Below are 115343 nucleotides of genomic sequence, written 5' to 3' on the forward strand. Positions count from 1 at the left end.
TTGTGCGCGGATCTGATTTACGTAATATAAAACCAGTTCATCTGTAAGCAGTACTTGTTTATTATGCCAGCTGTATTCATACCAGCTATGCCTGGTTTTGCCAAACAATCCGCATAGAGTGGCCAATGCCACTCTGGAATAATCCTGTCTCATTTGGGTGACTGTTTGGCGCCAGATTTTTTTCTAATCTTAATTTTAAAATGCTGTTCAGCCAGGTCAATCATCGTTTCCAAAGCTGCTATTTTTAACTTTGCCTCTGCCAAAGCTTTTTCTAATTCCTGGGATCTGGGGTCCGGTAAGTTTGCGCTGGTCGGCAATTGTTGCATAATAGATGGATTTGTAGCGATTAAAGCTGTATCCTCCTGCCGGTACTTATGCTGCCAATTATAGATAGTGTAGGGTCCTGAAATGTTATATACGGACATGGCTTGCCGGATCGTCATTTCCCCCTGTTCAATATGTCGGAGAATACTTCTCTTCTGCTGGACTGTAAAAGAGCGGTGTTTCTTTTGCTGATATTTTTCTGAGCCATACAAACGCATCCAGTTGGCCAGACTGGACATTGATATCCCATAGTGTTCGCATACGGCCTGCCAACTTACTCCTGATTCTACGCTTGCCACGGCCTCTTTTATTAATTGTTTACTACACTTTTGACGACGATTTGTCCTTAAATCTGAACTTTTAAGACCTTGTTCTACTAACATAACACTTTTTTTAGTGTATAGTTTTTTCAGGACGGGTCAGGAACCGGGAAATCCATTGCCCCGAAACAGACGCTTTCCGGCATCATCCGGCGAAAAGCGGCAAAAGCGGCATATTTGTTTTCCCGTATGCTCACAGGTGAATAATTTCGTAATTGTACTTCCGGTGGTGGCTTGTTGGTTGGAGTTTTCCGGTGTTAGATAACTTTTTTATATTTATGACAGGCAACCGGTTTAATCAAAGTTAAAAGAAATCAAAAATGAAGCGGAATATTTTTATTGTTATCTTTTTGATGGTAGGCCTCCTCTCTTGTAAATCCAAGAAGGCAACAGCGTTTAGGGAAGCAATCGTTCAAAAAGACAGCAGTGCGTTTCATATCCTGGTGGGTAAAGAAGGCCTGGAGGAAGAGAAGTTAAGGAGAAGCTAAAGATGTCTGGTGTAACAAACGAAAAAAGGGTTGCCCTTGATGAGGCACTCAAAAAATTTAACCAGGTCAATAATTTGTAAGTGTCTGTAGCATGGCTGGGTGTACAGTAGAACCCTTGTTTTTAAATTTGCATTGGAACACCTGCAATAGCTTGTCTTAAATCCTTATATTACAAGCTGAAAAATTATTACATACCCCAAAAATGGGTGTTTACGGGAACCTGGAATCTATGTTGATCATCTTATTGCGTATAACAGGCTACGGCTGGACAGCCATTGCATTTGTAGTATTATCTGTACTGGTAGCAGTTAAAATATTAAAACGGAGTAACCCTGGCAGGAAGCCCGGTTGCATAGGCATCGGCTATGTTTCACTGATAGTGTTTTGCCTGCTTAGTTTCTCATCCATGCTTGCAGGGGCATTGGGTGGCTTTGTGGTGAATGCTTTTACGCTGCCGCGGTACAAAGCGAAGGTAGTCAGCGTTTCCTCTTACGTATCGAAAGACAGCAAAAATAGAAATACCATCATGTATCGCTCCACCGTTGCGTTCACAACGGAAGACGGCACGCCGGTGGAAATGGAAACAGATATATCCTCCTCCGGCAGGCCGGAGATCGGGGAGACCGTTACCGTGGGCTACAAACCCGGTATGTCGGCGGCCGGGGAATTTTCCGGCACTAAGTACCTGTTAATGAGTGGGGCAGCGGTGATGTTACTGGTGATAGGGTATTTTTCGATAGCTGGTATCATATATGCAATGGGCTGGCAAATGGCCACCTACTTCAATTTCGGGATGATCATACTGCTGTATTTCATTTTACCTTTAGCCATGCTGTTTATGTTAGGAGGCATGGGATACGCAGTAGTGCAGTATTTCATGGGACTCCGGCCGGATATGCCGGTATGGGCGGTAGTAGTGTGTACGTTTTTCTGCCTGGTGTTATCTGCCGGAATGATGGGGTATGTTCGCCTGCTTGCTGCAAGACGCGGACGCACCCGTTAAGTTAAACTTCTTCACCAGGCGGCTCCGCCTGGTGCATACTGACCAGGGCAGCCGGGATTGCATCTCCATAAAAAAATTTTTCTCCCTCCTTCACCCTTTTCCGCTTTTCAGTTGCCTATGATAACAGGGGTGATTAAATAAGGCAGCCGGCCTTTGGTTATCTGCAGAAAACAGCAACAGCATAACGCAGGACAACAGATGATGGAAATAAATCCGGATTTTATTATACTTTGTGCGGATAACAATGAAGTTACAAAGTGGTTTATGTACCAACCAAAATCAGGTGAAGTAGTTTCTTTTGAAGAACAGTTTAAACTTCATTACACCTTCCTGTGCACAGCCGCGTACTATGTGGTTGAAGATGAGGATGCGGCCAGGGATATCGTACAGGATTTCTTTCTTTATTGCTGGAGTAAGCGGCATATTATCCGCATTACCCACGATTTTAAAAGTTATGCCGTTCGAGCCATCCGCAACGCTTCGCTGAATTATTTAAAGAAATCGGGCAAAACATCGCTGGAGGAAGTAGCCGTTATTGAAAATATGACGCAGCACTTTCCGCTGGAAGATAATGAAGCGGAAGCAGACCGCAATGCAGCGCTATGGGCCGCTGTAGCCCGGCTGCCGGAACAGCGCCGCCGGATCTTCCTGCTGAGTAACCGGGATGGACTGAAATATAAGGATATCGCAGCAACGCTTGGGATCTCTGTTAATACGGTGAAAACACAGATAAAACTGGCCCTGCAGTTTTTACGGAAAGAATGCCGGTGGATGAATATAATCATCGCCTTCCTGTTTTTCTTAAAAAATAATTGACGGGCATTCACCCTTTTTTCATACTTGTTTGCCTTTATTATCGAAGTTATGAATGAAAATGATAAAGAAATAGACTGGGAGAAGCTGCTGAACCGGATGGATGGGGACAGCGCCGGGGAAGCCCTGAATGAGGAGGAACTGGCAATGCTGGCTGCAGCAAAAGAGATGCAGTCGCGGATAGGAGCGGCGAAATTCCCGGAAGAAGAAGGCTGGCAAAATTTTGTACAGGCCAGGAACCGCAGGCAGGCGCGCCGTTTCACGCTGGTGAAACTGGCAGCTGCAGCAGTACTGGTATTGGCCATCGGGGCAGGATTGTGGACATTCCTCAACAGGCAGCACCCTCCGCAGCTGGCCAATGAAACGCCCGCAGGGAAAGTACGCCTGAAGTTATCGGACGGCCACGAGGTAACGCTCGGTGGCAGCACACAGGTTATTCAAAACAACGGTATAGCCTCTATCAAAGCAGATCAGTCGTCACTTGTTTATGGCGCGGGCGCTAACCGTACCCTGGTAACGGCCATGGATACACTGGAAGTACCCCGTGGATTACAGTTCACGCTACAGCTGGCAGATGGCACAAAAGTATGGCTCAACGCGGGTTCCAGGCTGATCTACCCCGCCGCCTTTAATGGCGCATCAAGGAACGTGTATGTGCAGGGAGAAGCCTATTTCGACGTGGCTGCCGATATAGAACGGCCATTCACGGTATATTCAGGCAAAGTAGCCATGAAAGTATTGGGTACAGCCTTCAACGTAAATACCTACGGACCGGAAATACAAACCACCTTAAGCAGTGGAAAGCTGCTGGTAACCGCCGGCCAGGAAAGTACCGTGCTGGCACCCGATGAGCAGGCCGTTTATAATGATAAGAACGGATCGCTGAACAAAAGAACTGTGGAAGCCAGGGTATTCACCGCCTGGAAAGAAGGCGACCTGTTTTTTGAAGATGCCACGCTGCTGGATATTACCAGCTACCTGGCCCGTAATTATGATTATGTTTTTGTTTTTGAAGATCCAACGCTTGAGAAAATAAGTTTTACTTTAGATATGCGCCGCCCGGCCGTTTTACAGGATGTATTAAACCAGATCAGCCATAGCATGAATAATTTAAGGTTCCGGGTGGAAGGCAAAACAGTGCACATCATGAAACGTCAATAGGGAATAATATCAACCGGAGTCAATCAGATTGCAGGCAGCCACAGGTTGCTACTTAAACCATAATACCAAACCAGAATGAGAAATTTATTGGGCTTGTCCTTCCGCTGGAAGGAAGCGCGGCGCTATGTCATGCGGTTACCGTACCAGTTACTGCTTTTACTGGTCCTTACCGGCACCGGGGCACTGGCGCAGGAGAATACGGATCAGGGAATATTATCGAGAAAGATTTCTTACGAAGCCAATAAATCCTCTCTGAGTAAAGTACTGAAAGATCTGCGTACGCAGATGCATATCCGCTTTACCTATAACAGTGAGCTGATAAAACGACAGCCACCGGTTACGGTTAAAGTAAATGGGGTTACCCTGGAATCCCTGCTCAAACAGGTGTTGCTGAATACGGGTTTGGAGTTTATGGTGGAAATGGGAGGGATCATTATCTACGAACAAACAGTGTCCGCAGATAAGGGTAATAGTATGGCAGTGATCATCAGGGGGAGGGTAACAGATCCGCAGGGATCGCCCCTGGCAGGGGTAAGCGTTAAAGGACTTACCTCCAAAGAAATGACCATTACCCAGCCCGACGGGATGTTTATGCTGGTAGCCCGGGAGCAGGAACAGGTAAGTCTTTCCCTGGTAGGCATGAAAACGCTGCTGTATAAAGTGAAACCGTCGGATGAACAAATGATTTCTTTTAGAATGGATACCATTGCCCGGGAAATCCAGGAGGTAGTGGTGAACGGGTATCAGAAAATTGATCCCCGCCTGGCTACGGGTTCAGTATTAAAACTAAATGCAGCCGATATATTGCAGCCAGGTCAGCCTTCGGTGGACAGGATGCTGCAGGGAAAAGTACCGGGGCTCATGGTGATCAATACCTCCGGTGGCGTGAATGCAAAGCCCACTATGCGCATCAGGGGTACTTCCACCTTAATCGGTAACGCCGCCCCGCTTTGGGTGATCGATGGTATGATACGCCCTGACCCGGTTAATATCTCCTCAGCACTGTTGAATAATGTGCTCACCGGTCCTTCCCAATCCAACTATGAACTGATGGGAAACGCCATCAGTGGTTTGAACCCCTATGATATTGAAAGCATCACTTTTTTGAGAGATGCCGCGGCTACTTCTATTTATGGTACCCGCGCGGCCAACGGCGTGATCGTGGTAACGACAAAAAGAGGAAAGGCTGGCCCGGTGGAAGTAACCTACAATTCAAATATATCTTTTCAGGCGCGTCCTTCCTACAACCAGTTAAACCTGATGAATTCCAAAGAACGGGTAGCTTTCTCAAAATCATTGATAGAAGATGGCGTAGTTTTTAATGGAAATGCAAGTGGGTTCGAAGAACGGTTTTCATATGAAGGATTATTAAGGCAGTTGTACGCCAGGCAAATCACCGAAGCGGAATTCCAGGAACAGGTAGGCGCTATTCAAACGCGGAACACCGATTGGTTTAAGGAGTTGTTCAGGAACCAGATGAGCATGCAGCATGCCCTCAGCATGAGTGGCGGCGCCGGCAAAACCACCTATTACGCTTCCCTGAGCTACGGCGGCTTTAACGGCGCTGCAAAACAGGATGGCAAAAAAACATATTCAGCGAATGTAAGCGTACGCACACAAATCGGCAAACGGTTGAACCTCGACCTGTCCATGCAAAGCAATTATATAAAATCCACGGGGTATTACCAGTCGGTGAATCCGCTGACCTATGCGCTGCAAACAAGCCGCATCTACAGTCCGGACGATTTTTACCCGGTGAAGTCCCCCAGTAACATGATAGCCGGGCAGCCAGTGCAGTTAAAGTGGCCGCCGTATGTTTATAATATACAGAATGAAATCAGTCACTCTGAAAACAACAGCAGCACCCATTCTTCCAGTTTAAATTTATCGTTGGATTATAAGATCAGGAAAGGATTATTCTTTCGCCATTCTTCCAATGTGATTATTGGCGGCGCCGACGGGTTAACCGCGGCTGATGAGCAAACATATGAAATTGCTGCGTTACGCGGTTGGAGTTCGGAAGTGACGCCAACGCAGGAAATGATGTTGACAGGTTTGCCCACAGGTGGCATGGCCTATATGATGAATCAGAAGAGCATGTCGCTCGGCATGAGGAACAGTTTAGATTACAATGCCGGTGTGAGAAAGGACCGCGACCAGTTTAATTTTACGTTGGGTAATGAAGTGAGAAGTGAAACCGCCAATGGCCTTACATCCAGGGAACCGGGATACTTTCCGGACCGGGGAAAGACATTCTTTCCAACGGTAATGGGCAGAAAATTATTTAGTTCAGAAACGATCAACGAAGCCATCGACAATTCCGTTTCTTATTACAGTACGGCAGCTTACAGCATGATGAACCGCTATGTTTTGAGCGGTACCATCCGGACAGATGGCTCCAACAGGTTTGGGCAGTATTCCAACTCCAGGTTCTTACCCAATTACAGTATTGCTGCCCGCTGGAATGCTTCTTCAGAAAGCTGGTTTCCCGTAAGTTCCCTGATCAGCGACTGGCAGGTGAGAGGTTCGTATGGCACACAGGGAAATGTGGTGAGTGCAGTGGGGCCTAACCTGGTGGCCACTTACTCCCCGGTTGTGGGAGAGACAAATCCCATTACCGGCAAACCCTACCTGCACATAAAAACCATGCCTTACCCGGAGTTGCGCTGGGAAAAAACATACCAGTGGAATTTTGGTACCCAGGTGGCCATGTTCAATGGCCGCCTGCGGGTGAATGTTGATTATTACTCGAAGAAAACAACAGACGTACTGGACATGATAGAGATCCCTTTCGAATACGGTATGGATATGATGTACAGGAACGGAAGCGAGTTATATAACAAAGGATGGGAAGCCATGATCAATGTAGATGCCATCAGATCGCGGAACACATCGCTCTCCTTTACGTTTACTACCAGCAGGAACAGTAACCGGGTATCTGATGAAATTATTCCCAACGACTACAATTCCTTTTTTAATGGCACTGGACACTTACGCGGAAAACCCGTGAGTGGTTTTTACTCTTATATCTACAATGGGCTGAATCACAATAATGGATTGCCAACGTTCAGGAATTTAGATCTCAAGGAAAAAACGTCCAATCCGGATGATTTCCTGGTGTATTCCGGGCAACTTCAACCTTCTTTCACCGGAAGTATTCAACCGGTGTTCCGGTACAAATCCTTTTCAGCGGTGATGTTGTTTTACGTTAGTATTGGCAGCAGCAAACGGCTCAATAATCCTTTCCCGCGTACAAACGGACTGAATGGGGTGCCGGCGCCATTCACCAATCTCAGCAAAGATTATTTGAACCGCTGGCGTAAACCGGGTGACGAATTACATACAGATATTCCTGTAATGATGGATCTTTTAGCCAACCAGGACCGGCTTGTGATACCCTATAAAGTGATCAGTAACAGTGCTGCTGCAAACTCCGGAGAGATATCCCTGGATCCGTTTCAAGCTTATAATATGTCTGATTTGAGAACAGTCAGTAACAACTACCTGCGATGCAGCAACCTGAATCTTACCTACACCATTCCTGCTGCTAAGCTGAGGGGAAGCGGGATTAAGAATTTAAGCGTTGGCGCGGCCATAAATAATGTTTTTACGGTTGCCAACAGGAAACTAAAAGGGCAGGACCCTGAAATTGACGGAATTGGCACCAGTGCATTGCCGCTTACCCGGCAGTATGCTTTCAGCCTGAATGCTACTTTTTAATGTAACTCATTTCAATAATACAGCATGAAGAAATCGTTGCTCGTAATCATAGGCGCCTTGTGTTTAGTGTCCTGTAAGAAGTTCCTGCAGGAATATTCTCCAACAGATGTAATACCTAAATCTACCCATGATTTCGGAGAAATATTATATTATGAAGGATACCCTACCAATTCCACACTGCTGCAACCCTGGATGGTATTCCTGGATGATGATACCCAGTGCTATACAGGACCACTCCTGGCCAACTCAAATGTAGTATTCCAGGCCGCTCCCATCTTTCAGTGGCAGCCAGATATGGAGCCCGCCACTGCTGCTACCGGCAATGTCATCAATTTCAATACCTGGAGCACTTACTATAAGTTGCTGCTGGGCGTAAATGTGGCGCTTCAGTACATGGATAATTCAACGGGCCTGCAGGCCGACAAAGACCAGTTTAAAGGAGAAGCCTACACATTACGGGCACTCTATCACTTTATGCTGGTGAATATCTATGCAAAACCCTATAATGATTCTCTTACCACACCTGACAAAAGCCCGGGCGTGCCCATCAGGAAAACAGCCGACCTGTCGGATGCTTTTCTCCGCAGGAACACCGTGAAAGAGGTATACAACCAGATTGTGAGTGATCTCGATAGCGGCATTTATTTGTTGGATAAATACAAAGCTACCCGCGAATATTACCGGATTTCGCATGTAGCTGCCCATTTGCTGGCCAGCAGGGTATTCCTTTATATGGAAGACTGGGATAAAGCGATCAGTCATGCTGATGAAGTGCTGAAGTATCACCCGCAGTTAATGGACCTGAACACCTGGGGAGGGATGCCTGATATAGAGCATAAAATGCTGATAGGACCATCTAATATTGAAAGTATCTGGAACTATGGACAGGCAGAGGAACAGTTGCCATACGCTTATTCAGAGGCATATGAAATTTCGCACGACCTGGTGGATTGTTTTGAAGAGAATGACCTGCGCAAGCAAACGGGATTTTATATAAACCCGGAATTTATGAAAGAATTCCTGACGCCCGATTTTTCACAGATGAAGAATGTTCCATCCGTTTCCGGGCATAATAACGAATTATCCAATTCGTGGAGAAGCTCTGAAGCTTACCTGAACCGTGCAGAAGCCTGCATCCAGAAATACAGGAAAACAGGCGACGGTAATGCAGCCGCCCAGGCATTGGTAAGTCTGAATACTCTTCGCGCTAACAGGATTGACCGGGCCTCTTTCACACCGTGGACAGTAAAGCCCGGAGACGTGTTGCTGCAAATGTGCAGAACAGAACGCCGCAGGGAACTATACCGCGAAGAAGCGCACCGCTGGTTTGATCTGAGACGCTACGGCATGCCATCGATCAAACATATTTTTACACCCAACCAGGTAACTGTACAGGTATTCCGGTTGCCGGCGCGGGATCCGCAATATGTAATGCCAATACCCACCGATGTATTATCGCGGAACCCGGCATTAACACAAAATCCATTATTCGCGGGTAAGCGTTTACCCGAATAACTTCTTTCAACTGTAAATAATCATATATGAGATTATACTACCTGGTACTGGTGCTGTTAGCAGGGATAGCCTGTAACAAAGAGGCCGCATTAACGCCGGAGCCTATCCCGCCCGTATATACGCTGCCACAGGGTAATCATGATTACGATGATACAATAGTGGCCTGGTATAAAAAATACAACACCTTTATCCTGTATAAATTTACACAGCTGGATTATGCGTATAACTATTACGACAAGAAGCCGGATAGTGCTTTTAATGCTAATCCCGCCTATGTGGCGTCAACTCTCCGGTTTATCAGGGAAGAATTACTGGAAGTATACCCGGAAGCGTTTTTAAAAACCACGCTTCCTTACAAGATTTTACTCGCCTCTTATATTGGCAGCGGCACTACCCGTTCTGCCACGGGGTTTTCCGCCAGCAGCAACATGCTTGCTATTGGCTGGGCCGATAGTACCCTGGCGCAGAAAACGCCGGCTCAACGAAAGCAGCTCCGCGGCTGGTTGCACAGAGCCTACATGGAACGCACCTTCCGTACCGACAACACTATTATCCCGGATGCATTCAAAGCGCTGGCGCCACCTGCCTATGGCCAGGTGCTGCCTGCAAAACTCCTGGAGGAAGGCATCGTGGAGCCATATACCAATGCGCTGAATGTGGCAACTGATTTCCTGGCATACATTGAAGTGATTACCAGTCATACCAAAGAAGAACTCGAAGCCGGGGTGCTGAGCAGCCGGGTAGATGTAAAGGGATTGATAAGAAAGAAATACGACGTTGTTATCGCCACGTTTCTCAACAAGTACCAGATAGATCTTCAGGCGATAGGCAACAGACCTTAATTATATTATCCGCATTAATATTTTTATATGAAAACATTAAAAGGAGCGCAACTCCTGTTATCGGGCGTGTTTGTCATTGCCGGCTTTACAGTGAATGCCCAGGTGCCCGCCGGTACCGAATACCGCAGCGCCGTTATCACTGCTGCTATCAATAAGGTTACAAAAAAGCACTACCATCCCAAACCCATTGACGACGCCTATTCCGCGGCGGTATGGAACCGGTTCCTGCACACCCTGGACCCCAACAGCAACCTGTTTCTCCAGGAAGATGTAACTGCCCTCGCGGTGTATAAGAACCAGGTCGACGATCAGCTGAACTCAGGCGCCACTACCTTTTTTGATGCAGCCTATGCGATCTATGAACAACGGGCAGGGGAAGCCGGCCGGCTTTGCCAGAAGATCCTGGCTACGCCTTTCGATCTGAAAAAGAAAGAAACGGTAATGGCCTGGAGAAAAGATCTTCCTTTTTGCGCCAGCAAACAGGAACAGGAAGAACTGTGGCGTAAGCTGCTGAAATATTATACCCTGCGTCACTATATGGAAATGAGCGCAGCCAAAGGCGATACTGCCAAACACCTCGCGGCCGTTGACCCGGTGCTGGAAGCCAAAGCCCGTGAAAAGGTACGTAAATGGTACAGTGATTATTTCCGTCAGACGACCGGGCAACGTGGCGCCGACGATAAATTTGCGCAGTATGTAAGCGCCGCCATGTTTGAAATAGATCCGCATACTACCTATGCCGCGCCACAGGACCGGCTTATGAACGAACAGCTCAACAAACGTTACTACGGACTGGGCATAGAGCTAGGTACCAAAGAATCAGATTATTACATAAAAAGATTGCTGCCGGGTGGTACCGCTTACCGCAGCGGGCAGGTAAAGGAGAATGATAATATCATCGCCGTTGCCGACAGCAAAGGGGAGATGCTGCCTGTTAACGGGCTTCCTGCCAACGAAGTAACCGGCTTGATCCGCGGTGAAAAAGGAACGGCCGTTACCATGAAGCTGCAGCAGCCTGGTGAAAAAGAAAGAACGGTAACGATAAAAAGAGATGAAGTGATTGACCAGGAAAACAGGGCGAAAAGCGCCGTGATTGAAAAGAACGGAAAGCGTTTTGGCTATATCTTCCTTCCCCTCTTTTACATGGATCCTACCGGCACCAAAATAAACGGATCTGCCAATGATGTAGCCCGCGAAGTTGAGAAGCTCAAGGAGCAGGAAGTGGATGGCATTGTGGTGGATCTGCGTGGCAATGCCGGCGGCTCGCTCGATGAAGTGGTAACAATGGGTTATTGCTTTGTACCCGCCGGCCCTATCACCTGGCTCAGGGGGAAAGACAGTATCCGGATGTATTCCTCTCCGGCTGTTGAGCCTTTGTACGACGGACCATTAACCGTGCTGGTAGATGAAAGCAGCGCTTCTGCTTCTGAAATATTTGCTGCAGCCATGCAGGACCGCGGCCGCGGAATCATTGTGGGCACTTCTTCTTCCTTTGGAAAAGGTACCGCCCAGATGAATATCAATATCGGTAAAATGGGAAATCCGGAGAAAGGCATTGCTGATGTAAACTATGGCAGCATGCGGCTTACCACGGAGAAGTTTTACCGCATTAACGGATCATCCACACAGCTGAAAGGCGTGATCCCTGATATTGTGCTGCAGGATAGAATGGAGCTGCAATCCATTATGGAAAAAGATTTTTCTTCTGCGCTGACATGCGATACCGTGGGCCTGCCTCCGTATCAGCGGCTTACTTTCGGTTTCAATTACCAGGAAGTGGTGCAACACGCACGCATACGGGTGCGGCAAAATCCTGCCTTTGCCACTATCGCCGCAAATACGCGCCAGTTAAAAACGTTGCAGGAACAACCCACGCCGCTGGATTTATTGTCGTTCGGCGCTGCCTATCAACAGATATCGGGATGTCAGAAAAATATACAACAGGCCAAAGAGCTGAAAGGCAAAGAGGTACTGACCGTACAGCCATCTATGTTAAGAAACATAAATCCGGCCCGGCAAAAGAATGACGCTGTTAATACTGCTTCTTACAAAGAGTGGCTGGAGAAACTGGGTAAAGATATTTACCTCGCTGAAACCCTGTCGGTGCTGGAAGATATGCTGGCTAACCCGGTAGCGCCATAATTATAATTAATTAACAACAGGCTTCACCCGTTTTGCGGTAATGATTGCCTAATACTTAAACGCACTAATCATGATGAGAAAACTGTTTGCACTCACTTTTTGCATGGGAAGCTTTGCTGCGTATGCGCAGGAGGAAGTGGCTATCATTACGGCCAGGCTGGATAAATCCCCGAATGATACCGTGGTGAACCTGTACGAACCTTATTCCGGTGATACCGCCAGCACCGTCATTAAAAACCACCAGTTCAGGTTAACGATGCCGATGTCTAAAGGAGGAAGCGTATATATTATGCAGATAGGCAGCAACCCGGAACTGGGCGGCGCATTGGTGTACCTGGAAAAAGGAAAGATGAACATCACCGGGAAAGGCGGTTATTTTAAAGACGCCACTTTTTCAGGCGACTCCTGGGTAAAGGAATGGGAAGAAGTAATGGACCTCACTTCCCCGGACAAAGGCGATGGTAAGTTGTTTGCAGAGCTGGAACAGAAATACCACAAAGCAATGGAAATAGGTGATGAGGATGCTGCAGAAGCCTACAGCAAACAGGGTAGCGAAGTGGAAAAGAGGCAGAAAGATATACTCCGTAAATGGGTGTTGGCTCATCCGAATTCCGGTGTTACCGGTTATATCATCACGGTATATTTCAGTAAGGATAATAAAGAGATGGAAGCGCTTTACGATGGCCTCGGTGAACACGCAAAAGCCGGCAGGATCCTGCAACGTTGGAAAAACCCGGGTAAAGTAGACCCGTCACTCCTTTCATTAAAGATGAATGAAGAAGGGGAAACACCGGGCAGACCAGGCCAGATAAAGATCGGTGATGCTGCGCCGGCTTTCACCATCCCTGATGTAAATGGTAAAATGGTATCGCTGGGAGATTTCAAAGGCAAGTATGTACTGGTAGATTTCTGGGCCAGCTGGTGCGGTCCCTGCAAACCACAGATCCCTTACCTGAAAGCAGCCAATGAAAAGTTCAAAAATAAAAACTTCGTGATGGTAGGCATCTCGCTGGATTCCAAAAAAGAAGCCTGGGTAAAAGCTATGGAAAAGCACGAGCTGAACTGGCTCAATCTCTCCAGCCTGAAAGGTTGGGGCGATACGGCAGCTGCAGCTTACGGCGCCAGCTACATTCCTTCCAACATATTGATCGGACCAGACGGAAAAATAATTGCCAGGGATCTTTATGGCGATGCGCTGGATAAAAAATTAATGGAAACAATTAAATAAACTGTTTGAGGTAACACTTCCGCCAGGGGCAACGGCACTATCGCTGTGCTGTTGCCCTTTTTTTGTTTACTAAAAAGATACCATTCATATGCGTTCTATCATTAAAATAATCATCTTCCTGCTGCTGCCCTTATACAGCCTGGCGGAAGAAGGGTTTGTGATCAAAGGGAAAGTAACGGGCGTCATCAGCGGATACGTAGCTATCCTTGAACATGTTGATGCTGAAGGGAAGCCGGTAATGCTGCCGCCAAGAGTACGGATCGTCAACGGCGAGTTTACCTTTTCCGGAAAACTGGAACACCCGGAGCTGGTGCAGTTAAAAGTGAGTACAAAAACAGTACTGGTATTCCTGGAAAATACCAGCTACACTGTTGAGTCCAGCCTGGATTCACTGAAAGGAACTTCTTTCAAAGGCGGCCCGTTGAATGATCAGTTTTATACCTATCAGCAGCACAGTAATAAGCCGCCTATGGAATACGTGAAGGACAACCCGTCGCTGGAATTATCGGCCTGGCTGGCCCTGCGGAATGCCTCCACAGCGGAGAAGGCACAGGCAGGTTATGATCTCCTGGACCCTGCAGGGAAAAGTACCTGGCATGGAAAGGCGTTGCTGGCCAAGATTGAATCATTTAAGCGTACCGGCGCAGGCGCTGCATTACCGGAACTGAAACTGATCGATCCCAACGGCCACGCTTTTTCCATCGGGGACATGACCGGGAAAATTGTAGTGCTGGATTTCTGGGCGTCCTGGTGCGCTCCTTGCCGCGCTTACATTCCACAGATGCGGAACCATTACAACAAGTTTAAAGAGAAGGGAGTGGTATTTGTAGCTGTATCTGTTGATGACGATAAAGCCAAATGGCAAACTGCTGTGAACGAAACTAAAATGGAGTGGCTGCAGGGACTTACAGAAGGCGGCTTCAAAGCAGGTGCGGGTGTGCAGAAGAACTTTAATATCACCAGCATCCCGTATGTGGTGATAGTGGGGAAAGATGGAAAGATTGCCGCATCACTGGACTTCTATAAAAAAGATCAGCTGGAAAAAGAATTGGATAAACTGGTACAATAAGATAACAAACGATATGACTGTCACACAAAAGCTACAACTGTTACTTACGTTTATCATGGGCATATTTCTCTCCGGCTGCACGGTGTTTCAAACGCCCGAGCCACGGCTGCCAAAAAAGCTGGCCGTCAGGATTTTTAATATCACGCCACAGCGCGCGGCGCTGAAAATAGAAGGCATCTATTATAATCCTAATAATTTCGGTTTTACGTTTAAAAGCGGCGACCTGGAGCTGATGCTGGATACTTTCCTGTTGGGAAAGGTTCACATTGATACCATGATAAATGTGCCGGCGCATGCGCTATTCACAGTGCCGGTAACAGTGGCGCCAGATTTCAATAAACTGGGTCAAACAGGCATTAACCTGGAGGACTCTGTACACATTTCTTTCAAGGGTACCATGAAAGGCAGTGTGGGATGGTTCTCCAAAACAATCCATATTGCCTATGATGGCCGGCATTACCTGGACCTGCAAATGAACTGATTTTCCCCGTTGCTGTAAGGTGGCTGGTATCAGTACCTCGCGGAGTACTGATACCAGGAGAGATGTCCCTGGATAATATGCGACAGGTTTTCTATATACCGGCGCACGGTTTTATCCTGCTGCCCAAAATGGGGCAGGTGGTTGCAGGTATGCACAAATTCTGCTGTAAATTCATTGTGTAGCCGCACTGTTTCCGCATAGGCGCTATCCAGGGTACACTGTTGTTCATGTTGAATGATCAATACCGCATTCATGGCTTCCTTTTCTTCCTCATCCTTTCTGACAGAGAAAATATCGTTGGAAAGCGCTACTATCAGGCTTGTCAGTTTCCTGAGTTGCTTTATTACGGGGTTCTCCAGCACTTCGTTGGTGAGCAGCGTAGTTCCTGTTATTTCTGCGAGATCGGCGGTCGGATACACGCCAATGAGATCTTCCCGGATAACCAGGTAGTCGCTCAGCAGCGGGTAGTGAACAGGGGTTTTGTAACTATATGCGGTAGCGGTTATCATGGTATGGAAGAAGCCTTGCATATCGCTGATAAACCGGTTCATCCATGCTGCTGTTACAAAGGAAAGCAGTTCTTTTCTTATCAGCGCCGGCTGCAGGAAGAACGCGCTGTCTGTTGCTGCCGGGGGCATGCCTTTGAATATTTCAATGACATGGTTACATGCCTTCCGGAGTTCTTCTACCGGATATGGTCCATAGTAATCATCAAAGAGAAAGATCCAGAGATTCCATCTGCCCATGGGGATGAGGCGATCGAACGGCGCATCCGGGTGGAAATAGGCCGCCAGCTTGCCAAAGCGGGCCGCCTTAAATTTTTCACGCATACTTTCGGGGAAGAGGGTATACTCGTTTATCCATGCTGTTGTTTTAGCTTCTATTTCGTCTGCCATTGGATTGATAACATCTGGAAACGGGTAAGATAACTGAGTAGGAGACATGATCATAAGAACGGGTTTTACAGCCAGTGGTTTTTATAGGATTTAAAAAGAGATGCCGGGGGATGGCACACTTAAAGATACTTAATAAGGCTGATATTTATTTGCAGTAAAACCGCCTCATTTAATGATGAGGCGGTCTTTTTTTAATCATTTTTCTGCGGTGTATCCTTTGGCGTTAGCCACCTGTATAATAGACTGGTTAATGGCAGCGCCCAGGTCGTCAATTTTATCAGTTTTCTTTAATGCCTCATCAATATATTTCTGCCGTTGTTTGCCCAGCACGGCGATTTCTTTTTGAATACTTTCCCTTTCCTTGCTTTTCTCTGCCACCAGGGTTGTCAGCTCTGCCTGGCTTTTTTCTTTCAGCTCTTTGGGCAGCTCACTTTTGCTGATGCTTTTTAATACGCTGGGGTCTTGTTTCACGCGGTCTACCAGATCCCAGTTGTCGTTTTTATAAACAGCTTTTGATTTGCTTACAAACCGTTCTACAGAGTTGGCGGAAGAGAGAGACCTGGCATTTTTATCCTGCGTTACCTGGTTGCTTTTTCTTAGCTCACCGGAAGCGCCATATGCGATATAGGTTTTGTTGATCCGTTCGTTGCAGGCTTCAATGTTTTTATCATAGGGAGTTTCAATAAAAACCACCTTTCTGTCGGAATCGATATTAAAATACTGGCCTTCGCCTTTGTCGGCGCCGTCTTTCCAATGGGTGGCTATTCCTTCCCGTTTATCGCCGCAGTAAATAGTATTTATGAAGATGCTTTTGCTGATGGCTTGTCCGGCGGCGGTTTTATAGCTCACCGGTCCCTGGTTGAAAGGCTCGTTGCCTGCAATATAAATGAGCTTCATATCAGCTTCATCTTTCCCCCACTCGAGTGATTTTACGGCAGATGTGATTACCGCGCCGCAGTATTCTGATCCGCCATTGGTGTGAAGGGCGAATAGTTTTTCGGAGATAAGATCGAGATCGGTGGTGAGCGGGGTTACCTGCCGGATGTAATCATCCGAGCGGGAGAGACCGTCGTTGCCGTATTCATAGAGCGCGATTTCTATTACAGGCGTTTTTCCTTTGTATTTCAGGGTGGTGAGGGTATTGATAATATTCCAGAGTCTTGATTTGGCCTGGTCTATCAGCCCATCCATGCTGTTAGAGGTATCCAGCAGCAAGGCTACCTGTATACGGGTATTGTCGGCGGCGGAAGGAGTGGTAGCGATAACAGGTGGCGGGGCGGCTGTTATGCTTTTTGTTTCCGGGCTTATCTGACCGGTATTATATTTCCATATCAGGAAGCCCGATACCAGTATGGCGCTGGCGAATAGTGTCGTTTTCATGATGTTTGATTTAAGATTACCCCATGAAAATAAAGGGTCTTCTTTAGCCGGCGGGACACCACTTGGTGAAATGGTATATTGAATGGGTGAAATACCAGCCTGCCCGTTCTGAAAAGTCTTATTTTGCGGTAGAATCGATGATCATGGTACGTTACTGTATTTGCATATTTATCTTGTTGGGGTTGTTGTCTGCAGCAACTGCGCAGGATTCTGCCGGCGGCAAGCGTGGTACCTTTCCTGTGTCTAAAGCGGCAAAAGCCCTGAGGAAATCGCTTTCCAATAATGATGATGAACTGCAGACAGCCGGTAAATACGAGGCATTGGCAAAAGAACTGACGGATAAAAGTGAATATGCCAAAGCGGAAGAATATCTTAAAAAAGCGCTGGACATCTACACAAGATTAAATCATAAAGATGCGGCAGCTGCAGGTCGCGCACTGGCAAAAGTGCAGGAAATGCAGAACAAGATTATACCGGCTATACAAAACTACCAGTCCGCCGGCGATGTGGCGATAGATAAAAGCCTGGTGAACATCAACCTCAATGATGCCAACCGCTTGCGGAACAACAGCAACCCCCGGGCGCAAACGAACTACGCCCAATCCAATGTAGATATCATTGAAAAGACCGGCAAGAAAGAAGAAGCCGCGGATGCCTACAAGCAACTGGGAAACAGCCTGCTGCTGGAAAACAATACCTCGGATGCCATCGCCAGTTATAAAAAAGCAATCGAGAAAACCGACAATACACGGGAGATTGCAGACATCAGCAAGAAAATTTCTAAGGTATATGTGGAAGGAAATAATATTGATGCCGCCATCCGCATGAATGAAGCGATCCTGGAAAAAGCAAAGCAGGAAGATAATATTGAATTGCAGATAGACCAGGTGCGGGAACTGGCGCAACTGTACACCACGAAAAACCTACCGGGAAAAACGGGGAGCCTGTTAGAGGAAGCATATGCGCTGGCATTTAAAAGCGGAAATACGTCAAAAACGAAAGACTGCCTGCTGGCGCTGACCCGCTACTACCGGGAGCAGCAAAAGGAAGCCGTTGCCATGACGCGGTATGACGATTTCCTCCATCGCCTGGATACGCTTATCCGGACCGACAGCTCCCTCGTAGATGCCAGCCTGTTCGATATTACAGAAGGAAAGATCAAAGACCTGGAAAGGGAAAAGGAATTACAGCTGGCGCTGATCAGCAATAAAAATAAGCTTAACTATTTCCTGATCGCCTCTATTTTAGCAATGGTGGTACTGCTGTTCTTTATTGTCCGTTCCCTGTACGCCATTAAAATCAAGAATAAGAAAATTGCGTTGCAGTCGTTGCGGCGGGAAATGAATCCTCACTTTATCTTCAACAGTCTGAATAGCGTAAACCAATACATTGCCGAGAACAAGGAAGTGGAAGCAAACAAATATCTCACTTCCTATTCCGGCCTGATGCGGAATGTGATGGAACATTCCAATAAGGATTTCGTTCCTTTATCTACTGAGATTGAACAGCTGAAAAGCTACCTGGATCTGGAGCAGCTGCGCTTCAGCGATAAATTCATCTACATACTGGATATTGATGAAGCACTGGATACCGATGCCGTCATGATTCCGAATATGCTGATCCAGCCGCACCTGGAAAATGCGGTATGGCATGGACTCCGGTATAAAGCTACGAAGGGGTTGCTCCGGGTAACATTTCAAAAACAGGCGCAGTTTATTCAGGTGGTGATAGAAGATGATGGAATAGGGCTCACGGAAAGCCGGAAGTTGAAAACCATTCACCAGAAAGCGTATCAATCGAGGGGCATTACCAACACCACGGAACGGATCAGTTTATTGAATGATATTTACCATCTTCATATCCGGTTGCAGATGGAGGAAATAACATTGGAAGGCACCACCGGTACACGGGTAGTGCTGCAACTTCCTTTAATGGATAAAAAATGATGTTAACAGAAAAAATCACTTCCGTGATTGTGGAAGACGAAGCAGCCGCCATGGCCGCCTTGCAAAACTACCTCGGGAAATTTTGTCCGCAGGTGGAAGTGGCAGGCACGGCCCAGAACAGCCGGGAAGCCATCGCGTTGTTGCATGAGCTGCGGCCGCAACTGGTATTCCTCGATGTGGAAATGCCTTTTGGCAACGCCTTTGACGTACTCGATGGCTGCCAGGATCTTCAGTTTGAAACTATTTTTGTAACGGCCTTTTCTGAATATTCCCTGAAAGCACTCAACCAGAGCGCTGCCTACTATTTACTGAAGCCGGTGAGCATAGAGGAATTGATCCTGGCAGTAAATAAAGTGCAGCAACAACTTCAACAGAAACACTGGCTGAACAGGAACCGCATCATACTGGAAAACGTCCGGGAAAATAATCCCGGTATGCAACAGGTAATATTACCCACCCTGGATGGATTTGATGTAGTGAAGATGAATGAAATTGTACGCCTGAAAGGGAATGGTAATTTTACAGATGTTTATTTAACCAACGGAAGTAAAAAGATGGTATGCCGTTTTCTGAAACATTTTTCGGAGATGTTACCCCATCCGTTTGTGCGGGTGCATAAATCGCATATCATCAATATCCATTATGTGCAGTCTTATCATAAAGGTGCGGGTGGATATGTAAATTTGAATGATGGTACTGCGGTGGAGGTATCGGCGGCTTATAAGGATAATTTGCTAAAGGCGTTTCAGTAGGTATTGCGAGCTATGGACTTTTAGTAAACCTTTTGAATAAAAGAATACGAACCAGCTATGAAGAGAATTCAGGAGTTTAAGCCGCTTATTAATGATGATGGCGCCATCATTTTTACTACTGTCGCCAATGATCGTATTTTTCCCGGTCTGAGCGCTTACTCCGGTTCAAAAGAAGCTGTAAAGGCATTTGCGAAAGTACTTGCGGCAGAGTTACTCCCCAGGAAGATCCGTGTTAACTCAGTTGCTCCGGGCTTCATTATGACTCCAACGATGGGAGTGGCCAACCTGACGGAAGAAGACAGGGAAACATTTATCGCGCAAGGGAATGAAATAACACCATTGAAACGCCACGGCACCGTTGAAGAGGTAGCTGCTGCAGCGCTGTACCTGGCCGCTGAGGCCACCTTTACCACCGCAATTGAACTGCCGGTGGATGGTGGATTTGCTCAGGGTATCTGAGAATAACACAGAAATGGCAACACAATTGTAAGCTGGAAAACTAACCTGTGAAGGTTAGTTTTTCAATTTTAACTGGAGTTCCGCACAATCAGCTCTGTTTTCAACACCCGGATAATACTTTTCCATTCTGATACATCGCGGCTGATCTGGTCTATGAGCAGCTGTGCGGCCGTGCCGCCGATTTCTTTTACCGGTTGTGATACCGTGGTTAATGAAGGATGAATAAGTCCCGATGCAAAGTCGTTGCTGAAGCCCACCACCGCAATATCTTCCGGTACCTGCAAGCCTCTTTTCTTCACCACCTGTATAATCTCAATGGCAGTAGGGTCGTTAATGGCAAAGATGGCATCCGGTGGATGGGGGAGGTTTAAAAGATGGTTTACATAGATATGCACCTTGTCGAGGTTCAGATCATACGGGATTACCAGGTCTTCATCCAGTTCAATATTGTTCTTTCTTAAAGCGGCCTTATAGCCGTTCAGTCTTTTCTCACTTATTTTGAGCGAAGGCGGGCCGGATAAATGTGCGATCCTTTTCCTGCCTCTTTCAATCAAATGATTTACTGCGCGGAATGCGCCATCATAATCGTCAACAATTACTTTGGGTACATCCATTTCATCACATACCCGGTTAAAAAATACGATGGGAATACCCTTTCGCTGGAATATCTTTAAATGATCGAAGTTCTTTGTTTCTTTGGTGATAGACACCAATACACCATCTACCTGGTTTGCCAGCATCACTTTAGTGTTGGCTACTTCCGTTTCATATGTTTCATTGGATTGGCAGATGACCGTGTTATAGCCGGCTTTGCTGGCTACTTCCTGCGCGCCGATGGTGATATTTGGGAAATAGGAACTGGTAAATTCCGGGACGATGATGCCTATGGTATTTGTTTTCCTGGTAACCAGGCTGATCGCCAGCATATTGCGCTGGTAGTCGAGTTTTTCCGCCAGATCTAATACGGCCTGCCTTGTTACTGCGTTCACACTGGGGTGACCGGTTAAAGCCCGTGATACGGTTGACTTAGAAAGATTAAGCTCTTTCGCAATGTCAACGATGGTGATCTGGTGTCGCTTCATGGGTTATTTTTATGTAAAGAAACACAATTATATCAAAAATGGGAACATTCCCAATTTATGGGAATGTTCCCATTGTCAAAATCATCATTTTTTTTACCATCGGGTAACAGTTAGTTATAATCTTTGGACACATAAATTCTCACGATATGAAAGAACTGTTGCTCTCAACCTCTTTTGCGCCAGCCATGCCTGTACCTGTCACTTTACGCCAATCATCCACGTTTCACATATTGCACCATTACATGGAGTAGGTACCTCCACCGGCGATTTGCCCGGAATAGAATAAAAATATGTGAATGAATCATACAGACTAAAATTCTAAAAACACGTTTGGGGGTATGCACAAAAATGTTTTCTTATCAGCAGGGTATCTGTTGCTCCTGCTCTTTATCATCTTCCCTGCTACGGATGTAGCAGCACAGCAGCCTGCCACGGGGCCTGCCAACAAAATATCAATTACCGGCAAAGTAACGGAAGCCGCAGGCACCGCCCTGGTAGGGGTAACGGTCCGCGTGAAAAACGACAAAACATCCGCCATCACCAATGAAGACGGCATCTATCACATCGCCACCAGTAACGCACCCGGCACAACGCTCGTATTCAGCTATATTGGATTTCTGAACAGGGAAGTAAAACTTACTGCCGGAAGAAGTGTGTACAACATTGTACTGGAGCCATCCATAAAGGGGCTGAACGATGTGGTGGTAATCGGTTATGGAACTGTAAAAAGAAAAGATGTTACCGGATCAGTAGGCGAATTTAAAATTGCCGACCTGGCAAAAGCACCGGTACCTTCCTTTGAAGAAGCCCTGGGAGGCCGCGTTGCGGGCGTACAGGTATCTGCCAGCGATGGCCAGCCCGGATCCGCATTGAACATCGTGATCCGCGGTAATAACTCCGTAACACAGGAAAACTCCCCGCTGTATGTGGTAGACGGATTCCCGATGGAAAACCCGTCCAACAACATCTTCAACCCGGAAGAAATAGCCTCCATCGAAGTACTGAAAGACGCTTCGGCCACTGCTATTTACGGCGCCAGGGGCGCCAACGGCGTTATCCTTATCACTACCAAAAAAGGTAAAACCGGCGCGCCAACAGTTACCTATCAAACCTGGATGGGCTTCCAGGAAAATATCAAAAAGCAGAAGATGATGAGCCCTTACGAGTTCGTGAAATACCAGCTGGAACAGAACTCGGCTTTTTATACGCCTATCTACCTCGGTGAAGATAAAACACTCGACGACTATAAGAATGTAAAGGGAATCGACTGGCAGGATCAAATCTTCCGAAAAGCATTTATGCAAAACCACAGCCTCTCCCTGAGAGGTGGTAATGATAAAACAACCTATTCCCTTTCCGGCTCACTGCTGGACCAGAATGGTATCATCATTAACAGCGGCTTTAAACGCTACCAGGGAAGGGCAGTGGTGGATCAGCGGCTGAATGATAAAGTAAAAGCCGGTATCAACGTAAACTATACGGCTACCAAAACTTATGGCGCCGTAGCGTCGCCAACACCCAACGGCCCAACCTCCAGCCTGATGTACAGCGTTTGGGGCTACCGCCCGGTAACAGGCGACTCTTCCAGCGATGCCTCCCTCGTTAATGAACCATTTGATCCGGATGTGGACCCGCTGAATGAATACCGCATGAACCCGATCATCTCTACAAAAAATGAATATAACCCGTTGTTCAATAATACCCTTATTGCCAACGCATATGTGGAATACAACCCGGCAAAATACTTTACGTTAAGAGTAGCAGGTGGTATTACCAAAGAAGCGCAACGGAAAGAAATATTCAATAATTCCAATACCCGCCTCGGAAATCCAAAGAGCAGTATACTCGGCATCAATGGCTCCGTAAGCAACCTGGAAAGAACCAACTGGCTCAATGAAAACACCCTCACTTACGCCAGGGTGATCAACAAAGATCATAACCTGAATGTATTGGGTGGTTTCACAATGCAGAAGTCGGCTTACTATAGCTATGGCTTCTCCGCCAGCCAGCTGCCCAATGAATCGCTGGGGATGAGTGGCCTGGATGAAGGGATCATCAATACCGCACCTACGGCAAAATCATCCAATGCGCTGATGTCTTTTCTCGGTCGCGTTAACTACGGCTATAAATCACGCTACCTGCTTACGTTGTCGTTCCGTGCCGATGGTTCTTCCAAATTCCCCGACAACAACCGTTGGGCTTATTTCCCTTCCGGTGCGGTGGCCTGGAGGATCATCGAAGAATCTTTCATGAAAAATTTATCTTTCCTGTCAGATGCTAAAATACGCGCAGGATACGGCACCACCGGGAACAACCGCGTAGGGGATTTTGCTTATCTCACTTCGCTGCAGCTGTTCCCTTACTCCGGCTACAGCTTTGGCAACTCGCCCGTGCAGGGCATTATTCCCAGCAACCTGGGATTCCCCAAGCTGAAATGGGAAACCACCGCGCAAACAGATATCGGGATAGACCTGGGTTTCCTGAAGAACAGGATCATGTTTACCGCTGATTATTATAAGAAGAATACAAAAGACCTGTTGCTAAACGCAACACTGGCGCCGTCTTCAGGTTACCTGAGCGGTATCCGGAATATCGGTAAAGTGTCTAACGAAGGACTGGAGTTTTCTGTGAACACCATGAACGTTCAACATAAAAAGTTCACCTGGTCTACCAGCTTCAACATTTCCTTCAACCGCAACAAAGTAATACAGCTGAACGAAGGCGAACCCAGTTACGCCTCCCGCATCACCTGGGGTAACTTTAATAACGCTTATCCATATATTGCTATACCGGGTCATCCGATTGCCTCGTTTTATGGATTTATATTCGACGGCGTTTACCAGTACAGCGACTTTGACCAGTCGAACGGAACGTATGTGCTGAAAGATAAGGTGCCTAACAACGGTAATCCAAGAAGCAGCATCCAACCGGGATACATTAAGTTTAAAGATATCAACGGCGACGGACAGGTGGATAACAGCGATCTTACCATCATCGGTAATCCTAACCCGATACACACCGGCGGGATCTCCAATAATTTCACGTACAAAAACTTCGACCTGAACGTATTCTTCCAGTGGAGCTATGGCAACGATATCCTGAATGCCAACCGCATAGAATTTGAAAACGGTGATGTAACCAGGTCTTTCCTGAATATGTTTGCCAGCTACGCAGATCGCTGGACACCCGAAAATCAAACCAATAAATTATATAAAGTAGGCGGACAGGGACCACTGGTATATTCTTCCCGCACTATTGAAGACGGCTCTTACCTGCGTCTTAAAACCGTGGCACTGGGCTATAATTTACCTGCGGCGTTGCTGAAACAGGCTAAAATAAAAGGGCTGCGGGTGTATACGTCCGCACAAAATCTCATTACCTGGACCAATTACTCAGGACTCGATCCTGAAGTTTCTGTAAGGCAATCGGCTTTAACACCGGGCTTCGACTGGTCCGCGTATCCGAAGGCAAGAACCATCACCTTCGGACTGGATGTGACCTTTTAACGAACTAAAAAGCTGCGATTATGAAACCAAGCAACATAAAATTATCTCCCGTTAGAAAAATAACAACACTCTTCCTGCTGTGCATCTTTGCCGGCAGCACATTCACTGCCTGCAACAAATTCCTGGACACAAAGCCGGAAGATTTTGTAACACCGGAAAATTATTATAATACAGAAGCCGATCTGGACAGGGCTCTGAATGGCGTGTACAACAGGCTGATAGATAACTTCGGAAGAATGTATTCCCGGGGACTGTACAGCTTCCTGTCCATGAGCGATGAATTCTTCTACAAGAATATTACCGTGAATAATTTAAAGGTGATGGATTTCGACGCCGGTCAGCTCGATGTAGGCAAACTCTGGGAAGTGGCGTACCAGGGCATCGACCGCGCCAACCTGTTACTCGAAAATGTGGACAAGCCAAAGATGGATGAAAAAAAGAGAGGCGCTATTAAAGGCCAGGCGCTTTTTTTAAGGGCATACTATTATTTTATCCTGGTAGATAACTACGGTGGCGTGCCATTGAAATTATCTTCCACCAAATCGCCCGTAGAACCAGCGCTGCCCCGGTCTTCTGTGGCAGAGGTGTATGCTTCCATCCTCAACGATATGAAAGCGGCCGAACCGCTGGTAAACGATATCAGTACCTACACCAACAATGAAAGGGTGACCACCACCGCCGTGCAGGCCATCCTGGCAAAGGTATACCTCACCATGGCCGGCGAGCCACTGAAAGATGTATCAAAATATGCGGATGCATTAACCTATGTCAACAAAGTAATCGCCTCCGGTAAACATTCCCTGAACCCGGATTACAGCGCTATCTTCATCAATCACTCTAAAGATATTAACGAGTCGAAAGAATGCCTGTGGGAAATAGGCATGTATGGCAATCAGCAGGGATCTACGCAGCTCGCAGGCGGAGTAGGTATTGAAAATGGTGTGGAATCGCCGGACGACAACGTGGGTTATTCAAATGGCCCGGTACATCCTTCTGCAAGGTTATTCAACCTGTTTGCGGCGGAAGATAAGCGAAGGGATTGGAACATAGCGCCGTACAAGTATTCCATTGTGAATGGCGTTGTTACCAAAGTGGCGTATACTCCCGCGCAGATTTATGAACGTACTGCCGGCAAATGGCGTCGTGAGTATGAAACGCAGGTGCCCAAAAACAGGTCCTATAATTCTACCAACTTCCCCGTGATCCGGTATGCAGATGTACTGCTGATGAAAGCTGAAGCAGAAAATGCGGTGAACGGACCGGTAGCAGAAGCTTACGAAGCTATTAACATGGTAAGAAGAAGGGGCTATGGCAAACCACCGGCCACACCGGATGCCACCGTTGACCTGCCGGCAGGTTTGGGGAAAGATGAATTCCTCGAAGCCGTGCAGGACGAACGGGCCAGGGAGCTGAGCTTTGAAGGGGCACGTAAGCACGACCTGATCCGCTGGGGATTATACCTGTCCAAGATGCAGTCGCTGGCTGCTGAAGTAGCCGCATCTGCGCCATCTGCATGGAAATATTCAGGTAATGCCGCAAAGAATACAACGGCCAGGAACGTACTGTTTCCTATTCCTACTACAGAAACAACCATTAATCACCTGGCAGAACAGAACAAGGGTTGGTAACGCCGCGCTAAAAAGTAATTAATATGCGAAATTCAATATACCTGTTGATCATTGTTATTATATTTATCTCCTGCGCAAAGGAGAAAGTAACAACACCGTCGCTGGAAGTAACTACCTCCTCACTTACGTATAAAGCAGGAGATACCGTTACCTTTAACTTTACCGGCAACCCGGACAATATCACCTTTTATTCCGGTGAACCCGGCCACAACTACGAATTCAGGGACCGCACCACTGCAGAAAATGATCTGCAGATAAATTTCAAATCACTGGTGCAGTTTGGACTGGTCTACAAAAATCTGCAACTGCTGGTGTCTAACAACTATTCCGGTGCAGCAGATACCACCAGTGTAAGGGCCGCCACCTGGACGGATATTTCGGACCGCGCTGTATTTTCCACCGGGCAGGACAATACACCGTCAGGTACCATCAGCCTGAAAGAATTTGCGGACCCGAAAAATACTGCCGCCCGCATTTACGTTGCTTTTAAATATACAGACTATAAAAAAACACAGGGACAAAACCGCTGGGTGATCCGGACTTTTGAAGCCAATAATATTTCAGCAGATGGCGTAGTATCGCCGCTAGCCGTATTGTCAAGCGGGGGCTGGAAAGCATTCGACTTTAAAAACCCCGCATCCGTGTGGTCGGTTACCACCGCGCAGCTGTTGATGTTTGGCGGTAATAAAGATGCAGATGATAATGAAGACTGGGTGATCACCAAAGGGTTTGATCCCTTCTATATTAAGCCGGATGCAGGGGTGGCGCTGAAAAATATCAGCACTGTGCTGCCTTCGTATAAATACGTTTACGCCAAACCGGGTACTTATAAAGTAATATTTGATGTATCTGCGGTACGTTACAATGGTGAAAAGAGAACAACAAAAGAACTTACATTAACTATCACCCCGTAGCTGAAAAGAACGGGTTAAACGGAAACATTTGATGAACACTGTAATCGATACGTCAGTCATTATTGTATTTTCCTTATTTATTATGCTGGTGGGTTTCTCCTTTTCAAGGACAGGGAGAAACCTCAAGTCATTCTTTGCCGCAGGTGAATCAGTACCCTGGTTCATCGGGGGGCTCTCACTTTTCATGAGCTTCTTTTCCGCAGGCACTTTCGTGGCATGGGGTTCCATCGCTTATAAATACGGATGGGTAGCCATCACCATACAATGGACCATGTGTATCGGCGGACTTGTAACAGGACTGTACCTCGCTCCCCGGTGGAAGGCCACCGGCAACCTCACTGCGGCAGAATTTATCAGGGAGCGTTTGGGTGTAGATGTGCAGAAGATCTATATCTACATTTTCATGGTGGTGTCGTTACTGATCAAAGGTTCTGTGCTGTATTCTGTGGCCAGGCTGGTAAGCGCTTCGCTCGGACTGCCACTGATGCCGTCTACCGTGGTGCTGGGCCTGTTTATGATTGCGTATACCGCCGTTGGCGGGCTCTGGGCGGTAATGGTAACGGATATTTTGCAGTTCGTGATCCTCACGGCGGCCATACTTATTATTATCCCCCTGGCTTTTGATGCCGCCGGTGGTGTGCAGCATTTCCTGCATTTCTCACCTGAAGGTTTTTTCAGCGTGGTGAACGGCGAATATACCTGGGGCTTTATCCTGGCTTTTGCATTGTACCACGTGTTTTATATCGGCGGCAACTGGACGTTTGTACAGCGTTATACCAGCGTGGATGTACCCCGGTCCGCATCAAAAGTAGCTTATCTTTTTGCGGGGTTGTATATTATCAGTCCCGTACTCTGGATGCTGCCGCCTATGTTGTATAAAAGTATCAATCCGGGTTTGCAGGGACTTGAAACAGAAAACGCTTACCTGATGATGTGCCAGCACGTGTTGCCGGCCGGCCTCATGGGACTCATTCTTACGGGCATGTATTTTTCCACGTCTGCATCAGCGAACACCGCGTTGAATGTGGTGTCGGCTGTTTTTACAAATGATATCTACAAAGGTTCTATCAACCCAAAAGCGTCTGACAAAAAACTGATGAGCATCGCCCGGATCTCTTCCTGGTTCTTTGGATTGGGAATGATAGGCATCGCTTTAATTGTGCCTTATATAGGTGGTATCGTTGAATTTACGCTGAGCATAGGCGCCGTTACCGGTGGGCCGTTGCTGGCGCCGCCTATATGGGCGCTGTTTTCAAAACGGCTAACGGGGAAGGCTACACTATACATTACCGGCATCAGCCTGGCTACTAATCTTGTATTGAAAATTATCCTTCCGTTGGTATATGGCACCGGTTTAAGTCGTGCTAACGAAATGCTGCTGGGTGTAGGCTTACCTTTTATAATGCTGGCGCTGTACGAAGTATACGCTTATTATAAAGGACTCACCAGCGATGAATATACGCAGCTCAAAGCGTTGAGAATACAGCGTAAGGAAACTGTACGGGAAATAGATGAAAAAGAAGAACTGGAGATAAGAAAGCAAAACAAATTCGGCCTGAAAGTAATCGCTTTTTCCCTTTCGTTTATTGCTTTGCTGTTATTCGGACTGTGTTTCTTTTCCGGAAAAAGTGCCACACTGGTAGCTGGTATTGCCACGGTGATCCTGTTAACAGCTGCCATTCCGCTCCGGGCGTCCCGGAAGGTGAAAGTTGACCCGGTAACATCACCGGCAGCGCATTTAGTAAATTAAAAAGATGATCCTTTTGAGAAGAATATTATTTTATGCAGCCTGCGCGTGCTGTATGTCTGCGCAAGCGCAGCAACAAACTGCACTTGCCAATAATGCACTGCATCTTTCCTGGATAAACAAAAACGGGCAATGGCATATAAAAAACGTTGGTGTACACGGGCAGCAGCTGCCTCACACCAGTGGTGAATACACGCTGCTGTATGCGAAGGACAAGCCCGGTAGCACACCCGTAGCATCATATGATAAAAAGAGCGGCTTCCTGGAGCCGCAGTACAGATACATCGTTCCATTGTGGGATGCGGCATTGCAACCTGTTCCGATGAACACTGCGGGAGAGGCTATGTATTTTTATCCATCTTCTGTTAAAAAAAATAACAACGGGCTAACCTTTATTGCTGAAAATAATAAAGCCACTATCACTTCCTCCTGGCGCCTGGATGAAAAGTTCCGGACAGATATCCTGGTGGAAATATCCCTGCAGGCAAAGGAAGACGGCTACTATTCCCTGGCAACGCCCACGCTGGCTACTGTTCCGGAAAATGAACTGGCCTGGGCAGGCATACCTGGATACTTTCAAAGCAATGCCGTTGAAAAAGATTTTATAAAAGCATACGCTTACATGCAGGGCATCCCCGATAAACCGGTGATTGTCCGTGAAAGAACCGCGGCTACTTTGTCGCCTTTCATACAAACCAAAAACAACCTCACGCTGGCGGTAGTACCTGCGCCTGGAACAGGAAGAGATCCCTGGGAGGATGATACGAAAACGCAGGGCGACTGGCTGCTGGGGCTTTCCCTGATGAACAGGAAGGCATCGCTCACGCCTACACTTTATCACCCGGTGTTGGGTGAAAAAGGTTCTCTTCTGAAGAAAGGGGATAAGGTAACTTTTTCTTTCAGGTACACGCTTCAACAGGCCGGCTGGTACACGGTGTTCAAACATGCCGTGAATGATATCTACCATTTCAATGATTTCCTCGCCCTGAAAAAGACGCGGCAGTCACTCACCAGCCGCATATTGTCCATGCATAAATATGTAGTGGATAATAAAACATCACTGTGGAATATCGAAAATTATAAAGGCATCGATATCGGCGCACAAGCCTACCTGGGCGGTGTGTATGGCTCTGAAAAAGATGCTATGAAGAATTCCGACTATGGCGCGATGTGGATGCTGGCTACTATTACGGGCGACAGCGTATTGCAGCAAACACGCCTGCCTTATGCCCGCAATTTTAAACTGCAGCAGCAGGATAACAGCCCCGGTTTTTTCCACGGCGCCGCAGCAGGACAATATTATCTTACAAAAAGTAAAAGATTTACAGAAGAGTGGGGGCCGTATGTAGAACCCATTGGGGTTAGCTATTACATGATGATGGACATAGGGAATGTTCTGCTGTTCAATCCCGGCGACACGGTATTAAAAAAGGAGCTGCAATCCGCTGCCGACAGGCTGCTCGCCTGGATGCAGCCGGAAGGGAAATGGGCCGTAGCCTACGACCACGCTTCACAAAAGGAAATGTTTACAGAAGTGGAAGACCTGCGTCCTACTTTTTACGGACTGGTGATAGCCTGGAAAATATTGAAAGACAAAAAATACCTCGATGCCGCTAAGCGTGCAGCCGATTGGTACATTCAGCATGCTACCGCAAAAGGACGCTTTCTCGGTGTTTGCGGTGACGCCCGTTTTGCGCCGGATTTTGCCACTGGTCAAAGCGCGCAGGCACTGCTGGACCTTTACGACATCACAAAAGAACGCAGGTATTTGCAGGCAGCTGTGAGCACCGCGCAATTGTATACTACTTCTATTTACACTCACCCTGTTCCTTCCGCCAAAAGTAAAAAGGTGAATGGTATACAACGGCAGGACTGGGAGATAAGCCAGGCCGGACTGAGCTTCGAGCATGGTGGTATCCTCGGTTCTGCCAACCATCGCGGCCCTATTCTGCTGGCCAGTCACGCCGGCATGTTTGTGCGCATGTTCGCCCTCACCGGCGATTCCCTGTTCCTGAACATGGCCAGGGCCGGTGCTTTGGGCAGAGATGCGTTTGTAGACAGTGCCACCAGTGTAGCCTCTTACTATTGGGATGTGATGAATAAAGGGGCAGGTCCTTACCCGCATCACGCCTGGTGGCAGGTGGGCTGGATCACCGATTACCTGCTGGCAGAAATGGAGATGCGGTCGGCCGGGAAAATTCAATTCCCGAGAGGATTTATCACACCAAAAGTGGGGCCGCATCAAACCTATGGTTTCGCCGCCGGAAAGGTGTATGGTACTAGTGCGGATTTGTTGTTGAAAGATGGATTGCTGAAAACGGATAACCCTTACCTCGATTACTATTGTGCCATCAATACGCAACAGGGGAAGCTGTTCCTGCTTTTGCTGAACAGCGATGATGATCCGCTGAAGTGCACGTTGGATATTGATTATACCAAACTATTGCCTGGTAAAACCATCAAACCTGTTAGCTGCTACCGGATCAGCAAAAACGGAAGTAAAAAGACGATTGATGTTACGCAATCATTCCGGGAAGATATAACGCCTTATGGCCTGAGTGTAATAGAAATAGATTATGAACTATCCGCTAAGTAAATATTTATTCCTGGCTGTAATAGGCTGCCTGTGCAGCGTATCAGCGGTACAGGCGCAAACCGGCTACCTGGTGGAAGCGGAAGATTTCCAGTTCAAAGGCGGTTGGCAGGTAGAAAAGGTACCGGGAGAACAAGTGTCTGGTAACACCATCCTCCGCGTTTTTTCCGGTAAGGTAAAAGCGGCAGATGCGCTTACCGTGATCAATAGTAAAACTGCCGGTACATATACCGTTTGGGTACACACTCCGGACTATCCCGCAAATAAGCCCGGCACCCGTTTGTTCCAGGTAGCTATCAATGAGCAACCGCTGGAAAAGGAATCGGGGCAGCATGGCAAAGAAGGCTATTATTGGGAGAAAGCCGGTACCACTACACTTGATGCCGGTGAAAATGTGATCGCACTACAGGATACGAAGGGTAATTTTGGAAGATGTGATGCCGTTTTACTGGCTACTGCCGGCTTTGATCCGAACACGGAGCCGCTGGCTTCACTACAGCTTTTTAAAACAACGCCACTAACGGTGAAGTATATACCCCCCGCGCAGGCTACAGCCGCTGTGAAAAGTATATCAACGCAGGGGGCCGTTATCGCGGGTATTAGCAATAGTAAACTCCGGCTTCAATTCCTGAAAACATCCGGTCAGCAGATAGTTGCCGGTAACAGTATCCGGAAAGGCAACGAGTGGATTGATGGTGAGGGGAGTAAAATATTCCTGCTCACCGCCAATGATCCGCAAATCAGCTTTGGCAGTTTTTTCCCTTCGTGGAACGGGTCCGCCGCCTCCGGCAGCTTTCAGAGCCGTGGCAAAACGTTCAGGGTACTGGCCCCGGAAAGTCTTACCAACCCTTTCCTCGCAGGGGCGTTGCAGGAATGCCTGCCTACTGCTGTGAAGCAGGTATCTGAGAAAGAACTGGAAGTTACCTATCAAACTGCCGGCGGACAAACACTGAAAGGCACCTGGCAACTAACGCCAGGCGCCCATCACTTGCTTTTAACGTTAACGTATATACCAAAACAGGCAGGATATTACAGCCTGGCTGTAACCGCTTTTGAAGGAGTAAGAAAAGAAGATGTAACCGCCATCCAGCTGCCTCCCATGTTCCAATACCAGCGCATCCCGGATAACCCGGTAATGCTGCCTTCCGCCATGATGCCGCAACCGCTGGCAATAATGGAAACGAAGCAGGGGATCGCTACTTTCATTTCCGGAACACCGGCAGATTTTCCATTGGATTGGGGAGAAGCCAATACTTCCCCGATGGGCTTTGCTATTAAGAATAAAGAAAACAGCGTACAGCCGGTAGCGTTATCGCCGGTACTGGGCCTGGACGATTCCAGGTGCGCAGCCGGGCAATCCATCACTCGCGAATTTGCACTGGGGGCATTACCATCGGGCTGGAATGATGCACTGGCGTATATCTCAGACAGTATCTATAAAGTAAAGGATTACCGCACGCAGAGACGGGTTTCTCTCACAGAAACCGTTTTCAATATTACAGACCTGATCCGGAACGATACCGCCGCCGGCTGGGCGCCGGAGCTGAAAGGCTTTTATGATATTGAGGCAGATCCGAAAGTGACGCCTACCGTTGTACAGGCTGCGCCACTGGCAGTAGTTTCAGCTGCAGTGCTGGAAAAGGACGAAGCGTTTTATATCAGCAGGGCATTGCCTACCATTGAGTATACGCTGTCGCGCAGCGGGTTCCGCTGGTCCAGAGGTGTTGCGGGAACACCGTTTAATAAAGACAAGCAGTCGCTGGTGCTGAGTCCTTATAACTCACAATTCACCACGGCCTACTACGAAGGATTACACCAGTTGCTCGGCGAAGCCAATCCCTGGTTAAAGGAAATTGCGCTTCCCGGAAATAACATCAGGCCAGCAAAAGGCTACTCCGTGAACATCCCGGCGTGGACGCAGGAGCTGGCGGCTTACCGTTTCACCAAAGATAAAAGCTGGGTGGCCGCTGCAACAAAACATGCGAAAGCCTATATTTCAACGGAAGTGTATGGCCCTAAAACCACGCCATTAAGTAAGCAGCCTTTTTATAATGCTTCCTTTTACGCCTACTGGTGGGACCTCACAGATCTCTACGACCTTACAAAAGATACTACGTTCCTGCATGCCGCAGAAACTTCCGCTTTTCAAACGCTGGCAGGAATAAGAGTATACCCGGAAGTAAAGGATCAGCTGCAAACCATTCATCCGGGCAATACCTACGATGGCAACACTACCTTATGGTGGAAAGGGGGAGAGAAATACCGCCTGGGATTTCCAAGAAAGAAGGGGGATGCACCTGAGAAACAGGTGCCACAAAGTCTGGTTTCTCCTGTAGGACTCGGCTTTGAACAACCCTTTACATTGTTTGATCTGGGCAAGCTGGTACGGCCGGTATTCATGAGCAGCTGGGCGCCTCACCTGTTGCGTTTATTTTCTGAAGATAACAGGACGATATTTGAAACCTATGCCCGCAATGCGGTGATAGGCCGCTTTACGAATTATCCCGGCTACTACGCCACCGGCTTTACCGATATTACCATGCAGCCGGATTTTCCTTACAAAGGCCCGGATGTAAGCTCCGTTTATTATCATCATATACCGCCGCATCTCGCATTTACGCTGGATTTCCTCATTACCGAAGCTATGCAGCGTTCCCACGGAAAAGTAAATTTTTCCTATGGCAAGCAGGATGGCTTTGTGTGGTTTAACAACCGGGTATTTGGTGGCGGCAGCGGTAAAGTATTCGATGATGAAACGGTGCGCCTCTGGATGAAACGCGGGCTGGTGCAAATAGAGAACCCCGCCGTGAATTATGTGACCGCTATTTCTGAAAACCGTTTCTGGTTACTGTTATTGAATGAGTCAACAGAAAAAGTATCTGCTGATATTCTTCTTGGAAAAGAAGTAGCTGTGCAGGATAACGTGGCTGCTGCGTATTATGCCACTGCTGCTGCCTCGCCGGCCAACGTTCACGTGAATAACCGGAAACTGCGTGTATCCGTTGACGGTAAAGGATTTTCCGCTATCTCTTTTCCATTGAAGATGAAGAACGATGTAAAAAGTATAACGCCGGTAAAGAACGGTATGCAGGTGCTGGACCTCGGCGCGGGCATCGGCAAATGCTATGCCTTCAGGATACGTTCGCCCTTCGCGTGGGATGCTATATATACCTACCTGGAATCGCCACCTGAAGCTGGTTTGCAGGCAACCTTCAGTTTGAATGGAGAAAACCGTGTTATCACCGCCTATCCTTATGAAAGCTCGTTTTATCCGGTGAACACAACCGCAGGAGTTGTGCTGAAAATAAAGGTAACTACCTCCGGCGGACAAGTGAAAGAAGGGACCATCACATTTGATAACAACTCTAAATGAGTAATATGAAGCATTATTTTATCCTGGTATTATGTATAGGTATGTCGTTGAAAATAGCGGCACAAAATAAAGAAGATGCCGAGAGAGCAAGACTCATCGCCGTTTCGCAGGCAGGCGCCTCGCCGCTGTACTTTAACCCGGCTGATAGCACGGTGCCATTAATAGCACCCGGCAACTTCGATAACCCGGCAGAATGCACGGTGCGTAACGGCGCGCCACACTTCTTCAAAAAAGTTTCGTCAGGAAAGCCGGTCACCATCGGCTTCATAGGCGGAAGTATTACGCAGGGGAATCAATGCTACCGGCCACAGGCCACCCGTTATATCCAGTCGATGTACCCGTCTGTAACCATGAAAGGGATCAACGCCGGTGTTTCCGGAACAGGCACAGATCTGGGCGCCTGCCGCCTCAGGGATCAATTACTGCAATATCACCCCGACCTGGTATTTGTGGAGTTTGCCGTGAACGGCGCCTATACTGATGGAATGGAAGGTATTGTGAGGCAGATACGCCAATATGATCCTACCATCGATATCTGCCTGATCTATACTATCCATAACGGGCATATGAAAACTTACCTGGAAGGAAACGTCCCTGAAAACGTGCAGGGGCTCGAAAAAATAGCGGAGCATTATCAGCTGCCATCCATACATCTCGGTATGGAAATCGCCGTACTGGAGAAAGAAGGAAAGCTGGAGTGGAAGAGCGACAGCGCCACTGTACCGGGTAAAATTGTTTTTTCCCACGATGGTATACACCCGGTAACAGCAGGCGGCAACCTGTATGCCGCAGCCATTGCACGAGGTATGAATAAGTTGAAACAACACACCGTTATATCTTCCGGCGCATTACCCGCACCGCTGATAGCAGACAACTGGGAAGACGCCGGTATGTATGCCCCGCAGGATATTGCCACATTCAGCCCCGGCTGGAGCAGTGTTAACACCGCTAATTCACCCCAGAAACAATTCACCGGCTGGTTCCCTTATATCATGAAAGCAGATCAGCCAGGCGCTTCCTTTACGTTCAGATTCAAAGGCAGCATGTTTGGCTTTTTCGATATCGGCGGCCCTGAAATGGGGCAGGTGGAACTCATCATTGATGGTAAGCCTGCAACACTGGCCGACGGCGGTGTTAAAGGCGCCCGCCAGCTAAAGGTGGTGCCCGCAACAGATCCCAATGGCAGCAATGTGATCAACCGGTTTAATAACTTCTGTAACAACCGGTACCGCGGCCAGTACGAGTTCATCACACTTACGCCGGGCATTCATACCATCACCATCCGGGTATCTTCCGAAAAGGCAGATAAAATAAAGATCCTGGGAGATAAACAACTGGAAGATATTACCAGGAACCCAGCTAAATACGATAAAACAGTGGTGTATATAGGGAAGATCCTTTTAAGAGGAAAGCCCCTGTAACAGCAGCAACTTTTTATGGGAACATTCCCGTGAAATGGGAATGTTCCCAACTTTTTTAGCCGCCCGATATTTTGAAGTTACGAAGCGCAGACTGTTAATTTGAAGGATTAAAAACTGATACAGTATTATATTATTTCACGTTCATATGCGGTGCTTGTTAATCATAGCCTTATTATTGCCTGTTCGTATTGCAATGGCAACAGATACCTTGTTGCTGGAAAGTCCGCATAAAACATTGTGTGCAAAACTCTTTACAGAACAGGGCGCCCTCACATACCAGCTACAGGCGGGCAAACAATGGGTGATCCTGCCATCGCGGATGGGCATTAGAGTAAATAATAAAACCAGTGGCGCCCATGTACAGCAGATATCCATCTCCCGAAGGGAGATCATCCGGGAAACTAATCCTACCCGGTTAAATGCGGCGGCAGCTATACAGGAGGGCATCGCTTACACCATCAGCATAAAAGAAAATAATAGCAGCTATACCATAGCATGCAGGATGTTTGATAACGGCTGCGCTTTTCGTTATATAATAGATGGAACGGAAGATAAGCATGTGCAGGAAGAGTTTACTTCTTTTACGGTACCTGCTTCATCCGGCGTATGGTATTTTGAACGCAACAATAGCTGGAAACTCCAATCCTATGCAGGGTTGTGGCAGCATACTTCTATCAGCCAGTTATCCACCATTTCAGAGCAAGGGCCTATACAAGGTAAACCGCTGGTGATTGAACTGCCGCAAAAAAAGTATGCGGTGATTACGGAAGCAGCTTTGTATAACTATAGCGGCATGCGGCTCAAAGCATCCGCCAATGGTGGTTTGCACGTGAATTTTACCGAAGGGGATACCGGCTTTGTGGTGAAAGGAAAATTAGTTACCCCATGGCGCACCATCCTGTATGCAGATAACCTCAACACACTGGTAAATAACCACGTGATTGAAAATCTTAATCCACGCCCCGACAGCCGCTTGTTTGCCGATATCACTTACATAAAGCCCGGTAAAAGCGTATGGAGCTGGATTACAAGAGATGAACACTATATGGAGCCCGCAGAAGAAACGCGGTTTATCGACGCCGCTGCCACTCTCGGTTTTGAATATACCCTGCTGGATGAAGGCTGGGAAACCAAATGGCCCCGCAAATGGGAACAGCTGAAAACGCTGTGCCAGGATGCAGCAAAGAAGGGAGTACATATATGGGTATGGAAAAATTCTAAGGAGATAAGAGACTCCGCGCAGCGGGATACTTTCCTCGACAGCGTAGCGCTGGCGGGCGCAGTAGGCATTAAAACCGACTTTATGAACAGCGAGGCCCAGCCGCTGATAGCGTTTGAAGAAGGGCTGTTAAAAGCAACTGCCGCCAGGAAACTGATGGTCAACTTCCACGGTTGCCAGGCGCCTACCGGTGAAAGCAAAACCTATCCCAACGAAATGACGCGCGAAGGTATCCGCGGTATGGAACTGAATATCATGAAAGAACCTATTCCCGCGTGGCATAACGCTGCATTGCCTTTCACCCGCTTTCTCTGCGGACATGGCGATTATACGCCCGGCTTTTTCAGCAACAGGGGACCCACCACGAATACGCATCAACTGGCACTGCTGTACATTTTTAATTCACCGTTTCAATGCATCGCGGAAAACCCGGTTACGCTGTTGAATAATGATACTTACAAACCCATTCTTCCCCTGCTGAAAACATTGCCGGTAACCTGGGATGAAACCATTGTGCTGTCCGGCAGCAATATCGGCAGGATGGCGGCTTTTGCCCGGCGGAAGGGACACGACTGGTATGTAGCCGTGATCAATGGAACAGACAGTGCAGCCTCCTTTATCCTGCAACCCTCTTTTCTTGATAAAAAAACAAAATATACAGCAACACTGATCACGGATACGCCTGATGGAAACGCCTTTGTATCAGCATCTCCAAAGATCAGTGCAAAGTATTACGGGAAAATAATTATCCCCGCAACAGGTGGTTTGGTTTTAAAGTTAGCGGCACATAACAATGAGAGTAATTAAAAGAATATATCGCAATATCGGGTTGTTGTGTATCACTGCTGCCACAGTGAATGCACAACAACAGGTAGCTGTAAATCAGCGGGATATTGTTATCAATGCCGCGGGCCGCCAATACGTATTTACTCCATCGTTTGTGGTGTTGTATAACGCCACAGATCCAGGCATGGCGCTGAAACCCGCCGGGATTAAAAAAGTAGAATACAATGTGCTTACCTGGAAAGTAGCCGATAGCACGAAGGCCGACTTTAAGCAGAAGAAAATAAATGCTTCCGTAGCCGGTGATGGCTTCGACGACAGGATACTGCGCAGCAAAGGAGAATACAGGACCGCGAATATATTTAACGCCGGAGAAAGAACAGAAATCGTGGCCAATAGTATTGAACAAAAGAAAGACACCGTTTTCTTTCGTTTTCCATCTTCTCCAAAATTCCGGTTATCGGCGTATGTTATTATCTCCGCCAAACCTTACCCGGTGTTACGGTACAGCTTCCAACCCTTACAGGACGGCTATTACAGCGTTGGTTATACCGGCGCGCCGGCATCTGCAAAAGATAAAGTCACTGCCATATGGCAACCACTGATCTGGCAGGAAAAACGGATCCCGGATGCCGCCTATCTTACGCCGGCATTTATGGCCACTTTGCCTACTACGATGGTATACGACGGCGCCGCTACCATAGGCGTGCTGGCTGCTCCGGAGTACCTTCCTTTTCAGCCGCTGCCTGTATTGGCCAACAGCCAGTTTGGTATTGCACTGCTCAATAAACAGCAACAACTGCAACCACAGGTATACGCGCCCATACCGGGAGGCTACGGCTCCCGCATGAACGCCGGGCAAACATTCCGTTTCGGACTTCAACTGGTAGCGGAACCGCTCGCCATTAACAATACCTATGAACGCATTGCGGAAAAAGTATTTGGCTTCCGCGACTACCGGCATAATGATATCTCTTCGCTCAACACTACGCTGGATAATATGGTGGATTACGCCATGACTGATTACGCCTGGTTTATCGACAGTCTCAAAGGCTGCGCTTACTCAACAGACGTACCCGGCGCGGTTAAAAATGTTTCCAGTCTTAACCCACTGGAACTGGCGCTGGTAAGGGATGATACAGCGATGTTTGAGAAAAGGGCATACCCGTTAATGGAGTTTATGCTCTCAAGAGAGAAGTTCCTTTTCAGCCTGGACAGCACCCAGAAGATCCAAAGCCCTTCCCGCAGGTTAAAAGGACCGGTAGCGCCACTGTCGGAGCTGGCGGCCCTCTACGAGCTGTCAGGAGGTACCAATGATTTTTACCTGCAAATGATGCAGCGGGAGTATAACACCGATCGTGTGCGCAACCTGGATGTAAAAGAAAAAGGCAATAACTGGATTAACGCGATGCACCTGTACCGCGCCACCGGCGACAAAAAATACCTGGATGCCGCGGTAGCCAAAGCAAAGCAATACCTGCAACAACGGGTGAACCAGCCACAAACCGCTTTTGATGATCCATTCTCCGGCAGCTTCTTTTTCTGGCCCACTTATACAAACAGGTGGATAGAGCTGCTGCAACTCTATGAACTTACCGGCGATAAACCTTTCCTCGACGCAGCGGTGCAGGGAGCCCGCAATTATACAATGTTCACCTGGATGTGCCCAGCCATTCCCGATAGCCTGATCACTGTAAACAAAGGCGGCAAGGCGCCCATGTACTGGTACCTGCAATCCAAAGGACATCAGCCAATGTACTACCCGGAAGAGCATGCGCCGGCATGGCGACTTTCAGAAACCGGTCTTACCCCGGAATCATCCGGTACCGCCACCGGTCACCGTGCTATTTTTATGGCTAACTATGCCCCGTGGATGTTGCGCCTGGGATATTATGCGAAAGACAGCTTTCTCCTGAATGTAGCTAAAGCAGCCGTGATAGGCCGGTACAGGAGCTTTCCTGGATATCATATCAATACAGCGCGTACTACTGCCTATGAAAAAACAGATTTCCCGCTGCATAAACACAAAGACCAGAGCGTAAACTCTTTCCATTATAATCATATCCTGCCTATGGCTTCCATGCTGCTCGACTACCTCGTAACGGACACCTATATACGTAGCAAAGGAAGTATTCATTTCCCTGCTGCCTATATCGAAGGGTATGCCTACCTGCAAAGTAATATGTATGGTATGCAGAAAGGTGCTTTTTACCAGGATAAGAACGTGCAGCTATGGATGCCTGCAAGATTGCTGCGCATCAGCAACACTGAGCTGAATTACATCGCTGCGAGGAAGGATGATAAACTGCTGCTGGCTTTTACAAATCAATCGGCGCAACCCGTTACGGCTACTGTTACGGTTAATCCCGCACTGGTGAAGCTGGCGGCCGGAAGTAAAGTGGCGTCATACACCGGCGGAGAGCCGCCAACGGGCAAAGACAGCACTATTGTTGTTACCGTACCGGCTAATGGAATAACGGCCGTGGCGATTACGGGTGTAGTATATCGCAGTAATGGGTTTCAACAACAGGTACTATCAGGTGTTAACAATCACAGTCCTGACTACGCCAAACTTAACACCGGCAACGCACATGCGCTGCTGTTTAAGTTCGGCAGTTATGGCAGGCGCCTGTATATATACCTGGAAGACGATGATACAAAACTGAAAAGCGTCTCCCTGTATTATACAAACAATACCGGGAAAGAAACAAAGATCACTGATACGATATACCCGTTTGAGTTTACCGTACCATTAACGGAACAGCAGCCGGTGGAATTTCGTTTGTCCGTAACCGGTATAGACGGAAAAGCAGAAGAAAGTAAAACAATAATGTTGGGAGATAAAAAATAACATGCCCTATGTACAATTCGCAGATACATAAATTTCTCAGGACAACAGCAGCCATCGTGCTGACTGCCTGTATCCATGTGTCCGCGCAATCCATACATGTAAAGGATTTTCAAGCTATCCCCAACGACGGACAGGATGATGCCAAAGGTATACAGGACGCATTGAATTATGCAAAAGCAAATCATATCGCTACCATACTTTTCGACAGTGGCCGCTATGATCTGCTGCAGGTAAGTGCGGCCGGGCTGAATGCTTATACGGGTCTTACATCATATGCCGGGCTGCACCTGCAGGGCGCCGTGAGTGCGGATCATACGCCTGCCACATGGCTGGTGAAAAAGAATCCGCAGCAGAATAATACGGTACTACCTCCGCACATGCGTTTTGATCAGTGCAGTAACCTGGTGATGGAAAACCTGGTGTTCGATAATGATCCGCAGTATGCCACCGCCGGAACGGTGGTAGAGAAAGATTCATCGCATGTAGTAGTGGAAGTATTCGACGGATTGCCGGCCGTTAATGGCATGGGTTGTTATACCGCCAATATATGGGACAGCGCTACGCGTATGCTGAAACAGTTGCCCAGTCTTACTTTCGTTGATGATGTAGCCACGCAGCAACTTTACTGGCAACTGGAAACGCTGGGACAAAAGAATTATATGCGGATGAATAACGCCCGCTTTGCAGCGCGCCTTACTGTGGGAGATGTAGTCTCCTGGCACTTCGGCGGAGAAACCATGTTCCAGGTGGCGATAAATAACTGCAATGATCTTGTTCTTAGAAATATCTCGATGGTAAACATTGCAGGATTCGGCATCCATACTTATGCCTGCAAAAATATTACTGCGCAACAAATCGTATTCAAAGCCACCGGCCGGCAGCTGGCCGTGGGTCCGCGTGACGCCTGGAAGATAAACAGCTGCAATGGCCTGGTGGCAATAGATAGCATGTATGTGGAAGGTGTTCGCTGGGACGGGCAAAATGTACATAGTTCCTTCTTCCAGGTGAAGGAAAAGCTTGCCTATAATAAAATGCGGGTATGGAAAAGATATACCGGTATAACCCCTTTTTTAAACGACAGCATCGGACTCTGGAATGGAAATAATGTAGTAAATAAAATGCCCGTCGCCTGGCAGCCGGAACCCGCGGGTGATGGCGGGATTTATGGTGTTATCACCCTGCAGGATTCCCTGCCTGGTTTTGTACAGGCCGGAACACTCATCACGGTATACGACTGGGATATTGATGAATACAGGTTGTCGCATACAGCCTTCAGGAACATTGCCGGATGCGCAGGCGTCATCAAATGCACCAAAGCCAGGCTGCAGCAGGTTTCCTATGATCACATCATGTATCCCGCGCTGGTGCTGGGCACGGAAATTACCACGCATAATGAAGCCACTTTCCCGCAGGATGTGATGATCCGGGAGTGCAGCTTCAATGCCAGCGGATGGGTGCCGCGCATAAGTAAAGCCGGGCTGGTAGGGATTGGCAACAGCGGTACGGAAGCAATGGCGATAGGCACCATACAGTTTGATCACTGCACCTTTTCCAACGCGCCCGTGGGTATTGACGCCAGTGGTATTAAACTGCTGAAGATTACCAATAATCATTTCATCTCGGTAAATCAATCTTTTAAAGTAAACAATAGTAACACCGGCCAGGTGATCTTTGAAAATAATACTGAAAAATGAAGATGAAAAATATACTGCTCCTGTTATTATTATGTCCTTTCCTTGCAATAGCGCAGGGGACTTCAAAGGCGCCGCTCAACGGCGTATGGACGTTTGCGTTAGATCCGCTTAACAGGGGAGTACCCGATAAATGGTATGCTACAGATTTTGCTTCCACGGGCTTTGATAAGGTACAGGTGCCGCATAGCTTTTCGGTAGATAAGCGTTACTTTTTTTATACAGGAACAGCGTGGTATTTTAAAAAATTCAATGCACCTGTTGTGCAGAAAGGGGAACGTACTTTCCTGCGATTTGATGCGGTGTTCTATAAAGCAAAGATCTGGCTGAACGGGCAGGTTGCCGGTGAACACGAGGGTGGCTATACGCCTTTTGAAATAGAAGTAACGCAGTTGCTCAAAGATAAAAATACGCTTGCCGTATCGGTAAGCAATGCCTGGGACACTACCACCATTCCCGGCGCAAAAGCCAGCGATGCCAAAGATGCGCCTAACGTGGCGCAACTCTATGCCTGGATGAATTACGGCGGTATTACCAGGCCGGTGCATGTTGTTACGCGTCCCGCTGCTTTTTTACAAAACATAAAAGTAGTAGCCGAACCGGATCTGAAGAAGGGAACTGCGCGTATACAGGTAATCACTTTGCTGAAAGACTACCAGTCGCCCGATGTACAAGTGAACATCTATCAGTCGGGTATCAAAAATAATATCCGCTTTAAACAAACATCCGCCAATGCTTCGCAGGTAGCGCTGGAGGGCGTGCTGCCGGCTGCAAAATTATGGAGCCAGGATGCGCCGGATCTTTATGAAGCCGAGGTGATTGCCGGTGCTGATACGATGAGGAAAACATTTGGTATCCGCCGGCTGGAAATTAAAGGCACGCAACTGTTGCTGAATGGTGAGCCTATCCGTATGGGCGGCTGTAACCGGCCACTGGACTATCCCGGGTACGGTTCCCTTGATCCGGATGAGGTGTTGGAAAAAGATCTCAACCTTATCAAAAGTGGCAGCATGGAATTGTCCAGGATCAGCCACTACCCGGTATCTGAAAGTATGCTTGATTGGGCGGATAAGCATGGCTTGCTCATCATCACCGAAGCTGGTAACTGGCAAATGACGCCCCGCCAGATGGCTGATCCGCTGATGCGGGCAAAGTATCAGTCGCAGCTAAAGGAAATGGTGGAACGCGACTGGAATCACCCCAGCATCATCGCCTACAGCCTGGGAAATGAATTCCAGTCGCAAACACCGGAGGGCATTTCCTGGGTAAAGGATATGGGCGTATTTGTAAAATCACTGGATGCGGGTCGCCTTGTAACCTTTGCCAGCTTTAATGTTTGGCGTGATTATGTAAAGCGCCCCGAAGATGAAGCTTCGCTGTATGTGGATTTTATCAGCACCAATATTTATGGCAACGATCAGCTGGCGCATCTCCGGCATATTCATGAAATATATCCCAACAAACCTGTTTACATCAGCGAGTTTGGTATGCGGCTGCCACAAAAAGGGAAAGAAGAAGACCGCATCGCCTATTTCAAAAGAGCGATGCAGGTGTTCCGCCAGTGCGATTATCTTATTGGCGCCTCCGTATGGACGTTTAATGACTACATGAGCCGGTATCCCGGAACAGACGCAAACGGTTACCGCGCATGGGGACTGGTGGCGCCCGACAGGACCCTGCGTTCTGTGTATGCTGTATGGCAGGAGGAATTTTCTCCCGCTATTATTGAACTGGTAAGAATAAATGAAGATAAAGCCATTGTTAAAATCACAGCCCGTGCTGACTTTCCTTCTTATGTATTACGCAATTACCTGCTCAGGTATGGGAACAATTCGCTGGAGTTGCATACACTGAAGCCCGGCGAAAGCCAGGAGGTAACTATACCCGTTACCGGTAAAACGCTCACGGTATCATTGGTGAAACCCGGTGGCTTTGTAGTAGTAACAAAAAATATAAAGGAATAGCACACGAATCGCTAAAATTATAACCGTACAATCATGATAAAATCTGGAGAAACAAACAGTCGCTCTTTCCCCGGCATAGCTCTCAACGCGGACCTGGTCATCACCGGTGGTGGCCTTTCAGGTGTGTGCTGCGCCATCACAGCGGCCAGGCAGGGATTAAAAGTAGTACTGGTGCAGGACAGACCGGTACTTGGAGGGAATTCAAGCAGTGAAATCCGCTTATGGATACTGGGTGCCACATCCCACATGGGCAATAACAATCGCTGGGCGAGGGAAGGTGGTTTGGTTGATGAGATCCTGGTAGAGAATACCTATCGTAACCCGGAGGGCAACCCCATTATATTTGATATGGTGCTGCTGGATAAAGTGAAGAAAGAACCCAATATCACCCTGTTGTTAAATACAGCCGTATATGCGGTTGAAAAAAAGGACGCCACTACTGTCAGCTCGGTGAAAGCTTTTTGCAGCCAGAACCAGAAGGAATACCTGTTAAGCGCCCCCTTGTTTTGCGATGCCTCCGGCGATGGGGTAGTGGGCTTCCTGTCGGGCGCCGCCTTCCGCATGGGCGCAGAAAGCAGGGAAGAATTCGGTGAAAAATTTGCTCCTTCCGCCACCTATGGAGAACTACTCGGACATACCCTGTACTTTTACAGTAAAGACACCGGTAAGCCGGTAACATTCATCCCTCCTGAGTTTGCCCTGAAAGACATTACGAAGATCCCACGGTTTAAAACATTCAATGCAAAGGATTTTGGCTGCCGCCTCTGGTGGGTAGAGTATGGTGGTCGCCTTGATACCGTACACGACACAGAGGATATCAAGTGGGAGCTGTGGAAAGTAATTTACGGCGTATGGGACTATATCAAGAACTCCGGCGACTTCCCTGAAGCAACCACGCTTACCCTGGAATGGGTGGGCGCTATCCCCGGCAAAAGGGAAAGCCGCCGTTTTGAAGGCGACTACATGATGAAACAGCAGGATGTTATTGAGCAACGCACCCATGAGGATGCGGTGGCATTCGGCGGCTGGTCTGTTGACCTGCACCCTGCCGACGGCGTATTCAGTGAAAAACCCGGTTGCAATCAATGGCATAGCAAAGGCATCTACCAGATTCCCTATCGCAGTCTGTACAGCAAGAATATTACAAACCTTTTCCTGGCAGGACGCATCATCAGCGCGTCGCATGTGGCGTTCGCCTCCACCCGGGTAATGGCTACTGCGGCTTATGTATCGCAGGCCGTAGGAGTAGCCGCCGCTGTTTGTAAAGAGAAAAATATTCTGCCCGCGGATATTTTTAATAAAGGATACATCACCACTTTGCAACAACGCCTGCTTAAAACCGGGCAGTATGTTCCCGGGTTGGTATTAAAGGATAGCCAGGACCTTGTGCAATCTGCCGTGATCACCGCATCCAGCGAACTGGTGTTTAAGGAGTTTCCGGGTAAACCGCTTCTGAAGCCGTTAACGCTATCCGTAGCACAGATGCTGCCTTTGCAAAAAGGGGAAGTGGCTCCATTTGTTTTTCATGCAGATGCTACCGGTAATACTGAACTGGAAGTGGAACTGCGCGTCAGCAGTAAGCCCGGCAACTACACACCGGATATCACTTTGGCAAAACAAACCATCCCGTTACATCCCGGCAGAAATTGTGTGGATCTTCGCTTTAATACATCTATAGAAAATACCGCCTACGCATTCGTCACCTTTATGAAAAATCCGGCGGTGGAATTGCATTTTACAGAGAAGAGAGTAACCGGGATGTTGTCTGTATTCAACAGCGTAAATAAAGCCGTTTCCAACTACGGCAAACAAACGCCTCCGGAAGATATCGGCATGGAAGCATTTGAGTTCTGGTGCCCGCAACGCCGGCCGGAAGGGCATAATATCGATTTGAAATATCACCAGGGTATCAATCTGTTTCAGGCAGAAAATATCCGTAACGGAACCGACCGGCCTACGTCCGCACCCAATGCCTGGGTGGCCGACTGGAACGATCCGCAGCCCCGCTTAACACTGAAATGGACTGCGCCGCAACAGATCAGTACCATCGACCTTTTCCTGGATACAGATTATGATCATCCGATGGAATCCGTATTAATGTCGCATCCCGAAACAGTAATGCCGTTCTGCGTGAGACATTACAGGATCAAAGATGCCGCCGGAAATATTGTAGCAGAGAAAAAAGATAATTACCAGACGCACAACCGTATTCAATTGGAGCAACCCGTTATAACAGATACATTGATCATTGAGCTGGAGCATCCATCTGCCAATGTGCCTGCTGCGTTGTTTGCGGTACGCTGTTATTAGAGAAGTGTTCGTTTTGATTCCTATACTATAAGTGCGGAGAAGCCTTCAGATCGGGAGATTTGGAGGCTTTTTGTTGTAACCCGTAACGTTTATTTTAGGAAAAGATGTAAGAGAATTTGTGAACACCATTTTACCAAATTAAGCAGTATATACTTTAATTACCCATTTTTCTCCTGGCGTTTAAATACTTCCGCACAGGTATGTCATAAAACACCATCACGAGGTAAGAAAAGCCTACCAACAGCAGGGTACCGGTGGTGATGACTAAGACCAGCTGCATGGTTCCAGGTTTGTACGCAGCAAAATAGCTGGCAAAGATCCATATCGCGGCATAATGTGTCATGTATAGCGGATAAGATATCTTCCCGGAAAAAACACAAAGTTTTTTTAACCCCGAAGTAAGGGTAGCACCTGCGCCGAGTGCAATCAGTAAAGGGAAATAGAATAACACAACTATTACCTCTATCAGCCAGTTCCACTGAAAATGGGGCATTAAAAATGGCAACATCAGTAATGCCGACAGGCCAATGAAGCCCAGCCGGTTCTTAATAATCCAGTTAAAACGGAATACCAGCAACCCGGCTAAGAAGGAATAGGAGATGCGCGCACAGCCGTCCCAAAAATTATCTTTTCCCCAGCCGCCCATCAGGTTCCCTGCATGATAACCCACTACGCCAATGCCAGCCGCAGCAAGCAGGGCTAATATGAGCAGGTAGCGCCGGCTTATTTTAACCAGAATAAGCGCATACAGTATATTGGCTACATATTCCCAGAACAATGACCACGCAGGCGCATTAAAACTAAACAGGTTAAACCACCGTTCCGGCATTCCCGGAAAGGGAATCAGGAGGATACTTGTAAGAAAGAACAAGGCTATTTTACCAAATCCATATAATTCCGGGTGACCGCCGAACGGATCAAAAAGGAAACCCAACAGTCCCAGTACCGACCCGAAAATGACGAGGGGATGCAATCTGATGATCCTGGATTTAAAAAATTCCATGACCCCCATTTTACCGAAGCGGTTATCATAGGCGTATCCAATCACAAACCCGGATAGGCAGAAAAAGAAATCGACCGCCAGGAAGCCATGTCCCACGAAGTTTTTGCTGTAATCGGTATACACAACTTCCATAAAATGAAAAACAACTACTGTTAAAGCGGCTATTCCTCTTAATCCGTCTAATATCTCAAAATGCTGTTTGGTTCTTAGCAGGTCCGGGTTTAATTTGTTCACGTTCATTGTTATAAAAAGGGATAAATAAATGACATTATTTTCAGATTTCCTAACTGCCGGAATTCCGGCAGGCCAAAACTGGTGTGCCTTTTGTGGACAGGCTACTATAAATTATATAGTATGGAAATTACGGACATCACCGTTTATATCGGCAATGAACCTTACCATTTATGAAAATGAGAAAGGACGCAGCCGCATCCGGGTGAGAATCGTATTTGTACCGGTAGCGCAGGAACTGTCCCCCGGATTTAAATTTCCCGGAACAAACGCATGGAGTGAGCTGTGCTATACGGCGTATAGTTATGTGGTGCCTGTGTTAAAAGATTAAACATCTTCCAGCAGGATCTTCACCATGTTTTTATAGTCGTTGATAAAACGGTGAGATACCTTGTAATTTTCTGTTTCGGTGTAACTGGTTTTTTTGATCCCGTTTTCTGTAAGCTGGTAAATAATGGAATCGGGATAAGCCATTACAATAGGAGAGTGCGTGGCAATGATAAACTGCGACTGCTGCCCGATCAGCTGGTGCATCCTTGAAAGCATGGCCATTTGCCGCGTAGGGGAAAGCGCGGCTTCGGGTTCATCCAGTATGTACAGACCGTTGCCGGAAAAGCGATGCACCAGCAAAGACCAGAACGCCTCCCCGTGTGATTGCTCGTGTAACGACACACCGCCATAACTGTCAATCACTCTCGGACCGATACCCTCTTTATCCAGTTCTTCAATATTGGTACCTACATTAAAAAAACTCTCGCCTCTCAGGAAAAATCCATTCTTTGCGCGCACCGCAGCCCTGGCTACCCGGATATACTGATGCAGCACGGAATGGGAAGCACGGGTGGAGAAGGTGAAATTCAACGATCCGCCTTCCGGGTTAAAACCACAGGCCACGGCAATAGCTTCTATCAGGGTGGATTTACCCATACCGTTTTCACCGGAAAGATAAGTAACCTTGGGATGCAGCTGCAGGGTTGACAGATTTTTCAACGCCGGTATGTTAAAAGGATATTCCCCCGGAGCAGTGATCTTTTCCCTGTTGAGTGTAATGGCGGTTAAGCCCCTTTGCGTAAGCATAGCTTTTCCTTATTTGAGGTGAAAATAAGGGAAATGCTTAAAAGAAAGTAACCCGCCCGCTATCCATGTCGTAAACGCCGCCTATAATGATGAGTTGTTTGTTTTTTTCCATTTCTGCAAGAATAGGACTGTTTTTACGTATATTCTCTACCGTTAGCCTTACGTTTTGCTCGCAAACAGCATGTACATACGAATCGTTTTTACTATTCATATCTCCTTTAAACTCCTTGATACTACTTACTGCCGGTCTTATTTTAGACAGCAGGGCCGTAATATTGCCGAGTTTTACATTATCGATCGCCGACTTAACTGCCCCGCAGTGTTCGTGTCCCAGCACCAGGATTAGTTTGGCGCCGGCTACCTTGCAGCCGTATTCTATACTGCCCAGGATATCTTCGTTAACAATATTCCCCGCAACGCGCGCCACAAACACATCACCGATCCCCCTGTGGAAAACATCCTCCACGGGCACTCTTGAATCCAGGCATGATAAAATCACTGCCTTTGGAAACTGGCTCATTGACGCCGCCCTTACCCGGGAAGAATTATTCCTGATGGTTAAACGGTCATTTATAAAATCTTCATTTCCTTCTTTTAAAATATCCAGTACTCTTTGCGGGGTGAGCGATTGCTGCTCTTCGAACGACAGCACCTTGTTTTCCAGTACATCGCTGCTGTCTATAACAACATCTTTCTTTGAACTGCTGGTGTCGCTATCCTGTTGTAATCCTTTGTCACGGCCGGGGTTACCACAGGCATTTATGAGCAGTATGAATAGCAGGAGAGATAATTTTGCAGGCATCTTCATAAAAATATTTTAAGGTGATGAACAGGTGGCTTCGTATGTATCACTTTAACAAGCCGGGGAATGACATTGTTGCATATTTCCGGGATGATAGGTTAACTCCCGTATAACGCACAACGCCCGCGCGAGGCGCAGGCGTTGTAGGTTATAGTAATAAATCGTTTAAAACAGTGGTGTAGCGAGCTTAATAAAATACACTGTATTGAAATCCGTTTTACCGGTAAGCGGCAGTATTTTCTGGATATAGGTATTGTTAACCGGATCGGGAGGAACGATACCAAAGTCGTCATCGTTGCTTACCGCCAGGGTAGTACTGTTCACGAGTACAATGCCTTCCGGTTTATCATGCGGATAACCTGCGATATCTTTCAACAGATCAACCACCAGCGATTTGGAAACGGTTTTGATACCGGCTGCCTGTAGTTCTGCATCAGTCAGTACTTCCACTGTTTTACCATTCACCAGTTTGCCGCCGGCGCCATCAGTTGCATCAGAAATATCAGTAGCCGCCGACAGATCAATTTTATAGATTCTTTTAATCAGCGATGGTTTAACCGGATCTCCCGGGAACTCTCCGTCGCGTTCCAACACCAGGAAGGTAGTGCTGCTGATCACCGTGATTTCGCTGTTGGCGGTATTTTTGTTTTCCAGTTTATAGAGGTATTGCTTCGTTTGACCGGAGGCGATATCGTAGGTGAGGATACGGGTATACAGGGAGTTCTTCACCGCATCTTTGGTAGGATTGTACAAAGGCGATTGCATAATGCCTACCAGTGTTTTGCCATCGGGCGTAATGGTGAGCCCTTCCATGCCACGGTTGGCACGGCGCATAGCAAATACCTTCGGGATCTTCCGGCCACCGGTGCCGGTGCCAAAGGGGTTGATCCTCTCCAGCGTTTTACCGCTTCTGTCGAGATGTACCAGGTGTGGTCCGTACTCATCACTCAACCAGAAAGTTCCGTCGGCTGCTACAGTAAGACCTTCGCAGTCGATGCCTTCTGCATCTTCAGGAAGCGTTTTGCCATCTTTATCCAGCGCCACTTCTCCTGTGCCGCCTGATCCTACAGGATTTGGAAGTCCTGTTACCGCTACGTTAGCAGCGGATTTGATGTGAATGGTTTCTACCAGTACCAGCGAATCGCCGTTTAATTTAAATTTCCCGATCTGTGGATTAAATCCGGGTACGGCAAATACTTTGGAGTCCTTGATAGTGCCATCTGCGTTCGGGCCACGATCGGTCATCAGGTAAAAATAACCAGGCTGCCCGGGTACGTTTGCAATAGAAGATCCATAACCGCCATTATACACTTTTACGCCAGCGGCGTTGGTGGTCATTACTACAGCACCCGCGAGAGTGGCTTTGGCAGGATAAGAAATATTATTGTTGTCAGGAGGGGTGTCGTTTTTCTTACAGGCAAAAAGGAACACAAATCCCAGTGGAGCAAAGTAGCGTACTACAGTCATAGTGGTTGATACGTTTAAGGCGCAAATGTGCCCTTTCCGTATGAAGACTATGTTACCGTAATATTATCAAATCGTGAAATTGTTATTCCTTCTCAGGCTCCCTTTCTACCGTAATACTGCACTCGCCGATGAGGGCGGCCAGCGCGCCAACAGCCGCAAAAACGGGCGCCAGTATTGCGCCTACTACTCCGATGGTAAGCGGGAAGCTCATCAGTTCTTTTCCCTCTTTATCAGTAATGGTGATCTTTCTTACATTGCCTTCTGCTATCAGTTCTTTAATCTTTTTTAACAGGTTCTCACCGTGGAGGGTGAACGTTTCTTTTGTGGTCATAGTAAACAGGTATTTGATCTTTTAAGGTACTAAGAATTGATGAGATAATCCGTTAATCTGTCAACTCTATCCATACCGGCGCATGATCGCTGCTTTTCTCCCATCCGCGCACATTACGGTCCACCCCGCCGGCAACAAGACGGCTCTCCAGTTGCGGGCTCAGTAAAAAGTGATCGATACGCAAGCCCGCATCACGGCCGTACGCATTGCGGAAATAATCCCAGAAGGTATAAATCTTTTCATCAGGGTATAGTTTCCGGATAGCATCTGTCCAGCCCTGATCTCTCAGATTTCTGAATGCCTCCCGCGTTTCGGGGCGAAACAGTGCATCATCCACCCAACGTTCCGGTTTGTATACATCCAGTTCGGTGGGCATTACGTTATAGTCGCCCGTAAGTACTACCGGTGTTTTGGCTGCCAGCAACTCTTTGGCATGCGCTGTCAGGCGTTTAAACCAGTTTAGTTTGTAATCGAATTTAGGGCCGGGAGCGGGATTGCCGTTTGGTAAATAAAGACAACCGATCGTGATGTTATTGATTTCGGCTTCTATATAACGGCTGTGAATATCTTCAGGATCTCCTGGAAGTGTTCTCCTTATTTCCTTTGGCTCACCTATCCGGGAGAGGATAGCTACGCCGTTCCAGCTTTTTTGTCCATGCCAGATAGGATGATAGCCGGCATCGCGGATAGCCTGCTCCGGAAATTTTTCAGGAGGCGCCTTTAGTTCCTGTAAACAGGCTACATCAGGAGCGGTTTCATTTAACCAGCGAAGTAATACCGGAAGACGTCCATTGACGCCATTAACATTATACGTGGCTATTTTCATGGATGCTGTTATTTAATTGGGTTTGTAATTCAGCAGCATAATTCCGCTGCGAGGCGTTTGTGAATATATGTAATTATCTGCTTCCGTTTGTCCCGGCAAACGGAAAAACTTACTTTTGTAAAAACTGCTATCACCCGGTAGCAGGTTTTATAAATTACGGAAACATCATGGCTAAGAAACATATATCACAACCGCATATACACCCGTCGGGCTTTAATTTTTTAAGTAAATTAAAAGAGAATAATAACAGGGATTGGTTTAATACCCACAAACCCACTTACCAGAAAGAACTGGCCCTGGTAGAGGAATTTGCAGAAGCACTGCTGGCTGAGCTATCGGTACATGACCTGATAGAAACGCCGTCCGGAAAAAAAAGCCTGTTCCGCATTTACAGGGATACCCGCTTCTCCAACGATAAAACTCCTTATAAAACCCACTGGAGCGGCAGCTTTAAACGCGCCACCAAATTCCGCAGGGGTGGATATTATTTCCATATTGAAGAAGGTAACAGCTTTGTGGCAGGCGGCTTCTGGGGCCCCGTGCCGGAAGACCTGAAGCGGATCCGGGAAGAAATCGCGTTTGATCCCGCACCACTGAGAAAGATTCTCAACAGCAAATCTTTCAAAACTTTCTTTAAAACGCTGGAAGGAGAACAGCTAAAAACGGCTCCCAAAGGTTTCGCCCCGGATCATGAAGCCATCGACCTGTTGCGTCATAAACAGTTTGTGCTGGTGAGAAAGTTTTCTGATAAAGAAGTATTAAGTGAAGATTTTCTGAAAGAAGTAAACCTCACATTTAAGGCCATGCGCCCTTTTTTAGACTACATGAGCGAAGCGCTTACAATGGACCCCAACGGCCTTACAGAGTAGATATAAGTGGTTTGATGCCGCTGCCGGCGGAGTATATAAATTATTTTCATAAATTCAGGTATGGACAAACTACAGATGGCCATCAACGTTTTCAATAAACGCGCCGTCCAATACCAGGATAAATTTATGGACGTGGCATTATACCACGACTCATTTGATCTTTTCTGCAACAGCATCCCAAAACAAACGGCGGCTGTTTTGGAGATTGCCTGTGGCCCCGGTAACATCACCAGGTACCTGCTGGAGAAGCGCCCCGATTTTCACCTGCTGGGAATCGACCTGGCGCCCAATATGCTGGAACTGGCCCGCAGCAATAATCCACAGGCGGAGTTTATGCTGATGGATGGCCGGGACATCCTCCGGCTGAACAAACTATTCGACGGGATTATGTGCGGCTTTTGCCTGCCGTATCTCAGCCGGGAAGAGGCCGTGAAAATGATAGGAGATGCAGCCCGTTTGTTGTTACCCGGCGGAATATTTTATATCAGTACTATGGAAGATGATTATGCCAGATCCGGTTTCCAGCGCTCGGGTGCGGGCGATGAGCTGTATATGTACTATCATCAGGCAGATTATCTGGTAAACGCATTGAACGCAAACGGGTTTAAAATAATGGATATCCAGCGGAAGCAATATCCGGCCGCCGATGGAGGCACTACAACAGACCTGATCATCATTGCAGGAATATAACTTGTTAAGAAGGAATTTATATATTGTCCCTTAAATCACCCCTATGACCAACGACACTTCTTCCATTTTTGACAAGGATTTTTCAGACAAATCAGCAGTACGCCGCCGCGATATAATGCCGCTTGCGCTGAGAATATATGCCTGGTTTTTTATGGTTTCTTCCATTTTTTCGCTGTTAAGCAACTGTTTCCAGTATATCCGGTATCCGGATATATTTAAGTTGAATGAATTTAATCTTACCGTAATATTTTCTATTGCCACTGCCATATTGTTTCCGCTGATAAGATTCTTGCCCAACCTTTTAATTTTGCTGGAGAAGAAGTATGCTGTACTGTTAGCCCTCGTAACGGTGGCGATTTCTATGCTGGAGTGGTGTTACACCTCTTACATTAGCATAGCTCACGGAATTATGGGCTACGCGGTAGTGGCAACGAATATTTTCTGGTTATTAGTAGATATCCCTTATCTCATCATCCTGCTACGGATCAGGAAGGATTGGGAAAAGGGCAGGGGACGGCCCTAAGGAATATAAGGCCCGCCCGGTTCTCCCCATCCCCACTTCGGCATCGGCTCATCCGGCTTCAGGGGCACTTCCGTTTCCTGCGAATTGATCACAGCGATACGTGTACCCCATTCGATATACGCCACAAAAGCAGACCTGAACTCAGGATCATCCGGAAGATTCAGCGTGTCGGCTGTTTCTATCAGCAGCTGTACCCATCTTTTCCGGTGCTGTTCTGTAAGATGTTTGCCCAGGTGCTTTTGGATCATCCTGAAATGAGAACCCTCTTCTTCACTGTACATTTTTGGTCCGCCAAAAACTTCAGCAATAAAATGCGCCACATGCAATTGATGTGCGGGCGACATATGCCGGAATACCGGCGCTAATAATTCATCCTGCAATACCTTGTCGTAAAAGGCATTCATCAGTTTTTCAAATACGGGCATACCACCAGCCCATTCGTACAGTGTGGGGATTTTTTTCTCTGAAGTCATTACCAGGTTGCTTGATTATTCTAAAGATAGTAATTAAGCCGCCAAGTTAGCAGGAGCAACAATGTAAAACAAGCACCTACCAAAAAGTAGGGGGCATCAACTGTTTAATACCCCGGATGAATTACCTTTACAAATACCTTCAATCAACGGTTAATATTATTTCAATGGAAATAAAGGACTTATCACCAAAACACTTATGGCAGCATTTTGCTGAGCTGAATGCCGTTCCCCGCGCTTCCAAAAAGGAAGAGCGGGTAATCGCTTTTATGATGGATTTCGGAAAACGTCTCGGCCTGGAAACAGCCAAAGACGCCATCGGGAATGTAGTGATCAAAAAGCCGGCAACACCCGGCATGGAAAACCGGCAAACGGTCATTCTCCAGTCGCACCTCGATATGGTTCATCAGAAAAACAGCGATACCGTATTTGACTTTGATACCCAGGGCATCGATATGTACGTGGACAACGACTGGGTGAAAGCGCGTGGCACTACCCTCGGCGCAGACAATGGTATCGGTGTGGCCGCGATCATGTCGGTACTGGCCGCAAAGGACATCCCGCACCCCGCCATTGAGGCCATGTTTACCATCGATGAGGAAACCGGCATGACCGGCGCCAAACAACTGGACCCGGCTAATTTTTCCGGGAAGATCCTCCTGAACCTCGATACAGAAGAGGAAGATGAACTGACCATCGGTTGCGCCGGCGGCATCGATACCAACACCAAAGGCACTTATAAGGAAGTTCCTGTAGTGAAGGATGCTGTTGCCTTTCACATCAGCATCAAAGGATTACTGGGCGGCCACTCCGGCATGGAAATCCATAAAGGCAGGGCCAACGCCAATAAAGTGATGAACCGGCTTTTGTATAAAGCCGCAGAGCAGGTGAATGTACAGCTGGCCAGCTTAGACGGCGGCAGCCTCCGGAATGCCATCCCCCGCGAATCACAGGCCGTTGTTGCCGTGCCGTTAGCAGATAAGGAAAAGTTCACCCGCGTTATCAGTGAATTTGAAGCCACTATAAAAGACGAATATAAAGCCATAGAACCGTCCTTTGTACTGGAATGCAAAGAAACCGCGGTGCCCTCACTGGTAATGGACCCCGCGTATCTGAGGCAGTTGCTGCGCGCCATTTATGCCGTACCAAACGGCGTATTCCGCATGAGCCCTGATATCGCAGGACTGGTAGAAGCTTCCTCCAACCTGGCCAGGGTACAGGCTAAGGACGGTGTGTTCATTACGCAGTCCCTGCAACGCAGCAGCGTGGAAAGTACCAAAAATGACGTAGCTACCGCGGTAAGCGCCGCATTTGAAATTATTGGCTGCGAAATAAATCAGGGCGGCGACTACCCCGGGTGGAAACCCGATGCCGATTCCGCCGTGCTACGGTTATTACTGGAACTGTATAAAGATCATTTCACGCATACGCCTAACGTAGGCGCCTGTCATGCCGGACTCGAATGCGGCATCCTGGGCGCACACCTGGGCAATCCGGATATGATCTCCTTCGGCCCTACCATCCGCGGCGCACATTCCCCGGATGAAAAAGTACAGATCTCTTCCGTAGGAAAGTTCTACGATTACCTGCTGCATATTCTCCGGGAAATACCGGTTAAATAAATAAGGATCATAAATAACAAGGCTTCCATTCGAAAGAACGGAAGCCTTGTTATTTATGGTAAAAAAGATTAATCGTTCTTCAAACACTTCACCGGGTTTGTGAGCGCTGCCTTTACAGATTGGTAGCTGATCGTAGCCAATGCAATAAAGATCGCCGTCACACCTGCCAGTGCAAAAATATGCCAGCTCACCCGTGCATGATACACATAATGCTCCAGCCAGCGCTGAATAGCATACCAGGCAATGGGAGTCGCAATAAAAATAGCTACCAGGATCAGTTTAATAAAGTCAACAGACAATAACTGCGTAATGCTCATTACGGAGGCGCCTAATATTTTCCGCACCCCAATTTCTTTGGTCCGGCTTTCCGCCATATAGGCAGAAAGGCCTAATAAACCAAGACAGGAAATACTGATAGCCAGTGCGGCAAACAAGCCAGCCAGTACTTTGATACGTTGCTCATTATCAAAATTCCGGGCATACTCATCATCTATAAACCGGTAATTAAAAGGATAATCAGTATTATATTTTCTGAAGATGCCCGCCGTTTGCCGTAGGTTGTCTGCCATTGGCCTTTCCCTGCTGAATCTGATATGCAGGGTGTTAAACCAGCTGCCGGGGCCTTCTATCATCAGCGGTGGAATTTCTTCATAGGGAGAGTTCAGAATATAATCTTTCACCACACCTACCACATGCCAGCTCGTTTTATGATCTGCCTGGGTAAGGATTTGTCCCACAGGTGCATCAAAACCCATTGTTTTTACAGCTGTTTCATTCAGCAGTACGGCGAAGGAGTCTGAAGGATACTGATGGATATTGATATCCCTTCCGGCCACTAACTGTAGTCCCGCTGTTTTTACAAGATCCGCGTCTGTACTGAATAGTGCAATGGTAGGATCATTGTCCGCATTTTTCCCCTGCCAGTGCAGCCCCCACATGTTGGATCCCCGCTCGGTAATGGTGCCCATCGTTTTGGTAACGCTTACGGCTATACCGGAACTGATAAGATCCTGTTTGATAAGTGCATAATTCTTTTCAATATCACCGGCAAAATCTACCCGGATCAGGTCGTCCTGTGAATAACCGGTCTGGCGGTCCTGGGCATAGCGGATCTGGTTGCGTACGGCAATGGTGGAGATAATGAGCACAATAGCAAAGGTAAATTGTATCACTACCAATACTTTTCGCGGTGATAACCACGCACTTGTTCTTTTGAATTTCCGTTGAAAAATACCTGCCGGACTAAAAGACGCCAGGTAGAAAGCCGGGTAACTCCCTGCCAGTGCGCTCGTAAAGAGAATGAAGACAATAGCCGCTATCCAGAATGAGGTCTGCTGATAAGGGACTGTGAGTTGTGCATTCACCAGCTGATTAAATGACCCGATCGTAAAAAATACCAGGATCATTGCGCCTATAACTGCAATACCCACCGTTACAAAGGATTCCGTCATAAACTGCCGGATCAGTAATCCTTTGCCTGCACCGGCTACCTTGCGGATGCCAACTTCTTTAGCGCGTTTTTCGCTCCTGGCGGTACTCAGGTTCATGAAATTGATACAGGCTATTAACAGGATAAAACCCGCTATCACACCAAATAAACGAACAGTGGTAATTCTCCCGCCGGTTGCTTTTCCATTTTCAAAAGATGAATACAGGTGCCATTGACTCAGTGGATGCAGAAAGTGTGTCCATACATCCATCTTTCCGGAATGCCGCCGGGTGAAATCGCTGAACTTATTGTTAAAGGCAGTTACGGAAACATGCGGCTTCAACAGCACAAAAGTAGACGTATTGTTACTGAGCCAGCTATCATTATTCCATCCTTTCTGTTTTAATAACGACCAGGGGAGAAGATATTCAAAATTAAAGCGTGTATTGGAAGGGAGGTCTTTCAGCACGCCGGTTATGGTTACCACATCTTCAGTATTTAACCGGAGTGTTTTATTCAATGCCTCCCCGTTACCAAATAATTTCTTCGCCAGCTTTTCAGTGACCACAATGGAATGAACATCTTTTAGCTGCCCGCCGGGTGCACCTTCCGCCAATGGAAAATCAAACATCTCCAGGTAAGCAGGATCTGCAAACCCTCCTTCAACACCGGTGAGTTGTTTATTTTCCGCCGTAATCAGAAAGCTGTTCACACTGTTGAAGCGGGTGGTGTTTTCCACATCCGGGAATTCCTGTTTTAACGCAGCCCCCAAAGGCTGCGAGGTGCTGCTGATGGCAAATAAACTACCGTTCATGGTGGAAAGCCCATAGGCTTCATACAGCCGGTCCTTATGCGGGTGGAACTTATCAAAGCTGATTTCATGTTGTATCCATATCAGGATCAGGATTACACCAGCCATGCCTATGCTTAGGCCCGAAATATTTATAAAAGAAAACCACTTATTGCGGATTAAATTCCTCCAGGCAACTTTAAAATAATTTTGCAGCATGGCAATGATAATGATTTAGAAAAGATCCCTCCAGTCAGATGCCAGTATTTTACGAGCTGATTGCCAGCTGTTTATATTTTCATTTTTTGGATGACCTGTACGTTTTCAGAAGGGGAATGTCCATTTCTGAACATCTCATGAGGTGAAAAAATACCGATGGAATAAGTATAATTATTACTTTCGCGTCTTAATCGACTAATCTAAAGTAACTAAAATCCTTTTAATCCGATTTATCCAAAAAAGTATCTATGAAGCTGTTAACTAAAATTCTCGTCTGCCTGACGACAGGCATTGTAGTTTTATCATCCTGTAAAAAAGATCATCCGGATGACCACAAAATACCTGCTGCTACTATTTCCAGAATCAACGCACTTGGATTTGATACCCTGAACGTTACAAAAGTAGATGGTGGCTATGTTGTAGAAGGGGATATTTTTTTAACAGAAAATGACCTCGAAACCAGGCAAGGCTATACCACACTCTCTATAGGGGAATCTGATCAATATAAATTTTCCTATACACTGAATGCATTACCACGCGAAATCAATATATCAGTATCCGGTTTACCGGCAGCTTATGTTACTGCTACAGAAATTGCCATCGCCAGGTATAATGCATTGAACCTTCGTGTTACCTTTAAGAAGGTTACCAGCAGTGCCAATGCAGATATTGAAATCCGTGATAATAATCTCGGTAACACCACATTGGCGCGCACCCCTGCTTATCCGGCCGTTCCGAGAAATCCTTCCAGCCCTGTTTTGCTGAATGTAGCCGCGCTGGGTAACAGCCCGGACGAAAACCGCCTGGCAACACTGATCACCCATCAGATTGGTCACGCTATCGGTTTAAGACATACCACTTATGCTAACAACCCTTATAGTTGTACATATAACCAGGTAGACAGAGCCGGAAATAACCAGGTAGAACTGATCAATATTAACGGAACGCCTACAACCGGAGCCGCCTACAGCTGGATGCTGGGTTGTATGGACAGCGGAGATCATCCGTTTAATCCAAATGATGTAGTGGCCTTGAATTACTTCTATGGGAATACGCCGGGCGATTTTGCTGTACCTGCAGCTGCTTATAGAAGAGGTACAAAAGAACTTCATCTGTTTTTAAGAAGCAAAACCAACACTTTACTGGAAAAGACTTACATACCTGGCACGGGCTGGTCGGCATGGAAAGATCTGGGCGGTACACTTACATCTGATCCCGGCGCGGCTTCTAAAGATGAAAACAGTATAGATGTATTTGTAAGAGGAACAGCTAACAATCTGCTCTATAAAACCTGGACTACCACCGGTGGCTGGAGCGACTGGAAAAACCTGGGAGGTAATTTAACTTCCGCACCCGCCGCAGAATCGAGAGCCCCCGGTTTACTTAATATTTTTGCAAAAGGAGCCAATAATGTTTTGCAGACTATTTATTACGGAGAGGGTGCTGGTTGGCTATACTGGCAGAATTTCAATGTAACGGTTATCTCTGCTGCTTCTGCAACATCCCGTTACCCAACTTCTATAGAGATGTACGCACGTGGCGAAGATAACCAACTGGTACAGGGGGTTTGGACAAGAGAATCTGATAGAACGGTGTGGAACAGTGTTGGTGGCTATATTACTTCTGCCCCCTCTGCTGTAGCAAGAGGTTTTCTTACTGTAGATATTTTTGCACTGGGCGTAAATCATAACCTGATAACAACCAACTGGTCTGTTACATCTGCCTGGAAAACATGGGAAAGTATCGGCGCCAATATATATTCAGCACCGGCAACAGCTTCAGCGGACTCCCTTTCAGTGGATATTTTTGCAAAAGGACCAAGTGATAACCTGATGCAGAGAACCTGGACGAAGGCTGCTGGCTATGGTCCATGGATAAACCTGTAGCAGATTTATATTATCTTATAAAACAACCGGCAGTCTGTTTATTTTAAACCGGCTGCCGGTTGTTTTATGAGATCTGGTGTCATAAAGCGCTGAGGCGTTTTACCGGATTCGCCACAAACACATTAATCGTCAACCTACCCCCTCACTTCACATAACGGAAACGGATCATCGCATTTTCTGTTTCTGAAGAAGTCACCTTTAGCTCATACCGCTTGTCGCTGGTAAGAATAATCATTTTAGATGTATTGGGCGGAATATCGCCGAGGTTGTTGGCATGTAATACCAGCTCCTGGTATTCCCGCGAGGCATCTGCTGTAAGATGAATACGCAGCGGGCTCCCGGTAAGCTCCTGCCGGTCGGCTACTTTTACCCCGTTAAAAAATACGCTTACGGTATCATGATCAATGGTGCCGTAATCATACAGGCTGATATCTATAGCCGGACTGCTGATATCATAACTTCCCTGTACGCGGTTTTTACGTTGTTCCGGGACGGGTTTCACTGTATCCGGTGTGGATGGAGCTGCGCCTGCTACCGGGATCGTTTTGCGGCTGCCGGGAATTTCCAGCGCAGCAATTTCCGCCCCGCTGAGTTTCGATAACCGCAGCACTCTTTTGGTATGCACTTTCCCGGTGTATTTTGAATAGCTGATCATGTTTCCCTGTAATACTATTTCTCCATCAATATCAAACAACTTCAGGTTCATAACCGCCAGCCGGGCGCTGTGATTTTTGGGTATGGTGAGGGCATTGAATTTTATTTCTTCAAAGCGCCAGTTATCGGCGCTGTCGTTTCGTTGGCCGGTCACCGTTAGTTCACCATAAAGTTGTGGCGTTTCATAAAACCAGGCGGTGCCGGTGTATTTCCCGGCGGTGGTTTGTTGTATATCCATGATGTAACTGCCGGTGCCATAGTACCATCCCTGCGATTCGGCGGCGGCATAGCCTTTCCATACGCCTTCCAGGTTTTGGGCACGGAGCGCGGTTAACAGGAGAAGCCCGCAGCAGGTTAACAGTATTGTTTTCATCTGATTGGTTAACATATTACCTTAAAGATAAGGTTTCCAGGCATGTGCCGGCAATCCGGCTGCGGGTTGTAATTGTTGCTGCCGGAAAAGGAGTCCGCCGATAATGATGGTCACCACGCCCTGCAGCAGCACGGTATTGGGGGTACCTATCCATTGGGAAACAGCGCCTACCAGCAATCCGCCGAGTGGCTGCATCCCGAAAAATGCCATCGCATAAAAGCTGATCACCCTGCCCCGCATCGCCGGATCTACCGTTGTCTGGATCAGGGTATTGCTGATCGTGATCTGCGACATCATGCCAAAACCTGCTATGGTAGCGAATATCAATGCAATGGGGTAAATGGTGGAATGGGAAAACAGTACGAGCCCGGCGCCGAATACCAGCGTGTTAAGCGCCAGTATCTTCCGGAGGTTTTTTCCAGGTTTCAGGGAAGCGAGGAAAATAGCCCCGCAAAATGCGCCCATCCCGATGGCGCTGTCTATCACCCCAAAGGTGGAGGCATTGCCTTTGAAAATATCTTTGGCATATACCGGCATCAGCGTGCTGTAAGGCAATACCAGCAGGCTCACGGATGCCAGTGTAAGTAATATCAGCGAAATAGCCGGAGTGGCCCGGATATAAGCAAATCCTTCTTTCAGTTCGCCCAGCATATTGGTAGTACGCACTTTGGGGGTATAAGCCGGGAGCTTCATATACAGTAACGATCCTATTACGGCAATAAAGCTGATGGCGTTGATACCAAAACAGATGTCTTCCCCGAATTTTTCGAGCGCCAGCCCGGCGATACCAGGGCCAATTAACCTCGACAAATTCACCATCGAAGAATTCAGCGCCAGTGCATTGGGCAGGTCTGCTTTGTCTTCCACCATTTCATATACCAGCGACTGCCGCGCGGGTACGTCAAAAGCGTTGATGAGCCCCAGGAAGGCGCTCAGCGCAATGATCTGCCACACCTCATAGTGTTTAAAGTAGATCAGCACGGTTAATAAAACCGCCTGGATCATAGAGGCAAACTGGGTCATCAGCAACAGCTTGTACCGGTTATACCGGTCCGAAGCCACACCGCCCAGGAACGAAAAAACAAAGGAAGGAAACATGCTCGCAAAAAGAGTGAGCCCGAGCATGAACTTGGAATGTGTTTGGGAATAGATCACCCAGCTGACGGCAGTTTTCTGCATCCAGGTACCTATCAGTGATATGGATTGTCCGCTGAAATATAACCGGTAATTACGACTCTTGAAAGCATTAAAAGTGCTGATGTTCATGTTAGTTCCCGCTTTTATTCGTACTCCACCAATTTTGATAAAGGTCCGATCGCTGCCTGCAAGATCGCCTGTTCTTCTTTTGTACAAACCTCGCTGATGGCCTTACTCAGCCACTCGTTCCGCTCTTTCCGCACCCGCTGCATCAGCTCTTTACCGGCGGCCGACAAGGAAATGTGAATCTTCCGCTTATCGTCGGGAGATGCGGTTCTGTTGATTAAACCCTGCTGGAAAAGATGCTGGAGTAATTGTCCCATCGATTGCGGCGTCATTTTCTCCATTACCGCCAGTTCGGCCGATAACAGGTAATCGTGTTGGTCCAGTAACACCAGCACAGAGCGTTCACTCTGCGATAACTGCTCGTTGGCGGGCGACAGTTTTCGCAGCTTTCTCACCAGCCTGGCAAGCAGGGGACGGAGTTGTGCAGCAAGTTGATTCGGATTTCCGGAAGCCATATAGTAAGGTAAAGTTATAAGTTTACCTTACAAATATATCAAATTATTTCCGGAGAGAATAAAAAGAAATAGTTATTTCCCGGAGAAACGGCTCAGCGTTTCACGCGATACGCCAAGATAGGCGGCAATCAATGTTTTGGGAACCCGTTGGAAAAGAGAAGGATATTGCGCCAGTAATTGTTCGTAGCGCGACTGTGCATCATTATTAAGCAGCGACAGGATCCGCTGCTGTGACGCCACATACCCGGAAGTGGCTTTCACCCGGAAGAAATGCTCCATTTTATGAGAGGCTTCACAGAGCTTCCTTTTATTTTCGAAAGATAAACACAGCAGGGTGGATGCTTCGATACAATCGATATTGAGATTGGCAGTTGTTTGATTTACGTATGCCTGGTAATCGGTAATCCACCAGTTCTCCATCGCAAACTGGATAATATGCTCTTTCCCTGCTTCATTAAAGTAAGCCGCTTTTAACAGCCCGCTTACCACAAAATATTCATGTCCTACCAGGTTCCCTTCCTGCACCAGGAACTGGTGCTTACGCAGTTTTTTTTCCGTGAAATACGATTGTATATGATCGAATTCCGTATCCGTGAGTGGGGAAATCTGTTCGATATGTTGTCTTAGCACATTACTCATAAGATACAAATTAACATAAAAGCTGTGACCTGCATCACAATTAAATGGTGATCTGTTTCCTTCCGCAGCATACGTTTAAGTACCAACTTTGTGTAAAAATCAGGTAAATGAAAACTAAAAAAACGGGCTTATTGCTGTTACTGTTGCCCTTTCTGGCTTTTCAGGCATATAGCCAACGTACAAAAACAATTAATCATCAGTCTATGAAAAAAATACTTATCGTAGTGAGTTCTTTCGGTGAAGTAAAAAGCACGGGTCATAAAACAGGCACCTGGATAGAAGAATTTGCCACGCCCTACTACCTGTTTACCGATAAAGGGTTCCAGGTAACCATTGCATCACCCGCAGGTGGAAAGGCGCCCATCGATCCAAAAAGTACCGCACCCGATTATAGCACCGAATCAGTAAAAAGGTTTCTTAAAGATCCGGCAGCACAGGAAAGATTGAACCACACGGTGCTGCTGAAAGACGTGCAGGCGGCGGATTATGACGCAGTGTTTTATCCCGGCGGACATGGCCCCATGTGGGACCTGGCAGATAACGCCAAATCCGCACAGCTGATAGAAACATTTTATGCAGCAGGAAAACCGGTAGCACTGGTATGCCATGCTCCTGCGGCGCTGAAAAACGTAAAAGATAAAACGGGTGCGCCATTGGTAAAAGGGAAGAAAATATCGGCGTTCACCAATAGTGAAGAAGTCGCTGGGCAAACTACCGCTGAAGTACCTTTTTCCCTGGAAGATATGTTAAAAGAGCGTGGCGCAAACTATGTAAAAGGGGCCGACTGGCAACCCTTTGCCGTAGCCGATGGCAATCTCATTACCGGCCAGAACCCTGCCTCCGCACAGTTAACAGGCGAAAAAGTAATCGCAGCCCTGGGTGTGAAATAATATAACAATAACAATAAAAAGCCTTCAGACACGCCCGGTCTGAAGGCTTTACTTTTTTAGGCAACAACCACTGGTGGATGCAGTTTGTGATAGTAAACATAAGAAACTACCAGGCTTACAAAAAAGGAGGTGTGACCTATTTCCAGCAGTACGCTGTCGCCGCTCGACAAATGCGCAATGGCCGCAGAAATCAATGTAATGCCAAACCCAAAATAGGCGAACTCCCGCAGCTTCGGCGGCGTAAAGGGCAACAGGAGCGCCAGTGAGCCCAGTAACTTGGCAACGGTCAGCTCTATCCGGAACCAGTTGGGTAACCCCAGGTGGGCGAAGGCGTCCTTCATTTCAGGGTTGAAGGCAAAATTAAAAGCGCTCCATAACATCACGCCGGTGAGAATGAGCGTGGCCGTCCAGTAAATGATTTTATCTTTTTTCATGATGTTCAATTTGATCAGTTGAATTTGTAAACGCTCAACAGGATGATGATAAAAACGAACAATAACTGCACAGTGTGGAACAGGCTGATGTTGCTCCTGATTTTTTGAGCCGTGCCGGCAGACGTTTCAAAGGACTTCTTTAACTGTTTTTTCTGCCGCTGCCCGAAAAGAAATGTGTTGAGGATAATAACGATCACCAGGCCAAATTTCACCCGGAACCACAGCTGTTCCCCAAAAACGCCGTGCGTCATGTACATAATGCCTATGCCGGAAAGAATGATCAGCCCGATCCCCACTCTCATTAATACCGGGAAAACGGATATGGCCTGCATCACGGTGGCAGCCTTGCTTTTATCCAGGTCGTACTGCTTCCAGAATTGCCGGAAACCTACAAAATCCGCTACCGACGTACCGGCAAAGAGCAGAAATCCTATGAGATGGAGCACAACGAAGCCCTGGAAAATAATCTGTGTTGACATCTGACTATGATTTTTATATGACAGAATCGAAATAATAATAGTAAATGTATAGCGAAAATGTAGTAAAAACAAAAAATCCGGAGTATTTTTTCTATTATTGCTTCGAAAATAAAATATATAGCATGAATAAAGCCGTAGAACTGATTACTGAATGGGGGGCGTTTGATGATCAGCATCCGGAAAGCAGCATTGAAGAATTTTGCAGGCACTACCTCGCACACAAGCAAACACGGAAGCCCGTTCCGCCGGAAGGGAAGTTTCTGCCGGTACAAAGTGAAGGTGTATTGATGCGGGTAATCGGAAGGATCTTTAAGTTACATACCATTTACACGGTAGCGGCACTGGACGGTACCGGTATCAACACCATCGATGAATATTCATTGCTCAATACCGTGGCCCAGTTAAAGGAGCCCCGGAAAACAGAAGCGATCTACGCGGCGCTGCAGGAACTATCTACCGGCACAGATAAACTAAACCGCCTGAAAAAGCTTGGCTACCTCGCTGAATATGACGATAAAGAAGACAAGCGCTCCAAACGGTTAAAAGTAACGCCCAAAGGAGAAAAAGTATTGGTCCTGTGCAGACGGCGGATCAGCCAGCTCGCGGAGGTGATGTTCCACGACATGACAGACGACGACCGTAAATTATGCGTTCAGCTGTTGAAAGGGGTGGAAACAAAATTCGCCGGTATCTGGCAGTCGCACAAAGGAAAGGGTTTTGAAGAGATTTATGCGGAGATCATAACGGATAAACGTTAGTACTTCGCCGCACAGAATCGCCGTAGTCGAACCGGGTCATTGATACATGAAAGCTGGCGCAGTTGGGCTTATTAAGAGGAAATAAATTATTACTATATCTCAAAATAAAACGAAAAAGGGCGGGCAAAATTGCCAGCCCTTTCAGTCAATTTGCGTTTACTTATCTACATCCATGCAGTACGTAACACAATGCCATACGCGTTTAAAATCTTTACCTTCATGTTGTCCGCTGGCTTCTTCGGTAAAAGTACCTTCCAGCATGTAACGGCCTGCCCATGCGGGTGAAAAAGTAACGTCACCGGCCTGGCTGGCTTTGAACTTCTTAGTCCATCCCTCCGGCGATTGTACGGTTACTTCACCGGCGGCAGGAACTGCCTTCTTATAGCTTAACTGCACCGTAGCTGGTTGATGCAGCTTGTTTGTTTTTTTGAGATTCGTTAGCAGGGAGAAATCCGTATAGTCTTTTACGTTATCTGCGCCGGTTAAAGAGTTGTTGACTTTCACCAGGCCCATTGCATAATAATGGATCTTACTGCCGCTATATACTTCCTGCACGGTGTGATCAATGGATAACACGTGCGTGCCGGTAACAGTAGGCGTAAAAGTCGCCGTGAAATAATTGCCGTTGGCGGTGCAGGTCAGTTTTTCTTTTTGTCCGTCGGGTTTCACCAGGTACAGGGTGAAATCTTTCATATTACTGAACCAGTTCTGAATAGAATCGCGCTCATTATCTGCATATTCTCCCAGAAAAACTCTCACTTCCTGTGGCTGCCCGATCTTCCCGGTAGTAACGGTTTCAATCCAGATGGCATGGGCAAAAAGCGGCTGAAGGCTACAGCATAAAATAACAGAAAACAGGAATTTTTTCATTATATCTTGATTTATTAGTGGAGCATCATCTGCAATGCGGGCAAAGCTATGCCGGGAGAGGGCCGGACCGGTAGCGAAAAGGGAATATTATTTACGCAATCGGGAAAAATTATCCGTTATTCGATGCTGACGAGATAATGCAGGAGCCGTTGCAGATCCTGGTTCACGGACCGGATGGTAGATTGAAGCTCATTTACCATCGCTGCACGGGTATGAAGGTCGTCGGCTTTATACACACCACCATCACCAAAAAACAGCTGTTTATCGGAGGTGCTGACACTCCCTTCAAGATCAAACCGCTCCCATCTTTTTTTGACATTAGCCGCCAGCGATATCTGCCCGCTGTTACTGAAATGTTTTTCATTCAGCACGTACCAGGTAAAAGGAGGATAAATGGCAGAAGTATCCGGCAGGTACCAGATGTCCGATAATACATTCCGGAAATGCGCGAACCTGATCTTCTTCCCGGCGGCATTGATCGTTAATGCACCCAACCCCGCGGAAAGCAGGCCCCCACCGATGGCAACGGCATTCTGCGGACCATCTTCCTTGATAGCAACCGTCGCAATAGTAGTCAATGCACCGGTAATGATAGATGCCACCGTTAAGCGGGTATTCCTTTTGCTGTTAAAATTATCAAGATATTTGGCCAGCTGGTCGGCCTTTTCGCCTTCACAGTCCAGCTCCGCGGCAATACCGGCAATCTCCATGGTGGCCAGCAGCAGGCGGTGCTGGATCTTCGACCGGAGTTCAGATCTTCTCATCATCCCTTCCAAAGTGGTGTCTCCGCTTATTTCCTTCATCCGCCGGATCAGGAACAGGGTACCGGTAGCATTGGCCATCAATACTTCATGTACCGGTAAATCAGGGTTGGCCTTTATCAGTGAATCGGTATTTTTTAAGGGAATGGTATCCTGGTTGTTGGTGAAGGCGGCGGCCGGAGCGCAGTAGTTGCCGGTAATGGTCAGATCGGTACTGTTGATCACCCGCGTGGTTTTACAGGCGAACAGCAGTGCCGTGCTGGCAAAAAGCAAGAGGAAGCAGCGTGTTTTCATGCAGGCATTTTTCTTCATACACTACAAACAATCTGCTAAATGGTTTGAAAGAACACCTCATTATCCGGATGGCAGTATCCACTGCAGCCCTTTTATAAAAGCAGGTATCGGCAATAGCTGTAAATTAGCTACGTCGTAAAGTATCACTAATTTCTGTTTACAAAATGTTATATTTAAACTCACCTTTTCCTGATCAAACAACAGATCCCCATGAGTAATACCGCGAATGAAAGAGCCGTGATGCCAAAAGACAGCAGCGTTTTAGACAGCCGGAGTTTGCAGAACAGCTATGCTACGCTGATACCATTGCTCAGGGAAGGCATGCGTGTGCTCGATGTAGGCTGCGGCACCGGCGCCATTTCTGCCGGAATAGCCGGTGCAGTGGGCCAAACCGGAACCGTGGTGGGCATCGACAGCAGCGCGCACTTAATCGCCAAAGGCAACACCGATCACGCCGATCTGTCTAACTTAACATTGCTGGAAGCCGACCTGTTCGCCTACAACCCCGCGGAAAAATTTGATCTCATCGTTTCAGCACGTGTACTGCAATGGTTAAGCAATCCGCGTGAAGCGCTGCTGAAATTTAAATCCCTGCTGAAACCCGGCGGATACATTTCTATTTTAGACTACAACCATACCCGGCTGGAATGGACTCCCGCGCCACCGGAAAGCATGCAGCGGTTTTATAAAGCATTCCTCGACTGGCGCGCCGATGCAGGCATGGACAATGAAATAGCGGATCATCTCACTGCCCATTTTGAAGAACTGGGCTTTCATGATATCGCTGTATTGAATGCCGATGAAATATATACCCGCGGTGAAAGTAACTTTGCTGAGAAAGTGGGCATCTGGTCCAAAGTAGCGGAACTCAGAGGCCCACAGGTAGTGGAAAGTGGCTTTAGTACTGAAGAGGAGCGGATCCGCGCCATAGCCGATTACCAGGCATGGATCGGGGAGTCGGCTCAGAAAATGGTGATGAAACTGAAAGATGTAAGGGCAAGGATCGACTAACCTACTTCCCCACATACGTACTAAACTTCAGCACCCGGCCCTTTTCAATAGTAAACACCTGACCGCAATCAGCGCTGTAGCCCGCACCACCACCGGGCGTTTCATCTTTATAGGTGATGCCATAACATCCGCTGCCCGTGGATGATCTGATCACGAACACATAACTGCGTTTGGCCGCTACCGTTATATGCGGCTTTATAGTAACCGGTTGCGGCGACCAGCTGAGGCTATCGCGTGAAACTGCCGTTTCATACAATGCCTTTCCTGCTGCCGGTAAGCCTTTATCATCGGCTGGATAAATGCTGATATGAAGATCGTCATCGGGGTAGCCGCTTTTAAAAGCAGTGATGCTTACAGCCGTAAGCACGCCGGAACGGGTAGGGGTAAAGGTTTGCGAGCGCTGTATGCATCCGTGAATATCGCACTGGAACCGGAAGCCTTCCTGCCCGCTGCTGTTGTCGGGTTTTACTTTCAGAACAGGAGGCAGCGCTGCGCGTAGTGGCAGTGCTATACTGTCTTTACAGATGATAGGTTCAATAGCGCCATCTGCTGCAAAGGAAAGCGGCGCCCAGTAGTAATTGGCCAGCGCTTCATTTTTGGCTGCTTTGTTCCACAGGTCGCTGCCATAAAGGAATACGCTGTCGCCGTTGAGTTTAATAAGAGACACAAAGGAAGGCTGACCTCCGCACGATTGGTCGCTGATCTTCACGCCATCAGACCATGGGCCTAACGGTGAGGCCGCACGACGGTAAGAAGTGCCGGTGCCGGCACAATAGCCGCAATTAGGATCGGAGTACAGGAGGTAGTAAATACCATTGCGCCGGAGAAGCGCCGGCGCTTCCGTATTCCCTTTGGTAACGGCTTTCACATGTTCGCCGCTGCCGGTAAGATAATCTGCGCGGAGCTTTTCTATTACAATGGTACCTTTTGTCTGCCAGTCGGTATACGCAATGTAAGCAGTACCATCTTTATCTACAAAGGTATCATGATCACCGTTGTTCAATCCTGCAACAGCGCCGTTGTTGTTCACTGCCAGCGTTGGCTCCGCCACTTCTGTAAACGGACCGGTAGGATGCTGGCTGGTAAATACGCGGAAGCCTATACGATTATCGTATACATTGATCCACAACACATACTGTTTTGTTTTTTTATTGTAGATCACATGTGGCCGGAAACAACCGTAGGTACTGCCATTGCAGCGTGTTTGCCATACGGGTGTGCGGGCGTCAAATAGAAATCCTTTGTCGGTCCACTGCTGCAGATCTGTGGAAGTATACACTTTGAATCCGCAAAAGGGCGCATCTTTTTTACCCCATTCAAAGCCGCAGCCATAGCTGGTTCCATAGAGGTAGTACGTGCCGTTGAAGTAAGCAATTTCACCATCGTGCGCATCAATGGCGGCGCCTGCAGTGCTGAAGCGGATAGTTTGCTGTTGCTGCGGGTTAAAGTTAATAAGCGATGAATTCGTTTGCGCATGCGCGTTAGCTGCCAGCAGTAATATGCAGCAAACGATATTAAATATCGCCTTGCGCTCTTTTCCGGTATTCCGTGGGCGTAAGGCCGGTCTTCTCTTTAAAGATCCTGGAGAAGTAAAACGAAGAATCAAACCGGAGATCATAGGCAATTTCTTTTACAGATACAGCGGGGTCATTTAATAATTCCCTCGCTTTTTCTATTTTAAGTTGTATGTAATACTGGAACGGAGATAAGCCCGTATATTTTTTAAATTCTTTCCTGAACCACGAATAGCCTACCTGTAGCTCTTCTGCCGCCTGCTCCGGTGAATAATGCTGAGAGATGTTGGCGCGAAACAGCAGTCGTGCTTTATTCATCAGCTGCTCTCTTTCTTTATTCCCGTTTACCTGTTGCTTCACGAGGTAGTGGATGTTTCCCATCAGGTGAAGGGCTGCGCCGGCAATGAGCGGCTGGTAGCCAGGGTTCTCCTGTTTTGTTTTTTCTATAATGAGATGAAACAACTGCAGCGTGCCTTCCTGGAAACCGATATATAAACAGGGCTTTTCCCGTGTAAAAAAATTCTCTTTCAGCAGGTTATCGAGTACAGGTCCTTTCATACCTACCCAGTACTCATCCCAGCCGGTTTCGGCGAGCGGCCGGTACCGGTGTCTTTCTCCGGGAAATAGCAGGATGATGGTACCGGCTTTTATTTCCTGCTGCCGGCAGCTGTCTGATTCAAAAATACCTTTCCCGCTGGTGATATAAATAACCTGGTACTCGTTCAATACCCTTCCCTTTTTCCAGTTGAAATGATGATGCGCAGGATGATTTTTTCCCGGATAGATGTCTGTTGCTGCTACCTGCGTACAGCCGGTATTCAGCACCCACAGTCCCCAGTTCTCATCTTCCCTGCTTACAGGCAGGTATTTATAATAGTTCATCATAACGCTTCCTTCTTTTACATAAAAATATAAAAAGCCGGAAAGGAATGGGAAAGTAATAAGAATTTCCGCCACCTGCCGGGATTATGTCAGAAAGTACAACTGAAATATCAAATAATTCATCCCGCTGCGACTAGTTTTATTCCGGCTAAAATAATCCACTGATGATAGCTCTTCGTCCACGTTATTTTCTGTTATTTTTTTCCGGGAGATATATGCCTTACCGTTACCTTCTTTTGTTCCTATTATGGCAGGTAATTTTCGTACAGCCGTTATCGTGTCAGCTGTCTGAATGGAAGCAGGGCTTTTCAGAACCGCCTGCCAGCGCGCGTCCTGGCGCATATTGGTATTTTATGGATGGTAATTTATCAAAGGAAGGTATTACGGCCGACCTGGAGTCCATGAAAAAAGCGGGCATCAGCAATGTTACTTTCCTTGAAGTGAATGTAGGCATTCCCCGCGGTAAAGTTGATTTTCTCAGTGAGGCCTGGCAGGATCTTTTTGTACATGCAGTGCGGGAAAGCGAGCGGTTGGGGATTGAAGTTACCCTGGGCATAGGACCCGGCTGGTCGGGGAGTGGCGGTCCCTGGGTAACGCCCGCCCAGTCTATGCAGCACCTGGTAGCCTCCGCTACCCATGTTTCCGGTAACGAAAAAAAGATAGTCAGGTTGCCGGTGCCATCTCCCAAAACACCTTATTTCGGGGAAGATGTTTTTACCCCCGGTCTGAAAAAGCAATGGAACGATTTTTATAAAGATGTGGCTGTACTGGCGTTTCCTACACCCGCCCATGCGCAGCACATTACAGATATCGGTGAGAAAGCATTGTACTATCGCGCGCCATTTACCTCTGTGTCCGGCGTGAAGCCATACCTGCCGTCTCCCGGCGTGTATGATACATTAGCCGGGATTGCAAAGGATCGTATCATTGATCTTACTGCCGCGCTGCAACCGGATGGAACCCTGCGATGGACCGTACCTCCCGGCAACTGGACCATCCTGCGTTTCGGCGTACGGAACAATGGCGCCATCACCCGCCCGGCGCCATTCCCCGGATTGGGATTTGAAGCCGATAAGTTTGATACTACCGCTATTAATGCACACCTGGATCATTACATCGGTACGTTGCTGCGTAAATTAGGAAAGCAAAATTCCGCATTGCCAGGCGGATTGAAACGCCTGCACATGGATAGCTGGGAGATGGGCGCTCAAAACTGGACGCCGCATTTCCGGGAGGAATTCAGGAAAAGAAGAGGCTATGATCCGCTGCCGTTTTATCCCGTGTACACCGGGAGCATTGTGGAGAACAGGGAAATCAGCGAACGCTTTTTATGGGACCTCCGGCAAACTGCGCAGGAACTGGTATTGGAAAATCACGCCGGGCATGTGAAAAAATATGCGCACGGGCGCGGATTAGGTTTGTCGATAGAACCCTATGATATGAACCCCACCGCCGATCTTGAGCTGGGCGCTATCGCAGATATCCCGATGTGCGAGTTCTGGAGCAAAGATCTCGGCTTCAACGCAGCCTTCAGCTGTATAGAGGCGGTGTCGGTTGCGCATGTGAACGGGCAGTCACTGGTGCCATCCGAAGCGTTCACGGCGCAAAATGATGAGGGCTGGAAACAATATCCCGGTGTTATGAAAAACCAGGGCGACTGGGCCTTTGCGGCGGGGATTAACCGGTTTGTGTTTCATACTTTCCAAAGCCAGGTGCTGGCTGATTCGTTGCGCCCCGGCATGACGATGGGGCCTTATGGAGTACACTGGGACCGCAACCAAACATGGTGGCCGATGGCAGGGGCATATCACCGTTATTTATCGCGGTGCCAGTACCTGCTGCAACAGGGAACCACGGTAGCGGATATACTCTATTTAACACCGGAAGGATCGCCGCATGTATTCCAGCCGCCACCATCGGCATTGTCTGGTGATGCCGTATTGCCCGATCGTAAAGGATATAACTTTGATGGCTGCGCACCCGGACAATTATACCAGGCCACCGTACAAAACGGTCGCGTTGTATTTCCCGGTGGTGCCAGCTACCGCATATTGGTATTGCCTGCTGTCACCACCATGACGCCGCAACTACTGGAAAAGATCCGGTCGCTCGTACTGGCCGGCGCCGTGGTTACCGGCATACCGCCGCAGCATTCCCCCGGCTTATCCGGTTATCCCGCCTGCGATGCCACGGTGCAGGCAATCGCCGTAACGCTCTGGAAACAGCCTGCTTCCGGCAAAGGAAAAGTAATTTACAGCACTGCACCGGAGGGGCAATTGTACCCACACTATGATAGCACGGCTGCTATCCTCGCGGCAATGGGCGTGCCGCCGGATCTGGAAGCAGGTGAAAATATCCGTTACACACACCGCACTACCCGCAACGCCGACTTATATTTTATCTCCAACCGGAGCAACGCACCGGTTAGCAGCAAGGCTATTTTCCGTAGCCGTAATGGTGCGCCGCAGCTATGGGATCCGATGACAGGCAGGATCCGGGCACTCCCGGAATTTACCGCTTCCGGAACACGCACCACTGTTCCGTTACAGCTGGAGGCAGGAGAAAGTTGCTTTATTGTTTTCACAAAAGAAACGATCGCAAAGCCCTCATCTTCCAAAAACTTCCGGAAAAAAATAATCATAAAAACACTGCAGGGCGACTGGCAGGTAGCCTTTGATCCAAAATGGGGCGGCCCGGAAAGCGTAACATTCAACCCACTGCAGGACTGGACACAACGGCCCGAAAGCGGCATTAAGTACTACTCCGGCATGGCGGTGTACCGTAAAACATTTGATCTGCCCGCAGCCGGAAAAAAAGCATCGCTCCTGTTACAACTTGGCGCCGTCAATAACCTGGCAAAGGTTACACTAAACGGAAAAGAACTGGGCGTACTGTGGTGTGCGCCCTGGCAGATTGATATCAGCAGCGCCGTAAAAGAAAAAAATAATCTCCTGGAAATAACCGTTGCCAACCTGTGGCCTAACCGCTTAATAGGCGACGAACAACTTCCTGACGATGGCATAAAAAACGGGCAATGGCCCGAATGGCTGCTGAAAGGCTTACCCCGCACCAGCGGAAGGTATACTTTCTCCACCTGGAAATTTTATACAAAAGATTCCCCACTGCTACCATCCGGATTACTGGGGCCGGTTACCATTCAAAAAATCACACCATGAATACATTGAAAATTGGCCTGTTTGGCATAGGGCTCGCTGCTTATTGGGAACAATTCGAAGGACTGCAACAACGGTTGTCCGGCTATATTGATATCGTGCATCAGCAGTTGCAGCACTATGGCGCCGATATCGTTAATCTCGGATTAATAGACACGCCGGAAAAAGCGTTCGAAGCAGGCAGCCGTTTCAGGAAAGAAGACGTAGACCTGATCTTTTTATACGTAACCACCTATGCATTATCTTCCACGGTTCTACCGGTAGTGAAACGGGCAAAGGTACCGGTGATCGTATTAAACCTTTCTCCGGCCGCAGCCATTGACTACGCTACATTTAATAAGCTCCCCAACCGCACCACCATGACTGGCGAATGGCTGGCCTTCTGTGCCGCCTGTCCCGTACCGGAAATAGCCAGCGTATTCAAACGTTCACACATCCCTTTTTACCAGGTAACAGGTATGCTGCAGAACGATCCCATTGTTTGGGAAGAAGTGGAAGAATGGATCGCCGCCGCCAAAGTAGCGCACACCTTATATCACAACAGGCTTGGCTTAATGGGTAACTATTATGGCGGCATGCTGGATATCTATTCCAATCTTACTTTACACGCCGCCGTATTCGGCGGGCATATGGAAATCATCGAGGTAGATGAATTATCAGGACTCCGCAATACGGTCAGCGAAACAGAAATTACCGCCAAACTCCAGGAAGCACAGCAGGTATTTGACATCCAATCCGATTGCTCGCCGGAAGAATTGCACCGCGCCGCCAAAACCGCTGTAGCACTGGATAAGCTGGTAGAAAAGCATCAACTGGGCTCCCTGGCATATTATCATAAAGGAAGCGGCAATGCAATAAATGAAGATACCATGAGTTCCGTGATCATGGGCACCTCGCTCTTAACAGCACAGGGCATCCCTGTAGCCGGGGAGTACGAAGTAAAAAACGCACAGGCCATGAAGATCATGGATAGCTTTGGCGCAGGTGGCTCCTTTACGGAATACTATGCAATGGACTACCAGGATGATATTGTACTCATGGGCCACGATGGGCCTTGTCATCCTGTAATAGCCGCCGGTAAAATAAAGTTAAAGCCATTACAGGTATATCATGGAAAAGTAGGAAAAGGATTATCAGTAGAAATGTCTGTGGCACATGGTCCGGTAACCCTGTTATCTGTAGTGGAAACAGCAGATGGAAAATTGCAGTTCCTCCTGGCGGAGGGCGTGTCTGAAGCCGGTCCTATTCTTGAAATCGGTAACACCAACAGCCGTTACCGGTTTCCCATCGGCGCCAGGAATTTTGTGGAAGCCTGGAATGCAGAGGGGCCGGCGCATCATTGCGCAGTAGGCAAAGGGCATATAGCGTCGCGGATAAAAAAGCTGGCGGAGTTGTTGGGGGTGGAGGTTAAGCAGGTTTGCTAACTTCTCTCGTATAATATAAGCGGTCAGCCACTGTATCAAAAACGAACACATTATTTTAAAAATAACTTTTTAAATTACTGGAACGTAAACCATTTTCGGTGTGGCATGTTTTTTCAACAGGTGCTGTAACAGATATCATCTATCATGATAAGAAACTACTTCAGGATTGCATGGCGCAACCTGGTCCGCAATAAAGCATTTTCTTTTATCAATATCCTGGGGCTGGCGCTCGGACTGGCCTGCAGCCTCCTCATGATCCTGTGGGTGCAGGATGAAAAAAGCATGGATGGCTTTCATGCCAACAGTGATAAACTGTACCAGGTATATGTGCGCCAGTCGTCCGGAGGTAAAGTAGATGCCGGGTATCTCACACAGGGGCCACTGGCAGCAGAGCTGAAAAAAGAAGTGCCCGAAGTAGCTTATGCCAGTGGCTTTCAGGCTTTCCCGCCTGTTGCGTTACGGGTGGGGGATAAAGTAATGAAGATCACCGGCGCGTATGCCGGTGCCGATTTTTTGCAGATGTTCAGTTATCCTGTATTAGCAGGCACAAAAGCGTCTGCCATCGATAAACCCGGTACCATTGCTATTTCCAGGCACCTCGCGGAATTGTTTTTCGGCGGCCCGGAACAGGCGTTGGGAAAAACACTGCGTTATGAAGACACGGTAAGCCTGTCTGTTACTTCGGTATACGATGTGCCGGCCAATTCATCACAACAGTTTGATTTCCTCCGCAACTGGGAAGACTTTACAAAGAACAACGCCTGGACAAAAACCTGGGGCAGCTTTAGCCCGCTTACGTATATCCGTCTCCGTGATAACGCCGACGCAGGTAAAGTAGCCGCCAAAATAAAGGACTTTGTTTATAATTACCAGCCACGCAACAACAATTCCTATACAGAATTAGGCTTGCAGCCTTACAGCGAAAAATACCTGCATGCAGTATTCAGTAATGGCATCCCCGATGGCGGACGTATTGAATACGTGCGTCTCTTTACCCTGCTGGCAATATTTATCATGCTTATTGCCTGTATCAATTTTATGAACCTCGCTACCGCCCGCTCTGTAAAAAGAGCAAAGGAAGTGGGGGTGAGAAAAGTAGTAGGCGCCCTGCGTTCTTCCCTCATCATTCAATTCATCGGGGAAGCCATGCTGCTGGCATTTTTGTCACTGGTAATTGCCCTGTTGTTGGTGGTGGTACTGTTGCCTGCCTTTAACCACATCAGTGGAAAGCAATTATCATTGCCCATCTCCCAACCTGTATTCTGGGGTACTTTACTTGGCCTCACGATACTCACCGGCTTTGTGGCCGGCAGTTATCCGGCATTGTTCCTGTCGTCTCTGAACCCGGTACGGGTGCTCAAAGGAAGTCTGAAATTTGGCTCCGGCGCAACCAATTTCCGCAAAGGATTGGTAGTGTTTCAATTTACGCTGTCCATTTTGTTAATGATAGGCATGTTTGTGATTTACCGCCAAATGGATTATGTGCAAACGAAAAACCTGGGCTACGACCGGCAAAACCTTATCTACATTCCTATTGAAGGTAGCCTGATCTCGAAATACGATGTATTCAAAGAAACTGCCGCCAACCTGCCCGGCGTGCTGGCCATTTCTAAAATGAAGGAAACACCTACGGTGATACAACATCATAAAGGAGATATCAGCTGGTCGGGAAAAGATCCGGACGATGTTCCCTCTTTTGCCGATGCAGCAGTAGGCTACGATTTTATAAAAACCATGCACCTCACCTTACTGGAAGGCCGCGATTTTTCCCGGGAATTTGGAAATGATTCCGGCAGCTATATCCTGAATGAAAGCGCTGTGAAAAGGATCGGTTACCAGCATCCGGTAGGACAACCATTCACACTCGGAAATGTTTCCGGCACTATCGTGGGCGTACTCAAAGATTTCCATTTCAACTCCATGCACGACGCTATAGAACCGCTGGTGATCCGCCTGGATGAAAAGCCCAAATGGGGTACTGTACTGGTAAGAGCCGCCGAAGGCAAAACAACGCCGGTGCTGGCCGGACTGGCAGCGATCTGCAAAAACTTAAACCCTGAATTCCCCTTTACTTACCAGTTCTCTGATGAAGAATATACGAAGCTGTATAAAAGTGAACAGATGGTAGGGCAGCTGTGTAACTACTTCGCTTCCCTCGCCGTATTTATTTCCTGCCTCGGGTTATTCGGACTGGCCATGTTCACCGCCGCGCAACGTACAAAAGAGATAGGCGTGAGAAAGGTGCTGGGCGCTTCTGAATCCAATATTTTTATATTGCTGTCGGCAGGATTCCTGAAGCCTGTATTTATAGGGATGCTCATCGCCTTCCCGTTGGCCTGGTATATTATGAATCATTGGCTGGAACACTTCGCCTATAAAACAGACCTGGAATGGTGGATCTTTGCCGGCGCAGGACTCATCACTATTATTATTGCTTTACTCACAGTCAGCTTTCAAAGCATCCGGGCCGCCGCCATGAACCCCGTGAAAAGCCTGAAAACAGAATAATCCTACTTATTGGGGCGCTAATTCCCCATTATACCGCTAAAAATACGGCCATAGCAATGGCATGTGGATTGCCGGTACATTCATAAACGCAACATTATGAAAGTACTTGGCATGATCCTCATTATTGCTGGTATTGCAATGATCCTTATCAGGGGTTTCTCTGTTCAAACAGAAAAAAAAGTGGTGGACATTGGTGCTGTTGAAATTAATAAGAAAGAAAACAAATGGATCGGCTGGCCTACCTACGCAGGCGGTATCGTAGCCATTGTAGGCGTGGTGCTGGTGGTATCCGGTAAGCGGAGAGACTAAAGGTGGTATATGTTCCTGTTGGAAAAATATTATCTTTAATCCCCAGGTCGATAAAAGAAATAAAATGATCAGTAAAAGGTTCCACGTTATATTAACATGCATGCTATTGGTATGCATGCTGGCTAAAGCACAGCGCTATCCTACTTACAAAGGACTGGTAATGGCTGGTTACCAGGGATGGTTTAACACACCCGGCGACAGTGCCGGCAGGGGATGGCACCACTATGAAAAAAGAGGCGTGTTCAAACCAGGCTCCTGTGAAATAGATTTCTGGCCCGATGTAAGTGAGTATAAGAAAACATATACCACTCCTTTTAATTTTGAAGATGGGAAGCCGGCTTCGGTTTTTAGTCCGCACGATGCCTCTACAGTAGCCGTACATTTTAAATGGATGAAAGACTACGGTATCGATGGCGTATTTATGCAGCGCTTTGTTGCGGAGATCAGGAACCCCAGTGGCAAAAAGCATTTCAACACCGTACTGGATAATGCGATGACGGCCGCCCGTAAATACGACCGCGCTATTGCCGTAATGTACGACCTCAGTGGTATGCGTCCGGGAGAAGAGCAACTGGTGTTAAAAGACCTGGATGAACTAACAGAAAAATATGATCTGCTGCACGGCAGTAAAAGTCCTACTTACCTGCATCACAACGGTAAACCCTTTATCGTGATCTGGGGTGTGGGCTTTAATGATCGCCGTGCCTACGGACTAAAAGAAGCGGAAACCCTGCTCGATGCCATGAAAGCAAAAGGCTTCAGCGTGATGCTGGGTGTGCCTACCTACTGGCGGGAGTTGAGGCAGGACGCGGTAAACGACGAAGAACTGCACCGCCTTATTAAAAAATCGGATGTAATTATGCCCTGGTTTGTAGGCCGCTATAATGGCAAAAGCTATGATGGTTTTAAGCAGCTGATAGCAGCTGATATCGCCTGGTGTAAAAGCAATGGTGTGGATTATGTACCACTGGCCTTCCCTGGCTTTTCCTGGAAAAACATGAATGGTCCGGAAGCCAATACCATTCCAAGAGAAGGTGGCCGCTTCTACTGGCGTCAAATTGCAGGCGCAAAAAATGCCGGTGCGGAAATGTTGTATGTAGCCATGTTTGATGAAATGAATGAAGGCACCTCCATATTTAAATGTGCTACTGTGGATAAGTTGCCGTTGAATGCAGCCGGCTCTTTTACAGGTATCGAAACAGCATTGGGCAGCGATTACTACCTGTGGCTTACAGGGCAGGCTGCACGCTGGTTTCACGGGAAAGGCAAATATTCGGATCAGTTGCCGGTAAGAAAGTAACGGCATGGGATATACGAATGGTGTGTAAGAAATATAAGGCCGGCTTATTTATTATATTGTAGAATAAAACCTGGAAGATGTCAACATCTTTATTGGATCAAAACAACGATCCGCTGCTCAAAACTTTCATTGCCGGTAAACCGGATCATACATTGGCGCTGTTGCAGCACTTCATCGCCCAATATGAGAAACTGGGAAAGATATACCTGTATCCCACCAAATCCATGATAGGTATTGGTTTCAACGATAGCAGGGTAGCATGGATCACCCAGCTGGGAAAGAATTTCGTACATATTGTGTTTCCCTTTGAAAAAGCCTACCCCGATAATTTATGCTTTCAGAAAATTGCGCAGGTACCGGGCAATAACCGGCAGTTTAATCATCATTTCCGTATGTATCTCCCGGAAGATATCAATGAAGAAGTACTGGCGTTTATGCGCCTGTCGCTGGAGTAATGGGTTTATGCCGGCGGTTTTAAGTATATTTAGGAAGAAACCTGTATAAAATACCGTCATATGAATCTCCATCGCCCTGCCTCTAAAAATATGATCGAGTCCATCCTGGTGCTGCTGTTGCTGCTGGCTTTGTTGCTGGCGCTGTATGATGTGCTGCGGCTCTTTTTCGGGATACTCACCTTTGCGCTGATCTTCTCCGTTTCTTTTCATCACCTGTTTGAGCGCATGGTTATTTGGTTAAAAGGCCGCCGTAAACTGGCCGCTACCATATATGCGGTAGCGTTAGTAGCCATCATTGCCCTGCCGGTTACTTATTTTATTGCGGCGCTGAGTTCACATATCCGGGAAGCATTGCACTGGATCGGTAATGTAAAGGAAAATGGTTTGCCGGCGCTGCCCGACTGGATTGTAAGTATGCCATACATCGGCAGTGATATCGTGGATTTCTGGGAACATCTGCAGGAAAGCCCCCGCGAAACATTGTCCACCAATGTACATGAACAACAGGTAAGAATGGTGCTGCATCATATCATCAGCAGTGGCGCAGGTATCCTCGGTGCAGCAGGACAACTCATCCTCGGCATCATCATTTCCGCCTTTTTCCTGGTAGGCGGTGAAAAAGCGGTGCGCCCCATCAGGGCTACAGCCCAGCATCTGCTGGGACGTAAAGACGGCGCTGATCTGCTGAACGCTACTACGATGGCAATCAAGGGCGTGTCTATCGGTGTAATGGGCACTGCCTTCATCACCGCTATTGTGGCGTTTATCGGGCTTAAAATTGCGGGCATCCCCTTTGCTCTCGGTTTATCCGCCATTATCTTTTTCCTGGTGGTGATACAGATAGGTCCGCTCGTGGTATGGATTCCTCTAACCATCTGGATGGCTACACAGGGTCATCCCGGCATGACGCTTTTCCTGGCCATCTACGGCGCCGGCATCCTGATCGGAGAAGCCATCCTGAAACCCTTGCTCATAGCCAGAAGCGGCAAACTGCCTTTCCTGGTATTATTCCTCGGCGTAATAGGCGGCATGGCCGCATGGGGATTCACGGGTATGTTTAAAGGCGCTATCATCGTAGCCGTATTCTATACCGTATTTAATTCCTGGTTGTTGCGTAAAGATGCCGCCCACGGTTCACATGCTGCAGAATAGATAGTATCTTCGCAACAAGCATCAGCAGAATTATGAAAGCGGCAAGTATCAGTGATATAAAAAAAGAATTAACTACCCTGCCTCCGGCAGAATTGTCGGCCTTGTGCCTGCGCCTGGCCAAATACAAGAACGATAACAAGGAGTTGCTTACCTACCTTTTGTTTGAGGCCCACAACGAAGAAGGGTACATCGCCGCGGTGAAGGAAGAAATCGATAAAGGGTTTATTGAAATGGCCGGCGACAAATTGTACCACGCCAAAAAAAGATTGAGGAAAATCCTGCGGATAACGAATAAGCATATACGTTATACCGGTTCCAAATCTGCCGAAACAGAATTGCTGATCTATTTCTGTACAAAAATGAAACTGTCCGGTTTATTATCTTCCTATAGTGTTCAGTTAAATAACCTCTACGAACAACAGGTGAAGAAGATCACAAAAGTGGTTTCCACCCTGCATGAAGACCTGCAATATGATTATCTCCGTCAGCTGAAACACCTTACCGGCGAGGATTAGCACTTTGGTTTGTTTCCTTCACCGGAAAATTTTATTTTGGTGGGTGTTGACGAATTAAAGAGGCCATAAAATGAATGCATGAAAGTTCTATTCGAAACGCCGCGGCTGCAGGTCCGCACTTTTGCCGCCACAGATGACGCATTTGTACTGGAGTTACTGAATACGCCTTCCTGGCTGCAATACATCGGCGACCGGCAGATCCGGACACTTGCAGATGCACAACGCTATATCATGAATAACCTGTTACGCCTGTATGCGGAACAAGGCTATGGCGCATGGGTAGTAGTGTTGAAAGAAACGGGGAAGCCTACCGGTATCTGCGGACTGTTTAAAAGAAAATACCTGGAGCAACCCGACCTGGGGTTTGCATTCCTGCCTGCCTATGAAGGTTTGGGCTATGCTTATGAAGCGGCTACAGCTACCATTGAATATTCCCGGCAGCAATTACCGTTCTCCCGGTTGTTTGCCATTACCCAACAGGATAATCACCGGTCTGTTCGTTTACTGGAGCGGTCAGGATTCACGCTGCAGGGTACCATCCTTCCGCCCGGAGAAGTGGAAGAACTGATGTTATTTGATCTTGAATTAGGAAGCTGACTGCCGCCGTTTCCGGTAAGCCATGATCCTGCTTCCTGCCAGGTAAAGCAATGAACCCACACACAACACCACCAGCCCTGATCTCAGCCATGTAGCAGCGGTTACAGACAACCCGATTCCTGTACCCAGGGCTACATAGGCCGCGAAACAAATGGGGCACTTTGGCAGCAGTACAAGGGTGATGCCCGGTATCAGCCATCGTACGCCTTTTACAAAGCGTTGCCATAAAGTAAGCGGGCCGGTGGTTTGCGCAGCGGTTGTTTTGCGGGCGTCGCTGCCCGTAGCGGCGCCGCAGGAACAATGTGTTTTCATGATGCTTAGTCTTCTGAACAACAGGAACCCGGCGTTTTCTCTTTATGATACCTGCCGGTATTGTCTACATGTCCTTTCTCTTCATACTTGTCGTGGTGCCGTACCCACGATGTTAAATCACCACGTTCGCTGGTTTCATTACGTCCCAGCGGTGCTATATCCAGGTAGTTGTAAGCAGCGAGCTGTAATTCGCCACCACGGCCATACGTGGAGTACGTGTGATAAATATCGCCGGCTTCATCTTTGTAAAAAACACTGATGCCCTGCAGGTCTTCCAAATGATGCGGCAATCCTTCCACAATACCGTAATTGTAATACACCTTTCCTTTTTCCAGGTCTTCCTTACGGAAAGACACGTGATAGTCGTAGTTGAAATCACTGCCTTCAGATGATACCCAGTTGAAGTGCCAGTCCATACGCTTGCGGAAAGCTTCCAGCGTAGCCAGCGGCGCACGTGATATTACCGCAATGGACACATCATGATGCTCCAGGTGGGGCAATACGCCGTTAATGGAATCTGCTGCAAAAGAGCAGCCTACACAACCTTCTTTTTCGTGGGGACCAAACATAAAATGCTGGATGATCAGCTGGCTGCGGCCATCAAAAAGGTCAGAAAGGGTGACCTTCCCTTCCGGACCATCAAATACATAGTTCTTCTCTACCTTTTCCCACGGCAATGCCATGCGCTCACGGGTAAGCTCATCCCGCAAACGGGTATATTCCTTTTCTTTCTGCAAAAACTTCTTCCTGGCTTCCAGCCACTCTTCAGAGGATACAACTTTGTGCGGGGGACCGGGTTTAACAGCACTATCTTTAAAACCAGTCGTTACAGGAGTACTCATGATTTTTGTGATTTTAATGTTCTACAAATCTCAGGAGTTAAAATGTAATTTAACGAGGGTGAATGCGACTTATTTAGGGGGTGTTTGTGCCACGTTAAAGTATTAAATTTGTATTGTAACAGACACAAACTGCCATGAAGACTGTTTCTTTGCTTATCTATGAAGATGCCATTTTATCTTCCGTGTCCAGCGTGATGGATATCCTGCTGGGAGCTAACCGCTTCCTCATTGAAACAGGAAAGGAACCAGCCTTTAAGCTGGAGCTGGTCAGCGAGAAGATGAAGAACATCCAGCTGCATGCGCCTGCGCAGTTTATCTGCTTCAAAACTATCGATGAAGTAAAACATACAGATCTCATCCTGGCGCCTGCCTTTGAAGGCTTAGCGGATGTTGTGCTGGAGAAGAACAAGGCGCTGGTGAACTGGATCCGCACCATGCACGCCTGCGGCACTGAAGTGGCCAGTCTTTGCCTGGGAAGCTATTTCCTGGCCGAAGCAGGACTGCTCTCCGGGAAATCCTGCACCTCCCACTGGACCGCCCTCGACGATATGCGCAGTCGCTACCCGGATGTAAATATCCTGGCAGACCAGGTAATGACCGACGACAATGGCGTTTATACCAGCGGCGGCGCCTTTATTTCATTAAACCTGGTATTGTACCTGATCGAAAAATTCAGTGGTCGTGAAACCAGCGTTTGGGTAAGTAAAATGTTTTCTATAGATATGGACCGCGTTAACCAGGCCCATTTCGCCGTGTTCCAGGGACAACGCCGCCATGAAGATGAAGACATTCTCAAAGCACAGGCTTACATCGAAAAGCACTATGATCAGCAAATCTCCATAGAACAGATTGCCGGCCTGGCGAATATGAGTAAACGTAATTTTGTTCGCCGTTTTAAACTTGCTACCCACAATACCCCGATGGAATACCTGCAGCGGGTAAAAATAGAATCGGCCAAAAAAGAACTGGAGAAAAACGCCATCAACATCAGCACGCTGATGTACAATGCAGGATACAACGATCAGAAAACATTCAGACAGGTGTTTAAACGGTACACCGGTTTAACCCCGCAGGAGTATCGCAGAAAGTATTGCCGTGGCGGCGTGGAAATGAATTAAAGGATTATTCAGTACGCAAACTTTTTACGGGATTCATCAGCGCCGCTTTGGCCGACTGGTAACTGACGGTTATTAAAGTAAGCAGTATAGTGCCCACGCCAATGGCAACAAAAAGCCAGATGGAGACCGGCGTGTGATACGGATAATGATTCAGCCAGGTCTGCATAAAATACCAGGTAAGCGGAGTAGCCACCAGCAAGGCTGTGATCACCGGCTTCACAAAATCTTTTGACAGCAGCAACAAAATGCCTGACACTGTAGCGCCCATCACTTTACGTATCCCGATTTCTTTGGTGCGCTGCTCTGCCATGAAAGCCGCCAATCCCAATATGCCCAGGCAGGAAATAAAAATGGCGAGTACGGCAAATACAGTAGTCAGCCGTGCAATGCGCTCCTCATCAGAAAACTTCTCCGCATAAAGTTCATCTGTAAAAGTAAAATCAAAAGGGCCTTCGGGGTTAAACTTTTTAAATACTTCGGCAATCCCTGCAAGTGCTGTCCGCATCGGTAATGCAGGATTTATCCGGACAGTTAACGCATTATACACGCCATATTGCAGGCAAAAGATCACCGGCTGCACTGGTGCATAAGGTGATTCCATCACCATGTCTTTCACCACGCCAATGATCATGTGCGGCCCGCCGCCAGCCTGTATAATTTGCCCGATGGGATGCTTAAATCCCGTGAGCTTTACTGCCGCCTCATTTAAGATCAATGTCCCGGTATCGGTAGGGAAGCTGCGGGAAAAGTCGCGGCCTTCTTTGATCTGCCAGCCAATAGTGCGACCGTAATCATGCGATACCGTTACAAAGCCTACCGGTGTTGTAACACCGGGTGCTTTGCCTTCCCAGCTGAGGTCATCACTGTTGCCGGGGTTCTCCGTGGTAGGATGTGATGCCTTCGCCATATCCGCCACCGCGCCACTTTCCAGTAAAGCGGTTCTTAACTCGTTGTAAGGAGCGCCAAACATTTCCGGAGTATTCATAGTGAGGTTAATCAGCCCCTCGCGGCTATAACCCACCGGACGATTTTTGGCATATTGAATTTGCTGGTACATAATCACAGTACCTATGATCAATGCAATAGATACGCTGAACTGTACTACCATCAGGGCATTGCGGGGAAGCAAGGAGAAACGGCCCGCAGTAAAACCGCCTTTCAATATTTTTACAGGCCGGAAAGAGGATAAATAAAAAGCAGGATAACTGCCGGCCAGCAGCCCGGTAAGCACTGCAAATACTGACCCCGCCACCCATAACACAGGTGCATCAAATGGAATCGTGATCTGTTTTTCAGTGATCCGGTTAAACAATGGCAATAAAAGCCACACCATGCCCACCGCTACTGCAAAAGATAAAAAAGAGAGGAGCAGCGACTCGGTAAGGAACTGCCGGATCAGGTGGCCCCGTGTAGCGCCAATCGCTTTGCGGATGCCTGTTTCTTTGGCGCGTTTGGCGCTTCTGGCGGTAGACAGGTTCATGAAATTGATACATGCCAGCAACAGTACCAATGCGCCGGTAATACCAAACAACCACACCAGGCGGATACGCCCGCCGCTTACCTGTCCGTTCTTAAACTCATTATATAAATGCCACTTGTTCATAGGATGCAGCAGCAGTGTTTCTTTACCTGCCTTTACATGCTGTTGCACAACGCCGCTGATCTTCGCATTGGCCTTATCCATATCAATACCCTCATTGAGCTCTACATACAATTTCCAGTAATGAGTATCCCATTTGGATACTTCGTCTTTCAGCCACGGAATAGTACTCACGGCACGGTCCCACGGAAGGAACAACTGCGTGCCATAAAAAGCCGTGCTTTGCGGAAGGTCTTCATATACGCCTGCAACCTGCAGGTCGGTGCGGTTATCCATGCGGATCGCCTTGCCCATAGGATCGGCATTGCCGAACAGGGAAGCAGCCAGCGATTGGTTAATAAGCACTGCTGTAGGATCTTTCAGGGCATCTCTTTTTCCGTGGATCATTTTCAGGGTCAGCATCTCAGGCAGATCCGGACCTGCCCATACCCCCGACTGTGATAGCTTCTTTTCACCTGCTGCAATGGTGTGGGTGAAGTTGGGATAAACAATAGCCACGCGTTTGAAATCACCTGCATAATTATTCCGCAGTTCATCGGCCAGCGGAATGGCAATAGCTTCACTGGTATTGGTTTCCCCGTTGATCGTTTGTACATCCATTACCTGCGCCAGCCGGTTATGATGGCTATGCCAGTGGTTAAAAGAAACCTCGTCCCATATCCACAGCCCTATCAGCAAGGTAACTGCCATACCGGTAGCCAAACCAACAATATTGATTGCCGTGTAACTTTTATTTTTTAAAAGATGACGGAAAGTAACTTTAAACAATTGCATGCAGACGCTATTTTCAACGGGTGCCGGAAAAATAATGCCGGAACCGGATTCTTTTATAAATAACAAATTTATACTTTTACGGTTATCTTAATATGTCCGTTTTCAATACAGGCGACGGCCGGTTTCGAAAACAACCTTTAATGTGATGTTTCCCCATACTTTCCCTAATTTTATCGTTTTCAAACCGGCAGATGCGTATGAACAAAATTATCTATAGCCTGCTGTTGCTGTTGGGGGTAAACACCATCGCATCAGCACAGGAATTGTATATGCCCCGTAACATTAAACAGGCATATGTGAACGGAACCCGCGACAAGAGCGGCGCACCGGGCAAACACTACTGGCAGAACAAAGGGGTATACAATATCCAACTGGCTGTAAACCCGCCCAACCGCAAAGTAACCGGCAGCGAAACTATCAGCTACGTGAACAACAGTCCCAATACATTAAAAACAATTGTACTCCGGCTGATCGTGAACCTGCATAAATACCAGGCTCCCCGTTCAGGTTATGTGAGCAAGAACTTTTTAACGGATGGCATCACCATCGATACACTGGTGATTAATGGCGAAACGCTGAAGTTCAATAATGATGTAGGCACGCTCTCGCATGTGGTATTGCCAAAACCATTGCAGCCGAAAGACAGCCTCCAACTGCAAATCAGCTGGCATTACGACCTGTCTGTACAAAGCGGCCGGGAAGGCATGCTGGACAGCACCTCCGTTTTCATGGCCTATGCTTATCCCCGCGTATCTGTATACGACGACTACAACGGCTGGGACGCATTGGATCACACCGACCGGGTAGAGTTTTACAGCGACTTCAACGACTACAACGTATCGGTAACAGTGCCAAAGAACTTCGTAGTGTGGGGTACCGGCGATCTGCAAAATGCTTCTGAAGTACTACAACCTGATTTCGCAAAACGTTTGCAGCAATCTTACACTGCAGATAGTGTAATGCACATCGCTACGCTTGATGAAATGCAGCGCAACGTAGTTACCCGCCAGAACAACACGAACACCTGGAAATTTAAAGCCACACATATCGCCGATGTTACCTTTGCGGCCAGCAGCCATTATGTATGGGATGCCGCCAGCGTAATCGTGGACAGCAGCATCATGCGCCGCGCCAGCGTACAGGCCGCGTTTAATGATACATCCACCGATTTCCATCACTCCGTGGCGTTTTCACAAAACGCACTGGGATGGTTCTCTCATCAGTGGCCGGGCGTACCGTATCCCTTTCCGGTAATGACGGCCGTGCAGGGCTTTGCAGATATGGAATACCCTATGATGGTAAACGATGGCTCGGTAGGAGATGACCTCGGTTTTGCGCAATTAGTGCAGGACCACGAAATAGCGCATACCTATTTCCCTTTTTACATGGGCATCAACGAAAGCCGCTACGCCTTTATGGATGAAGGCTGGGCCACCACTTTTGAATACCTCATCGGTATTGCGGAAAAAGGAAAGGAATCAGCAGATAACTTCTACAAAAAATTCAGGGTCACCAAATACATCTTTGATCCTTCCACGGAAGAAGACCAGCCTATCATTTCCATGTCCAACCAGGTAAGCGGAATGGGCTACAGCAACAATTCCTATGGCAAAGCATCCTTGTCGTATCTCGCAGTGAAGGATCTGCTGGGGGATAAGCGGTTCAGGAAATGCCTGCACGCCTATATGGATAACTGGCATGGAAAACATCCCATCCCCTGGGATTACTTCTATTCCTTCAATACGGCGGCGGGTGAAAACCTTAACTGGTTCTGGAATAACTGGTTCTTCAGTAATAATTACATCGATCTTACTTTATCAGATGTAAAACAAACAGGTAAAAGCATTAAGGTGAAAATAACCAATACCGGCGGCTTCGCTGTTCCGTTTGATGTGATCGTTACCTTTACGGATGGCAGCACGGCTACCCATCATCAAACACCGGCGGTATGGAAAGCCAATACAAAGGCTACGGTGCTGGATCTGGCAGTGAAGAAAGAAGTAACCGCCGTGCGGCTGGATGGTAACCTGTTTATGGATGCCAATGCAAAAGATAATAGCTGGAAGAAATAATACGGGAGAGGGGACCGCATCACGCGATTCCCTTTATTCTTCTTTCAACAGGCCGTTAATTTTACAATACTCCACGGCTTCTTCAATACTATTCACCTGGAACTTGCGCAGGATGTTCATCCGGTGCGCTTCAATAGTGCGGATGCTGATGTTCAGCGATTCAGCAATATCTTTATTATTAAGTCCCTGGCTGATCATACGCATGATCTGCTCCTCGCGGCGGGAAAGGGAGATCTCCTGCGTGCCGCCATTGCCGGGCGTTTGTTTGGCATCAAGATATTTCTTTACGAGGATATCGCTTACTTCCCCGATAAAATAATATTTACCCTGGTGGATAGTGCGGATAGCGCTGAGGAATATTTTATTGCTGGTATCTTTCAATATATAACCGCTGGCGCCCATCTCAAGGGCCGCTGCTACATAGTCGGGTTCGTCAAAAAGACTAAAGAACAGGATTCTGCCGCGGGGATTTTTTTCCAGCAGGCGGGTACTGGTTTCCAGGCCGTTCATACCGGGCATACGGATATCCATGATAATTACATCTGGTTGGATGGTGGCTAACTGTTGCAGCGCATCTTCGCCACTGCTGGCTTCTCCCGTCACTTCCATGTCGGCTTCGCTGTTGATAAGCTGTTTAAGGCCGTTCCGGAATATTTCATGATCATCTACTAAAAAAACGCCTATTTTTTTCATTGCTAAAAAGTTATTGCCAACTGTACAATTGTTCCGGTGCCGGGTTGTGAATTGATCTGAAGCGTACCGCCCAGCAACTCCGCCCGTTCTTTCATATTACGGATGCCGTTTACTTTTTTTGCCTGCTCGGAGGAATATAGCTGCTGGCTGTCGAAATGAAAACCTTTGCCGTTATCCCTTATGGTCAGTTGCAGGAAATTGGCGGTGCCGTCAATATCTATTTCAATGGTATCCGCATCTGCATGCTTAATGGCATTGTTCAATGCCTCCTGCAAGATACGGTAAACGCCTGTCTTTACTTCCTTTGGCAGTGGCGCCGCCGCTAAGGTGTCTTCCAGCTGGAAGTCTATACCGGGAGCCGTTTGGCGGCATAGCTTTATCAGTTCATCAATAGCCGCCCGCAGGCCGAAATCTTCCAGCACACTGGGCAACAGGTCCGCACAAATCCGTTTGGTTTCATTGATGATGCTGTACATCATGGTATTCACCATCGCAATTTCAGGATCGGGACGCATACTCCGGTCTTCTATCTGTTCCAGCTTCATACGCAGGCTGGTCAGCATCTGGCCGATGCCGTCATGTATTTCAGCGGCAATCCGTTTACGCTCTTTCTCCTGCCCGTTGATGATGGAATACGACCGTATACGCTGCTCCGTTTCCTGGCGCAGCAGTTTTTCCTGGTTGGCCAGCTGCACCTGCTCTGTTAACTTACGCGCCCGCTCTTCGGCATCTACCAGCCCGCGGATTATTTTCCGGATGCGGGTAGACAATGGGTAGAAGATCACCCCTGCTTCCAGCATCAGGGTGAAAAGCACCAGGCCCAATACGATGTATTCAATTTCCTTCAGGTTACGGATCCGCTCTTTGGAAAAGCGGTCGTAGTCAAATACAATCAATTCCATGCCCAGCAGGTACGACTTCTCATACGCCAGTATTGTTTGCACATACGGGCGGATATGCGCCGGCTTGAAGGCGCTGTCGCTGTACAATACCGTAATCATTTTACTGGCGGCATCCCATATTTCCTGGTGGGGGTTGCGGATAATCTCGAACATCTGCTTCAGCTCATCCTGGTCGTTCGCCGGTAAATTGAGAAAGTTACTGCCTGCCTGTAGGCCTTCGTGCGACTTCTGCCACTGCTTCAGCGTATTGATAAATTCTTTCCGGTTATCATCTATATCCCTGCCGGATTCCAGCAACAGCGCCAGTTTACTGAGCGTTTGACTATACGTTCGCAGCTTTCCCGCAAAGTTGATCACATGCGAATCGTTCATCTGGTGGTTCAGCGCCTGCTGGATTTTTATCTGGCTGAATATGGACAACAGCGCAATAGTAGTAAGCGCCACCGCGTAGAGGATGGTGAAGATCTTAAAAATACTTCTGTCTTCAGATACAGGATGCATAATGTTAAAGATAAATAAAACCCACGCCCGGTAGTATCATACCGCAATATGTTTTTCCAGTTCCGAGTGCTTCAGCTCTTCCGCGGTACCATCCAGCACCATCCGGCCACGATCCATAAAATAGTAATGATCCGTTACCTGGTTGGCAAAGTCTATTTTTTGTTCCACCAATAATACAGATAATCCCTTTTGCTGTACCAGCTGTTGCAGGATACTGCCAATTTCCTGCGCAATGGAAGGTTGTATACCTTCTGTAGGCTCATCGAGCAGCAGGAGGGAAGGGTTGCTGACCAGCGCCCTGGCAATAGACAGCTGTTGTTGCTGTCCGCCGCTGAGGTTACCGCCTGCGCGTTTGCGGAAATCTTTCAGGATGGGAAACAGGCTGTAGATCTCTTCTTCGGGGATCTTTGCTTTCCGGTCGGGATGCGCTTCCAGCCCCAGCAGCAGGTTTTCGTACACCGATAGCCTGGGGATAATTTCCCTGCCCTGCGGTACGTAAGCAATGCCGGCCTTTGCTTTTTTATGCGGCGGCAGCGCTGTAATGTTTTCGTTATTGAAAAGGATACTGCCTTCCTGTGCGGGCAGCAGCCCCATAATAGTTTTGAGCAGGGTGGTTTTCCCTACGCCATTGCGGCCCATCACCGTGGTAACGGCGCCTCTTTTTACGGAGAGGGTGGTGCCGCGCAAAATGATGCTCTGTCCGTATGCGGCAGAGATATTGTTAACAGTCAATACCGGTGTGTTCATCATAATGTTTCAAGTTGAGCGTTAGTACGGCCTAAGTAGCAATCTATTACCCGCTGGTCATTCTTAACTTCCGCGAAAGTGCCTTCCATCAGTCGTTTGCCGCGAACCAGTACAGTCACCAGTTCGTTGGCTATCTGTTCTACAAATTTCATATCATGTTCAATCACAATAATGCTGTGCGCTTTGGATAACTCCAGCAGCAGCGCGCCGGTTTTCTCCGTTTCTTCGTCACTCATGCCGGCGGCAGGTTCATCTATCAGCATCAGGGTGGGGTCCTGCAACACCACGATGGCAATTTCCAGCCACTGCTTTTGTCCGTGCGAAAGATCGCCGGCCAGTTTATACATCACGTTGGTGAGCGATAATTTCACAGCCACGCTATGTATCCTGTCGGCCAGCGCTGGTGTGGATTTGAAGAAGAGGGAAGAAAAGATATCTTTCTTCATTTTGGCTGCCAGCAACAGGTTGTCGTGCACCGTTAGCCCCGGGAATACTGATGGCTTCTGGAATTTACGGCCTATGCCGGATTCTGCGATCTTTACTTCAGTTTTCCCTAAGATGGATTTGCCGTTGAAGAATATTTCTCCTTTGTCTGCTTTTGTTTTTCCGCAGATGATATCAAGGAAGGTGGACTTACCCGCTCCATTCGGACCAATGATCACACGTAGTTCTTTATCGCGCAAGCTGAAATGATCCAGGTTCAGTGCATGTACACCGCCAAATGATACCGCCAGGTTGTTTACGTTTAGTAGCATATCAGTGGGTAGTTTGAGGTGTTTTAAACCGGGTAGGGGAAAATCGTTGTTTGATACTTTCCAGCAGACCCATAAATCCTTTGTCGAAATATAATACCGTGATCACAAACAGGAAGCCCAGTATAAACAACCACGAATCCGGGAACAAACTGGTGCAGATGCTATAGAGGAAGTTCACCAGTAAAGCCCCTAGCACGGCGCCTTTCAGATTACCCCTGCCGCCGAGTGCCACCCACATCACCATTTCTACCGATGCCTTTACATCCATACGGCCGGGTGTGATGATACCTGTTTGCGGCAGGTATAACATACCGCCTACGGCGGCTAACAGTGCCGCCACTACGAAAACAGCCAGCTTGTAATCCACTACCTTATAGGCTGCATAGCTGATGCGCGATTCGCTGTCGCGGATGGCCTGCAACACTTTCCCGAACTTGGAGTTGGTAATCCGGTAACAGAAAAAGTAAGCGGCACACAATACCGCAAAGGAGATCATGTACAGTGCCAGTTTTACGGAAGATGAGGACAGGCTGTAACCCAGCAGGGTGTTAAAATCGGTAAGACCGTTGGTACCACCAAGATTGGTTTCATTCCGTAAAAAGATGAGCCACATCGCCAGCGTAAGCGCCTGCGTGATGATGGCCATGTACACGCCTTTGATCCGGCTTCTGAACAGCACAAACCCTATCACAAAAGCAAAGAGGGCGGGGATCAGCAGGCATAGCGCCAGCGACCAGCCAAAGGAATGAAACGGTTGCCAGAATAACGGTAACGTATCTATTTTATTCCACGCCATAAAGTCGGGCAATACGGCGCCCGCCGCTACTGTTTTCTTTAGCAGCAGATGCATGGCAATGCCATAGCTGCCTAAGCAAAAGAAGAACGCCTGGCACATGGAAAGGATGCCGGTATAACCCCAGATGAGGTCAATACCCAGCGCCGCTATGGCAAAGCAGAAGTACCGCCCCCAAACGGAAATGGTATTCACGGATAAAAGCCCCGACAGGTAACCTGCCGGCAACAGGATCGCAAAAATTGCGATGAATAAGATATAATACAGTGGATTGTTTTTCGTTTTCATATGCCAGGTTTTTAATCTTCCGCAACGCGGCCTTTGTCAGGAAATAAGCCTTTGGGTTTATACTGCATGAACAGCATAATAAACACCAGGATAAACACTTTGCCGTATACCGCCTGGAAAAAGGACTCTGATATTTTGGTGAAGAAGCCAATGCCCAACCCGGAGAAGATAGTGCCGGCGAGTTTGCCCACACCTCCTGTTACTACCACCAGGAAAGAATCTACAATATAAGTTTGTCCCATATCGGGCACCACGTTGCCAATCAGTGTAATGGCGCAACCGGCCAGTCCGGCCAGCCCGGAGCCAATAAAGAAAGTGATGGATGCCACGCGCCTGGTTTCTATGCCCAGGCAGGCGCTCATCTGCCGGTTTTGTGTAACCGCCCTGATCTGTAATCCCAGCCTGCTGCGATAAAGCATCAGGTATGTGAACACTACCATCAGCAGCGTTAGCACAATAATAAAAATGCGGTTATAGGGTAAGGTGAGATGTGGAGATACCTGCCATCCTCCGGACAACAGCTGCGGGGTTTTCACCGCCGTAAGATCTCCGAAAAGTAAACGGGCCGTTTGTATCAGTATTAAACTAACGCCCCACGTTGCCAACAGGCTTTCCAGCGGTTTGGCATACAGGTGGCGGATTACCAGCCGTTCCAGTATCCATCCCATTGCGCCGGCTATCATGAAAGAAAGTGGCAGTGCGGCGAGGAAGAAGAGATCTGTTTGTGGTATGCCCAGTGTATGGGTAAAAAATACCTGCGTGCAATAAGTGGTGTAGGCGCCTATCATCATAAACTCGCCGTGCGCCATGTTAATGATGCCTGCCAGTCCGTATACAATAGAAAGCCCCAGTGCAATCAGAATAAGGATGCTGCCAAGACTCAACCCGCTGAAGAAATTCTGGATCCTTTGCAGGCTGTCGTAGCGCTTCTCCAGGCTGATGGCCTGTGCTGCGGCATAGTGGGCCGTTTCCTGGTTTAAGAACCCGGCTTTGGCGTAGTTCCGCAGCAGCACGGGTGCATTGTCGCTCCAGTTGTCGCCGATACTATCTATATACGCTTTGGCGGCGGCGGTGCTGGTGGCGCTGTATAAGCGGGCGGCGTAGAGTACATCTTTACCGGTACGCCGTGCATCGGCATTGGATTCCTTTGCCAGTGCGGCCTGCAGGATGCTGAGTGTGGCGCTGTCGCCGGTATTTTTCAGCTGTGTATATGCCAGGATCCTTTTTTGCGCATCGTTGCTGAAGAGGTTCAGCAGCGGCGCGATACCTGCCAGTTGCAGCCGGTCGGCGCGCGGAATGTCTACCGTTTGCAGGGCGGACAATGGTAACAGCAGCGGTTGCCCGCTGCTGTTGGTAAGGAGTATATTATCGGGATAAAGGGAATAAAGCCGGTAGGTTCCTTCTCCGGTCGGTTTGCTGTCCACCGTTACCGCTTTATGATCCAGCAGGTACAGCTTTTTATCATTGATCGCTATCAGCAAAGGAAAGGTGGCCGGTATCCGGAGAGCGGCCAGTCTGCCAATAGCTTGCGTGCGCACGGAGTCGTTGGGTGGTTGCAGCAGCTGTGCGGTGTAAATGGAAGCGCTGTCCTGTGCTGCTACTTTTAGCGGCAGCAACAGCAAGCAGCACATCAGCATCCGTAAGGAGATTTTCATCGCGTCGTATTTGATAAGTTGGAAATAGCCTGTCTTTTGTAAAAGGTATCCGCCTATTTTTTGGCGTAAGTACCGTTGTGGTTTACCCAGTCGCAATCTTTATCAGGAGAGGTTAACGGCGACCATGGTTGCGGATCCACGAGCCCTTCAGATTTCCAGATGATATCAAATTGTCCGTCGGGTTTTATTTCGCCGATCACTACCGGTTTTGCCAGGTGATGATTTCTGGGGTCCATTTTAACCAGTCCGTCGGGAGAAGGGTAATCCAGTCCGTATAATGCGTTGCGTACTTTTGATACATCGAAGGAACCTGCTTTTTCAGCGGCTTTAGCCCAGAGATAAACACCGGTGTAAGCCCAGCAGATAGGGTCGTCTGTTACTCTTTTATCGCCGCCGGGTAGTCCTTTTTTCGCGCAGAAGGCTTTGAAGTCGGCTACAAACTTTTTGTTTTCGGGCAGGTCGTTCGACTGGAAGTAGTTCCATGCTGCGAGGTGTCCTACCAGGAATTCCGTGTCCATAGAGCGGAGCTCATCTTCTGCCACAGAAAAAGCCATGATGGGGCAGGTAGCGGAAGAAAGGCCCTGGTTGGCGAATTCTTTATAGAAAGGCACATTGGAATCGCCGTTGATAGTAGAAAGGATACAGGCTTTACCATCTGCTGCAAAGCGTTTTACTTTAGAGATGATGGTTTGATAATCCTGGTGGTGGAACGGCGTATATTCTTCAATGATATTTTCTTTCGGGATGCCTTTGGAAAGCAGGTAGGCTTTCAGGATTTTGTTGGCGGTGCGGGGAAACACATAATCTGTTCCCAGCAGGTAAAACTTTTTATAGCCGCCGCCTTTTTCGCTCATGAGGTATTCCGCCGCCGGGATCAGTTGTTGGTTAGGTGTGGCGCCAGTGTAGATCACGCTGTTGGAGCATTCTTCCCCTTCATATTGTACCGGGTAAAAGAGGAGGCCATTGTTCTGCTCAAATACGGGCAGCACTGATTTACGGGATACGGAGGTCCAGCAGCCAAATACGGCAGATACTTTTTTATCGATCAGCAGTTCTTTGGCTTTTTCTGCAAACAGGTCCCAGTCGGACGCCGGATCTACAATCACCGGTTCTATTTGTTTGCCGAGTACGCCGCCTTTGGCATTGATTTCATCTACCGCCATTTGTACCGCATCTCTTAAAGATACTTCAGAGATGGCCATTGTGCCGCTGAGGGAGTGGAGTACGCCTATTTTAACTGTTTCTTTGGCAGTGGCAGAGTCGCTGCTGCCGGCTTTCCCGGCGCTGTTATTACAGGAAGAAAAGAGTGCAGTAGCGCCGAGTAGCAGGATGGGTAGTTGTTTCAGGAAAGCGTTTCTCATGTGTTGTATTATTTTATAAAGAAGATGAATGAATGCGTATGTCCTTTAGAAAATGAAGAATTGTGCCTGTAGCCAGAGTTGTCCGAATGTTTTTTTCGTGTAGTCGTCGGCGATAGCAGTAGCTACGTTGTAGGTACGGGTGGTGTAGGAGAGGCGCAGGTTGGTACCGGTGCCATTGAAGAAGTAGTTGAGTCCGCCGCCCATTACGCTGCTGGAGTTTATCTTATCAAAATTGGCAGGCTTAACGGCGCCGGCTTGTGCGGCATCGGCGCTTACGTCCTGGTTTTCGTACCTGATCCAGGGCTGCAGTTTTGTTTTTTTGAAGTAGTAGCCGAGTTCCAGGAACTGAACGGTTTGTTTAGGGATGAGGGTGGCAAAGGAGTATTTGGAATCCAGTTTGGTGCCACCGGTCATATATTGGAACGCGGCGTTTACAGTGATGGAGCCGGCGTTGCCCAGGGGATGATCAAAGAACACATCTGTGCTGAGGTTGTAGTAGGTAGCCTGTGCATCGACGCCAGCGCCCCATGCCAGGGTTTTGCCGTTGCCCAGTTTGGTACCGGCGTAGTAGTAGTCCTTTTCCGCATCGAGGAAGTTGTATGCCACGCGGCCTACGGTACGCAGAGGCGCGCCGCCATCTACATTACGGCCGGTGAAAACACCAAGCCGGTATTCCAGTTTATCGTTGGCAAGGAATCCGCGGGCGTTGATTCCCAGGTCGCGGCCAAAATTTCCCTGCAGCGGACTGTTGGCAAACAGGTTATAAGGGTACTGGAAGTAGGTGAAGTCGTTGGCCATTAAACCGGCGGCGCCCTGTAGTCCGTTACGGTTGTTGGACACCAGTTGCATCCCTGCTACGAGCTGGAAGGCGTTGGTAAAAGTGTATTCCAGTTGCGCGTCCAGTATGATGGGGGATACCTTTACATTCTTCTCTCCGTTGGATTGTATGCCGATGGGAGAAGGGATTTCCGTTTCCATAAAGAAGCTGGCTTTTTTCGTAAGCTGACCACCTACGAGCACCCTGGCGCGATAAATGGAAAATCCCTTGTTCCAGTCTTTCGCTGTTTTATCGTTACTGGGAGCACTAAACCCGGTTTGTTCGCCGGAGGCGAACATATGAACAATGGCGCCTACCTGGATAGAGGGCTTAAATGGTAAGTCGGATGCCTGGAAAAGGGTGATGGCTTTTGCGCTGTCGTTGCTGGTATTTAAAGAAGCGGGGAGTTCAATTAAGTAACTGCCTCGTTTTTTCTTTTTAGGGGGATCGTTGTTTTCGGCTTTCGCAATAAATGGAGCAGCGGCAAGTATGAAGGCAAATGTGGCTGACAATTTCATAAAATAAGTAATTAAAAATTAGATAATGTACTTAAGTACTTTTTTGGTTGATCGATCAGTATACTTAAGTATAAAAGTAGAAGATTAATTTACTTAATTCATATAATTTTTATGAAAATGGCCAAAATTTGTGTGAAGTGCTGATAATAAATGTATATATATTTTATTGTAATATAATTTAACGCATAGGTTATTACTTAATTAAGTAGATTGATTTATAGTGTATTAGGGAATGGTAAGAAGAACCAGCCATCATTTATACCTGTCTGCGATTTCTTCTTACTATTAACATTATATAATTATATTATATAAATTAAGAAAGGGTGGTACCGGTAATGAAACAGTGTGTAAAGGCTATTGCTGTAATACTCAAAAGGTATGGAACCGGCAGGCGCCATTATAGGATAAGCCGTAGATAAGCCGTATATGAGCCGTATGTAAGCCGTAGATAACCTGTACCTATAGAGATACGGCTTATCCATGACTTATCGGTGTTTGCGTTATGGGTGTAATAGGTGTACCGGGGGGATCGTCACCGTTTCAGCCAGCCGGTGATGCTTAATCTGGGTTTATTGGTGAGTTGTACTTCATGCTCCAGTTCACTGCTTTTAAAGAAAACGGTTTTTCCGCTGCTGGGGTCTACCTGTTGCGCATCGCCATTGGCGTGGTAAATAGACAGCTGTCCGCCATCGGCGGGTAGCCAGCCGGCATTGAGGTAAATGATCATGGAATACTGCCGGCTGTCGTTGTTACGGAACTGATCCAGGTGTTTCTTGTAGAAACTCCCCGTTTCATACAGGGTGTAATGAAACTCGTACCCGGTAATGCCGGTGTAGCAGGATTGGTTCAGGTAAGCCACAAAGGCGTCCATCACATCAAAGAAAGCATTTTCATGCGCGTTGTTGTGTTGCCTGTCGAGCCAGTAAATAATATCCCCGCGTACGGATTTGTCCTGGTTCACCAGTGGTTGGTTGCCGGTGCCTGCCGCCAGCATGCTTTTTTCGGAGTGAAGATGTAACAGGTTTTCTTTTAAGTCGTTGGAAAGCTGACTGCTTAAAAAATTTTCTGAGATACCTACTTTGCTTTCAATGAAGCTGTTAATTAATGTGTCAAAGGCCTGTTGCAAAAAGAGGGCGTGCTTATAGGAACAGAATTATCCCTATTCCGGTGAAGGTAGCTGGAATAAAAAGATTTTATTTCAATATTTTTCTCCCGGTAGTTATTTCTTCTCTGTTAAATCGTTTTTTAGGTAGAAGTTATCAAGTGTATTCCAAATGTCCCTTAACCTTTTTACATTTGAAAGATGAACTTAATTGGTAACATCATCTGGCTCGTCTTCGGAGGCTTTGTTGCGTTTATACAGTATATGGTCAGCGGCTTTCTGCTCTGCCTCACGATTATCGGTATTCCTTTCGGGTTACAATGTTTTAAGATAGGCTTCTTTACCTTGCTGCCATTTGGTCGCCAGGTGAGGGATGTGCCGGGGCAAACGGGTTGTCTGGCTACGATCTTCAACATTATATGGATCCTGATCGGCGGTGTGTGGATTGCGCTTACGCACCTGTTTTTCGGCCTGTTGCTCACCATTACCATCATCGGCATTCCCTGGGGCCGGCAGCATTTTAAGCTGATGAGCCTTAGCTTCACGCCCTTTGGAAAGGAAATTTTCTAACGGTTGTGTATGCCGCTGTTGGCATGACTATTGGATTTCTGTTTCCGGACTAAAACCTGAAATATGAAAAAGATATTGTTTGCAGCAGCAGCTGTAGGTACTGCAGCCTCCCTGGTTATCTTATATCTCAGAAAACGTCAGCAGGGACAGGATTTACTGGAAGATGCGAAAGATTCCGTAAAGAAATCTGCCGGCACTATGCGCGATTACGTACGTAAAGCGAAGGCAGAAGCCAATGGAATTTATAGTAATGCAATGGGGTAAATCAGATAACTTTTTGAAAAAGCGTGTCCGGCCACCGGGCGCGCTTTTTTTATCCAGTTGAAATTAAGTCCGGTTGATTCCCCGGAAAACACTAGGTTTACGGCATATTTACTTTCACTACATATCTCCTCCCGATTACCCAAAATCGGTCTTTCCCGGAAAGGAACAGGGTTTCCTTTCCCTGATATTTCTATTCTATTTTAATACAAACAGGTGCTTACGGCACATTTAACCAGGCAAATACATGTCATCAATATCCAATAAGGCCATTGTACTGGCCGCACTCAGGCGCCTCATCGGGGAGCGCAATACCAGCGTAATAGACACTTATCTTCATGATTCCTATATTCAGCACAGTCCTATGGTAAAAGACGGCAAGGCCGGTTTGCTGGAAGCACTGGAGCAGCTGAAGCAGCAGCCCGCGCCTGCGGAGGCAAAATCGCCTGTAGTACGCACCATCGAAGACGGGGATTATGTAATGCTGCATATGGCTGTAGCGTTTATGGGCAAAAGTGTGGCCATTGTGGATCTTTATCGCCTCGAAGAGGGGAAGCTGGCGGAGCACTGGGACGCCACACAGGAGCAGCCGGAGAATGCTTCCATAACAGAAGGCGCCACAGAAATCACCGACCTGCATCTCACGGCAGGTAATAAGGCAATTGTGGAACAATACTTCCGGAAGCCTGACGTGGCGCTCCTGTCGCCGGATTATCGCTCGCACAACGTGAATACCCCCGGATTGGCAACCCGCAGGGTTCACCGCATTATAGGAGAGGGGAACTTTGTAATGGTGCAATCTTCCGCTGCGGATGTTGTTTGTTACGATATATACCGCTTACAGGAAGGATTGCTGGCGGAACACTGGCAGGTAGCGCAGGCCATTCCTGAAAGGATGCCGCATAATAACGGCATGATATAGTTTTTTACAGCTGGAATGGCCGGTCAGTGAAACTTTTCCTGCCGTTCCAGCTTTGCAATGAAATCGACAATACGCTTAGCCCTTGTTTCAGGCTTTTTCGCATTTTGTAACCGGAAGTAGATAGCGAATTTATTTTGCTTGTTCAGGGTTTCAAAAAAAGCAGCTGCTTTTTTGTTCTTCTTTAGTGCAGCCATAAAGTCGTCCGGTATGGTTGCTTCACTTTGGGTAGCATATGCTTTTTCCCAGCGGCCATCGGCCTTAGCCAGTTCCACCTGGCGGATACCTGCAGGCTTCATTTTTCCTTCTGCAGTAAGGCGTGCGATATGTTTGGTATTTCTTTCCGACCAGATGCTCTTTGGGCGTCGTGGTGTGAACTTCTGAATATAAGAGGTTTCATCAACAGACTTCGCCATGCCATCGATCCATCCGTAGCAAAGTGCTTCTTCGAGTGCCTGGGCGTAATTAATGGAGGGGATTTTGGAATCTTTTTTATACATGCGGAGCCAAACGCCATCTTCCTGCGTATGGTGCTTAGCCAGCCATTTCTCCCATTGTTGCTGGGTTTCGAAGAAAAGTTCGGGTAGTTCTTTAGGAGTTGCCATAGGTATAAAGATATGCGTTTGATCAGCGTGTATGCATGGCAGTTAGTATTTTTTTTCAGAAAAATTTGGAAGTTTTAAATTAATTCATACTTTTGCGCTCCCATTAGATGAATAACGATTCCCTAGCTCAGTTGGTAGAGCAATACACTTTTAATGTATGGGTCTTGGGTTCGAGTCCCAAGGGGATCACAACAAAGAATACAAACAGTATCAAAGCCGCATAAATCGCACGATTTACGCGGCTTTTCTGTTTTGGGACTACAAAGGTTTATCATTCAAAACGAAGGTGAATGGTAACATAAAAGGTTACACCAGCAATACTTAAATTTAGTGTAACCTTTCTCTCTGCAATGCTTCACTGATCAGGGTTTTAGGACTTCAAACCAAAACAATTAACACCAAACAACACCACAAGTGTTAGCCTAAAACCACAAACAAAATGAAAGTCAGTCAAGAATTATCAATTTCATTCTGGTTAAGGAAGGACAACAAGAACCCCGCCGGCAAAGCAACTATTATGTTGCGCATTATCATCGATGGACAGAGGGATGGTTTCTCGCTGGGATACCAGGTGGAACCGGCGCGGTTCAATAATAAAGCGGCCGAAGTTGCCGGCAAATCGATGGAGGCCATCGAGATCAATAAACATATTCTTCATGCAAGGGGAGAGCTGATCCGGCATTATAACCTTCTGAAGACGCATGGCCCCACTATTACCCCTACCATGCTGAAGAATGCCTATCAGGGTGTAGGCATTGAGAAAAAGACCTTAATACAGGTCATCGACTACCACAACGCAAAATTCAAAGAGAAAGTAGAGAAGGAAAAACGATCAGATGGCACGCTAAAGAAATGGTACACCACGAAGGAAAAGCAGGTTGCTTTCCTGAAGGCGGTATTCAAAATGCCAGATATTCCGCTGGAACGAATTGAGTATGCGTTTGCAGAGGACTTTTTCGATCATATGACCCTTACAGAAGGTATCCAGGATAACACCGCCATGAAATACCTGAAAAATACCAAACAGGTCTTAAAACTGGCGGTCCAAAGAAAATGGCTAAGTGTGAATCCTCTGGAGGATTATGTATGCACCTATGTAAACCCCGAACGTGATATCCTGAATATGGAAGAACTGAGTATGCTATATTATAAAGACCTATGGATTTCCCGCCTGCAGGAAACCAAAGATTCCTATCTTTTTATGGCACTTACCGGCTACGCTTATAAAGATGCACTAATGTTGAGCCCCGACAATATCGCTAAGTTCTTTGATGGTGAAGACTGGATTATAAAGAATCGTGAAAAGACCTGGTGCCGTGAAAACGTTCCCTTGTTACCCATCGCAAAGGAAATTATTGCCAAATACAAAAATCATCCCTTCTGTGTAGCCAACAATGTTCTTTTGCCTATTAAAAGCAATCAGCGTTTCAACGGTTATCTTAAAGAAGTGGCGGACATTTGTGGTATCAACAAAAATCTTACAACTCATACAGCCCGGCATACCTTTGCAACAACCGTTACACTGGCTAACGGTGTGCCGTTGGAAACTGTGAGCGCTATGTTGGGACATAAATCAATACGCACCACACAGATCTACGCGAAGATTGTTGCCAGTAAAGTGAGTATTGACATGAAGACCCTGAAAAATATCTTTAATCTTTCACTGCCAGACTCCCTCATGTCCGCAGCTGTAGCTTAACTGAGTTGTCAGGGCAGAAATATTATTTAGTTTCTGCCCTGATATTTATTGATATTTATCAAGAATCAGTATTGACATATATCAAGAATTAAAATTGATAAATGTCACAAAATGGTTTGCATAACAAATGCATAACAACAACAATACACCCAAAAGTATTTCTTGCAGGCATCGTTTGAATCCCGGAATATTAACCCAGTCATGTGAAAGGGTACGACCAATCATTTGGACAACCCTAAGGCGTGCTTACTCAAAACCATCCATTAATATGCAACACCAGCATTACCAATTATCCTATTTTGAAAAATTAATTCGTGTTGACCTTAAAAATGTCCCCGCTACGCAAAAAGAACCCGACAGTAAGTTCTTTGCTTTCACCACCACCGACGTTATTAATCAAAAGGAGAGTATGCTGCAAAGCTTTGGCCGGTACCTTTACGATCTTGGTAAAAAGAAACAGGTTGGGTGGTACATCAGCATGCATCAACAACAGCTGGTGCTACTTTTGGACCAAATGGCTACCTACTTGCCAGAAGCCGATGTTATAGACAGTGAGATATCACTAACTGACATTACCTGGTTTAATCTTTATAAGATTATTTATTTGAGCCTCAGCGAACTTCTATCATTCCTGGAGTGTCAGTTTGCGCGTTACCTGGACATTGACTGTAAGGTTCCATCATCCTATCTTCTAAGAGCAAAGAATAAGTTCTTCAATGATGTTGAGAAGCTAAAGGAAAATTTCGAAGAAACGGTCATAGAAAAGCGTTTGATATCAATAGTATTCCAGCCTTTTACAGACTTCGTTAAGGCTGACCAGACTGGCCTTTTGATAAGTTACCAACAGCTGTATTTTCTAAAGGAAATGGGGGATAAGCTGTCAGAGTTACTTGAGGACGTGGACGATGGAGTTGATCTGACAGAGAAAGTAAAAGATGTATTGTTGTATCTTAACTTCAATAGTGTGGAATACTTCCACTACTGGACGGAGACAATAAACGCAGAAATTGACAATCTATCTACCATTCGGGAAAAGCTTGACCGGCTTATTTTCCTTCAGAAAAAGGTTAGCCAGGCAATAGCTAAACCCGGTTTCATTTTTAAAAGGCTGTATGCTCCACTTCAAAGTCAGTTATTGTCCTGGTTGGCTGACGAAATTATGTATCAGAAAGAGAAAGCCGCTTTAGCTCATGGTAGTCATACCCCGGATGAATTAGGCCGTTGGAAGGATTTTAAAGTACTTACCGGTTTTTCTGTTCCACAACTTGGTAATATAATCAGGCTATTGGTGGATAACGGTTTATATCTCAATAAGAACAAAACAGAAGTACTGGACTTCTTCTCTCATTTCTTTACTTCTGTTAAACAGGACACCATTTCCGCAGGAAGTCTGCGTTCAAACTTTTATAAAGATGATGCAGCTGTATCCAAAGCTGTCCGGAATATTTTAACAGATCTTATTAAATCTTCTCATAAATAAACTTTCCTGTTGGAGTATTTCCTATAATGATAATTTCCCGGAGAGCGTTGTCGTCAAAATAATTCTATGAAATTCTTCTCGTTAATAATCAAATAGTTACAGGGGGTACTGTTACCCCCGTGACTGTTCCTGCGTAGGGAATAACTTTTCTTTTGCTGCCATACCAAACAAACCCAAAACGTATGGCACTAGAAATTTTAACCCGTGAAGATTTTGTAATCTTCAAAGCCGAATTGTTCCAGGAACTAGGCAAATTATTCAACGCCCCAGCCGTTAAATCCCGTAAATGGCTTAAATCTCACGAAGTACGCGAACTCCTAAGTATTTCTCCCGGTACCCTCCAGAACATGCGTATTAACGGCACGCTTGCTTACACCAAAATTGGCGGCTTGATCTTCTATGATCAGGACGAAATATTAAAGCTGCTGGATGGTAAAAAGAAATCTGTAAAGCATTCCTGATGAAGACAGCAGCTCCTACCAACTACATCAGGCATATGAATGCCTTCTTCGCACAGGTGCGGAGAGATGATCGGTTACATGCCAATCATGTCAGCCTGTATATGGCTTTGTTCCAAATCTGGAATCAGCACCACTTTAAAAAATCCTTTCCCATCCTGCGCGAAGAAGTCATTGCATTGTGCTGTATTGGCTCTATGAATACCTATACCCGCTGTATAAAAGAACTCCACAGCTACGGGTATATCATGTACCAACAGGGCCGGCTTACACTCCCCGGAATTGTTACCATCCGTTCGTTTCCGGGTTCTTGCGATGACGATACTACCCAGCTTCAATTATTTGATGAATTAAAAGGAGGTGAATCAGGTATGAATAATATTCGTTCTGGTCGCAAAAGTGATACCGGTACTTGTATCATAAATGCGATTATACCGTGTCGCAAAATTGCGACTGGATCGTATCGCAGAAATGCGACTATGCCGTGTCGCAAAAGTGATACTATACCAGTCGCAATTTTGCGACGCTTTTATAATAAACAAATAAACAATTATAAACGAGAGAGAGAAAACAGGCTCTCGCTCTCAAAAAAAAATTATAAAGATGAAATTAAAAATCCCCAACTCGATCAGTATACACCCGGCGCGGAAAATGCCGATGCTGCCGAGCGTGTTCTCCCCACCTTGCCCCAGGTGCAGGAATTTTTTAACGCCAACGTCTACCCGTCGTTGGAAGCAGGCAAATTTTTCCACCACTACCAGGCCAATGGCTGGCAACAAGCCGGAAAAACGCTGATCACCGACTGGCAGGCTGCTGCCCACAAATGGATACTCAATATTCACCCTCTAAAAATTGTAACCCATGAAAAAAACACCAAACAACCAGCCGGGCCAGGAAGGCTCCATGTCAATGAAAACAAAAGCTATTCAGAGCCCTTATGACTACTACCAGTTAATGCAGCAGCTGGAGGAACATGGAAAGAATGTGTATGGCCCGCGATTCAGGATTGATGATATAGACCGGTCGGTAGTGGTGAAACTGTTGGCTTACTTCCTGCAGGACGAACCAATAGCTGCCGCGGAAGGCATAGACCTGCACAAAGGCATATTGCTCATGGGACGTATCGGGTGCGGAAAAACCTCGCTCATGACCCTGATGAGAGCATTGGCGCCGGAATCGTATCGGCCGCAGATCGTTTCCTGTAGGGATGTTAGCTTTGAATTTGGTAAGATTGGTTATGATGCCATTGCTAGGTATAGCAGGAATGCTTTTTTTCCTTACTCCAGTATTCCGAGGGTGCATTGCTTTGATGACCTGGGTGTAGAGCAGAATATGAGTTTTTGGGGGAATAATTGCAATGTGATGGGAGAAATCCTTTTGTCACGGTATGACCTACTGATTTCTAATAAAATGCTTACGCATGTTACAACAAATCTTAATAGCCTGGAGCTGGAGGGCTTATACGGCAACCGGCTACGTAGCAGAATGAGGGTCATGTTCAACCTGATCGCGTTTGATCCCAGCACCACAGATAAAAGACGTTAAACTTTCTCTTAAAAAAAATATTATGTATCCCTCCTTCATTACTTTGGTTAATAGCGATACATCTGGGACACGGCTACTTAAAATTTGCGGTCATGAATTTAAAGCATTTGATTATGACTGGTATATTGAAGATGCAATTATGTTGGCAAAGTGTTGGAAACCTCACCAGATTACCTATCGGCGTATACTTCATTTACGCACATGGATAAGGGAGAATTATCAGCACGGTCATGAAATACCTTATAAGCATCTCCGTAGTTTACATGGATGTAAACATTGGGTAGAAAGTGTTATTCACAAGGAGTATAAATATGCAGACGAAACATTCAAGTCAAACTATGAGGAAATGTTAACAAATAATACATTGATTTTTTTACGTGGAAATTCCAGTTGATAATCTGATACCACAATATAGCCTAAAGGTATTTAAGCGAAGGGTAGATGGCTGTAGGCTATTTATTGTGTATGACTTATGCCGCATAACAACCCAGGTGACCAATTTACTTTAACTTCTTTTTCCACAAGAGCTTATCAGCTCTTTTCAGTATCCTGTACTTCATATTCGTTAGAGGAGGTAAAAGTTCTGGCTCCTTTACCGGAAAGTTATTATGAAGGAGGTCCCGGTTGTACCCTTTGTAAGGAGTGTAGAGAATATGCTTGGCATAAAAAAGCCTTTCTGAGCTTTTGATGATTTCTTGGTACGCTGTGACTTTTTCAAGGAAACGAAAGCTATCAATATTGTTTAACAGGCTTTCCCCTGCCTTTTTTAAAAAAATCCAGGTTAAAAACTGGACGCTTAAATAGACTTTCAAATAGTTCTCTAAGTTGTATTCAGTTCCAAGTCCAAACTCATGCAATATTGCATGCCTATTCAATTCATCAGTAACGTCTTTAGTTTGGGTATTGAGGTACAGTGAATCATCCACAAAACCGGTTATAAAAGAAAACCATTTATCAAGGTACTTGGTTTCGTATTTTACGAGCTGCTTAATTTGGTTGATTGAGAAATTAATCGGCTCATTATTCTGGTTCCTCTCAGTGCGGAAACTTTTTTCGGCTGCATCTATTAACTCCCTTCTGAGCTTATCAAAGCATTTCCTAAGATCAGCAAATCCGATGTCCTTGTTTTCTCGACCATGCTCGTTAATCAGGTATTTGCGAAGTATGCCTTCAAAAATTGGTATAATGGTCTTTATAGCGCCTTCGTAGTCTCTTTGGAAGGCTAGTATAATGCTATGCTCTATGGATAGTAGGAAAGGTTCAATGTAAGAGCAGCGCTGACAGTAGCCATCCACAAATGACGCTATCGATTCAAGCTGGTAAAATTTTCTTGTCATCAATTTGTTAATGTTCTGCTTCTGATCACCACCAGCTCTGGCTAGGTCAGCCAAATAAGTAAGATCAGCACCAATAAAGAATAATGGGCACACGAAAAACCAACCATTAGTAATTAGAAATTGGTTGACCACGCTATATTCCTCTAATTGCTTTAGCTCTGTTACCATCATTTCCTTATGTCGTTTATAATGGTAGTCTGCTACTGAATTATTCATCAGCACATATTTTTAGTATTACTGAATAGTTTAAAAGTCAGTGTGTGTAAAATGAATATAATGATTGAAATCGTGATTTGATGCCCGCAATCGGTATGATTGCCCTTTCTATCAGCACTATTTCATGTACAGGTATGTAAATTGTCCTGAAATTTCTAAAGGGGAGGAGAAAATAATTTTACGCGACAGTTCTTTAGTTCCTGGTCAATAATGGTGGTGATTTTTGTGTGATCGAAATCCCATCCTATAAATCCAGACCAAATGTTAATCATCCCAATATCTGCACCCTTAAATTGTGTATTCACTGCTTTTAAACAAATTTTAAATGCGTTTAGATTAAACGGTAGGTTATTTCCACTATGTAGTTTGACATAAGCATTTACCAGGACAATCTGTTTCAAGTGGCCATAGTTTACTGAAATAGTTTTATGTTCAATCTTACCGAGTTTTTCCTTTGGGCTGGATGTAGGAGAGGAGGCAACAGGATTTTTAATCTCACCAAATTCAATTGTGATTTCCTTGGAGAATCGTGATTGTCGTCCCGTACAGCAGCAGAAATTTATAAGCACATTAAAATGCCCCTTCTTCGCCATTTCTATTAGATTTCCATTAAATTGGAGAATTCTAAATGTATAGAAATCTGCTTGGTCTTTTGGAATGCCTAATGATATTAATTCAAGGTTTGAACTCATTCCACTGAAGACAGGAAGGACTAAGTTATTTGTTTTTTTTAGTGTGAAACGCTTATATTTTAGCAACTCACTGCCCCCCAGGTTGATAAAATAGGCAATTCCTCCCATAATAAATCTACAGATACGCAGATTTTTCGTTCTGATTACCTCTGGTGTAACTATGAGGGGAAGTGGTTGTCCTATGACATCCAAAATACTGATCATTGAAATTTGAAAAGTGTCCTCGTTACCAGGATCTTCGTCAAGGAGCATTTGTCTGATGACTGGCTCCAACTCTTCTACGTCAACTTGCTGGAAGAACTCAAGATTTGTTATATGGCATCGCCACAGCACTGACAAAAGGAATAATTTCATTCTTTTGTAGTCTATGTTATTAATTAATAGCTCATGAATTTCTTTCACCCAAAATTGTCTGTCAATATTTGTTATCACCGGATAAATTTGATTTTTCAACGCAGAGGAAGCATCGTATTCTAAACTACCGAGTTTTTCATTGTCGCATTTGGCGCACAGGATATTTCTGTCAAACAGGCCCTTGTTTAAAAACCTTGAGGAATCCTCTTTTAAATTTACCGAGGCAATTTTTCCGTTTCTGTCTTTAACATCCTTGTAAAGGAAATCGGGTATAATATGAGATTCTACAAGTTTTGATTCATTTCCGCAGAGCAGGCATCTACTCATCGTCTATTGGGTTTAGTTAAAAGATAAAGGATTAAAATTATCGCTATAATATGAAATTAAGGATAGGCCAGGAAGACTGTTAACTCAAAAGGTGACCCATCGAAAATGTGGCTAGAAGCCAAGCTAATTCAAAATTTTTCTTTTAAAACAGATTGGGGTATTGCCTTTCGCTCGGAACTAATTTTTAGCAGAATTAAATATGAAAAATTGTTGCCTGCCAGTGATAAAAGTTCTTCCAGGAATTTTTTAACATAATAGAATTACGTTTTAAGGGCTTAGATATCAATATCTAGCATGTTTGCTATGGGGGTGTAGATATCTACGCCTATATCGTTATTGGGTGTCTCAATAGTCACGATTAGGCTGTAACGTACCTGATGCTCGTATCTTTGGAGCTGTTTGCGACTTCTCCACCAACCACCTACGGGGTAAACCGCGATTTTGTTTTTCCCGGCAAGATCAGCGGCCGTTCCTTCCCAGATATCTTTATGAACGGAGCCCTTATTCCGTATTCTATCTCCTAGCAGCCAGTTTTCAGCTCCTTCTGCCATATAGTCCTCTTCCCGCATGGTGCGGCTTACCCGCGCCCTGAAAGCTTGTTCTCCTTCGTTGCGGTCTATCATCTTAAATCTAAGACCATGAGACTGATAGCTGGCCGCAAGCTGATAGTTACGAGCCGTGTTGGGATTAGGTTCAATAAAGTAAGAAAGTGTCACCTTTAATCGTACGGCCATATCATGCATAGCTCTTAATTGTTCTGTAGGCCAGGGAAGATCAAATAAGTGAAATTCGTCAGTAGCCGTAGTGGTACGAACAAGTTTGTAGGGTTTTATGCTCCGCTCCGCAATAAGAGAAAGAGAATTATTGGCGCTGTATTGTGCTCTGGTAAGGTTTGGAACGCCATATCCGACCCTTTGGATTAAATACTTCTTTTCATTTGTGTCTAGCTCGGAAATATGCCGGTTTCCAAGCATGGCAGGTGTCCAATCAGCAGAATGGATGATAAGTCCTCTGATGGTTTCAGGCCAGCGGGCTGGATAGTGGCGATATAGCAGAGCGCCGAATCTTGCAGCCAGCGCGGTTGCACCACTGGTATCTCCAAAAAGATCCAGCCATGATGATCCGGGCCCTCCTTTGGCAGTCGACAATACTTGCAGGGAATCAGGACTGGCTAAGTTATCCTGAAAAACGATATGATTGCCGCCTTCCATGACGATGTCGGGCTTTCGCGACCATTCACTGTCCCAACAAAAGGAAGTGGAGCTGCAGGGAGATAGCCCTCCACGTGGAGCCAGCAGTTCCGCTCCAGGAAACCTTCTATTATCGTAAATGTCTTTTAGTGTATAGGCGCCTACAGTGATGGCGTTAAAGGCTTGTCCAGGGTCATGGATGGACTTATCTTTGTTAATAATAGGATAACCTAATTGATCAGATTGATCAATATTGCCGGCGCTAATGAAAAACAGTGTTTTATCATTTGGTTGTTCGATATCGCCGAAAACGAGCTGGTCTATGGCAGAGGACCAGGATGAGGGGCGACCCTTATGTACCAGGTCTTCGCGGGTGATTGCCATACAAACCATTCTTTTGAGATCCGGGTTGATGATCTCTGCCGCGGCCACGGCCTGCTGGGTTACGGCTCCATAATTTTCAGGGGCATGGGGATGGAGAGGAGAAATCAGTTTGATACTTTCCAATTGGTGAGTAATCTCTACTGGCTGCACACCGGCCATCAGCTCTGTAAGGTCACCGTAAATAGCAAGGCCCGCCATAGGAGTTCCGTGGCCGCCCTGTCGACCGGTGTCTTCTAATGTCCATCCTGGTTCTAGCTTATCAAGATTTCGAGGTTCGACGACGGCGGCCAGCAAGGGATTGGCAATAGAAACGCCAGTATCCAGCAGACAGACTGCCACTCCATCTGGATTAAAAGTTACTCTCTGCACTAAATCGTCGATCCAGGGAGCTTGATCGGTATGACGCATATAAGTGAAAAACTCGGCCAATTCTCTCGGCTTTCGAAGTTCACACAATCTATCTGTATAAAGAAGTGCCATAGCTAGGTGCTGAACGGTAGCTTTCATGAGTACCACATACTGTTCCGGGAAGGCCAACCATCTGGCTCCCACCTGCACCCTTCCGGGATGAAAAGCCGCATGAAAAGGTGCCCTGGGGCCAGTTGACGGTTCACCTGGCTCGCGTGATAACCAGACCTCCCACCAGACCTCATTTCCCTGTGCAGGAAATGGTTCTTCAGGCTCCTGCCAAAAACTCTGTAACGTAGCGGACCTTATCTCTTCAATATTGGCAATAAGGGACTGGTGTCTGGGATTCCCACTATGGGTATCACGAGTCATATACTCGTCGAGTTTTCTTAAGAAAATTACAATGGCTCTTCTGTTCAGATATACTGTCGCTTCATAATAGTACTGTGGCTCGGTCCCAGGTCCTTGAACCTGAACGGGTATTTTCTTAAAAGATTTGAGTCGGAAGTTGCCGGCTGCGTCGTTGAGTTTTTCCAGGTCTAGTAAGAATTCGGGTGGTGATTTGAATACCAGATAAACAAATTCGCGATCTTGGCCGGCATCGAAAGTCGCTACAGCCTGATTGAATTGTAATGTGATATCTGCGCCGTGAAGAGTCCGATCAATACCTGCTCTTGGCACAAGTGGAGATCTGCCTGTTTGGTTGCTTGTGTAAGGATAAGTTGTGGTGCGATCATTTATAATGAGATGATCAGATAAAAACTGGGGCATACTCGAATAAAGGTTAGAAAGGTTTTTTCCTTTGCTCGATGTATGTCTTTAGACCTTCAATTGTCAATGCTTTTGATCCATAAATCAGCCCTTTTTTCTCAATGTCCATGCAAATTTTGCCCATTTCCGAATAACTTAGTCCAATAGACATATCGGCAAGTTTATTATAACTAAAGCCCTTTGCTAGAGGTGATCTATGCAAGGCCATTTTATAAAATTCGACAATTTCCTTTTTGTTGGGAAGTGGGTAGCGAATGATATCATCGAAGCGTCTAAATAGCGCTGTGTCGAGGCTTTCGGGCAGGTTGGTTGCAGCTACGATCAGGCTTTTGGAATCATCTTTCTCAATCTGAAGTAGGAAGAAGTTAAGCACTCTTTTAATTTCTCCCACATCTCCGCTAATTGTTCTGGTAGTACCAATACTATCAAATTCATCAAATAAATAGACAGCCCGGTACTGTTTCATGGCATCAAATATAAGCCTAAGTTTTGAAATAGACTCTCCCATATATCTGCTAATCAGACCATCAAGGCGGATGATGAATAGAGGTAGACCTAGCTCGGCGGCAAGTGCTTTGGCCGTTAGTGTTTTTCCGCATCCAGGAGGGCCAACCAGCAACAGCTTTCTTCGCGGAAAAAGATTATTCTCATACAGTACTTCATAGTTTGCCTGCTCGTCCAATACGCGTTGCAAAGATTCTCTTACCATAT

At 47.1% G+C, this 115343-nt stretch carries 93 protein-coding genes and 1 tRNA gene (1 of these 94 running past the window's edge); 55 read left to right on the plus strand and 39 right to left on the minus strand.

What is annotated here, in order from left to right:
- Window positions 1-149: 149 nt before the first annotated feature.
- The gene (locus B5Z18_RS26095; protein WP_079472503.1) at window positions 150-707 is read right to left on the minus strand and encodes a transposase; all 558 of its coding nucleotides are present in this window, start codon (window positions 705-707) and stop codon (window positions 150-152) included.
- 257 nt (window positions 708-964) lie between these two features.
- Here B5Z18_RS26095 and B5Z18_RS32600 point away from each other — a divergent pair, with 257 nt between their 5' ends.
- From B5Z18_RS32600 to B5Z18_RS26145, 11 genes are all read left to right on the plus strand, one after another.
- Window positions 965-1132 carry a hypothetical protein gene (locus B5Z18_RS32600; protein WP_159454435.1) on the plus strand — a complete coding sequence of 56 codons (168 nt, stop codon included), beginning with the start codon at window positions 965-967 and terminating at the stop codon, window positions 1130-1132.
- A 229-nt stretch (window positions 1133-1361) separates the two neighbouring features.
- Window positions 1362-2135, plus strand: a complete 774-nt coding sequence (locus tag B5Z18_RS26100) for a hypothetical protein (protein WP_143313709.1) — start codon at window positions 1362-1364, stop codon at window positions 2133-2135.
- A gap of 264 nt (window positions 2136-2399) precedes the next feature.
- Window positions 2400-2951 carry an RNA polymerase sigma-70 factor gene (locus B5Z18_RS26105; RefSeq protein WP_159454436.1) on the plus strand — a complete coding sequence of 184 codons (552 nt, stop codon included), beginning with the start codon at window positions 2400-2402 and terminating at the stop codon, window positions 2949-2951.
- A 48-nt stretch (window positions 2952-2999) separates the two neighbouring features.
- Entirely contained in the window at window positions 3000-4109 is a 1110-nt protein-coding gene (locus B5Z18_RS26110) for a FecR family protein (protein WP_143313710.1), read from the plus strand.
- Window positions 4110-4184: 75 nt separating this feature from the next.
- Complete coding sequence (locus B5Z18_RS26115; RefSeq protein ID WP_079472507.1) at window positions 4185-7829, plus strand: SusC/RagA family TonB-linked outer membrane protein; 3645 nt, start codon at window positions 4185-4187, stop codon at window positions 7827-7829.
- Between the two features lie 24 nt (window positions 7830-7853).
- Entirely contained in the window at window positions 7854-9344 is a 1491-nt protein-coding gene (locus B5Z18_RS26120) for a RagB/SusD family nutrient uptake outer membrane protein (RefSeq protein WP_079472508.1), read from the plus strand.
- A 26-nt stretch (window positions 9345-9370) separates the two neighbouring features.
- Entirely contained in the window at window positions 9371-10186 is an 816-nt protein-coding gene (locus B5Z18_RS26125) for a hypothetical protein (RefSeq protein ID WP_079472509.1), read from the plus strand.
- 27 nt (window positions 10187-10213) lie between these two features.
- Window positions 10214-12328 carry a carboxy terminal-processing peptidase gene (locus tag B5Z18_RS26130; protein ID WP_079472510.1) on the plus strand — a complete coding sequence of 705 codons (2115 nt, stop codon included), beginning with the start codon at window positions 10214-10216 and terminating at the stop codon, window positions 12326-12328.
- A 70-nt stretch (window positions 12329-12398) separates the two neighbouring features.
- Window positions 12399-13556: a TlpA disulfide reductase family protein gene (locus tag B5Z18_RS26135; RefSeq protein ID WP_079472511.1), complete on the plus strand. Its 1158-nt coding sequence runs from the start codon at window positions 12399-12401 to the stop codon at window positions 13554-13556.
- An 88-nt stretch (window positions 13557-13644) separates the two neighbouring features.
- Window positions 13645-14625 (plus strand): TlpA disulfide reductase family protein, encoded by a 981-nt coding sequence (locus B5Z18_RS26140; RefSeq protein WP_079472512.1) that lies wholly within the window; start codon window positions 13645-13647, stop codon window positions 14623-14625.
- A gap of 13 nt (window positions 14626-14638) precedes the next feature.
- Entirely contained in the window at window positions 14639-15106 is a 468-nt protein-coding gene (locus B5Z18_RS26145) for an LEA/WHy family protein (protein ID WP_159454437.1), read from the plus strand.
- Between the two features lie 29 nt (window positions 15107-15135).
- On the opposite strand, the gene B5Z18_RS26150 is transcribed toward B5Z18_RS26145, so the two are convergent.
- Both B5Z18_RS26150 and B5Z18_RS26155 read right to left on the minus strand, forming a co-directional pair.
- Entirely contained in the window at window positions 15136-16050 is a 915-nt protein-coding gene (locus B5Z18_RS26150; RefSeq protein ID WP_143313712.1) for a terpene synthase family protein, read from the minus strand.
- A 147-nt stretch (window positions 16051-16197) separates the two neighbouring features.
- On the minus strand, window positions 16198-17382 hold the full coding sequence (locus tag B5Z18_RS26155; protein ID WP_079472515.1) for a vWA domain-containing protein: 1185 nt from the start codon (window positions 17380-17382) through the stop codon (window positions 16198-16200).
- Window positions 17383-17567: 185 nt separating this feature from the next.
- Here B5Z18_RS26155 and B5Z18_RS26160 point away from each other — a divergent pair, with 185 nt between their 5' ends.
- From B5Z18_RS26160 to B5Z18_RS26170, 3 genes are read left to right on the plus strand one after another with little or no spacing between them, the layout of a single operon-like run.
- Entirely contained in the window at window positions 17568-19328 is a 1761-nt protein-coding gene (locus tag B5Z18_RS26160) for a tetratricopeptide repeat-containing sensor histidine kinase (protein WP_159454438.1), read from the plus strand.
- Window positions 19325-20080, plus strand: coding sequence for a LytR/AlgR family response regulator transcription factor (locus B5Z18_RS26165; protein ID WP_079472516.1), 756 nt, complete (start codon window positions 19325-19327; stop codon window positions 20078-20080). Before B5Z18_RS26160 ends, B5Z18_RS26165 begins: the two co-directional genes overlap by 4 nt.
- Before the next feature lie 57 nt (window positions 20081-20137).
- The gene (locus B5Z18_RS26170) at window positions 20138-20539 is read left to right on the plus strand and encodes an SDR family oxidoreductase (RefSeq protein ID WP_079472517.1); all 402 of its coding nucleotides are present in this window, start codon (window positions 20138-20140) and stop codon (window positions 20537-20539) included.
- 68 nt (window positions 20540-20607) lie between these two features.
- On the opposite strand, the gene B5Z18_RS26175 is transcribed toward B5Z18_RS26170, so the two are convergent.
- Entirely contained in the window at window positions 20608-21621 is a 1014-nt protein-coding gene (locus B5Z18_RS26175; RefSeq protein ID WP_079472518.1) for a LacI family DNA-binding transcriptional regulator, read from the minus strand.
- A 338-nt stretch (window positions 21622-21959) separates the two neighbouring features.
- Here B5Z18_RS26175 and B5Z18_RS26180 point away from each other — a divergent pair, with 338 nt between their 5' ends.
- From B5Z18_RS26180 to B5Z18_RS26235, 12 genes are all read left to right on the plus strand, one after another.
- Window positions 21960-25127, plus strand: a complete 3168-nt coding sequence (locus B5Z18_RS26180; protein WP_079472519.1) for a SusC/RagA family TonB-linked outer membrane protein — start codon at window positions 21960-21962, stop codon at window positions 25125-25127.
- Between the two features lie 20 nt (window positions 25128-25147).
- Entirely contained in the window at window positions 25148-26755 is a 1608-nt protein-coding gene (locus B5Z18_RS26185; protein WP_079472520.1) for a RagB/SusD family nutrient uptake outer membrane protein, read from the plus strand.
- 23 nt (window positions 26756-26778) lie between these two features.
- The gene (locus B5Z18_RS26190) at window positions 26779-27669 is read left to right on the plus strand and encodes a DUF5017 domain-containing protein (RefSeq protein ID WP_079472521.1); all 891 of its coding nucleotides are present in this window, start codon (window positions 26779-26781) and stop codon (window positions 27667-27669) included.
- Between the two features lie 31 nt (window positions 27670-27700).
- Entirely contained in the window at window positions 27701-29419 is a 1719-nt protein-coding gene (locus B5Z18_RS26195) for a sodium:solute symporter family protein (RefSeq protein WP_079472522.1), read from the plus strand.
- Window positions 29420-29423: 4 nt separating this feature from the next.
- Window positions 29424-32012, plus strand: a complete 2589-nt coding sequence (locus tag B5Z18_RS26200) for a glycerophosphoryl diester phosphodiesterase (RefSeq protein WP_394333866.1) — start codon at window positions 29424-29426, stop codon at window positions 32010-32012.
- The gene (locus B5Z18_RS26205; protein WP_079472523.1) at window positions 31993-35382 is read left to right on the plus strand and encodes a hypothetical protein; all 3390 of its coding nucleotides are present in this window, start codon (window positions 31993-31995) and stop codon (window positions 35380-35382) included. The genes B5Z18_RS26200 and B5Z18_RS26205 overlap by 20 nt, the downstream gene beginning before the upstream one ends.
- 5 nt (window positions 35383-35387) lie before the next feature.
- Window positions 35388-36803 carry an SGNH/GDSL hydrolase family protein gene (locus B5Z18_RS26210; RefSeq protein ID WP_200817361.1) on the plus strand — a complete coding sequence of 472 codons (1416 nt, stop codon included), beginning with the start codon at window positions 35388-35390 and terminating at the stop codon, window positions 36801-36803.
- A 145-nt stretch (window positions 36804-36948) separates the two neighbouring features.
- Window positions 36949-38829, plus strand: a complete 1881-nt coding sequence (locus tag B5Z18_RS26215) for a glycoside hydrolase family 97 protein (protein WP_079472525.1) — start codon at window positions 36949-36951, stop codon at window positions 38827-38829.
- Window positions 38816-41656, plus strand: a complete 2841-nt coding sequence (locus B5Z18_RS26220; RefSeq protein WP_200817362.1) for a glycoside hydrolase family protein — start codon at window positions 38816-38818, stop codon at window positions 41654-41656. Before B5Z18_RS26215 ends, B5Z18_RS26220 begins: the two co-directional genes overlap by 14 nt.
- An 8-nt stretch (window positions 41657-41664) precedes the next feature.
- Window positions 41665-43350: a hypothetical protein gene (locus B5Z18_RS26225; RefSeq protein ID WP_079472526.1), complete on the plus strand. Its 1686-nt coding sequence runs from the start codon at window positions 41665-41667 to the stop codon at window positions 43348-43350.
- The gene (locus B5Z18_RS26230) at window positions 43347-45311 is read left to right on the plus strand and encodes a glycoside hydrolase family 2 protein (RefSeq protein ID WP_079472527.1); all 1965 of its coding nucleotides are present in this window, start codon (window positions 43347-43349) and stop codon (window positions 45309-45311) included. Before B5Z18_RS26225 ends, B5Z18_RS26230 begins: the two co-directional genes overlap by 4 nt.
- A gap of 33 nt (window positions 45312-45344) precedes the next feature.
- Window positions 45345-47621, plus strand: coding sequence for an FAD-dependent oxidoreductase (locus tag B5Z18_RS26235; protein ID WP_079472528.1), 2277 nt, complete (start codon window positions 45345-45347; stop codon window positions 47619-47621).
- Between the two features lie 154 nt (window positions 47622-47775).
- On the opposite strand, the gene B5Z18_RS26240 is transcribed toward B5Z18_RS26235, so the two are convergent.
- On the minus strand, window positions 47776-48864 hold the full coding sequence (locus B5Z18_RS26240) for an acyltransferase family protein (RefSeq protein ID WP_079472529.1): 1089 nt from the start codon (window positions 48862-48864) through the stop codon (window positions 47776-47778).
- A gap of 148 nt (window positions 48865-49012) precedes the next feature.
- On the opposite strand from B5Z18_RS26240, the gene B5Z18_RS32605 reads away from it, so the two are divergent.
- Window positions 49013-49186 carry a hypothetical protein gene (locus B5Z18_RS32605; RefSeq protein ID WP_159454439.1) on the plus strand — a complete coding sequence of 58 codons (174 nt, stop codon included), beginning with the start codon at window positions 49013-49015 and terminating at the stop codon, window positions 49184-49186.
- On the opposite strand, the gene B5Z18_RS26250 is transcribed toward B5Z18_RS32605, so the two are convergent.
- From B5Z18_RS26250 to xth, 5 genes are all read right to left on the minus strand, one after another.
- On the minus strand, window positions 49183-49932 hold the full coding sequence (locus B5Z18_RS26250; protein WP_079472531.1) for an AAA family ATPase: 750 nt from the start codon (window positions 49930-49932) through the stop codon (window positions 49183-49185). The genes B5Z18_RS32605 and B5Z18_RS26250 overlap by 4 nt on opposite strands.
- Window positions 49933-49969: 37 nt before the next feature.
- A complete protein-coding gene (locus tag B5Z18_RS26255) occupies window positions 49970-50740 on the minus strand; it encodes a carbonic anhydrase family protein (RefSeq protein ID WP_079472532.1) in 771 nt (256 codons plus the stop codon).
- Window positions 50741-50899: 159 nt separating this feature from the next.
- Window positions 50900-52201, minus strand: coding sequence for an esterase-like activity of phytase family protein (locus B5Z18_RS26260; protein ID WP_079472533.1), 1302 nt, complete (start codon window positions 52199-52201; stop codon window positions 50900-50902).
- A gap of 82 nt (window positions 52202-52283) precedes the next feature.
- Window positions 52284-52532, minus strand: a complete 249-nt coding sequence (locus tag B5Z18_RS26265; protein WP_079472534.1) for a DUF4342 domain-containing protein — start codon at window positions 52530-52532, stop codon at window positions 52284-52286.
- Window positions 52533-52584: 52 nt separating this feature from the next.
- Window positions 52585-53358: an exodeoxyribonuclease III gene (gene xth / locus B5Z18_RS26270; protein ID WP_079472535.1), complete on the minus strand. Its 774-nt coding sequence runs from the start codon at window positions 53356-53358 to the stop codon at window positions 52585-52587.
- 167 nt (window positions 53359-53525) lie between these two features.
- Here xth and B5Z18_RS26275 point away from each other — a divergent pair, with 167 nt between their 5' ends.
- Genes B5Z18_RS26275 through B5Z18_RS26285 form a run of 3 tightly spaced genes read left to right on the plus strand, consistent with a single transcriptional unit; the run spans window position 53526 to window position 55440 of the window.
- A complete protein-coding gene (locus B5Z18_RS26275) occupies window positions 53526-54227 on the plus strand; it encodes a DUF2461 domain-containing protein (RefSeq protein WP_079472536.1) in 702 nt (233 codons plus the stop codon).
- A 60-nt stretch (window positions 54228-54287) separates the two neighbouring features.
- On the plus strand, window positions 54288-54917 hold the full coding sequence (locus B5Z18_RS26280) for a class I SAM-dependent methyltransferase (protein WP_079472537.1): 630 nt from the start codon (window positions 54288-54290) through the stop codon (window positions 54915-54917).
- A 43-nt stretch (window positions 54918-54960) separates the two neighbouring features.
- Window positions 54961-55440: a hypothetical protein gene (locus tag B5Z18_RS26285; RefSeq protein ID WP_079472538.1), complete on the plus strand. Its 480-nt coding sequence runs from the start codon at window positions 54961-54963 to the stop codon at window positions 55438-55440.
- Here the strand turns inward: B5Z18_RS26285 and B5Z18_RS26290 are convergent.
- Window positions 55437-55913 (minus strand): group II truncated hemoglobin, encoded by a 477-nt coding sequence (locus B5Z18_RS26290; RefSeq protein WP_079472539.1) that lies wholly within the window; start codon window positions 55911-55913, stop codon window positions 55437-55439. The genes B5Z18_RS26285 and B5Z18_RS26290 overlap by 4 nt on opposite strands.
- Window positions 55914-56077: 164 nt before the next feature.
- Here B5Z18_RS26290 and B5Z18_RS26295 point away from each other — a divergent pair, with 164 nt between their 5' ends.
- Entirely contained in the window at window positions 56078-57532 is a 1455-nt protein-coding gene (locus B5Z18_RS26295; protein WP_200817363.1) for an aminoacyl-histidine dipeptidase, read from the plus strand.
- Between the two features lie 68 nt (window positions 57533-57600).
- Here the strand turns inward: B5Z18_RS26295 and B5Z18_RS26300 are convergent, their stop codons facing one another.
- Entirely contained in the window at window positions 57601-59970 is a 2370-nt protein-coding gene (locus B5Z18_RS26300; RefSeq protein ID WP_079472540.1) for an ABC transporter permease, read from the minus strand.
- Window positions 59971-60218: 248 nt separating this feature from the next.
- Here B5Z18_RS26300 and B5Z18_RS26305 point away from each other — a divergent pair, with 248 nt between their 5' ends.
- Window positions 60219-61856 carry a M57 family metalloprotease gene (locus tag B5Z18_RS26305; protein ID WP_079472541.1) on the plus strand — a complete coding sequence of 546 codons (1638 nt, stop codon included), beginning with the start codon at window positions 60219-60221 and terminating at the stop codon, window positions 61854-61856.
- 142 nt (window positions 61857-61998) lie between these two features.
- Here B5Z18_RS26305 and B5Z18_RS26310 read toward each other — a convergent pair whose 3' ends face one another.
- From B5Z18_RS26310 to B5Z18_RS26325, 4 genes are all read right to left on the minus strand, one after another.
- Entirely contained in the window at window positions 61999-62883 is an 885-nt protein-coding gene (locus B5Z18_RS26310; protein WP_143313714.1) for a hypothetical protein, read from the minus strand.
- 21 nt (window positions 62884-62904) lie between these two features.
- Window positions 62905-64149: an MFS transporter gene (locus B5Z18_RS26315; protein WP_079472543.1), complete on the minus strand. Its 1245-nt coding sequence runs from the start codon at window positions 64147-64149 to the stop codon at window positions 62905-62907.
- Window positions 64150-64163: 14 nt separating this feature from the next.
- Window positions 64164-64601, minus strand: a complete 438-nt coding sequence (locus B5Z18_RS26320) for a MarR family winged helix-turn-helix transcriptional regulator (RefSeq protein ID WP_079472544.1) — start codon at window positions 64599-64601, stop codon at window positions 64164-64166.
- Between the two features lie 72 nt (window positions 64602-64673).
- A complete protein-coding gene (locus B5Z18_RS26325; protein ID WP_079472545.1) occupies window positions 64674-65240 on the minus strand; it encodes a Crp/Fnr family transcriptional regulator in 567 nt (188 codons plus the stop codon).
- Between the two features lie 203 nt (window positions 65241-65443).
- Here B5Z18_RS26325 and B5Z18_RS26330 point away from each other — a divergent pair, with 203 nt between their 5' ends.
- Window positions 65444-66130 carry a type 1 glutamine amidotransferase domain-containing protein gene (locus tag B5Z18_RS26330; RefSeq protein WP_111579377.1) on the plus strand — a complete coding sequence of 229 codons (687 nt, stop codon included), beginning with the start codon at window positions 65444-65446 and terminating at the stop codon, window positions 66128-66130.
- 56 nt (window positions 66131-66186) lie between these two features.
- On the opposite strand, the gene B5Z18_RS26335 is transcribed toward B5Z18_RS26330, so the two are convergent.
- Together B5Z18_RS26335 and B5Z18_RS26340 are read right to left on the minus strand one after the other, a co-directional pair.
- Window positions 66187-66564, minus strand: coding sequence for a DoxX family protein (locus B5Z18_RS26335; protein ID WP_079472547.1), 378 nt, complete (start codon window positions 66562-66564; stop codon window positions 66187-66189).
- A gap of 14 nt (window positions 66565-66578) precedes the next feature.
- Window positions 66579-67043: a DUF2214 family protein gene (locus B5Z18_RS26340; RefSeq protein WP_079472548.1), complete on the minus strand. Its 465-nt coding sequence runs from the start codon at window positions 67041-67043 to the stop codon at window positions 66579-66581.
- Window positions 67044-67165: 122 nt separating this feature from the next.
- On the opposite strand from B5Z18_RS26340, the gene B5Z18_RS26345 reads away from it, so the two are divergent.
- On the plus strand, window positions 67166-67801 hold the full coding sequence (locus B5Z18_RS26345) for a MarR family winged helix-turn-helix transcriptional regulator (RefSeq protein ID WP_159454440.1): 636 nt from the start codon (window positions 67166-67168) through the stop codon (window positions 67799-67801).
- Between the two features lie 156 nt (window positions 67802-67957).
- On the opposite strand, the gene B5Z18_RS26350 is transcribed toward B5Z18_RS26345, so the two are convergent.
- Together B5Z18_RS26350 and B5Z18_RS26355 are read right to left on the minus strand one after the other, a co-directional pair.
- The gene (locus tag B5Z18_RS26350; RefSeq protein WP_079472550.1) at window positions 67958-68671 is read right to left on the minus strand and encodes a hypothetical protein; all 714 of its coding nucleotides are present in this window, start codon (window positions 68669-68671) and stop codon (window positions 67958-67960) included.
- A 116-nt stretch (window positions 68672-68787) separates the two neighbouring features.
- On the minus strand, window positions 68788-69726 hold the full coding sequence (locus tag B5Z18_RS26355) for a hypothetical protein (RefSeq protein WP_079472551.1): 939 nt from the start codon (window positions 69724-69726) through the stop codon (window positions 68788-68790).
- Between the two features lie 210 nt (window positions 69727-69936).
- Here B5Z18_RS26355 and B5Z18_RS26360 point away from each other — a divergent pair, with 210 nt between their 5' ends.
- Window positions 69937-70737 carry a class I SAM-dependent methyltransferase gene (locus B5Z18_RS26360; protein ID WP_079472552.1) on the plus strand — a complete coding sequence of 267 codons (801 nt, stop codon included), beginning with the start codon at window positions 69937-69939 and terminating at the stop codon, window positions 70735-70737.
- A gap of 1 nt (window position 70738) precedes the next feature.
- On the opposite strand, the gene B5Z18_RS26365 is transcribed toward B5Z18_RS26360, so the two are convergent.
- Together B5Z18_RS26365 and B5Z18_RS26370 are read right to left on the minus strand one after the other, a co-directional pair.
- On the minus strand, window positions 70739-72355 hold the full coding sequence (locus tag B5Z18_RS26365; RefSeq protein WP_079472553.1) for a family 43 glycosylhydrolase: 1617 nt from the start codon (window positions 72353-72355) through the stop codon (window positions 70739-70741).
- A complete protein-coding gene (locus B5Z18_RS26370; RefSeq protein WP_079473100.1) occupies window positions 72252-73136 on the minus strand; it encodes an AraC family transcriptional regulator in 885 nt (294 codons plus the stop codon). The genes B5Z18_RS26365 and B5Z18_RS26370 overlap by 104 nt, the downstream gene beginning before the upstream one ends.
- A 212-nt stretch (window positions 73137-73348) precedes the next feature.
- Between B5Z18_RS26370 and B5Z18_RS26375 the strand changes: the two genes are divergently transcribed.
- From B5Z18_RS26375 to B5Z18_RS26415, 9 genes are all read left to right on the plus strand, one after another.
- Entirely contained in the window at window positions 73349-76309 is a 2961-nt protein-coding gene (locus tag B5Z18_RS26375) for a glycosyl hydrolase (RefSeq protein ID WP_079473101.1), read from the plus strand.
- Complete coding sequence (locus B5Z18_RS26380; RefSeq protein WP_079472554.1) at window positions 76306-77730, plus strand: arabinose isomerase; 1425 nt, start codon at window positions 76306-76308, stop codon at window positions 77728-77730. Before B5Z18_RS26375 ends, B5Z18_RS26380 begins: the two co-directional genes overlap by 4 nt.
- A 144-nt stretch (window positions 77731-77874) precedes the next feature.
- Window positions 77875-80238 carry an ABC transporter permease gene (locus B5Z18_RS26385; RefSeq protein ID WP_079472555.1) on the plus strand — a complete coding sequence of 788 codons (2364 nt, stop codon included), beginning with the start codon at window positions 77875-77877 and terminating at the stop codon, window positions 80236-80238.
- A 96-nt stretch (window positions 80239-80334) separates the two neighbouring features.
- Window positions 80335-80547, plus strand: coding sequence for a hypothetical protein (locus tag B5Z18_RS26390; RefSeq protein WP_079472556.1), 213 nt, complete (start codon window positions 80335-80337; stop codon window positions 80545-80547).
- A 100-nt stretch (window positions 80548-80647) separates the two neighbouring features.
- The gene (locus tag B5Z18_RS26395) at window positions 80648-81847 is read left to right on the plus strand and encodes a glycoside hydrolase family 99 protein (RefSeq protein WP_200817364.1); all 1200 of its coding nucleotides are present in this window, start codon (window positions 80648-80650) and stop codon (window positions 81845-81847) included.
- A gap of 77 nt (window positions 81848-81924) precedes the next feature.
- Window positions 81925-82302 (plus strand): hypothetical protein, encoded by a 378-nt coding sequence (locus B5Z18_RS26400; RefSeq protein ID WP_079472557.1) that lies wholly within the window; start codon window positions 81925-81927, stop codon window positions 82300-82302.
- Between the two features lie 60 nt (window positions 82303-82362).
- Complete coding sequence (locus B5Z18_RS26405) at window positions 82363-83454, plus strand: AI-2E family transporter (RefSeq protein WP_079472558.1); 1092 nt, start codon at window positions 82363-82365, stop codon at window positions 83452-83454.
- A 32-nt stretch (window positions 83455-83486) separates the two neighbouring features.
- The gene (locus B5Z18_RS26410) at window positions 83487-83969 is read left to right on the plus strand and encodes a hypothetical protein (protein WP_079472559.1); all 483 of its coding nucleotides are present in this window, start codon (window positions 83487-83489) and stop codon (window positions 83967-83969) included.
- A gap of 78 nt (window positions 83970-84047) precedes the next feature.
- Window positions 84048-84566 (plus strand): GNAT family N-acetyltransferase, encoded by a 519-nt coding sequence (locus B5Z18_RS26415; protein ID WP_079472560.1) that lies wholly within the window; start codon window positions 84048-84050, stop codon window positions 84564-84566.
- On the opposite strand, the gene B5Z18_RS26420 is transcribed toward B5Z18_RS26415, so the two are convergent.
- Both B5Z18_RS26420 and B5Z18_RS26425 read right to left on the minus strand, forming a co-directional pair.
- Entirely contained in the window at window positions 84555-84878 is a 324-nt protein-coding gene (locus B5Z18_RS26420; RefSeq protein WP_079472561.1) for a hypothetical protein, read from the minus strand. The two genes, B5Z18_RS26415 and B5Z18_RS26420, sit on opposite strands and share 12 nt — an antisense overlap.
- Before the next feature lie 5 nt (window positions 84879-84883).
- Complete coding sequence (locus B5Z18_RS26425) at window positions 84884-85720, minus strand: DUF899 domain-containing protein (protein WP_079472562.1); 837 nt, start codon at window positions 85718-85720, stop codon at window positions 84884-84886.
- Between the two features lie 134 nt (window positions 85721-85854).
- Between B5Z18_RS26425 and B5Z18_RS26430 the strand changes: the two genes are divergently transcribed.
- Window positions 85855-86838, plus strand: a complete 984-nt coding sequence (locus B5Z18_RS26430) for a GlxA family transcriptional regulator (RefSeq protein WP_079472563.1) — start codon at window positions 85855-85857, stop codon at window positions 86836-86838.
- Between the two features lie 4 nt (window positions 86839-86842).
- Here B5Z18_RS26430 and B5Z18_RS26435 read toward each other — a convergent pair whose 3' ends face one another.
- On the minus strand, window positions 86843-89212 hold the full coding sequence (locus tag B5Z18_RS26435) for an ABC transporter permease (protein ID WP_079473103.1): 2370 nt from the start codon (window positions 89210-89212) through the stop codon (window positions 86843-86845).
- Window positions 89213-89409: 197 nt separating this feature from the next.
- On the opposite strand from B5Z18_RS26435, the gene B5Z18_RS26440 reads away from it, so the two are divergent.
- Complete coding sequence (locus B5Z18_RS26440; protein WP_079472564.1) at window positions 89410-91284, plus strand: M1 family metallopeptidase; 1875 nt, start codon at window positions 89410-89412, stop codon at window positions 91282-91284.
- Window positions 91285-91317: 33 nt separating this feature from the next.
- Here the strand turns inward: B5Z18_RS26440 and B5Z18_RS26445 are convergent, their stop codons facing one another.
- From B5Z18_RS26445 to B5Z18_RS26485, 9 genes are all read right to left on the minus strand, one after another.
- Window positions 91318-91977: a response regulator transcription factor gene (locus B5Z18_RS26445; RefSeq protein WP_079472565.1), complete on the minus strand. Its 660-nt coding sequence runs from the start codon at window positions 91975-91977 to the stop codon at window positions 91318-91320.
- A gap of 2 nt (window positions 91978-91979) precedes the next feature.
- Entirely contained in the window at window positions 91980-93380 is a 1401-nt protein-coding gene (locus tag B5Z18_RS26450) for a sensor histidine kinase (protein WP_079472566.1), read from the minus strand.
- A 36-nt stretch (window positions 93381-93416) separates the two neighbouring features.
- Window positions 93417-94130, minus strand: a complete 714-nt coding sequence (gene urtE / locus B5Z18_RS26455; protein ID WP_200817365.1) for an urea ABC transporter ATP-binding subunit UrtE — start codon at window positions 94128-94130, stop codon at window positions 93417-93419.
- Complete coding sequence (gene urtD, locus B5Z18_RS26460; RefSeq protein ID WP_079472568.1) at window positions 94127-94882, minus strand: urea ABC transporter ATP-binding protein UrtD; 756 nt, start codon at window positions 94880-94882, stop codon at window positions 94127-94129. The genes urtE and urtD overlap by 4 nt, the downstream gene beginning before the upstream one ends.
- Window position 94883: 1 nt before the next feature.
- The gene (gene urtC, locus B5Z18_RS26465; protein ID WP_079472569.1) at window positions 94884-95963 is read right to left on the minus strand and encodes an urea ABC transporter permease subunit UrtC; all 1080 of its coding nucleotides are present in this window, start codon (window positions 95961-95963) and stop codon (window positions 94884-94886) included.
- Between the two features lie 11 nt (window positions 95964-95974).
- On the minus strand, window positions 95975-97618 hold the full coding sequence (gene urtB, locus B5Z18_RS26470; RefSeq protein WP_200817366.1) for an urea ABC transporter permease subunit UrtB: 1644 nt from the start codon (window positions 97616-97618) through the stop codon (window positions 95975-95977).
- A 53-nt stretch (window positions 97619-97671) separates the two neighbouring features.
- Complete coding sequence (urtA, locus tag B5Z18_RS26475; protein ID WP_079472570.1) at window positions 97672-98979, minus strand: urea ABC transporter substrate-binding protein; 1308 nt, start codon at window positions 98977-98979, stop codon at window positions 97672-97674.
- Between the two features lie 45 nt (window positions 98980-99024).
- Window positions 99025-100314 (minus strand): porin family protein, encoded by a 1290-nt coding sequence (locus B5Z18_RS26480; RefSeq protein WP_079472571.1) that lies wholly within the window; start codon window positions 100312-100314, stop codon window positions 99025-99027.
- Window positions 100315-100846: 532 nt separating this feature from the next.
- Window positions 100847-101440 carry a 2OG-Fe(II) oxygenase gene (locus tag B5Z18_RS26485; protein ID WP_079472572.1) on the minus strand — a complete coding sequence of 198 codons (594 nt, stop codon included), beginning with the start codon at window positions 101438-101440 and terminating at the stop codon, window positions 100847-100849.
- Between the two features lie 177 nt (window positions 101441-101617).
- Between B5Z18_RS26485 and B5Z18_RS26490 the strand changes: the two genes are divergently transcribed.
- The 3 genes from B5Z18_RS26490 to B5Z18_RS26500 all read left to right on the plus strand — a co-directional run bounded on the left by B5Z18_RS26490 (window position 101618) and on the right by B5Z18_RS26500 (window position 103169).
- Window positions 101618-101986, plus strand: a complete 369-nt coding sequence (locus B5Z18_RS26490; RefSeq protein WP_079472573.1) for a YccF domain-containing protein — start codon at window positions 101618-101620, stop codon at window positions 101984-101986.
- Window positions 101987-102049: 63 nt separating this feature from the next.
- On the plus strand, window positions 102050-102250 hold the full coding sequence (locus B5Z18_RS26495) for a hypothetical protein (protein ID WP_079472574.1): 201 nt from the start codon (window positions 102050-102052) through the stop codon (window positions 102248-102250).
- A 244-nt stretch (window positions 102251-102494) separates the two neighbouring features.
- Window positions 102495-103169 carry a nuclear transport factor 2 family protein gene (locus B5Z18_RS26500; protein ID WP_079472575.1) on the plus strand — a complete coding sequence of 225 codons (675 nt, stop codon included), beginning with the start codon at window positions 102495-102497 and terminating at the stop codon, window positions 103167-103169.
- Between the two features lie 23 nt (window positions 103170-103192).
- Here the strand turns inward: B5Z18_RS26500 and B5Z18_RS26505 are convergent, their stop codons facing one another.
- Window positions 103193-103771: a YdeI/OmpD-associated family protein gene (locus tag B5Z18_RS26505; protein WP_079472576.1), complete on the minus strand. Its 579-nt coding sequence runs from the start codon at window positions 103769-103771 to the stop codon at window positions 103193-103195.
- Between the two features lie 116 nt (window positions 103772-103887).
- Here B5Z18_RS26505 and B5Z18_RS26510 point away from each other — a divergent pair.
- The 6 genes from B5Z18_RS26510 (at window position 103888) to B5Z18_RS26535 (ending at window position 108953) form a co-directional block, all read left to right on the plus strand.
- Window positions 103888-103960, plus strand: a tRNA-Lys gene (locus B5Z18_RS26510).
- Window positions 103961-104210: 250 nt separating this feature from the next.
- Window positions 104211-105470, plus strand: coding sequence for a site-specific integrase (locus B5Z18_RS26515; protein WP_079472577.1), 1260 nt, complete (start codon window positions 104211-104213; stop codon window positions 105468-105470).
- A gap of 268 nt (window positions 105471-105738) precedes the next feature.
- Complete coding sequence (locus B5Z18_RS26520) at window positions 105739-106950, plus strand: hypothetical protein (protein WP_079472578.1); 1212 nt, start codon at window positions 105739-105741, stop codon at window positions 106948-106950.
- A gap of 182 nt (window positions 106951-107132) precedes the next feature.
- The gene (locus tag B5Z18_RS26525) at window positions 107133-107411 is read left to right on the plus strand and encodes a helix-turn-helix domain-containing protein (RefSeq protein ID WP_079472579.1); all 279 of its coding nucleotides are present in this window, start codon (window positions 107133-107135) and stop codon (window positions 107409-107411) included.
- Window positions 107411-108349 carry a hypothetical protein gene (locus B5Z18_RS26530; protein ID WP_079472580.1) on the plus strand — a complete coding sequence of 313 codons (939 nt, stop codon included), beginning with the start codon at window positions 107411-107413 and terminating at the stop codon, window positions 108347-108349. The genes B5Z18_RS26525 and B5Z18_RS26530 overlap by 1 nt, the downstream gene beginning before the upstream one ends.
- The gene (locus tag B5Z18_RS26535) at window positions 108270-108953 is read left to right on the plus strand and encodes a hypothetical protein (RefSeq protein ID WP_200817367.1); all 684 of its coding nucleotides are present in this window, start codon (window positions 108270-108272) and stop codon (window positions 108951-108953) included. Before B5Z18_RS26530 ends, B5Z18_RS26535 begins: the two co-directional genes overlap by 80 nt.
- Before the next feature lie 500 nt (window positions 108954-109453).
- Here the strand turns inward: B5Z18_RS26535 and B5Z18_RS26545 are convergent, their stop codons facing one another.
- The 4 genes from B5Z18_RS26545 to B5Z18_RS26560 all read right to left on the minus strand — a co-directional run.
- Complete coding sequence (locus B5Z18_RS26545) at window positions 109454-110506, minus strand: hypothetical protein (protein ID WP_079472583.1); 1053 nt, start codon at window positions 110504-110506, stop codon at window positions 109454-109456.
- Between the two features lie 155 nt (window positions 110507-110661).
- Window positions 110662-111879, minus strand: a complete 1218-nt coding sequence (locus tag B5Z18_RS26550) for a hypothetical protein (RefSeq protein ID WP_079472584.1) — start codon at window positions 111877-111879, stop codon at window positions 110662-110664.
- A 275-nt stretch (window positions 111880-112154) separates the two neighbouring features.
- Entirely contained in the window at window positions 112155-114632 is a 2478-nt protein-coding gene (locus tag B5Z18_RS26555) for a S8 family peptidase (protein ID WP_079472585.1), read from the minus strand.
- A gap of 13 nt (window positions 114633-114645) precedes the next feature.
- A protein-coding gene (locus tag B5Z18_RS26560; RefSeq protein ID WP_079472586.1) for an AAA family ATPase crosses the window boundary here: on the minus strand, window positions 114646-115343 show its 3' portion. The gene runs 283 nt beyond the window's last position; the window shows 698 of its 981 coding nt (coding positions 284-981); the start codon falls outside the window, past its right edge; its stop codon occupies window positions 114646-114648.

Origin of the sequence: Chitinophaga ginsengisegetis (assembly GCF_900168065.1) — a bacterium.
Classification (GTDB): domain Bacteria; phylum Bacteroidota; class Bacteroidia; order Chitinophagales; family Chitinophagaceae; genus Chitinophaga; species Chitinophaga ginsengisegetis.

Bases quoted from the DNA above. Each gene is read 5' to 3' on its own strand.
- B5Z18_RS26400 (WP_079472557.1), top strand. From the start codon at position 81,925: ATGTCAACATCTTTATTGGATCAAAACAACGATCCGCTGCTCAAAACT.
- B5Z18_RS26450 (WP_079472566.1), bottom strand. From the start codon at position 93,380: ATGCATCCTGTATCTGAAGACAGAAGTATTTTTAAGATCTTCACCATC.
- urtD (WP_079472568.1), bottom strand. From the start codon at position 94,882: ATGCTACTAAACGTAAACAACCTGGCGGTATCATTTGGCGGTGTACAT.
- urtA (WP_079472570.1), bottom strand. From the start codon at position 98,979: ATGAGAAACGCTTTCCTGAAACAACTACCCATCCTGCTACTCGGCGCT.
- B5Z18_RS26190 (WP_079472521.1), top strand. From the start codon at position 26,779: ATGCGAAATTCAATATACCTGTTGATCATTGTTATTATATTTATCTCC.
- B5Z18_RS26445 (WP_079472565.1), bottom strand. From the start codon at position 91,977: ATGAAAAAAATAGGCGTTTTTTTAGTAGATGATCATGAAATATTCCGG.
- B5Z18_RS26185 (WP_079472520.1), top strand. From the start codon at position 25,148: ATGAAACCAAGCAACATAAAATTATCTCCCGTTAGAAAAATAACAACA.
- B5Z18_RS26415 (WP_079472560.1), top strand. From the start codon at position 84,048: ATGAAAGTTCTATTCGAAACGCCGCGGCTGCAGGTCCGCACTTTTGCC.
- B5Z18_RS26390 (WP_079472556.1), top strand. From the start codon at position 80,335: ATGAAAGTACTTGGCATGATCCTCATTATTGCTGGTATTGCAATGATC.
- B5Z18_RS26530 (WP_079472580.1), top strand. From the start codon at position 107,411: ATGAAGACAGCAGCTCCTACCAACTACATCAGGCATATGAATGCCTTC.
- B5Z18_RS26515 (WP_079472577.1), top strand. From the start codon at position 104,211: ATGAAAGTCAGTCAAGAATTATCAATTTCATTCTGGTTAAGGAAGGAC.
- B5Z18_RS26535 (WP_200817367.1), top strand. From the start codon at position 108,270: ATGAAAAAAACACCAAACAACCAGCCGGGCCAGGAAGGCTCCATGTCA.
- B5Z18_RS26295 (WP_200817363.1), top strand. From the start codon at position 56,078: ATGGAAATAAAGGACTTATCACCAAAACACTTATGGCAGCATTTTGCT.
- B5Z18_RS26265 (WP_079472534.1), bottom strand. From the start codon at position 52,532: ATGACCACAAAAGAAACGTTCACCCTCCACGGTGAGAACCTGTTAAAA.
- B5Z18_RS26130 (WP_079472510.1), top strand. From the start codon at position 10,214: ATGAAAACATTAAAAGGAGCGCAACTCCTGTTATCGGGCGTGTTTGTC.
- B5Z18_RS26500 (WP_079472575.1), top strand. From the start codon at position 102,495: ATGTCATCAATATCCAATAAGGCCATTGTACTGGCCGCACTCAGGCGC.
- B5Z18_RS26315 (WP_079472543.1), bottom strand. From the start codon at position 64,149: ATGAACATCAGCACTTTTAATGCTTTCAAGAGTCGTAATTACCGGTTA.
- B5Z18_RS26430 (WP_079472563.1), top strand. From the start codon at position 85,855: ATGAAGACTGTTTCTTTGCTTATCTATGAAGATGCCATTTTATCTTCC.
- B5Z18_RS26300 (WP_079472540.1), bottom strand. From the start codon at position 59,970: ATGCTGCAAAATTATTTTAAAGTTGCCTGGAGGAATTTAATCCGCAAT.
- urtB (WP_200817366.1), bottom strand. From the start codon at position 97,618: ATGAAAATCTCCTTACGGATGCTGATGTGCTGCTTGCTGTTGCTGCCG.
- B5Z18_RS26410 (WP_079472559.1), top strand. From the start codon at position 83,487: ATGAAAGCGGCAAGTATCAGTGATATAAAAAAAGAATTAACTACCCTG.
- B5Z18_RS26195 (WP_079472522.1), top strand. From the start codon at position 27,701: ATGAACACTGTAATCGATACGTCAGTCATTATTGTATTTTCCTTATTT.
- B5Z18_RS26330 (WP_111579377.1), top strand. From the start codon at position 65,444: ATGAAAAAAATACTTATCGTAGTGAGTTCTTTCGGTGAAGTAAAAAGC.
- B5Z18_RS26505 (WP_079472576.1), bottom strand. From the start codon at position 103,771: ATGGCAACTCCTAAAGAACTACCCGAACTTTTCTTCGAAACCCAGCAA.
- B5Z18_RS26260 (WP_079472533.1), bottom strand. From the start codon at position 52,201: ATGACTGTAGTACGCTACTTTGCTCCACTGGGATTTGTGTTCCTTTTT.
- B5Z18_RS26380 (WP_079472554.1), top strand. From the start codon at position 76,306: ATGAATACATTGAAAATTGGCCTGTTTGGCATAGGGCTCGCTGCTTAT.
- B5Z18_RS26310 (WP_143313714.1), bottom strand. From the start codon at position 62,883: ATGAAAACAATACTGTTAACCTGCTGCGGGCTTCTCCTGTTAACCGCG.
- B5Z18_RS26255 (WP_079472532.1), bottom strand. From the start codon at position 50,740: ATGAAGATGCCTGCAAAATTATCTCTCCTGCTATTCATACTGCTCATA.
- B5Z18_RS26175 (WP_079472518.1), bottom strand. From the start codon at position 21,621: ATGAAGCGACACCAGATCACCATCGTTGACATTGCGAAAGAGCTTAAT.
- B5Z18_RS26155 (WP_079472515.1), bottom strand. From the start codon at position 17,382: ATGAAAACGACACTATTCGCCAGCGCCATACTGGTATCGGGCTTCCTG.
- B5Z18_RS26375 (WP_079473101.1), top strand. From the start codon at position 73,349: ATGCCTTACCGTTACCTTCTTTTGTTCCTATTATGGCAGGTAATTTTC.
- B5Z18_RS26110 (WP_143313710.1), top strand. From the start codon at position 3,000: ATGAATGAAAATGATAAAGAAATAGACTGGGAGAAGCTGCTGAACCGG.
- B5Z18_RS26115 (WP_079472507.1), top strand. From the start codon at position 4,185: ATGAGAAATTTATTGGGCTTGTCCTTCCGCTGGAAGGAAGCGCGGCGC.
- B5Z18_RS26550 (WP_079472584.1), bottom strand. From the start codon at position 111,879: ATGAGTAGATGCCTGCTCTGCGGAAATGAATCAAAACTTGTAGAATCT.
- B5Z18_RS26230 (WP_079472527.1), top strand. From the start codon at position 43,347: ATGAAGATGAAAAATATACTGCTCCTGTTATTATTATGTCCTTTCCTT.
- B5Z18_RS26105 (WP_159454436.1), top strand. From the start codon at position 2,400: ATGTACCAACCAAAATCAGGTGAAGTAGTTTCTTTTGAAGAACAGTTT.
- B5Z18_RS26420 (WP_079472561.1), bottom strand. From the start codon at position 84,878: ATGAAAACACATTGTTCCTGCGGCGCCGCTACGGGCAGCGACGCCCGC.
- B5Z18_RS26240 (WP_079472529.1), bottom strand. From the start codon at position 48,864: ATGAACGTGAACAAATTAAACCCGGACCTGCTAAGAACCAAACAGCAT.
- B5Z18_RS26180 (WP_079472519.1), top strand. From the start codon at position 21,960: ATGCACAAAAATGTTTTCTTATCAGCAGGGTATCTGTTGCTCCTGCTC.
- B5Z18_RS26545 (WP_079472583.1), bottom strand. From the start codon at position 110,506: ATGAATAATTCAGTAGCAGACTACCATTATAAACGACATAAGGAAATG.
- B5Z18_RS26525 (WP_079472579.1), top strand. From the start codon at position 107,133: ATGGCACTAGAAATTTTAACCCGTGAAGATTTTGTAATCTTCAAAGCC.
- B5Z18_RS26225 (WP_079472526.1), top strand. From the start codon at position 41,665: ATGTACAATTCGCAGATACATAAATTTCTCAGGACAACAGCAGCCATC.
- B5Z18_RS26385 (WP_079472555.1), top strand. From the start codon at position 77,875: ATGATAAGAAACTACTTCAGGATTGCATGGCGCAACCTGGTCCGCAAT.
- B5Z18_RS26345 (WP_159454440.1), top strand. From the start codon at position 67,166: ATGAATAAAGCCGTAGAACTGATTACTGAATGGGGGGCGTTTGATGAT.
- B5Z18_RS26100 (WP_143313709.1), top strand. From the start codon at position 1,362: ATGTTGATCATCTTATTGCGTATAACAGGCTACGGCTGGACAGCCATT.
- B5Z18_RS26370 (WP_079473100.1), bottom strand. From the start codon at position 73,136: ATGATGAACTATTATAAATACCTGCCTGTAAGCAGGGAAGATGAGAAC.
- B5Z18_RS26520 (WP_079472578.1), top strand. From the start codon at position 105,739: ATGCAACACCAGCATTACCAATTATCCTATTTTGAAAAATTAATTCGT.
- urtE (WP_200817365.1), bottom strand. From the start codon at position 94,130: ATGATGAACACACCGGTATTGACTGTTAACAATATCTCTGCCGCATAC.
- B5Z18_RS26165 (WP_079472516.1), top strand. From the start codon at position 19,325: ATGATGTTAACAGAAAAAATCACTTCCGTGATTGTGGAAGACGAAGCA.
- B5Z18_RS26250 (WP_079472531.1), bottom strand. From the start codon at position 49,932: ATGCTTACGCAAAGGGGCTTAACCGCCATTACACTCAACAGGGAAAAG.
- B5Z18_RS26355 (WP_079472551.1), bottom strand. From the start codon at position 69,726: ATGAAAACACGCTGCTTCCTCTTGCTTTTTGCCAGCACGGCACTGCTG.
- B5Z18_RS26435 (WP_079473103.1), bottom strand. From the start codon at position 89,212: ATGCAATTGTTTAAAGTTACTTTCCGTCATCTTTTAAAAAATAAAAGT.
- B5Z18_RS26290 (WP_079472539.1), bottom strand. From the start codon at position 55,913: ATGACTTCAGAGAAAAAAATCCCCACACTGTACGAATGGGCTGGTGGT.
- B5Z18_RS26480 (WP_079472571.1), bottom strand. From the start codon at position 100,314: ATGAAATTGTCAGCCACATTTGCCTTCATACTTGCCGCTGCTCCATTT.
- B5Z18_RS26145 (WP_159454437.1), top strand. From the start codon at position 14,639: ATGACTGTCACACAAAAGCTACAACTGTTACTTACGTTTATCATGGGC.
- B5Z18_RS26215 (WP_079472525.1), top strand. From the start codon at position 36,949: ATGCGGTGCTTGTTAATCATAGCCTTATTATTGCCTGTTCGTATTGCA.
- B5Z18_RS26440 (WP_079472564.1), top strand. From the start codon at position 89,410: ATGAACAAAATTATCTATAGCCTGCTGTTGCTGTTGGGGGTAAACACC.
- B5Z18_RS26275 (WP_079472536.1), top strand. From the start codon at position 53,526: ATGGCTAAGAAACATATATCACAACCGCATATACACCCGTCGGGCTTT.
- B5Z18_RS26340 (WP_079472548.1), bottom strand. From the start codon at position 67,043: ATGTCAACACAGATTATTTTCCAGGGCTTCGTTGTGCTCCATCTCATA.
- B5Z18_RS32600 (WP_159454435.1), top strand. From the start codon at position 965: ATGAAGCGGAATATTTTTATTGTTATCTTTTTGATGGTAGGCCTCCTC.
- B5Z18_RS32605 (WP_159454439.1), top strand. From the start codon at position 49,013: ATGAACCTTACCATTTATGAAAATGAGAAAGGACGCAGCCGCATCCGG.
- B5Z18_RS26365 (WP_079472553.1), bottom strand. From the start codon at position 72,355: ATGATCTCCGGTTTGATTCTTCGTTTTACTTCTCCAGGATCTTTAAAG.
- B5Z18_RS26350 (WP_079472550.1), bottom strand. From the start codon at position 68,671: ATGAAAAAATTCCTGTTTTCTGTTATTTTATGCTGTAGCCTTCAGCCG.
- B5Z18_RS26210 (WP_200817361.1), top strand. From the start codon at position 35,388: ATGAAGCATTATTTTATCCTGGTATTATGTATAGGTATGTCGTTGAAA.
- B5Z18_RS26150 (WP_143313712.1), bottom strand. From the start codon at position 16,050: ATGTCTCCTACTCAGTTATCTTACCCGTTTCCAGATGTTATCAATCCA.
- B5Z18_RS26405 (WP_079472558.1), top strand. From the start codon at position 82,363: ATGAATCTCCATCGCCCTGCCTCTAAAAATATGATCGAGTCCATCCTG.
- B5Z18_RS26140 (WP_079472512.1), top strand. From the start codon at position 13,645: ATGCGTTCTATCATTAAAATAATCATCTTCCTGCTGCTGCCCTTATAC.
- B5Z18_RS26280 (WP_079472537.1), top strand. From the start codon at position 54,288: ATGGACAAACTACAGATGGCCATCAACGTTTTCAATAAACGCGCCGTC.
- B5Z18_RS26395 (WP_200817364.1), top strand. From the start codon at position 80,648: ATGCTATTGGTATGCATGCTGGCTAAAGCACAGCGCTATCCTACTTAC.
- B5Z18_RS26555 (WP_079472585.1), bottom strand. From the start codon at position 114,632: ATGCCCCAGTTTTTATCTGATCATCTCATTATAAATGATCGCACCACA.
- B5Z18_RS26235 (WP_079472528.1), top strand. From the start codon at position 45,345: ATGATAAAATCTGGAGAAACAAACAGTCGCTCTTTCCCCGGCATAGCT.
- B5Z18_RS26125 (WP_079472509.1), top strand. From the start codon at position 9,371: ATGAGATTATACTACCTGGTACTGGTGCTGTTAGCAGGGATAGCCTGT.
- B5Z18_RS26205 (WP_079472523.1), top strand. From the start codon at position 31,993: ATGAACTATCCGCTAAGTAAATATTTATTCCTGGCTGTAATAGGCTGC.
- urtC (WP_079472569.1), bottom strand. From the start codon at position 95,963: ATGAAAACGAAAAACAATCCACTGTATTATATCTTATTCATCGCAATT.
- B5Z18_RS26320 (WP_079472544.1), bottom strand. From the start codon at position 64,601: ATGGCTTCCGGAAATCCGAATCAACTTGCTGCACAACTCCGTCCCCTG.
- B5Z18_RS26095 (WP_079472503.1), bottom strand. From the start codon at position 707: ATGTTAGTAGAACAAGGTCTTAAAAGTTCAGATTTAAGGACAAATCGT.
- B5Z18_RS26425 (WP_079472562.1), bottom strand. From the start codon at position 85,720: ATGAGTACTCCTGTAACGACTGGTTTTAAAGATAGTGCTGTTAAACCC.
- xth (WP_079472535.1), bottom strand. From the start codon at position 53,358: ATGAAAATAGCCACGTATAATGTTAATGGCGTCAATGGACGTCTTCCG.
- B5Z18_RS26490 (WP_079472573.1), top strand. From the start codon at position 101,618: ATGAACTTAATTGGTAACATCATCTGGCTCGTCTTCGGAGGCTTTGTT.
- B5Z18_RS26325 (WP_079472545.1), bottom strand. From the start codon at position 65,240: ATGAGTAATGTGCTAAGACAACATATCGAACAGATTTCCCCACTCACG.
- B5Z18_RS26135 (WP_079472511.1), top strand. From the start codon at position 12,399: ATGATGAGAAAACTGTTTGCACTCACTTTTTGCATGGGAAGCTTTGCT.
- B5Z18_RS26285 (WP_079472538.1), top strand. From the start codon at position 54,961: ATGACCAACGACACTTCTTCCATTTTTGACAAGGATTTTTCAGACAAA.
- B5Z18_RS26200 (WP_394333866.1), top strand. From the start codon at position 29,424: ATGATCCTTTTGAGAAGAATATTATTTTATGCAGCCTGCGCGTGCTGT.
- B5Z18_RS26170 (WP_079472517.1), top strand. From the start codon at position 20,138: ATGAAGAGAATTCAGGAGTTTAAGCCGCTTATTAATGATGATGGCGCC.
- B5Z18_RS26335 (WP_079472547.1), bottom strand. From the start codon at position 66,564: ATGAAAAAAGATAAAATCATTTACTGGACGGCCACGCTCATTCTCACC.
- B5Z18_RS26220 (WP_200817362.1), top strand. From the start codon at position 38,816: ATGAGAGTAATTAAAAGAATATATCGCAATATCGGGTTGTTGTGTATC.
- B5Z18_RS26120 (WP_079472508.1), top strand. From the start codon at position 7,854: ATGAAGAAATCGTTGCTCGTAATCATAGGCGCCTTGTGTTTAGTGTCC.
- B5Z18_RS26305 (WP_079472541.1), top strand. From the start codon at position 60,219: ATGAAGCTGTTAACTAAAATTCTCGTCTGCCTGACGACAGGCATTGTA.
- B5Z18_RS26360 (WP_079472552.1), top strand. From the start codon at position 69,937: ATGAGTAATACCGCGAATGAAAGAGCCGTGATGCCAAAAGACAGCAGC.
- B5Z18_RS26495 (WP_079472574.1), top strand. From the start codon at position 102,050: ATGAAAAAGATATTGTTTGCAGCAGCAGCTGTAGGTACTGCAGCCTCC.